Source organism: Vibrio sp. YT-19(2023) (genome assembly GCF_033337395.1).
Genome location: NZ_JAWOQN010000001.1, coordinates 1 through 115,343, shown reverse-complemented (window position 1 = coordinate 115,343; position 115,343 = coordinate 1). Strand labels below are relative to the sequence as shown.

Here is a 115,343-nt window from a genome sequence, read left to right as displayed (position 1 = left end):
CTGCATCGTGGGAAGTGATTGTTGAGGGCAAGTCTGTGTCAAAATCAATAGGGGCGTGTGTGCGGCTTTCTTGTTTTATGCCTTCAAGCACTTGGTTCCATAATGCTGAAGTGGATTTGCTAACCTCGGCTAAGAAAGACTCGTCTCCCTCATAGGGTGTATAGTTTTTTTGGATGAAGTCACGAGTGTTGACAGAGTTTTGCCATTCACCAGCAGTAAATCCAGCCCATGCATCTAGCATGTCAGTTGTCGGAATAGTCATAAGTAAATCCCTAAGTTATTGATAATTAGAATGGAGGCGACGAGTAGGACGGAACCATTCTTAACCCTTTTAATCGTATGGATTTATTTGGTATGAGTAAAATGAATGCTTTTCATTTTTTCAATGATTAAATTGCATTAATAATAGATTCAATTGGTTATGATTGTTTTTTGCTAGAAAAGAGACAGAATTAAATGTGTGGTACTGTGAGAACACTATCTATGACAATGTTATGAGTTCTGTAATTTGAACTTATTTCGGTGTGATTTTATGACGCCTAGATTGGCTTAGATTTCATGGCGATTAAGATACAAAAAAAGCCGTGTCTTGCGACACGGCTTTTCTATAATCTGGCTCCTCCTGCTGGGCTCGAACCAGCGACCTGCGGATTAACAGTCCGTCGCTCTACCAACTGAGCTAAGGAGGAATTGCTTTGCTTGAAAGCGGGACGAATCTTACCGAGCACTCAAACTACTGTCAACAGTAAAAAAATACATTTTTAGAAAAAAATATTGAGTTAAGGGCTTTACTTTTCTGTATGGCTTGCCAGTAAAGGCTCGAGGTTAGTTATCCACTAAATTTGTGGATAAGTATGTTGATGAGATCTGGGTAAAGAAAATTGATATGCAACTAAGTTTTTATTTAATGAATCTTTAGTCAGAGTTATGCGTAAAATAAGCAAATAAAACAGAGGTTTATCGATGTTAATCAAAAGGTATTCAAAGTGGATAAAAATCAATCTTTTGGGGATAAGAAAGTTTTAAGCTAATTTTTGGGGAAAAGTTGTGGAAACTATAATGTGAAGAATGTGTGTAGCTCTTCAACTAGGGCGAAGTACTATATCAGAGTCACTTTTGTATGGCTATAGCATTCTAGACAAACAAGAAAATTTATTAACAATGATGGTTAAATTCTCGATAGACGTAGATTTCATTAGCTAAGGTGTATATATATACAGCCAAAGCGCAGTAAAATTGAGGAAGGGTATGAGTAAAGTCTATGAATTGGTCTCCGATTATCAGCCGTCGGGCGATCAACCAGGAGCGATCAATCAGTTGCTTGAGGGGCTCGATGCTGGGCTAGCACATCAAACCTTGTTGGGGGTCACAGGCTCAGGTAAAACCTTCACACTAGCGAATGTGATTGCTCAAGCCCAACGACCTGCAATATTACTTGCGCCAAACAAAACGCTTGCTGCTCAGTTATATGGTGAGATGAAGTCATTCTTTCCTAATAATGCGGTTGAGTATTTTGTTTCTTACTACGATTACTACCAACCTGAAGCGTACGTTCCGACCACGGATACCTTTATAGAGAAAGACGCTTCAGTTAACGCGCATATAGAACAAATGCGTTTGTCTGCTACAAAAGCACTACTAGAACGTAAAGATGCCATTATTGTTGCATCGGTATCGGCTATCTATGGCTTGGGTGATCCTGAATCGTATCTACAAATGATGCTGCACCTACGTCGCGGTGATGTGATTGACCAGCGCGATATGCTACGCCGTCTTGCAGAGCTGCAATACTCACGCAATGACGTTGCATTTGAGCGTGGCCAATTCCGTGTTCGAGGTGAAGTGATTGACATCTTCCCAGCCGAATCAGACCAAGACGCTGTGCGCGTTGAGATGTTTGACGATGAGGTGGATTGCATCAGTGTGTTCGATCCATTGACAGGCGTGGTGAAACAACGAGACTTGCCGCGCTATACCATCTATCCCAAGACGCACTATGTCACGCCAAGAGATCGCATTCTTGAAGCGATTGAAAATATTAAAGTCGAACTAGAAGTGCGCAAAAAGCAGCTTCTAGATAACAACAAGCTACTGGAAGAGCAGCGAATTAGCCAGCGCACTCAATTCGATATCGAAATGATGAATGAGTTGGGCTTTTGCTCCGGTATCGAAAACTATTCTCGTTATCTCAGTGGACGCTCGGAAGGTGAGCCGCCACCAACCCTGTTTGACTACTTACCTCATGATGGCTTGTTGATCATCGATGAATCTCACGTGACAGTACCGCAGATAGGTGCCATGTATAAAGGCGACCGTTCGCGTAAAGAAACGCTGGTGGAGTTTGGTTTCCGGTTACCTTCAGCTTTGGATAATCGTCCACTGAAGTTTGAGGAGTTTGAAGCACTAGCGCCACAAACGATTTTCGTCTCTGCTACGCCCGGAAATTACGAACTAGAAAAATCGGCGGGTGATGTGGCGGATCAAGTCGTTCGTCCTACAGGCTTGCTTGACCCTGAGTTGGAAGTTCGCCCAGTAGCGACCCAAGTCGACGACCTATTGTCTGAGATCCGTATTCGCGCTGCTAAAGATGAACGAGTTCTGGTTACAACACTCACCAAACGAATGGCTGAAGATCTCACCGAATACCTTCACGAACATGATGTTAAGGTACGTTATTTACACTCAGACATTGATACTGTTGAGCGTGTGGAAATTATCCGTGACCTTCGTCTTGGGGAATTTGACGTGTTGGTGGGAATAAACTTATTGAGAGAGGGCCTGGATATGCCAGAGGTCTCGTTAGTTGCAATTTTGGATGCGGATAAAGAGGGCTTCTTGCGGTCTGAACGCTCACTCATTCAGACCATTGGTCGTGCTGCACGAAACATCGAAGGTAAGGCGATTTTATACGCTGACCGAATCACCAACTCAATGAAAAAGGCGATGGATGAAACTAACCGTCGTCGCGAGAAGCAGGAAGCGTACAACGAAGAAATGGGTATTTCGCCACAAGCGCTCAAACGAAATATCAAAGACATCATGGAACTTGGCGATATCACTAAGTCTAAACGCCAGCGTAACACTAAACAGGTACCATTATCGAAAGTGGCGGAGCCTTCGCAAACTTACGAGGCACTGTCCCCTCAGCAGCTAGAAAAAGAAATCAGTCGACTGGAGGCGGCGATGTATCAGCATGCGCAAGATTTAGAATTTGAGTTAGCGGCACAAAAGCGTGACGAGATTGAAAAACTACGAGCGCAGTTCATCGCAAATAGTTGAACAAACTTACCGATTTAGCTATCCAAGCATTTTAGGTCGCTTGTAAAAAAAAGAAGCCAATAGGCAGTCGGGTCTATTGGCTTGTTTTGTGAACATATCGTTCACTAACAACGTCAGTTGGCTAGGTGACCCGAGGGGTCACTATCGTTACAGCATGGTTTGTGCCACTTTTTAAATAATTGATATTATTTTTGAATTTTTTCCTTTGCCCATAATTTAGCTAATGTTATTTGCAAAATGCAAAGCGTAATGCGATTATTGTTTAAAACACAACAAAATAATAGCTAGGTTATGCAACAAAAACCCGAAGGCCCAAAGTCTCGTTACCTTTTAATGGTCGAGGACACCGCATCTGTTGCGGCTCTGTACCGCTCATACCTGACACCGCTTGGCATAGATATCAATATTGTCGGCACAGGTAGGGATGCCATTGAGAGCCTAAATCATCGAATTCCAGATCTTATTTTACTCGATCTCCGTCTGCCAGATATGACGGGGATGGACGTTTTACATGCCGTTAAAAAGAGTCATCCCGACGTACCTATAATTTTTATGACCGCTCACGGTTCTATCGATACCGCTGTCGAGGCCATGCGTCATGGCTCACAAGACTTTCTAATTAAACCGTGTGAAGCAGACCGTTTACGTGTCACGGTTAACAATGCCATTCGTAAAGCGACCAAGCTAAAAAATGAAGCCGATAATCCAGGCAATCAGAGCTATCAGGGGTTTATCGGCAGTAGCCAAACCATGCAGCAGGTTTACCGTACGATAGATTCAGCGGCGAGCAGTAAAGCGAGTATTTTTATCACAGGTGAAAGTGGTACTGGTAAAGAGGTATGTGCCGAGGCTATTCACGCAGCAAGTAAACGTGGTGACAAACCTTTTATTGCAATTAACTGTGCTGCAATTCCAAAAGATTTGATTGAGAGTGAACTGTTTGGTCACGTAAAAGGGGCCTTTACTGGCGCTGCGAATGATCGTCAAGGGGCAGCTGAGTTAGCGGATGGCGGCACACTTTTTCTAGATGAGCTTTGTGAGATGGACTTGGATTTACAAACCAAGTTGCTACGATTTATTCAAACGGGCACATTCCAAAAAGTGGGTTCCTCAAAAATGAAGAGCGTGGATGTGCGCTTTGTTTGTGCCACTAACCGTGATCCCTGGAAAGAGGTACAAGAAGGTCGATTCCGTGAAGATTTGTACTATCGTTTGTATGTCATTCCTTTGCATTTACCGCCTTTACGCGAACGAGGCGAAGATGTTATTGAAATTGCATACTCACTGCTAGGTTACATGTCACACGAAGAAGGAAAAAGCTTCATACGTTTTGCGCCTGATGTCATCGAGCGATTCAACAGCTATGAGTGGCCGGGTAACGTTCGTCAGTTACAAAACGTGCTACGCAATATCGTTGTTCTAAACAACGGTAAAGAGATTACGTTGGACATGTTACCGCCACCGTTGAATCAACCGCTTGACCGTCCGTCGTCTGTGGCTAAATTAATTGAGCCGAAAGCGATGACCGCATCTGAGATTATGCCATTATGGATGACGGAAAAAATGGCAATCGAGCAAGCGATTGAAGCATGTGATGGCAATATTCCTCGAGCGGCGGGATACCTTGATGTCAGTCCGTCGACGATTTACCGCAAGTTACAGGCATGGAACGGCAAGGAAGAGCGGCAAAAAGTATGAGTGTAAATGTATTAAATCAGCAAAAAATAGATGAACTGTCGATGGAAATTGGCAGTGACAACGTACCTGTACTGTTCGATATCTTCCTAGGAGAAATGGATACCTATATCGAGAACTTATCCCAACTACAGGGGGCAGAGCGATTAGCTTACTCAAAAGAAATCAGCCACGCGCTGAAAAGTAGTGCTGCGAGCTTTGGGGCAGATCGCCTTTGTGAACTGGCGATGTCCATAGACAAAAAAGCGAAAGCCGGTGAGTTGACTGCGGAGTCTGAGGAGTTAGAGGCTATGTTCGATCTTTTGCACGAAACTCGAGATGCTTATCGCTCTTGGCGACAGTAACTATTTATTCCTATTAACCATTTTTTCTTAGTAAACATCTGTTCTTACTGGATGCCTGAACTAAAACCCTTCGATTACAGAAGGGTTTTCATTATCAATAAACACCTTAAAAGAGGGCGCTAGCCAGGTAACGCGCTCTTAAATAGAAAGTTGTAGCTGACTTTCAATCGCTAGTTTGAGCTTGTTTCTATCGTGACGCCAGTCTCGGTTAGAGGAGGCGAGTGACTCCGTCACTACATTCCATTGACTTAAGACGTCTTGCTCGGTTTTCTCTGCTAGAACCACGTCTATTTTTCTTCCTTGACAGGCACGTTCACACCATTCTAATTTTTGATCCATCGTCATTCGTCCCGCTGGGCCGTATTCTGGACTCAGGTTAGCAACAAAAATGACTTTTGCTTTTGTGTTTGCTGCAATCGCTTTGCCGAGTTCAGGCAGCAATAAAGGAGGCATGATACTAGTTAAAAAACTGCCAGGGCCAAGAATAATCGCGTCCGCTTCCGCCAAAGCTGTGATGGCTTCTTTGGTAGCAGGCACTTCTGGTGAAAGATCCAAACGTCGCAAGTCTGCTTTCATTTCGTCGACATTTGTTTCTCCCGTAACCCACTTCCCATCTACGGATAACGCGGAAAGATCGGAAGGGTGTTCGGACATGGGAAGGATGTTAACGTCGACTTTTAACATATTGCGAATCAGATTAATGGCATCTAAAGGTCTGACCGATAAGTTATCGAGTGCAGTAAGCATCAAATTACCAAGATTATGACCATCAAGTTCGCCAGTGCCTTTGAAGCGATATTCAAACATCATCGAACTGATTGAAGGCTCTGTAATGAGCTGATTAATACAGTTACGTGTGTCTCCCCAAGCGATTCCTCCTTGGCAGTGACGAATTCTTCCTGTTGAACCACCATTGTCAGTCGTGGCAACAATCCCAGTTGCATTGCTGCCAAAATCTCGTAATGCGGCCAGCATTCGACCTAAGCCATGACCACCGCCAACAGCGACCACTTTTTTATCTGTGTAGATATTCATTATGTTCTTCTAATAATCTAATAAAAAACGGCTACAATTTATCTTAAGGAGTGTCTTAAAGGTACTCACTTAGCGGTAAATTGTGTCTCTAGAGAGTTTTTTATCACTCAAGTCTGGATTCCATTACAAATATTAAGTATTTTACACCGCAAAGCTATCAGAGATTTCATATCTCTGGTTGCCATAACTCCGAGCTCACTATTGCTAAGTCCTTGGATAAGCGTTTTGAGCCAGTGGCATACTGTCACAAGGGCATGATTGGAAATGGCCATGCCTCCCGTGTTTGGAAAGGTGTTCCGTGGCGCAACAATTCGAAGACAAATTTCATCGTAAGTTTTATTACTTGCGTCTGTCTGTGACCGACGTATGTAATTTCAAATGTACCTATTGCCTTCCTGATGGCTATAAGCCTTCGGGCAATAAAAACTCGTCTTTTTTATCTCTCCCTGAAATCAAACGGGTCGTAAAAGCATTCGCTGATTGTGGCACGTCAAAAGTGCGCATCACTGGTGGTGAGCCTAGCTTGCGCAAAGATTTCACTGACATCATTCATTCTGTCGCAACGACGCCAGGCATCAAAAAGGTGGCGACGACGACCAACGGCTACAGAATGGCGAAGCAAGTTGCAGACTGGCGTGAAGCCGGTTTAACAAACATCAACGTGAGTGTAGATAGCCTTGACCCGCGTATGTTTCATCAAATCACAGGTGAAAATAAGTTTACTGAAGTCATGAATGGTATCGAACGTGCGTTCGAGGTCGGTTATGAGCAAGTAAAAGTTAATGTGGTGTTGATGAAAGATCTGAACCATCACGAGCTGCCAGCGTTTCTTAACTGGATAAAAGATCGTCCAATCCAACTGCGTTTCATTGAGTTGATGCAAACGGGTGAGATGGATGAGCTATTTAATAAGCACCATGTATCCGGAGTGGCAATTCGTAACCAGCTAATTGCAAATGGTTGGTTGCTGAAAGTGCGCTCGCATAATGATGGTCCTGCGCAAGTATTTGTTCATCCTGATTACAAGGGTGAAATAGGTCTTATCATGCCTTATGAAAAAGACTTTTGTGAAAGCTGCAACCGACTGCGCGTTTCTGCGATGGGTAAGCTGCACCTATGTCTGTTTGGAGACCACGGTGTAGAATTGCGTGATCTTTTGGAACGTGATGAGCAAGAGAGTGAGCTTATTGAACGTATCCAGGCGCAGTTACAAACCAAGTCGGTAAGCCATTTCTTGCATGATGGCAATACTGGTATGACGCCACACCTCGCGTCTATCGGCGGCTAACTTCATTCAATTTTTAGAGCGAGTTCACTGATAAGCTGGCTCTAACTTTTTCCGAATCGATACCAAGCGTATCAAAGCTAATTAAGAGAATAGGTGAACAAATGGGTCACGCTGAAAGCAAATTCCAACCTGCAAATATTGCCGTTCTAACGGTATCTGACACTCGTACTGAAGAAAACGATACCTCTGGTCGTTACCTTGCTGAACATGCTCAAGAAGCGGGTCACAACGTAGTAGACAAGCAAATTGTTATTGATGATATGTACAAGATCCGCGCGATTGTTTCTCAATGGATTGCTGATGAAAGCGTACAAGCTATCATGATTACTGGCGGTACAGGTTTCACCTCACGTGATAGCACGCCAGAAGCACTTAAGCCTCTATTTGATAAAGAAGTTGAAGGTTTTGGTGAGTTGTTTCGTATGGTGTCGTACGAAGAGATCGGTACGTCTACGATTCAGTCTCGTGCGATTGCAGGTTTTGCTAACCACACCGTGATCTTCGCAATGCCAGGTTCAACTGGTGCGTGCCGCACAGGCTGGACAAAAATTATTAAACAGCAGTTGGATGCAAGTCATCGCCCTTGTAACTTCATGCCACACCTATCTGTATAACCTTTCCTAAAAGCGAAGGAAAAACAATGACCCAATTTACACATATCAATGCTTCTGGCGAAGCAAACATGGTTGACGTGTCAGCAAAAACGGAGACGGTTCGTGAAGCTCGTGCTGAAGCATTTGTTCACATGGCCCCAGAAACACTTCAACTGATTGTCTCTGGCCAGCACCATAAAGGTGATGTATTTGCGACGGCTCGTATTGCTGGTATTCAAGCTGCGAAGAAAACCTGGGATTTGATTCCACTTTGTCATCCGCTACTACTCTCTAAAGTTGAAGTTCAACTGGAAGCTATCGAAGCAGAAAACAAAGTTCGCATCGAATCAGTATGTAAACTTGCGGGTAAAACTGGCGTGGAAATGGAAGCGCTCACGGCAGCTTCCGTTGCTGCTCTAACGATTTACGATATGTGTAAAGCAGTACAAAAAGACATGGTTATTGGTCAAGTTCGTCTATTAGAGAAAACGGGTGGTAAATCTGGTCACTTTAAGGTGGAATCATGATTAAAGTACTTTTCTTTGCTCAAACTCGCGAGCTGATTGGCATCGACAGTGTCGAGTTAGACGGGCCGTTTGAAACGGTTGAATCAATTCGTGCACATCTAGTGGAAGAAGGCACTGAGAAAGATGGCAAGTGGGATTTAGCGCTCGAGCCAGGAAAGCTACTTGCTGCAGTGAACCAATCCATCGTCCCTCTGGGTACACAAGTAAAAGCAGGTGACGAAGTTGCGTTTTTCCCGCCGGTAACTGGGGGTTAAGATGGATTCTCGTGTTTCTGTACAAATTGAAGATTTTTCGGTCGAGCAAGAATATCAACGTCTATCTGAAGGGACGGCTGCCGGCGCTGTCGTTACATTCGTTGGTAAAGTTCGAGATATGAACCTTGGGGATAATGTGATTGGTTTACATCTAGAGCACTATCCGGGGATGACAGAGAAGAGCTTGAGCGACATTTGCGATCAAGCTGAGTCTCGCTGGCCACTATTAGGTGTACGCGTGATTCATCGTGTCGGAGACATGGATAGCGGTGATCAAATTGTATTTGTGGGCGTTTCCAGTGCGCACCGCGGCGCGGCATTTGATGCGTGCGAGTTCATCATGGATTATCTGAAAACCCAAGCACCATTTTGGAAAAAAGAGCGTACGACGAATGAAGATCGTTGGATTGAGTCGCGCGACACCGATCATCAAGCTGCACAGCGTTGGGAAAAATAGAACTAACCCGCATTCTAGTGAAAAAAGCTAAGTGCTAATGGCACTTAGCTTTTTTTGTATTTATCTTCATTGTATTGCTCACTTTGTTTCGATATTTCCTATCTTTTGTCTGGTGATATTCTTCACAATAAAAGTTTTTTGCCCAATATATAAACAATTATTTGTTAGACTTGATTTGTCATAAATGTTAAATGATGTGTAAATATCTAGCATAAGATGCTAGTAAATGGTTTAAACTCAGATTAATCGAAAGTTTCGCCTGTTAAATGTCGCTTCTGGTCTTTATTTGGCTGGTGAATGCTTTGGGGTTAGAGTTTACTGCTAGATATGTGTGGTTTAGTCAGCATTATTGGTTTTTTTGCTACATTTTTATGGCAAATTACTTCAATGATTGCTAATGTGTGCCGCAGTCTTTGTAAGGTTTTAGACTTTTGTGCTCAGAAAGTGCACTAAAAAAATCTAAAACTCTGACCGTTCCAGGCCCTTACAAAGAAGTCATGGATGCTAACGAAAAAATTTGGAGTTTTACGCATGTATAAGAATAAAATCACGCGCGCTTTATTTATTGGTGCTGGTCTTTCTCTCGCTCTAGCTGGTTGTGGTGAAAAGCCTGCGGAGAAACAAGCTGCTGAGCCTGCTCCGGCTCCAGCCCCTGAAGCTAAATCTGATTCTAAAGAGCCAAAACTTGCTGCTGTTCAAGAATTGGTGCGTGGTAACGGTACAGAAGTTGCGACAATAGACCCTCATAAATCTCAAGGTGTTCCAGAATCCCACGTGATTCGCGATCTTCTTGAAGGCCTTGTAAACCAAGATGCGGACGGTAACACTATCCCTGGTGTTGCAGAATCTTGGGAAACTGAAGACAACAAAACATACACTTTCCACTTACGTGAAGACGCAAAATGGTCAAACGGTGATCCTGTCACTGCAGGTGATTTCGTTTACAGCTTCCAACGTGCAGTCGATCCAGCAACCGCCTCTCCATATGCTTGGTACATGGAATACACCAAGATGAAGAACGCAAAAGACATTGTTGCGGGTAAAAAAGATAAGAGCGAGTTAGGTGTTAAAGCGGTTGACGACCACACGTTAGTGGTTGAGTTAGATACTGCAGTACCATATTTTGTAATGATGATGGGCCACACGACAGTGAAACCTGTTCATCAAGCAACTGTTGAAAAGTTCGGCGATCAATGGACGAAGCCAGAGAACTTTGTAGGTAACGGTGCTTATGTTGTTGACAACTGGGTTGTAAACGAGCGTTTGGTTCTAAAACGTAACGAACAGTACTGGGACAACGAAAACACGACGCTTGACCAAGTTACTTTCCTACCAATCGAGAACCAAGTAGCGGAAATGAACCGCTTCCTAGCGGGTGAAATCGACTTCACAAACGAGCTGCCTACAGAGCACTTCAAGCGTCTGAAGAAAGAGCACCCACAAGAAGTGTCTGTAACCGGTAACTTATGTACTTACTACTACATCTTCAATACGAAGAAAAAGCCGTTTGATGATGTTCGCGTGCGTAAAGCGATTTCTTATGCGATTGACCGTAACATTGTGACTGATGCGATTTTAGGTCAAGGTCAAAAGCCAGCTTACTTCCTAACACCTGAAATTACGGCAGGTTTCAACCCAGAAATCCCTGCATACGGCAAAATGACGCAAGAAGAGCGTAACGCAGAAGCTGCGCGTCTATTGGAAGAAGCGGGTTACGGCGCAGACAACCCTCTTGAATTTAACCTTCTATACAATACATCAGAGAACCACAAGAAACTTGCGGTTGCACTGGGTTCAATGTGGAAGAAGACACTTGGTCTTGACGTTACGCTAGAAAACCAAGAGTGGAAAACTTACCTATCTACCAAAGATTCTGGCAACTTTGAGGTTGCTCGTGCAGGTTGGTGTGGCGACTACAACGAAGCTTCATCTTTCCTAACGCTGATGATGAGTAATAACACTACTGGTGGTATTCACTACGACAGCAAAGAGTACGATGCGATCATGAACAAAGCATTTGCTTCAACTTCTGACGAAGAGCGCCAAGCACTTTACCTAGAAGCAGAGAAGTTGATGGCAAAAGATATGCCAATCGCACCTATCTACCAGTACGTGAAATCACGTCTACTATCACCGAAAGTTGGTGGCTTCCCAGTAAATAACGCGGAAGACAAGATTTACTCTAAAGATCTCTACATCACAGAGTAATTCGTAACTCGATAGAACTATAAAAATGAGGCCCTACATGTGAGAAATTGCATGTAGCGCCTATCTTTAGTCCAAAAGAATTGGACGACTTCTTTAATTTAACTGTCACAGACTGAAAGAGTGAGTTTATGCTTAAATTCATCGCAAAAAGGATATTTGAGGCGATCCCAACAATGTTGGTTTTGATCACCGTATCTTTCTTTCTTATGCGCTTTGCACCGGGAAACCCTTTCTCGACAGAGCGTCCATTGCCACCCGAAGTAATGGCAAATATCGAAGCTAAATATGGCTTGGATAAACCTGTATTTGAACAATACACCACGTATTTGACCAATGTTATCCAAGGTGATTTCGGACCGTCATTTAAATACCTTGATTACTCAGTAAACGAGCTGATCGCGGTTGCCTTACCTGTTTCGGCTAAAGTGGGCTTCATCGCCTTTATCTTTACTTTGATAATGGGGGTTACCGTCGGTACCATTGCTGCGCTCAAGCAAAATACTTGGATTGATTACACCATTATGTCGACTGCGATGCTTGGTGTGGTAATGCCATCCTTTGTATTAGCGCCTGCGCTTATTTACATATTCTCGCTTCACTGGAATATCTTCCCTGCGGGCGGTTGGCAAGATGGTAGCTGGCAGTATTTAGTGCTTCCTGTTATTGGTATGTCGCTACTGTATGTTGCTACCTTTGCTCGTATTACGCGTGGTTCGATGATCGAAACCCTAAACAGTAACTTTATTCGTACGGCACGTGCTAAAGGTTTAAGTTACCGTTATATCATTATCAAACACGCTCTTAAGCCGGCACTTCTCCCTGTTGTTTCTTACATGGGTCCAGCTTTCGTAGGTATCATCACCGGTTCCGTTGTTATCGAAACCATTTTTGGTCTGCCTGGTATTGGTAAACTATTCGTTAACGCTGCGTTTAACCGTGACTACTCGCTAGTAATGGGGGTAACCATTCTGATTGGTTTCCTATTCATTCTATTCAACGCGATTGTAGATATTTTACTTGCAATGATTGACCCGAAAATTCGCTACTAACAGGGACGTTTGGTTATGTTAACGAAAAAAGAAAACCTAGAAGCGATTGAGAAATTCTCCGAAAACTTGGAGATTGAAGGTCGCAGTCTTTGGCAAGATGCTCGTATCCGTTTCATGCGCAACAAAGCGGCGATGGTGAGCTTATTCCTTCTTGTTCTAATGACGTTGGCGGTTATTATCCTGCCAATGATCGCACCGTATACATTTGATGATACTGACTGGTACGCGATGCACGTTGCACCGAATGCTGACCATTGGTTTGGTACTGACAGCTTAGGCCGTGATTTATACGTGCGTACGCTAATTGGAGGTCGTATTTCGTTGATGGTAGGTGTTATGGGTGCATTTGTAGCGGTACTGATTGGTACGCTCTACGGCGCAGCATCTGGTTTCATCGGCGGTAAAGTTGACCGCGTAATGATGCGTATTCTAGAAATTTTATACGCGGTACCGTTTATGTTCCTGGTGATTGTACTGGTAACATTCTTCGGTCGTAACATCATGCTGATCTTCGTTGCGATTGGTGCTATCGCATGGCTAGATATGGCGCGTATCGTACGTGGTCAGACTCTTAGTCTACGTAGCAAGGAGTTTATCGAAGCGGCACATGTGTGTGGTGTAAGCAACTGGAAAATCATTACTCGTCATATCGTACCGAACGTACTGGGTATTGTAGCGGTATACTCTACGCTGCTTATCCCAAGTATGATTCTAACGGAATCATTCCTATCATTCCTTGGTCTTGGTGTTCAGGAACCAATGACAAGTTGGGGCGCTCTTCTACAAGAAGGTGCACAGACAATGGAAGTAGCAATCTGGCAGCTGGCATTCCCAGCAGTGTTCATGGTTGTGACGCTATTCTGCTTCAACTACGTTGGTGACGGCCTGCGCGATGCGCTGGATCCAAAAGACAGATAATTAAAAGATAAGATTAAGGAAGCAATGATGAGCTTATTAGATGTCAAAGATCTGCGCGTCGAATTCACCACGCAAGATGGTATCGTAACCGCAGTAAACGATTTGAACTTCTCTCTCAACCAAGGCGAAACCTTAGGTATCGTTGGAGAGTCGGGATCAGGTAAATCTCAAACCGTATTCGCAATCATGGGCCTTTTGGCTAAGAACGGTATTATTTCTGGTAGCGCAAAGTTTGAAGGCAAAGAAATCCTAAACTTACCAGAAAAAGAACTGAACAAAGTGCGTGCGGAACAGATCGCAATGATCTTCCAAGACCCAATGACATCACTGAACCCTTACATGAAAGTGAGTGATCAGTTGATGGAAGTGCTTATGCTGCACAAAGGCATGGGCAAAGCGGAAGCATTTGAAGAATCAGTACGCATGCTGGAAGCGGTAAAAATCCCTGAAGCGCGTAAGCGTATCACGATGTACCCGCATGAGTTTTCAGGCGGTATGCGTCAGCGTGTAATGATCGCGATGGCGTTGTTATGTCGTCCTAAACTGCTTATTGCCGATGAGCCAACAACAGCACTTGATGTGACGGTACAAGCACAGATCATGGACTTGTTGAATGAGCTGAAATCTGAGTTCAACACAGCGATCATCATGATCACGCACGACCTTGGTGTGGTTGCAGGTTCGTGTGACAAGGTGCTGGTGATGTATGCAGGCCGTACTATGGAGTACGGCAACGTAAACGAAATTTTCTACAATCCAAGCCATCCTTATGCGGAGGGGCTGCTGAAGGCGATTCCTCGCCTCGATACTGAGGGTGAAATTCTGCCGACCATTCCTGGTAATCCACCAAACTTGCTTCGTCTACCGCCGGGCTGCCCTTATCAAGAGCGCTGTCACCGTGTGATGGATCGTTGTAAGCGCGAGGCGCCAATTCTGACACCATTTGGTGATGGTCGTCAGCGTGCATGTTTTTCTGAATGGGAGGCTTGGAACAAATGAACGCAGTAGACAAAAAACTAATTCTGGACATTTCTGAGCTGAAAGTTCACTTCAGCATTGCCTCAAAGTCGGCATGGCCGTGGTCAAAGCCTTCGAGCCTGAAAGCGGTAGATGGCGTGAACGTTCGACTATACGAAGGGGAAACGCTTGGTGTAGTAGGTGAATCAGGTTGTGGTAAATCGACGTTTGCTCGTGCCATCATTGGTCTGGTTGAAGCTACTGACGGCCAAGTAGTTTGGTTGGGTCAAGACCTTACTAAAATGAAAAGCGTTCAGCGCCGTGAGACGCGTAAAGAAATTCAGATGATTTTCCAAGACCCATTGGCATCGCTGAATCCGCGTATGACTGTTGGTGATATCATTGCTGAACCTCTTGAGACATTCTATCCAGAACTGTCTAAGCAGGAAGTGAAAGATCGCGTTAAAGAGATGATGGCGAAAGTTGGCCTATTACCTAACGTGATTAACCGTTACCCACACGAGTTCTCGGGTGGTCAGTGTCAGCGTATCGGGATAGCGCGTGCGCTTATCCTTAAGCCTAAGATGATCATTTGTGATGAGCCAGTATCGGCGCTTGATGTATCTATTCAAGCTCAGGTTGTTAACCTGCTTAAAGAGATTCAAAAAGAGTTAGGGCTTTCTCTGGTATTCATTGCGCATGACTTGTCTGTCGTTAAACACATTTCAGATCGCGTTTTAGTTATGTATTTAGGTAATGCCGTGGAACTTGGCGAGGCCGAGGCTCTGTTTGCTGATCCTAAGCACCCATATACGCGTGCGCTGATGTCTGCGGTTCCGATCCCGGACCCGGATATTGAGCGCAATAAGAAAATCCAAATGCTAGAGGGTGATCTTCCTTCACCTATCAACCCACCGTCGGGTTGTGTATTCCGCACTCGTTGCCCACAAGCAACCGAAGAGTGTGCGAAGACAAAGCCAACCATTTTAGGTAATGACGTTCACGCGGTATCTTGTTTACACGTTAGTGTATAAATTCAGCCTGTGACGGGCTTAAGCGCGACACCTTCATCGGGTCGCGCTTTTTTTATGTGTCTGATTTATACATTCGAATTTCTTGAACATGATGTCCTAAGTTCGATGATTCTCTGTTTGATAGGAAACGCTAATATAGACACAAACAGAACGAGAGGAGAGCAATCATGGGTAAGTTGGTTGAAGGTGTTTGGCAAGATGTCTGGTATGACACAAAATCAAATGGTGGCAAATTTGTGCGCGAAGATGCCGGATTCCGTAACTGGGTTAAAAACGACCCTGATGCGGAGTTTACACCAGAGTCCGGTCGATACCATTTGTATGTCTCTCTTGCTTGTCCGTGGGCACATCGAACCCTCATTTTCCGCAAGCTGAAAGGTTTAGAACCACATATTGATGTCACGGTCGTTTGCCCTGATATGCTCAGCCAAGGTTGGCAAATGGGGCTTCCTGAGCCATTGTTTGGTCACACGCGCATGTATCAAATTTACACGCAGGCCAAACCCGATTACACGGGCCGCGTAACCGTGCCTGTACTTTGGGATAAAAAGACCAATACTATTGTGTCGAACGAGTCGTCAGAGATCATTCGTATGTTTAACTCGGAGTTCAATGCGTTAACAGGGAATCACGACGACTACTATCCAGAACATCTAAAACACGTTATTGATGAGTGGAACGATTTTGTTTATCCGAATGTCAACAACGGAGTGTATCGTTGTGGCTTCGCGACTACGCAAGAGGCGTATGAAGAAGCGTTTGATTCTTTGTTTAATGCGTTAGATAAAATCGATGCTCACCTAGCGACGCATCGTTACTTAGCAGGGAACACAATTACTGAGGCGGATTGGCGTTTGTTTACGACTCTTATTCGTTTTGATGCGGTGTATGTGGGGCATTTCAAGTGTAACAAGCAGCGCATCGCAGACTACGAAAATATACAAGGCTACTTAAAAGAGTTGTATCAAGTTGAAGGCGTCGAAGATACGACGGATTTCTATCACATTAAACGCCACTACTACTTCAGCCACACTGGGATTAATCCGACGCAAGTTGTACCAAAAGGGCCTGATTTAGACCTAAATACTCCTCATGGAAGAGAAAGGATTGGCTAGTTTGCTGCTTCCATCGCAAATGAAAAAGTACTTAACGGTTAGCAATGCCGTTAAGTACTTTTGTGTCATCTAAATACCGGGAGTAGGAAGTTTACTTTTTCATTCATCGCCACCTTACTTAGCGCGTACGATGTCCATCACTAGCTTTCCGTCCACTTTTACAGGACCGTCCTCTTTAGCGCCGAGCGTATACTCAAACACACCAGTCTTCATGCCACCTTTCTCTCCGTGGACCATTAACATCAGCATATCGCCTGATTCTACTGGTTCCATCAAAATTGCATTTACGTTTTCATTCTTTCCCATTTTTAACGGAGCGTAGCCGATAACAGGACCAGGCTTCATTGATTCGTCTGTTCGGTGGACAACCATCCACCCATTGTCATCAGCATGAGCCATTTCAGCGGTCACCGTTCCTCCGGACATATCTTGATCGACGCCTTTAATACTCGGGGCGGAAAAGCTGAATGAAGAAAAACTAATCAGAAACGCAGCTAAACCAAACTTTATCAGTGATGTATTGATGAAATCCTTCATATATATTCCTTAGCAGTCAATGAGTTTGTGCATTGCAGTAGCTTTTACGTATTTCCTAGCAAAAAAGTTTAGCTAAAACGTAAATAATGTCGATAAATTGAACAGGGACCGTGCTGCTTTGGAGCCAATGTATTTTGGGGAATGGGTCAATCGGTGTAAGAACAAGCGCGAGCATTGTCGATTAGGTGTGGTGGGGCGATAGGGAGAAAAGCTTTGCGCACCAGTAATTATAGGTTGTGCAGTGATTGGTATAAAAAACAAATAAGTGTTCTGGCCAGCAATAGAAAAAGCCCTCGACGAATCGAGGGCTTTGTATCTATATCTAACTAGATGTCAGAAGCGATTATTTAGCTTCTTGGTCTGCTTGGATAGCTGTTAGAGCGATGGTGTACACGATGTCGTCTACTAGCGCGCCACGAGACAAGTCGTTTACAGGCTTACGCATACCTTGCAGCATTGGACCGATAGATACTAGGTCAGCTGAACGTTGTACCGCTTTGTAAGTTGTGTTGCCCGTGTTTAGGTCTGGGAATACAAATACTGTCGCTTTACCTGCAACTGGAGAGTTTGGTGCTTTAGAAGCAGCAACGTTTTCCATAATAGCAGCGTCGTACTGTAGAGGACCGTCAATGATAAGATCAGGACGTTTCTCTTGAGCCAGTTTTGTTGCTTCACGTACTTTATCAACGTCTGCACCCTTACCAGATTCACCAGTAGAGTAAGAGATCATTGCAACGCGTGGTTCGATACCGAATGCTGCTGCAGAGTCAGCAGATTGGATAGCGATTTCAGCAAGCTGTTCAGCAGTTGGATCTGGGTTGATTGCACAGTCACCGTAAACCAGTACTTGATCAGGCAGAAGCATGAAGAATACTGAAGATACGATAGACGCATTTGGTGCCGTCTTGATGATTTGGAACGGAGGAACGATAGTGTTCGCCGTAGTGTGAACAGCACCAGAAACTAGGCCGTCAACTTCGTCGTTCTCAAGCATCATTGTGCCTAGGAATACTGAATCTTGTAGCTTCTCACGAGCCACAACTTCAGTCATGCCTTTCGCACCGCGCAACTCAACTAGGCGAGCAACGTAGTTTTCACGAACAGCATCTGCATCGATGATGGTTACACCAGTACCTAGCTCAACGCCTTGTTGAGCCGCTACGCGACGGATTTCATCTGGGTTACCTAGAAGTACACAGTCTGCAATGCCGCGTTCAGCACAGATTGCTGCTGCTTTAACAGTGCGTGGTTCGTCACCTTCTGGAAGAACGATACGCTTACCTGCTTTACGAGCAAGTTCAGTTAGCTGGTAACGGAACGCTGGTGGGCTTAGACGACGAGACTTCTGAGTGCCTTCAGTCATAGACTCGATCCAGTTACCGTCGATGTGGCCAGCAACGTGTTCGTTGATGAACTCGATACGCTCTTTATCGTCTGCAGGTACTTCGATGCTGAAGCTCTGTAGGTTTAGAGACGTTTGCCAAGTGTTACCTTGTGCTTTGAAGATAGGTAGACCAGTGTCGAATGCTGGTTTACATAGGCCTTCGATTTCGCTAGGGATATCGTAACCGCCAGTTAGCAGTACTGCACCAATATCCACACCGTTCATTGCAGCAAGAGAAGCAGCAACGATAACATCAGGACGGTCTGCAGAAGTAACAAGTAGAGAGCCCGGTTTGAAGTGCTCAATCATGTTTGGCAGAGAACGTGCACAGAAAGTGATGCTCTTGATGCGACGAGTGTTGATGTCACCTTCGTTGATGATATCTGCTTTCAGGTGTTTAGCCATGTCGATTGCACGAGTCGCAATCAGATCAATGCTCCATGGCACACAACCTAGTACACGAATTGGAGAAGTGTTGAAAATTTCCATCACTTTCAATTCGTTTTGTTTCGCGCTGTCTGCATCGTCAAAGATTTCAGATAGGTCAGGGCGAGTACGGCCAGCTTCGTCAACAGGAGCGTTTAGCTTGTTGATGATAACACCAGAGATGTTTTTGTTTTTAGTGCCGCCGAAGTTAGAACATGCTACTTCGATACGCTCTTTCAGTTGCGCAGGGTTATCAGTACCTGGAGTCGCAACTAGCACGATTTCTGCACCAAGTGTTGCCGCGATTTCCGCGTTTACTTGGTTTGCAAATGGGTGCTTACGAGTAGGTACAAGACCTTCGATTAGCGTAACGTCTGCGTCTTTGTTGATTTGGTTGTAACGTTCAACAACGGTTTCTAGCAGCTCGTCCATGTTGTCGTTACCGATTAGGCTTTCAGCAACAGACATCGCCATTGGTTCACCGATCTTCATATCGCTGTTACGACCAACGATAGTTGAAGTCAGATCTGGCTGATCACCACCTGAACGTGGCTGACAGATTGGCTTGTAGAAAGAAACTTTAACGCCTTTACGCTCCATAGCGCGAAGAACACCCATGCTAACGCTTGTTAGGCCAACGCCTGCGCTAGTAGGGATAAGCATAATAGTACGAGACATTCGTAGAGTACCTTTAGCTATTTGGGGGATAAAAGCTCAACTCTTATTCCATGAAGCTCGAAGAATAGGAGTTGAGCCCCTAAGAAATTCGTTTGAATGAAAATCTGGCTAGCCGAGTGGCTAGCCAGGAATTCAATTAAAGACCTGTCAGGCGAGCAGTGTCTTCAGCGATGACTAGCTCTTCGTTAGTAGAGATAACCATTGCAGGGATACGGCTGTTTTCAGTCGTGATAACGCCTTCGCCGCCGAAGCGAGCTTTAAGGTTAGCTTCGCTATCTACTTCGATACCGAAGATGCCAAGACGGTTTAGAACCATTTCACGGATAGGGCCAGAGTTCTCGCCGATACCGCCAGTGAAAGTGATTGCGTCTAGACGGCCTTCCATTGAAGCAGTGTAGCCAGCAACGTATTTAGCTAGACGGTGGCAGAACACGTCCATTGCGCGTGTTGCTTCTTCTTTTTGACCGTAGTTGTCTTCAACGAAACGACAGTCAGAAGTCACTTCAGTTAGACCTTGAAGACCAGACTCTTTAGTTAGCATTGTGTTGATTTGATCAACAGAGTAACCTAGAGCGTCGTGTAGGTGGAAGACGATAGCAGGGTCGATGTCGCCACAGCGAGTACCCATTACCAGACCTTCAAGTGGAGTAAGACCCATAGAAGTGTCTACAGATTGACCGTTCTTGATCGCACATACAGATGCGCCGTTACCTAGGTGACAGTTGATGATGTTTACTTCTTCAACTGGTTTGTTTAGTAGGCCTGCAACTTCACGAGTGATGAACAAGTGAGAAGTACCGTGCATGCCGTAACGACGGATACCGTGTTCTTTGTATAGGTTGTATGGAAGAGCGTATAGGTAAGACTCTTCAGGCATAGTTTGGTGGAACGCAGTGTCAAATACAGCAACGTTTTTCAGCTCTGGGAAGTTTTTCTTAGCCGCTTCGATACCGATGATGTGAGCAGGGTTATGAAGAGGTGCAAATGTTGCAGCGTCTTGAATACCTTTTAGAACTTCATCAGTAATTAGTGCAGATTGAGTGAACTGCTCGCCGCCGTGAACGATACGGTGACCGATTGCGCCTAGGTTAGCTTTAAGCTCTGGCTTAGAAGCAAGAATAGTTTCTACCATAAACGCTAGTGCTTCTTCGTGAGCTGCACCATTGCCTAGTTGAGCTTCGTGCTTGCCATCAAGTTTCCACTTGATGCGAGCTTCAGGAAGGTGAAGACACTCAGCAAGACCTGACAAGTGCTCGTCGCCGTTCTCGGCATCAACAACGGCAAATTTAAGAGAAGAACTACCGCAGTTTAAAACTAAAACTAGCTTAGACATGTATGACTACCTGTTATTCGTCTGATAAAAAATCAGTTAAAGAATGAAAAATTAATCACAAGAATAGCCGATACCCAGAAGGCTGCGTACTAATCCTGGTCAAAAATTGTTCTAATTCCATATAAAGAAATAGTGATGAACCCTTCCATCACTATGATGCGATCCGTGCAGATAGATATCTCGGAGTTGCTTAAATTGTAAATAACAGCAACAATGAGATTGAGGGTCTGCAAAGGATAGCGATAATAAGCAATGATAACAAAAAAAATTTGAAAGAATATTAACTTTCATCAATTTTTTGTACCTTCAGTTGAAATGTTCAACTATTTTTTAGTGAGAGAGCGGTATGAGTAATAAAGTCGGATTGATCCATAGCCTGAAAGATGGCCAGAATTACATGGAGATCTGGCCGGTTCGTAAAGAGCTAAGCGCCATATTTCCGGAACAGCGTATCATTAAGGCGACTCGCTTTGGCATTAAAGTCATGCCGGCCGTTGCTGCGATCAGCGTACTCACTCAAATGGCATTCAACAATTACCACGCGTTACCTCAATCCATTGTTGTCGCCTTGTTTGCGATTAGCTTGCCACTTCAAGGCATTTGGTGGCTTGGTGCTCGATCCAACACGAAATTGCCGCCTTCTTTGGCCTCTTGGTATCGGGAGTTGCATCAAAAAATTGTGGAAACAGGTTTTGCTTTAGAGCCTGTCAAAGCTCGCCCTCGTTACAAAGAGCTTGCGATAATACTGAACCGAGCGTTTCGCCAGCTCGATAAATCGTCATTAGAGCGTTGGTTCTAATTTAAATTGTTTGAAATGGAGTGTGCACTGGCTGCTCCATTTTTGATCCTGCCTCTATTACCTACTTTGACGGTCGTTGATGAAGCGAGCGAAGCTTTGTTTACCAAAGATTCTTTCCGGATGAAGAAGTCCCCCCGATCACAAATGTTGCTTTAGTGTTAAATCTTTCTTTTCTTTACTAAGACTTAGTAGTAATAATAAAAACAAGATGCGCAAGAAGTGCACAGTTATATGAACACAACAATACCGCCTTCAAACATTTGAATTCACGAGTCGATACACATATTGAAAGCTCGTGAAACAAGGACGAAGTCACATCAAGGAGTTATGATGAAAACGAAACGTTTATTAGCCACTGCCGTTCTATCAGCTACTGCTATTTTCTCTTCTACCAATGTACTGGCCGCCACTGCAACTGTCGCAGTTTCACAGATTGTCGAACACCCGGCGTTAGACGCGACGCGCCAAGGGTTACTTGATGGTTTGAAAGCGAAAGGCTACGAAGAAGGCAAAAATCTAGAATTTGATTATAAGACCGCACAGGGTAATCCAGCGATTGCGGTGCAAATTGCCCGTCAGTACGTCGGCGAAAATCCTGATGTGTTAGTTGGCATCGCGACACCTTCGGCACAAGCTTTGGTGTCGGCTACTCGCTCTATTCCTGTTGTCTTTACTGCGGTAACAGATCCGGTTGGTGCGAAATTGGTTAAGTCGATGGAACAACCAGGTAAAAACGTAACTGGCCTGTCTGATCTTTCACCCGTTGCTCAGCATGTCGATCTCATCCAAGAAATTCTTCCTCAGGTGAAAAGCATCGGGATTGTATTTAATCCCGGTGAAGCTAATGCCGTGACTTTAGTTGAATTACTAAAAGAAAGCGCAAAAGCAAAAGGCATACAAGTGGTTGAAGCGACCGCACTAAAAAGTGCTGATGTTCAGTCTGCGACTCAAGCGATTGCAGCGAAATCAGACATTCTTTACGCCCCAACAGACAATACAGTTGCAAGTGCGATTGAAGGGATGATTGTGGCAGCGAATCAAGCGAAGAAACCTGTATTTGGTGGCGCGACGTCGTATGTCGAAAAGGGTGCAATTGCAGGCTTAGGTTTTGACTACTACCAGGTTGGTGTACAAACCGCGGATTATGTGGCGGCGATTCTTGATGGTCAAGAACCAGGCAAGCTGGATGTAAAAGTCGCGACGGGTTCTGACCTTGTAATTAATGAAAGCGCAGCATCTAAGCTCGGTATCAAGCTGCCAAGTTCTGTGGTTGAACGTGCGACAAGCATGCAATAAGTAACGTTCTTTTGGGGTAAAGACCGTCACGCTGGTTGGTAGAGGCTTGCCCCAAAATTGATACTCGCCAGACTTCTCGTGTAGAGCATTCTGCTAGAGAAGAAGGGGAGTATACGTTAGAAGTCTTACGTTCAGGTTGGTATTAGCCAGCCTGAGCATGCAGAAAGGAGCAGTTATGTCTGCATTTGCTTTTTTTGGTGCACTCGAAATTGGCTTGATTTATGGCCTAGTCGCTCTGGGTGTGTATCTTACGTTCCGTGTTCTCGACTTCCCCGATTTGAGTGTGGATGGCAGCTTTCCAATGGGAGCTGCGGTGGCTGCAACGGCGATTGTCGCAGGTATTAATCCTTGGCTTGCGACAATAATGGCGATGATAGCTGGTAGTATGACGGGGTGGGTAACCGCTTTTCTGGCTGTTCGGTGTGGTATTTTACACCTGTTAGCTTCCATTCTTACCATGATCGCTGCATTTTCAATTAATATTCGTATTATGGGCAAACCTAATATGGCGTTGCTTGGAGAGGATACGATTCTCACTCCGTTTGAAGCATTGGGCGATGCGATGTTTATTCGCCCTCTGGTTGTTGGGGTCTTAGTTCTTCTTTCCGCTTTCTTTGTCATTCGCCTGCTGAACAGCGACTTTGGTCTTGGTTTACGAGCCACGGGTGTGAATGCGCGTATGGTTTCTGCGCAAGGGGCGAGCACTGGCTTTTATACCTACTTTGGCTTGGCTTTATCTAACGGTTTTGTCGGATTCGCAGGCGCGTTGTTTGCACAAACGAACAGCTTTGCAGATGTGACCTCTGGCGTGGGCACCATTGTGGTTGGTTTGGCTGCTGTGATTTTGGGCCAGACCCTCATTCCGGGGCGAAAAATTTGGGTTGCGGTATTTGCTGTCATCATCGGTTCGGTACTTTATCGCCTTGCAGTGGCTTTCGCTTTGAGCTCTGGCATGTTTGGTTTACAAGCTTCAGACCTCAACCTGGTTACCGCAGTATTGGTGGCTGTGGCGCTTATTGCTCCAAAGCTAAAACAGAGCATGAGAGCGAAACAACGCGTTACTGATGCTAAACAAGCGGCATCAAAAAATGGTTCTGGGGAGGCATTATGATCGAACTAAATAATATTCAGGTCACGTTCAACCCTGGGACGATTTTGGAAAATCGTGCATTGAAAGGCGTCTCTTTAGAGGTTCCAGAGCATCAATTTCTTACCGTGATTGGTTCTAATGGCGCAGGAAAATCGACGTTGCTTGGTGCGGTGACAGGTGAGACGCCGATGATAGGTGGTCAGGTGATCATTGATGGCAAAGACGTCACCAAGCAGACGGTTGCCCAACGTGCAACGCAATGCGCCCGAGTGTTTCAAGATCCATTGGCCGGGACTTGTGGTGAACTGACGATAGAAGAGAACATGGCTCTCGCGCACATGCGTGGTAAAAAACGCAGCTGGGGGCTGGCGCTCTCTACCAAACGTCGCAAGCTGTTCCAAGAGCGAATTAGCATCCTCGGTCTTGGTTTAGAAGACCGCTTGGGCGATAGCATTGGGTTACTGTCTGGTGGACAACGACAAGCCGTTAGCCTTGTGATGGCGACGTTATCGGAGAGTAAGTTGTTATTGCTTGATGAACACACGGCTGCGCTTGATCCTCGTATGGCGGCGTTTGTTATCGACTTAACTAAACGTATTGTCGATGAGTTCAATTTAACAGTGATGATGGTGACGCATTCGATGAAAGACGCATTAGCATGTGGCGATAGGACCGTAATGCTTCACCAAGGTGAAATTGTGCTTGATGTGGCTGGAGAGCAGCGCACTAACATGCAAGTACCAGACTTGTTGGATATGTTCTCCAAAGTGCGTGGTGAAGAGCTGGCAGATGACAGTCTCTTGTTGAACTAAGCGGTATCCGACAAGTCACTACGCCTACTAAGTGTGATCCTCCTTGAGAAAATTGGCTGATATGTCAACTCGCAAGGAGGATTTCTTGTCTCTAATTCTTCAATAACATAGTGGCATATCCGATGACGAGGAGTGCCCATAATGAACCTGCCATTTATTTTTCATAGTCAAACTATTGATGGTTTAGCTTTTAATGACGAGCAAATTACAGTCAGACTGAAAACCGAGACATTGGATTTTGATTCCGTCTATGTGCGTATTGAGCCGGACAATGAAGAATATCTGGTCGACATGGCTCAAGTAGGAACGGCTGGTGAATTATTACTATGGGAGGCATCGTTTCGACCAAATCAAGATCGAGATGTCACACATTATGTGTTTAAGCTCCTCAAAGACGGACAACAATACTGGCTCGATGCACGAGGCGTACAAAAGCGTATTCCACCCAAAGAGTTCCACTTTAAGTTGAATGTGGAGCATCAACCACCAAGCTGGGTCCAAGAGCAAGTTTTCTATCAAATCTTTCCTGACCGTTTTTCTGCTAGTAAAAGTGAGTCCGATATTCGCCACGCTTATGCTCAGTATGATTCTGCATCGATCGTCAAGGCGTGGGGAGACGCGGTAGGCTCTCACCAAAATACCGGGGCGCGTGAATTCTTTGGCGGCGACCTCAAAGGTGTGGAGCAAAAGTTGGACTATCTTGAACAGCTCGGCGTTACTGCGCTTTATTTTAATCCGATCTTTTCTTCACCAAGTAATCATAAATACGACACCACCGATTACTTCACTGTTGACCCTATGTTCGGCACCAATGATCAGTTTGCTGAACTGTGTGAGAAAATCCGCGGTAAGAATATGAAGATTGTCTTAGACGCGGTGTTTAACCACACATCAGTGCATCATCCTTGGTTTGATATAGAACAAAAAGGAGAAGGAGCGTATGGCAATCCGCAGTCAAAGTTCCGTGATTACTACTTTTTCGAAGGCGAAACCAATCACTACATTGGTTGGAAAGGCATTGGTAACTTACCGGTTCTGAACTTTGAAAATGAACAGGTGCGCGACTACATCTACCAAAGTGAAGATTCTGTCATCAAGTATTGGCTGAAGCCACCGTACTTGGTTGATGGCTGGCGGTTTGATGTAATCCATATGCTTGGCGAAGGAGACGGCGCGAAAAACAATGCTCATTATGTGGCAGCGTTTCGTAATGCGACTAAGTCAGTAAACCCGAATGCTTATGTGTTAGGTGAGCACTTTTTTGAAGCAACGCAGTGGTTGCAAGGTGATCAAGAGGATGGGGCGATGAACTACTACGGTTTTGCTCATCCAGTTCGAGCTTTTATCGCACGACAAGACATTATGTACGATCCAATCAACATTGATGGTTTGGAGTTTAAAGCATGGTTGGACGAAGCCAGAGCAAAAATCCCATTTTCTAATCAGCTATCGCAGCTAAATCAACTCGATAGTCACGATACTGCTCGGTTTATCACACTGGTTGATGGTGATAAGCGTAAAATGAACATCGCGCTAGCAATGCTTATGACTTACGTTGGCACGCCTTGTCTTTACTACGGGAGTGAAGTCGGTCTAGAAGGAGGTCTAGACCCGGATAATCGTCGCTGTTTTCCTTGGAATGAAATCGAAAGTTCACAATGGCTATCGCTTTACCAACAATGGATCAAGATACGTAAACAATGTAAGCCTTTACAGTCGGGCTGTATTCAATGGCTGCATTGCACTGACAACCAGTTGGCGTACGCACGTGTACTAGGTCGTGAAGCAGTCGTTGTTATGATTAATCTCAGTGGTAATGAATGTTCAATCGATTTACCTATGTGGCAACTGGGCTTGGAGGTTAGCCAAGTTATATCGTTGTTAGATGACACAGAACAGCTTGATTATAAAGGTCATATCTCTGTCAATATGTCGGCACAGAGCTGCAAATTATGGCGACTAAAGTGACACCACACTCTATATTGATTAAACTCCTTTAATATATAAACGGTCTCAAACAGCGCGCACACATTTGTTTGGTCTCTTGTTATCTGGTGCTGCATTGCATGCGTCACCAGATAACGAGTATCAATTTAATAGCAGTCATAAGAGACTATTGACCTTTCATATGCATGGTACTCAATGGTAAACCAAAGGCGATTTAGCCTCTCATTTGTCATCTTTTTTCCTCTGGCGTTATTTGTAGTGGTTTTACTCGTGACAACGAAAAATTACTATGATGCGGTTAACCGCTATATCGATTCTGAGTATTCGCGTATCGAGCGTGCAATGTCTCGCGGTATTAAAGTACTCACGGCTTTAGATTACAGCTTCACCAACTATACCAATTACGCTAACCCACTGTTTGAAGAACATAATTCTTTAGTCAAAGAAGGGCTTTGTTATCTTTGGCCTATAGATGTGTTATTACTCGAAAGTGTTTATAGTGAAGGGTTACCTGCGGTTGACCTTGATTATATGATCGTAGGGGACGAAAGCTTATGTCAGCAAGGTTCAACGATTAACCAGTTAGCTGAACAAAAGGCGGGTTTTGCGCCGTCATTGTCATTTCTGCACGATATTGAATCGCACATTGTTGGAATCCATTACATTGACAAGCGCGGTTACGTTATCTCCTCACCCGATACCTACGCAAAAAATTTCACAAGAGAGCTTTTGTCAACGCTAAAAGCCCGACCTTTTTGGCAAAAAACCGCGCAAGATAAAGTGAACATTACCTTGGCTGGACCAGGGCCTGTGTTGGACTCGATGGAAGGTCAAGTCATTAGTATGACGGTACCCGTCTATGAGAAAGGAGAACATCAAGGTGTTTTGTCTATTGATTTTGACATCAATACGCTCATGGCTTCGTCGCTAGGTCTTGTTGGTCAGTTTCATTTGGTTTCCAATTTACAATCCATTCCTTCAAACAGTACACGAATCAAACCAGTCGAATTAGAGCGATTGAGTGCGAATCACAGCATGTACTACGAGTACAACCTTTGGGATGAAGCTAAGAACCTAGCGGTTTTTGAAAAATACAGCCTTATTGTCGCACTATTTATTTACGTGCTGAGTACCGTCGTCTTGTTCTATGTGAATATGCATAGCGAGCGACGTTACTTTAAAGAACTGGCAGCAAGAGACCCAATGACCAGCTTATTGAATCGTCGAGGTATGCAAACCGTGTGGCGTAATAAGATGACAAAAAAACAGGTTGCTTTGGCAGTGTTCGATATTGATAACTTCAAGAAGATCAACGACACCTATGGTCATGATGTCGGTGATTCTGCAATTCAGCTTGTTGCAAAATGTATACGTGAAAATATTCGCCATACCGATGTTGCCTCAAGGTTTGGTGGCGAAGAGTTCGTTTTAGCTATTTATGACGAAGATTCAGAAGGCATTAAACTCATTTTAGACAGAGTAAAAAAAGCCATAGATGAGCGCTCGATACGCGTAACGAAAGAAGGCTTTACGATCTCTGGCGGTGTGGTGTTTAGTAAAGAGAGCCGAGTAGAAAACTTTGATGAGTTGTTTAAAGCGGCGGATGAAAAGTTATATCAAGCCAAAAGTACCGGAAAAAATAAGATTTGTTACTAGGATTTAGGTACTAAAAAGGACGAGATATTCGTCCTTTTTGTGTTCGGGAATTATGCAACCTGAGAGTTTAAGTCATCGCGGTAGCGTTGAATATGCTCAACAATTGGTGCGGCTTTGTTGAACGTTCTGATTTCTCTAAATAGGTCTTTTGCTTCAGGATAAGCCTGACGTAAGTAAGAGAACCATTGTTTTACGCGGTTTGGGTAATACAAGCCTTTATCGCCTTTCATCTCAAACTTGGAATAATAGATGAGCAACTCAACCACCTCGGGCCATGACATTGGCTGGTGGTTATGTTTTACCATATTGCCTAAGTTAGGGATATTGAAAGCGCCTCGGCACACCATCAAAGAGTTAACGCCAGTCGTTTCAATGCAACGTTGACCGTCTTCATAATTCCAAATTTCACCATTCGCTATCAGTGGGATATCGAAACGTTCGCGAATTTGGTTGATGTAATCCCATTTTATCTCAGAAGCTTTATAACCACCTTGTTTAGTACGTGCGTGTACGGTCAATTCATTTGCGCCAGCAGACTGAATGGCATCGACAATTTCAAAGCAATCTTCAGGGTTCTCCCAGCCAAGACGAATTTTTGCAGTTACGGGAATGGCTTCTGGAACGGCTTCTCGACAAGCTTTAACAACACGGTGAATGAGCTCTGGATGTTGGAGTAGCGCTGCTCCACCTTTACTTTTGTTGACCATTTTGGCTGGGCAACCAAAGTTTATATCAATACCTCTGGCGCCAAGGTTTGCCGCTTTAATTGCGTTCTCAGTCATCCAGTTCGGTTCTTGTCCCAACAATTGCACATGTACTGGCACACCAGATGCAGTCTGAGAACCTTGCAACAGCTCTGGGCATAAACGGTGAAACACATGATCGGGTAATAGCTGGTCGATTACGCGAACAAACTCCGTAACACACAGGTCATAGTCGTTTATCTCGGTCAGGATTTGGCGCATCAAATGATCTAAAACGCCTTCCATTGGGCCTAGTACAACTCGCATAGCTTGCCTAATACAGTTTGGTGGTAAAAAGGAGGGCGATTGTAGCGATGTAAGTTAAGTTTGTCATTAAAAGAGTCGAAGCGCCCAATGCAGTCAAACACACAACGTTAGGTTACGTGCTTTTGAGCTCTGAGGTATAATGCCGCCAAATTTATGGGAAACCAGATGTCATGCAATACACATTGATTGAAAAAGGTGAAGTTCACGTCGATGAATCTTGCCTATTTATCGAAGGCGCAGTGTTAGCTGCGAATCTGACGACAAAACCACTCGCTCCTGAAAAGTGGTTAGAGCCGCTATTAGGTGAGGGATTCAAAGCGATTCAACCAGCTGTGGAAGAGCAAATTCACAAGCAGCATAACCGAATTCAACGAAACGAATATTCCGTGCTAGAGCTAACAGGCAAAGAACCTGAACAACTTGCTGATTTTGCCGAAGGCTTTATGTCTGTTTGGCCAATGATTGAAGAACAGTGGCAAGACGTTGAGCTCAATGATGGATTACAGCGTATGCTGCAAGCATTACTGACCACTTTGATGCTGGCGATCGATGAGCCAGCAACGCAGCAACAGATGCGTGACGCAGGTATTGAAACGCCACCGGCCCTGACAGATTTAGTCGACCAGCTTGATTTAATGGTCGGTGAAGTCGCGCTGGGCGCGGATGAGTTGATGGTAGGCAATAAAGCTCAAAGCCTAAACCCATTCAAAGGTATCGGGCGCAATGATCCCTGTCCTTGTGAGAGCGGAAAAAAATTCAAGCAGTGCTGTGGTCAATCACGCGGCTAAGTCGAATCGCCGCGCTATCCACTTAACAAAAAGCCGACCAGATGGTCGGCTTTTTGTTAATTTTTACGCGTCAGTAGGATTAACGAATTGGATTAACGCGTTTTGCAGGGAAGAATTGTGCAATTACAATTAATGCCAAAGCGATTAAATTGCCTGCAAAAATTACGACTAACCATTGTGGCATTGATAAATCAAGGAACTGCCATACAACCTTAGAGCAATCACCATATGCTTCAAACATCCAAGGAACCCACTGATTGAGCTGAGCCCAGCTAGGGAATGTGACGAATAAATCGCAAGTCGCGAATGGTGATGGATTAAACTGGTAGTCAACGTGCTGCATCGCAAGTAACAAACCCTTGTAAGCACTTAATCCCCAGCCTATCAAACCTAGCCAGCGGAAAATTGGGTTCTTGGGTGCCAATATACCAACCATTGCAGCGACGCCCACTCCCATCATCGCGACTCTTTCATAAATACACATGACACATGGTGCAAGCATCATGACGTGCTGAAAATAGAGGGCACATGCTTCAAAGAAAACGACGAATAGCAGAAGCAGTAGCCACGATAAACGTCCCTTTGAAAACTGGTTAAGTGAATTTAAAATAGTCACGTTTTTGTTCCTGTCTGAAATAGAAAAAGCTCTGAATACTCAGAGCTTTTTATCGTGGATAAGTTTCCTAATCAACTCAAATTTTAGTGACCACCGGATACTACGGGAGTCAGATCACCACTATGAGGTAAAATCCAACCAGCTTCGTAGAAAGAAGCTGTTGCAGGCTCTAGGAAGAACATGATTCCCATCAGACCGACAATCGCAAGAACGACGGTGTAAGGCAGCGCCATGATAACCATTCGACCGTAAGACAGACGAATTAATGGAGCGAGAGCCGATGTGAGTAAGAATAGGAATGCCGCTTGACCGTTTGGCGTTGCAACAGAAGGCAGGTTAGTACCAGTATTGATTGCCACCGCCAGTAAGTCGAACTGATCACGAGTAATGAGGCCCTCAATGAGTGCAGTTTTTACTTCATTGATGTAAACCGTACCAACGAACACGTTATCCGACACCATAGATAATAAGCCATTCGCCACATAGAACAGAGCTAGCTGAGTACCTTTATCTTCAACGGCAAGCACCGCATCGATGACTGGTTTAAACAGCTCTTGATCAATGATTACAGCAACGATCGAGAAAAATACAGCAAGCAGTGCAGTGAAGGGCAGGGCCTCTTCAAACGCTTTCCCCATGGAGTGCTCTTCAATGACACCAGTAAATGCGGTCGCTAAAATGATCACAGAAAGGCCAATTAAGCCGACAGCCGCTAAGTGCAAAGCGAGTGCAACGATCAACCAAACCGCAATAAGACCTTGAACCCAGAGTTTTGCGACATCTTGATTTGTTCGCGTTTTACGCTCTTCACGGTCAAAATCGACGAGGATCTGACGAACGTTATTAGGAAGCTTCGCGCCGTAGCCAAACACTTTAAGCTTTTCAACTAAAGCACAAGTGATGAGACCACAGAAAAATACAGGTAGTGTCACTGGAGACATACGGATTAGGAATTCACCAAATAACCAACCCGCTTGGTCTGCAATAATTAAGTTTTGAGGTTCACCAACCATCGTGGTTACGCCACCTAAGGCAGTACCTACACCAGCATGCATCAACAAAGAGCGCAAAAAGGCACGATAGTTTTCTAAGTCATCACGCGTTAGTTCAGTGATCGTGTCATCTTGTGTATGGTCATGGTCACCGATAGGGTTACCAGACGCTACTTTGTGATAGATAGAGTAAAAGCCGATCGCCACGCTGATAACAACGGCGATAACCGTCAAGGCATCCAAAAATGCAGACAAAAATGCCGCAGCAAAGCAGAACGCGAGTGATAGTAGGGTTTTAGAGCGAATGCCAAGTAAAATTTTGGTAAAAATGAACAGCAATAGCTGCTTCATGAAGTAGATGCCCGCAACCATAAACACCAGAAGTAGCAGTACTTCGATATTTGCTACTAATTCGTGCTTAACTTGCGCAGGGCTAGTCATGCCGATAGCAATGGCTTCAATAGCAAGTAAACCGCCAGGTTGTAATGGGTAGCATTTTAATGCCATTGCTAGCGTGAAAATAAATTCAGCGACCAACAACCATCCAGCTACAAATGGGTTTATTAGGAAGAATACAATCGGGTTAATTATTAAGAAGGCTATAATGGCAACTTTGTACCAATCAGGCGCTTTACCAAGGAAGTTCTTGATAAAAGCGTTTCCGAGCGATATCGGCATGATAATTCTCTTTATAACAAAATTATGAATAGACACTACAATAGTGCTTAAGTATCTGTTTGTTAGACTTATTAACTAGTCTTTAAAAACAATAACTTAGTAAAACAACAATCCTTTGTTTATTGTAGTCTTGCCAAGTTACTTCCCCTGAACTCAAGCACCGCTCACTTTCGACCGCAAACTCTACACTCAGGCATTTATTAGTCAATAACAAAACGTGATGCTACCGACTAAAATGACTTTTTAAATGTAATAACGCGATCAAAACGGCGTTACTATACCATGAAAGTCTTAAAAAAATCCTCTTGGATTTTAAATGACGGTCAGTGACGAGAAAAGGCAAATTAAGAAAGAATATTAACTGTGATATACAAAGTAATTTTTCATATTTTGAATATAAAAATGTGACACGGTTGTCTTTGTTTCTCCGAGATTTGTGAGCTGTTTAATTAAATGAAAATTCATATTTTACTGCTTTCGCTCGCATGTTAGAGCCTCTTAAATTGACACAACATATAGAGTATTAACTCTATGTTATGGAGTCGTTTTCACTATTGATCGTAAATTTTCTCAAACCGCTAAGTAGTGGTATGATGAGTAGTATCGACCCTCAGAAATCAATATTGGATAAAAAGTAGAATGGTCATAAAGGCGAAAAGCCCTGCGGGATTCGCAGAAAAATATATTATCGAGAGCATTTGGAACGGCCGTTTTCCTCCAGGCTCAATTTTACCTGCTGAGCGCGAGCTGTCCGAACTGATTGGTGTTACTCGAACGACTTTAAGAGAGGTTCTTCAACGACTAGCCCGTGATGGATGGCTGACTATCCAGCACGGCAAACCTACGAAAGTTAACCAATTTATGGAGACCTCTGGTCTGCATATTTTGGATACTTTAATGACGCTAGACGTTGATAATGCGACAAACATTGTAGAAGATCTGCTTGCGGCACGTACTAACATCAGTCCTATCTTTATGCGCTATGCATTTAAAGCGAACAAAGAGAGCTCTGAGCGTACAATTAAGAACGTAATCGAATCTTGTGAAGCTTTAATGAATGCGGCTTCCTGGGACGAATTCATCGCTTCCTCGCCGTATGCCGAAAAAGTTCTGCAGAATGTGAAAGAAGATAACGAGAAAGATGAAGCGAAGCGTCAAGAAATCTTGATTGCTAAAACGTTCAACTTTTACGATTATATGCTTTTCCAGCGCCTAGCATTCCATTCAGGAAATCAAATTTACGGTTTGATCTTTAATGGTTTGAAGAAGCTCTACGATCGTGTCGGTAGCTACTACTTCTCAAATCCAGCTTCTCGTGAGCTAGCTCTGAAGTTTTACCATCAATTGCTCGAAACTTGTGAAAGTGGCCAGCGTGAGCAACTACCAGTAGTGATTCGTCATTATGGTATGGAAAGTGCGTTGATCTGGAACGAAATGAAAAAGCAATTACCAACGAACTTCACGGAAGACGACAGCTAAGCGCTGACAAGTTGAATAAACGAAAACCGCAGTGCCTTAGGCCTGCGGTTTTTTTGTTTTTATTTATAAGTCGGCGACGGACCTAGCACCAATAATAAGGCATGGAACGTTTATCCTGCTAGCGAGAGTCTGGGTAACGGTAGATATAATGACTCTACGACATCTAAAAGGACATGGTCGTAAGTATTGAAGATGGTCAATGACAAGTCCGATGTGACGCCATAAAGCTCTGCTTCTGTTAAGTCGACATGACTCCCTGTCACGTATTCATTTAGCGTCTGTATTGAGCGCGTGGAAGCAGGAGAGGTAATGCTAAGTGGAGCGATAACCGCTAGTTGGTTTAGCTTACGCATCATGACCGATGCATAGTTTTTGAAACGCTCATTTCCGCCTTGTTCTCCTAAATCTTGAATGCTGATTCGTAACTGAGTCAGGGTCTCCAAGCTATCCATAATGTTTTGCCAGTTCATGTGATACTCATTATGCAAGTCATCTCTTTGCTCAACCGCTAGCCATGCGATGGTTACTTCATCCATCAAAAACAAGCAATGACGAATTAACTTACCATGCTCCATCTGGTTTCTTGCAACACTATGGTCATTCCATTGTTCAAGTAGTTTCCCTACTTTAATCTGTAATACGCGATACATGGGTTTGTTTTCAAACCGTGATGTTTCGACTAAAAGATGCAGCTTGTTAGTCAGAGCATCATGAAGAGCGTCCAATTTTTGTTGATCGTTTTGTTGGAATTGAAGCGAGTAGTGAGTAGCAGCTCGGTGGTGTCTCAGAAGGTGAACAACATCTCGCAACAATGTTAACAGCTGATATTTGCGCGCATGTTGCTGCTCTCGTTTAGAAGATAAGTGATATATTCCAGCTAAAATAGCGATGGACAATAGTGTGGAAATCAAAACAAACATAACCAACTCCTTGTTAGTGTTTGGACCTAACAAGGAAGATTGCAGTTTTGATGCCACTAATTAAATTCTATTAAAACAGTAATTTAGGATTGTGATGGGAGAGGTGCTGTACAAGTTTGGTGCACAAATTCCCCAAAAGTGTGAATTCAGTCAAAAAAAGTCCCCGCTGAACTGGCGAGGACTTTTTAAATTTGATTGTAAAGCTACAACTTACATTACGCGCATACCAGGTTGAGCGCCTTCATGTGGCTCAAGGATCCACAGGTCACTACCACCAGGGCCTGCCGCTAGGATCATACCTTCAGACATACCAAACTTCATCTTACGAGGTTTTAGGTTTGCAACCATTACAGTTAGTTTGCCTTCTAGCTCTTCAGGTTTGTACGCTGACTTGATGCCAGAGAACACTTGACGAGTTTCACCACCGATGTCCAGTTGGAACTTAAGCAGTTTGTTTGCTTTTGGCACTTCTTCACAAGAGATGATACGAGCAATACGCATATCTACTGCTGCAAAAGCGTCGAACTCAATCTCTTCAGCGATTGGCTCTTTGTCTAGCTCAGTTTCGCTAGCCTTGTTCTTTTCCGCTTCTGCTTTCTCTTTCGCCGCCATTTCTGCCGCCGCATCTTCTTTAGATGCTTCGATCATTGCTTCAACATTCTTCGGATCGATACGGTTGAACAGTGCTTTGAACTTAGTGATCTCGTGGCCTGTTAGTGGAGCAGCGATGTTTTCCCAAGTTAGCTCTTGGTTTAGAAACGCTTCAGTACGCGCAGCTAGCGATGGCATTACTGGTTTCAGGTAAGTCATCAGTACGCGGAACAGGTTGATACCGACAGAACAGATGTCTTGTAGTTCCTGATCTTTGCCTTCTTCTTTTGCTACAACCCACGGTGCTTTTTCATCAACGTATTGGTTAGCTTTGTCTGCCAATGCCGTGATTTCACGGATTGCACGACCAAACTCACGCGTTTCGTAAAGCTCAGCGATACGGTCAGCAGCAGCAACAAATTCGTTGTAAAGTTCAGGCTCTGCAAAGTTGTCAGACAGTTTGCCTTCAAAACGTTTCGCGATGAAACCTGCGTTACGAGATGCCAGGTTAACGATCTTGTTAACAACGTCAGCGTTTACGCGCTGAGTGAAGTCTTCAAGGTTAAGATCTAGATCGTCGATACGGCTGTTTAGCTTCGCAGCGTAGTAGTAACGTAGACACTCAGGGTCTAGGTGCTCTAGGTAAGTGCTTGCTTTTACGAACGTACCTTTAGACTTCGACATTTTCGCGCCGTTTACGGTTACGTAACCGTGTACGAATACGTTGTTAGGCTTGCGGAAGCCAGAACCTTCTAGCATTGCTGGCCAAAATAGGCTGTGGAAGTAAACGATGTCTTTACCGATGAAGTGGTACAGCTCTGCTGAGCTGTCTTTTTTCCAATACTCGTCGAAATCTAGGTCGTCGCGCTTGTCACATAGATTTTTGAAAGAGCCCATGTAGCCGATAGGCGCGTCTAGCCATACGTAGAAGAATTTGTTCTTCTCACCAGGGATCTCGAAGCCAAAGTATGGTGCATCACGTGAGATATCCCATTGCTGCAAACCAGACTCGAACCATTCTTGCATTTTGTTCGCTGTTTCAGCTTGTAGCGAGCCAGAGCGAGTCCACTCTTTTAGCATGCTTTCAAACTGAGGCAGGTCGAAGAAGAAGTGCTCTGAATCTTTCATTACTGGCGTCGCACCAGAAACCGCAGATTTAGGATTGATCAGTTCTGTTGGGCTGTAAGTCTCACCACAGTTGTCACAGTTGTCACCGTACTGGTCTTCAGACTTACATTTTGGACAGGTACCTTTTACGAAACGGTCCGGTAAGAACATCTCTTTTTCTGGATCGAACAGCTGAGAGATAGTGCGGCTAGAGATAAAGCCATTTTTCTTCAACTCAAGATAAATGTGTGACGCTAGCTCACGGTTCTCATCTGAGTGTGTGCTGTGGTAGTTATCAAAGCTGATATCAAATCCAGCGAAGTCTTTTTGGTGCTCTTCGCTAACTGCGGCAATCATTTCTTCAGGAGTAATACCCATCTGTTGCGCTTTAAGCATGATTGGCGTGCCGTGAGCATCGTCAGCACAGATGAAGTTTACAGTGTTGCCGCGTAGGCGTTGGTAACGAACCCAAATGTCCGCTTGGATATGCTCAAGCATATGACCAAGGTGGATCGAACCGTTAGCGTACGGAAGGGCACAAGTTACCAGCATTTTCCTTGACGGAAAGTTTTTTGGATCGTTTGCCATACTTAATATTCGCTTTTCTTGATAGGTATAAATAAATTTTGATGGATAATACTACCCCATGAACTGACTAACTCCAAGGTGTCAAACTGCGGAATGCCTTAGTTTTTTTGGGGTTCTGGTTGAGCCTGGACGGTGGTAGCATGACATCTAAAAGGAGGGCTTATGCATCAGTTCACTTCAAAACAAGATTTTTGTCACTGGTTTAACCAATTCCAACATCCACAGTTGGTGGAAAACTGGGCAGATATTCATGGCGCAATTTCGATTACGACACAGGGTTCTATTGATATAACGTTGCCATTCGCAAGTAATGAGCTTCAAACCGTACTGCATGACTGGATCAAACAGCAGCAAGCCTCGGGTAAAGTGGCTGAATTCCCATTTAATATTCGCCTTGGAGTTAAAGCTTTAGAAACTCAAGTGGCTAACTCGGTTAAGGGTGTTAAGAACATCATTGCCGTCAGTTCTGCGAAAGGTGGCGTTGGTAAATCTACTACCGCAGTTAACTTAGCGTTGGCGATTGCTCAATCTGGGGCGAAAGTGGGATTGTTGGATGCAGATATCTATGGTCCGTCTGTACCTATGATGTTGGGGCAAGAAGATGCTAAACCAGAAGTTCGTGATGGCAAGTGGATGGAACCCATTTTTGCTCACGGCATCTATACTCATTCTATCGGTTATTTGGTGGATAAATCAGAAGCGGCGATATGGCGCGGTCCAATGGCTTCAAAAGCATTGTCGCAGTTATTAACTGAAACAGATTGGCCAGATTTGGATTATTTGGTGATTGATATGCCGCCAGGTACGGGGGATATTCAATTGACTCTGTCACAACAAATTCCGGTAACAGGTAGCGTGCTAGTCACAACGCCGCAAGATTTAGCCCTTGCCGATGCAAGGAAGGGAGCGGCAATGTTTAACAAAGTCCATGTCCCGGTTATTGGTGTTGTGGAAAACATGAGTTATCACATTTGTAGTCAATGTGGCGCGAAAGAGCATATTTTTGGTATGGGCGGAGCTGAAAAAATGTCGCAAGAATTTGGCTTAGCATTGTTAGGACAAATTCCGCTTCATATCTCTATGAGAGAAGATATTGACGCTGGCGTGCCAACGGTAGCAAGACGCCCAGAAAGTGAGCATGCAGGGTATTATAAGCAACTTGCCGATCGCGTATGTAGCACGATGTTTTGGCAAGGCAAAGCAAAACCAGATGCGATTAGCTTTACAATGGTGAACTAAGTTTACTATGCCTGTTGGTTGATAATTGCACATTTTAACGTTTGCTCGGAGGTTAATCCTCTGAGCAGGCAGAAACTTATGACTAAACCCTAATTCCAACTAGTAACTATGGGGTGAACTCCCTATAATCAGGCAGTTTATCTTTTTATGTGACTAGAAATCATCATCGGGTGCAAACTAATGTCTGATAATAATCAATGCGTCATCGTAGGTATTGCTGGCGCTTCTGCTTCTGGAAAAAGTCTGATCGCGAGCACTATTTATAATGAGCTTCGCGCGAAAGTAGGCGATCATCAAATCGGTGTCATCACGGAAGATTGCTACTACAACGACCAAAGCCACCTAAGCATGGAAGAGCGAGTAAAGACGAACTACGATCACCCGAGTGCGTTGGACCACGACCTACTGTGTGAGCACCTAGAAAAATTGGTACGTGGTGAAGCAGTAGAAGTGCCTGAGTACAGCTACACTGAGCACACAAGAACAATTAACACCACCACAATGACACCTAAAAAGGTGATCATTCTAGAAGGTATCCTTCTTCTTACAGACCCTCGTCTTCGTGATTTGATGCATGCGACAGTATTTATGGACACACCGTTAGATATTTGCTTGCTTCGCCGTGTTAAGCGTGATGTGGAAGAACGAGGCCGAACTATGGAGTCTGTTCTTAAGCAATACCAACAAACAGTACGTCCGATGTTCATGCAGTTTATCGAACCTTCTAAGCAATATGCGGACATTATTGTTCCTCGCGGTGGTAAAAACCGTATCGCAATTGATGTATTAAAAGCTCACATTGCAAGACTTTTGAAAGCTTAAGCCTATAGACGGCTATATCGCTTTATTTTTAGGAGAAGAAGTGGCACCTTAAGTGCCACTTCTTTTTTTTGTTTTTAAATTAGTCAGTTGCAGGTTAAAACCAGACACTTTTCACGCTTTTGTGGAACTGTCAGCGGCAAATGGAGTCTGCGCTTATAATTGTAAAAACACTCGAGCAAGGAAAAACAAATGAAGAAACTGCTCTTAATTCTAGCAATACCGATTGTGGTCATTTTGGTCGCAATTTTAGCGTTAACCATCTTCGTCAATCCGAATCAGTTTAAACCCCTTATTGTTGAGCAAGCGCAAAAGCAAACGGGATTAGAGTTGGTGATTGAAGGGGATATCAGTTGGCAATTTTTCCCATCAATTGGCTTTGAGTTGGGACATACAGAATTGCGAAACCCACAAGGCTTTAGTAAACCCAATTTATTCAAAGTTGATACCGTTGGTGTAGACATCTCTGTTATGCCACTTTTTAGTCAACAGCTTGAAATTGGAAACGTCACGCTTGATGGTGCTGAGTTCTACATTGAAACCAAGAAAGATGGCAGCAAGAATATTGATGCATTGACGAAAGCCCAAACACAACAAGCAGAACAAGAGAGCAATGCTGCGCCTACGCAAAATGGTGAAACGCAAACTTCTGGTTCTGATTGGAGTATTAATCTTGCTGGCGTTACGGTTTCTAACGGTTCATTAGAAATGCAGGATAAGCAAGCCGGTAGTTACACCAAACTTTATGATATTTCATTAAACCTTTCCGAATTCGCTTTTGACAACTGGACAACGGCTGATTTTGGCGTGAAGGGCGAAATGAACGACCAAAAGTTCACCGCGAAAGGTCAGGCAGACTTTAAGCTAGAAAAAGGTTTGGCAAACTACGCGCTAAAGAACATCAACTTTGATGCGACATACTCTGACCCTGCCAATAAAATTGAATCGGCAACGATCGGTTTAGACACGTTTGAATTCGATAAAGTAAATAACCTGACTTATGCCATTAAGGGTGTCGCTGGTGGTATGAAGTTAGATATGCAGGGTGCTGGTCAACTTAGCGTGGACAAGGCTATCAGCAAAGTACAGTTGGATAAGTTAACTCTTAAATCGACTTTTGAGGGTGATGCTTTACCTCAGTCCCCGATGAAAGTCGACATGGTGTCTGATCTGTCTTTCGACCTAACGAAAAACCATCTGAGTTTTGTTCTAGAGAAGTTAACAGCGAATGCTATCGCCCTAGATGGTAAGGCAGATGTGACACTCGGTGATATTCCTAAAGTACGCTTTGCTCTCCATAGCCCCAATATCGATCTTGATGAGTTTTTAGGGTTAGATAAGCAAGCTGCCGAAGGTAATAAGCCTGCTTCTGGTGGCGAGAGTGCTCCTGCCGGACCTGAGGTTGAGCCTGATTTGTCTGCGTTGAAAACGTTAGATGTAAAGGGTGACATTACCATCGACAAATTCAAAGCGGCAAATGCGAAGATGGAAGCGGTAAAAACGAGCTTCACTGTAAATCGTGGCGTGTTTGAGCTTACATCTTTTAGTTCGAAGTTGTACCAAGGCTCAATCTCAGCGACAGCGAAGTTAGATGCACGCCAATCACCAGCGACTTACAGTGTTAAAAAGTCAATCAAAGGCGTGAAAGTTCAACCGCTACTTATAGACGTTGCTGAAAACGACAAACTTGAAGGGACAGGTAACATTGATGTGAATGTTACAGGTAAGAGTCTCACGCCTACCGGTATCAAGAAGAATCTATCTGGTACGGTTGTTATCAATTTTGCTGACGGTGCGGTGAATGGCATCAACGTTGCTCAGTTGATTCGTGAAAACTATGCGAAATTTAAAGGGCAAAAAGTTGAAGGCACCAATGAAGCTAAGAAAACAGACTTCAGTGCGATGACGGCGACATTGAAACTCAACAAAGGTGTTGTATCAACGGATAATATGCAAGCTCAGTCTCCATTGTTACGTGTTCGTGGTAAAGGTACCGCAAACTACATCAATGAAACAGTCGACTTTACTATCAGCACGTCAGTTGTAGGTAGCCTAGAAGGCCAGGGCGGTAAAGATATAGATGAGCTGAAAGACATCACGATTCCAATCAATGTGTCTGGTAAGTGGGCAGAACCTAAATTCAAGCTCGTATTCGATGATGTTCTGAAGCAGAAAGCTCAGAAAGAAATCGATCGTGGCGTAGAGAAGCTAACGGACAAAATCAAAGACGAGAAAACCAAAGATGCGGTCGATGGTTTATTGAAGAATCTTTTCAACTAACCGTGCGTGAAAATCAAAAGGGTTGGCATTTTGCCAACCCTTTTTAAATTACTCTGCGAGTGTTACCAATCGACGCCTTTGAGGGCTTTTACGCCAGATTCAAATGCGTGCTTTACATTTTTCACTTCAGAAACGGTATCGGCCATTTCAATCAGGGTTCGATGTGCGCCACGCCCAGTAATAATAACCGACTGCATTTTAGGTCTGTTGCTCAGTGCTTCGACCACTTCGTCTAAGTCGATGTAGCCGTAGCTCACCATATAAGTTAGCTCGTCAAACAAGATGACATCGATAGAGTCGTCTTGCAGCATGCGCTTACATTCTTGCCATACGCCTTGCGCAGCTTCGGTATCAGCGGCTTTGTTTTGAGTTTCCCACGTAAAGCCGGTTGCCATTACTTGGAATTCAACGCCGAGTTTCTCAAGTAGGTTGCGCTCACCGTTGTCCCAAGTACCTTTAATAAACTGCGCGACAGCACAATTCAAACCATGACCCACTGCGCGTGCGATCGTACCGAATCCTGATGTCGATTTACCTTTACCATTTCCGGTAATGATCAGTAGCAGACCTTTTTCCTCTTGAGCAGCAGCGATTTTTGCGTCTACCTGTTCTTTGACTTTTTGTTGGCGAGCTTTATGGCGTGCTTCTTTATTTTCTTCGATAGACATAATACTTCCTCAATTCCTTTTCGTGCTGTGTCCAAGCTAATTTGGGTTCATTGATTTATCTCGCTATGATAGACCAACATATCGTGAAGAAAAACCACCGATAATTCAGGGAATAAAATGAAGAAAATACTTGTTGTTTGTATGGGAAACATTTGTCGGTCACCAACTGGAGAGGCAGTGTTAAGAGCGAAAGCTCAAAAGCTAGGCGTTGAAGTAGAGGTTGATTCGGCAGGTACAATTGGCTACCACGCAGGAAACCGACCGGATTCAAGAGCGATGGCAGCAGGAAAGCAGCGAGGTTATTCTTTTAAAGGAATGCAAGCGCGCCAAGTCACCATTGATGACTTTGAAAAGTTTGACCTTATATTAGCCGCAGATAAAGCAAATTTGGCCGATTTATTGGATATCTGTCCGTTGAAGTATCGACACAAAGTATCGTTATTTTTAAGTCATTCTGGGTCAGGTTACGACGAAGTCCCTGACCCATATTATGGTGGGGAAGATGGCTTTGAACTGGTGCTTGATTTAATCGAAGAGGCATCAGACGCAATTTTGAAGAAGCTATAATCGCCGTGCTTGAAGACAATAGAAAAAGGGATGAGCTCAGCTCATCCCTTTTTATTCGTGTTAACCCGCTAGTATGTCGGTTGCTACTTTGTAGCTTGGGTCTTCCTTCACGTTAATTTCAACCAAGCTGCCAGCTTTGTCCAAAAGTTTACGACAATCTGGGCTTAGGTGACGAAGGTGTAGCGTTTTACCTTGAGCATTGTAACGCTCAGCCAGTGTTTCAATGGCTTCAATTGCAGAGTGATCAGTCACGCGAGAGTCTGCAAAATCGACAATCACATCTTTTGGATCTTCAGGCGCGTTAAACAACTCCAGGAAGTTAGCCGCAGAGCCAAAGAAAATAGGGCCGTGAATCTTGTACTCTTTTGAACCTTCCTCGTTTAAGCACGTGTCGGCATAGATGTGCTTAGCGTGTTGCCATGCAAACATTAATGCAGAAACGATAACACCAACCGCTACGGCAACAGCAAGGTCAGTAAGAACAGTAACAACGGTCACAAGAACAATAACGAAGAAGTCTTGCTTCGGTACGCGGCGTGCTAGCTTAAATGTTGCCCATTCGAATGTACCAATGACAACCATGAACATCACACCAACCAGAGCAGCGAGTGGGATCATTTCAATTAGCGAAGAAGCGAATAAGATAAACATCAATAGAGCGATAGCCGCAACGATACCAGATAGACGACCACGACCACCTGAGTTTACGTTGATCATCGACTGACCAATCATCGCACAACCACCCATCGCGCCAAACACAGAACACGTCATGTTTGCCATACCTTGACCGATACATTCGCGGTTAGATTGACCACGAGTATTCGTCATCTCATCTAAAACTGTCAGTGTTAGTAGAGATTCAATTAGACCAATGGCCGCGAGAATGATCGCGTATGGAAGAATGATTTGTAGTGTCTCTAGTGTAAATGGTACCGCAGGAATAGAGAAGGTTGGTAGTGAACCTGCGAGTGTTGCAGCTTCATCACCAGACATTGTACGCAGGAAGTCAACAACAGTGCGAGTTTCCAGATCCAAGCCAACCACTAAAGCCGTCACCGTTACGATCGCAACAAGTGAAGAGGGTACAGCTGTTGTGATTTTTGGTAGAAAGTGAATGATTGCCATAGTCAGCGCAACCAAACCAAGCATTAGCAGCATCTGGTCTTGTGGTAGCCAAGTAAGCATGCCGTTGATATCTGGCGCTTTAAACTGACCCAACTGAGCTAGGAAGATAACAATAGCCAGACCGTTCACAAAACCGATCATCACAGGGTGAGGTACGATACGGATGAACTTACCCAATTTAAACATACCAGCGGCAATTTGAAGAATACCAGCGAGCATGATGGCTGCGAATAGGTACTGGACACCGTGAGTCGCGACAAGCGAAACCATTACGACTGCCATGGCACCTGTTGCACCAGAAATCATGCCAGGACGACCACCGAAAATGGAAGTAATAAGACCAACGATGAATGCAGCGTAAAGACCGACCATCGGATCTACGCCTGCGACGAACGCAAATGCGACAGCTTCAGGAACCAATGCTAGCGCAACGGTTAAGCCTGATAGCACATCATTTTTTACGGAGTGCTTAGAAAATTGGGGAAATTCGAACATGTTTGTTTTTAAGTTCTCTTTGCAATGAGTTAAACCCGACACATATTCGTATTTGCACAAGCCACTGAGTGGTTGATTTCTAATCAAACATTGCAGTGTAAACCGTAGTATTAAAAGAGCAGCATCAGAATGGTGTCGAAAACTTGAGTCGGCGCATGCTACCGAAAAGTGTGATTAAGTTCAAGAATGATACGAATAATGGCGTACAAATGTGATCACGAATTGGTATTTATATGAACAATTTATTGGGCAAATATGAAGATAAAAAAGGCTACCAGATGGTAGCCTTTAATTTATTTATGCCGTTAAGCCGTTGAACGTAATGATTTAGCCTAGTTAAAGTTAGGCTTTGTCATCTCTGCTGATGCGCGGTTTTTAGCCACTTGGCTACCCGCACCTTTAGCTTGGTAACGTTCGGTTTTGAACGGTGCTGCTGCAACCGTGATTTCGCGTAGCTCTTGAGGGCCAGGTGCTTTCGTCATCGGTGCGCTAGCGTTTAGCTTAGCCGCAACTTTAATGGCTTCGACTTTAGGCTCTGATTTAGCTACTGGCGCTTCGGCTGCAATCTCTTTTGCTGCTTCAACCACAGGCTCTTCAGCAGGTGCCGTTTCTACAATGGCATCAACCGGTTCAGTCGCAGGAGTTTCAACGATAGGCTCTACCGAAGCTGTTTCTACTACTGCCGATTCAGTTTTTTCTGCGATTACTGCTTCCACAACAGGTGCTTCTACTACTGGAGCTTCCACTTTCGCTTCAACTGTTTCTTGAATCTTTGATTCAACAACAGGCGCTTCCGTTACAACAGGTTGCTCGCGGCGAATAATCACTTTACCCATAGCCATCTCTGGACAAGCAAAACCACCTTGCATTGTAGGTACTGCTGCTACTGTTTCTTCCTTAACTTGCTCTTCTTTCTTAGGTGCTGGTTTCGGAATGTAGCGTGGCATTACTTTACCCATAGCCATCTCAGGAGAAGCTACACCACCTTTACGCAGGCGGAACGGGTTAGGACGGCGATCGCGGCCACGGCGACGGCGTTGGCCGCTTGCACGCAGGTGACGTGGCGAACGACGGTTACGACGTTGCTTAGACTCTGCTTGCTTGTTGTCTTGTTGTGCTTCTACCGCTGCTTCTGTTGGCTTCTCAACTTTGGTTTCAACCGTTTCTTGAGTCTTAACCGCCGTTTCTTCTGCTTTCTTCTCAACCGCTTCTTGGTCTTTAACGCGTACAGACTTGTTCAGTTTGCGACGTTGGCGACGCTCCTTCACTTTTTCTGCTTTCGCGTTTTGTTGCTTTGGTTTGCTCTCTTCTGGTTTTGTTTCAGTACGAGCTTCCGCTGCTAGCTGCAGACCTTTTTCCGCTACTTTTGCGTTTGCTTTTTGCTCTTGGGCTTTATCTGCCTGTTGAGCTTTAGGTTTACGCTTTTGGTTACGGTTTTGCGGTTTATTTGTTTGTTGTTGAGCTTCGTTTTGCTCATTAGCCTGTTCATCACGAGGCTTACGACGACGTCGGTTATCGCGATTGTCGCGGTTATCACGATTATCGCGCTGGTTGTTATTGCGACGACGATCGTTGCGATCACGCTTGTTACGTCGATTATCGCGATTTGGTTTTTTCTCTTCCTGAGGTTTCTGTTCTTCTTTTGTTTCTTCAGAACCACCTAATAGGAAGCTACCAAGAGCTTTAAACAGACGGCTGAACAATCCAGGTTTCTCTTCTTGTTCAACTTTTTGTTCTTTCTTCTTCGCCTCAGGAGCTGGTTTAGCTGCTGGTGCAGGTGCGGTTTGAGACGGAGCAGCAAAGCCTTTAAGAACTGGCTCTTCAATTCGTTTTGGTTTTACGTCAACTTCCGCTGGCTCTTTACCTTCTGCTTCTTTCATCGCTTCCAGTTTCTTAGGAAGTAAGTAAGAAATCAGATCGAACTCTTCGCCTTCACGAACACGGATAACTTCAAAGTGCGGTGTTTCCATATCAGAGTTTGGAACTACCGTAATTTTCACTTCTTGAATGCGTTCGATATGGTTTACTGAACGACGTTTTTCGTTCAATAAGTAAGAGGCGATTGGCACAGGTACGACTGCAAGTACTTGTGCTGTGTTGTCTTTTAGCGCTTCCTCTTCAATTAAACGAAGTACAGAAAGTGCTAGAGATTCGTTGTCGCGAACGACACCAGTTCCGCTACAGCGAGGACAGATGTGGTGGCTTGCTTCTGCTAGAGAAGGGCTCAAGCGCTGGCGTGACATCTCCAACAAACCAAAGCGAGAAATACGACCGATTTGTACACGAGCGCGGTCAAGGCGAACGGCTTCACGTAGACGGTTTTCTACTTCTCGCTGGTGACGAACCGGGGTCATATCGATAAAGTCGATAACCACTAAGCCACCCAAGTCACGTAGACGTAATTGGCGAGCAATTTCGTCGGCTGCTTCTAGGTTCGTGTTTAGAGCTGTTTCTTCAATATCGCCGCCCTTGGTTGCACGAGCAGAGTTGATATCGATAGAGGTTAGTGCTTCAGTTGGGTCAATAACAATAGAACCACCAGATGGCAGACGCACTTCACGTTGGAAAGCCGATTCAATTTGGCTTTCGATTTGGTAGTGGCTGAATAGTGGAACTTCGCCTTCATATTTCTTAACGCGGTTAAGGAAATCAGGGCGGACCAATTGAATGTGCTCTTTTGCACGTTCGTAGATGGTGTTGCTATCAATTAAAATTTCGCCAATATCACGACGCAAATAGTCACGGATTGCACGAACGATAACGTTACTTTCTTGGTGGATTAAGAATGGAGCAGGGTTAGAGTCCGCTGCACCTTTGATTGCACCCCAGTGGTTAAGTAGTACATTCAAATCCCACTCAAGCTCTTCAGCACTCTTGCCAACGCCAGCAGTACGTACGATTAGGCCCATGCCCTGAGGCAGTTCCAAAGTACTTAATGCGGCTTTTAGTTGAGTTCGCTCGTCACCTTCGATTCGACGAGAAATACCGCCAGCACGAGGGTTGTTAGGCATCAGAACAAGGTAACTACCAGCAAGAGAAATGAAAGTAGTAAGAGCAGCGCCCTTGCTTCCACGTTCTTCTTTTTCCACTTGAACAATTACTTCTTGGCCTTCCGTTAGCACTTCTTTGATGCTTGGACGACCTTGGTAGGTGTAACCTTCAGGGAAATATTCGCGGGCAATTTCTTTGAGAGGGAGGAAACCGTGACGCTCGGCGCCGTAATCAACAAATGCGGCTTCTAAGCTTGGTTCGATACGTGTGATACGTCCTTTGTAGATATTCGCTTTTTTAGATTCATGCCCTGGACTCTCGATATCAAGATCGAAAAGTCGCTGGCCATCAACCAGAGCGACACGCAACTCTTCTTTTTGAGTTGCGTTAATTAACATTCTTTTCATTGAAAATTCTCGTTGTCTTTTCTTTTATATCTTTCTTGTCGACTTGCCACTGTTTTTTCGCTCTTTCACGGTGCCTGATCCCATGGCTTGTATTTTGCAGCCTCCCGGCTGGAAGGGGATGCTCTCGGGCACTTCAGTCATCACAAGCCTCTTGTGGTTTCTGTTGGAAACGTAGACTTGTGACCCGCTATTTGGGCGGTAGGTACTCAACGTGAATATGCGAGGAGTAGGGTGGCAAGAGTGTTGAATTCGATGTGTCTCACGCCAATGCTGCACTCGACCTTCAACGATCTACTCACATTGCTTGAGGATAAATGATTGGTAATGAATAAAATGTAACCAAACCTTCCTTAGCAGCTGTGAACTATAGCAGTGCGCGTGGCTATCAGCAATCTGCTTTCACGCAAACGATAGAAAATTTGCCGCCAAACTCAAAATTTCTATTTTATAACTGGCTGTTTCATAAGCAATTGAGATGTGCAAACTGTTCAAGACAGAAAACAAATTGAGAACTTGATTGAGAGTTTTAATAATTTAAACAAAAGCTTGGCGAAATTTAGACCAGTATGTGCCACCGAGTGTTTCTTTTACGACAAGAATAATGTGAAGTCGCACGAAATTGAGTTTACAATACGGCTCATGAACGAAATAAGAACAAAAGTCCAGTTCGTCGACATTGACGAAGATATGGCGGGTCAGCGCATTGATAATTTTTTGCGCAACCAATTAAAAGACATTCCTAAAAGCATGATTTACAGAATTGTGCGTAAGGGCGAAGTGCGCGTAAATAAAAAGCGTATAAAAGCAGAGTACAAGTTAAAAGCAGGCGATCTCGTTCGTATTCCACCGGTTACCGTCGAGAAAAAAGATGACGATGTCGCACCAAGTACGAAACTTAACAAAGTCGCTGAGTTGGAAAATATGATTATCTTCGAAGATGATCATATGTTGATTCTAAACAAACCATCTGGCACCGCAGTGCATGGTGGCAGTGGTTTAAAGTTTGGTGCGATTGAAGCGCTTAGGGCTCTGCGACCTCAAGCTCGCTTTCTTGAACTTGTGCATCGTATTGACCGTGATACTTCAGGGATTTTGCTGGTTGCGAAGAAGCGTTCTGCACTTCGTCACTTGCAAGCCCAGTTTCGTGAAAAGACAGTAAAGAAGTTTTACTTAGCTCTTGTCATGGGGCAATGGAAAAGCAGTTGTAAGGTTGTGAACGCGCCACTGCTCAAAAACGAAGTGAACAGTATTGTTCGTGTTAACCCTAATGGTAAGCCGTCAGAAACGCGTTTTAAGATTTTGGAAAAGTTCGAACAAGCTACATTGATTCAGGCGAGTCCGATTACTGGTCGAACTCACCAAATCCGAGTTCATACGCAATACACTGGTCACCCAATCGCTTGGGATGATCGCTACGGTGATCGTCGCTTTGATGCTTATACAGGTCAAGTTGGTTTAGATCGTTTGTTCCTACACGCGGCAAACATCAAGTTCCAACACCCATCAAATGATGAGTGGATGGAAATCAACGCACCGATGGAACCGAAACTAGAAAAAGTGTTGGCGGGTTTAAGAAACGCGTAACCATGTTTTCCTCGCGGATGCAAAAGGGAGCCACAGGCTCCCTTTTATCGTATTTGGGTTAAAGGACATCGAGTCCTTGAGCATGCAACATATCAATCAAATCAATCAATGGTAGTCCGACAAGTGTGTTCGGGTCTTTACCAACTAATTTCGTAAACAAACAAATTCCCATGCCTTCGCTTTTAAAGCTGCCTGCGCAGTAAAAAGGTTCTTCCCTGTCGACGTAGCGTTCGATTTGTTCAAGCGTTAAATCTCTAAAGTGCACCTCGAAAGAATCAAAGCCGACTTCTGTATGGCTTGTGAAGGTGTTATGTACCGCAAGACCAGTATAGAAAGTGATGACTTTTCCACTTTGAGCCAAAAGTTGATTTATCGCGTTATCTCTATTTAAAGGCTTGCCAACGATTTCACCATTAATGACACAAACTTGGTCACTGCCGATAACTAAACTTGCTTTATCCGTCTGGCAAGATATTGCTTTCTCTTGGGCCAGTCTCTGCACAAGTTCAGTTGGCGTTTCCTGGTCAAAAGGTGTTTCATCGCAATCAGGTGATAAACAAACGAATGGTAGTGAGAGCTTTTCAAGCAGTTGTTTACGAAAAGGGGAGGTTGAGGCTAAAACCAGTTGGTAATTTTTCATTTTGAATTACAATTCGTGGGAGCATTTCCAATAGGATAATCGATCAAAAATGATTCTGGCTAATGCTCTGTATGTTAAGCGTAAAAAAGTACAACTTTTTTGCCTTTTTCTTTGACTAATTTTGATTTGGAAGATAATATTCGCGCCCTATGCAAAAGGTAAAAATACCGCGAACGGTTGACCCAGCTAAAGCTGCACAGAAACGATTGGATTACGATGGCATCATCCAAGCTAGTCTTTTCAAGCGCTTAGTGGAAACAACTGAAGGCGTAAAACGCGACGCAGAAGTCTCATTGTCATTTGGGATGGATGAACAGCGACTCGTTGTTATCTCTGGTAAAGCTAACATCGAAGTCGATTTAGAGTGTCAGCGTTGTAATGAGGTATTCGCACATGAGTGCGAAGTTGAATTCCTTTCTACTCCTTACTACGGTGAGAAAACAGAACAGGAAGCACCAGAAATTTATGATTTGGTAGATCTAAATGAATATGGTGAATTAGACCTCATACAACTTGTTGAAGACGAGTTCATCTTAGCATTACCTCAAATTGCGATGCACGATGAAGCGGATTGTAGCGTTGATTCAAATAACATGGTTTTTGGTGAGATTCCTGAAGAAATTGAGGAAGAAAAGCCGAATCCATTCGACGTTTTGAAAAGTCTGAAAAAGTAATAGGTGTGGTAGCCGATTCTTCTTCAGGTTTTTAACCCAATAGTATAGGAGTAGGGTCAATGGCCGTACAGAAAAACCGTAAAACTCGTTCTAAGCGCGGTATGCGTCGTTCACACGATGCGCTAACTACAGCTGCTCTATCTGTAGACGCGACTTCTGGTGAAACTCACCTACGCCACAACGTAACTGCTGAAGGTTACTACCGTGGTCAAAAGGTTATCAACAAGTAAGGTTGAACCTTTGCAAAGTATTACCGTTGCACTTGATGCAATGGGCGGGGATTTCGGTCCACGCGTAACAGTGCCTGCCGCCGTGCAGGCACTGTCTCATTTCCCAGAGCTAAAAGTGATTCTTATTGGTGATCAATCTCTGATCACGTCTCAATTATCTCAACTCGGTACCTCGACCAGTTCCCGCTTGACTATTCTTCACAGCGAGAAAGTTATCTCGAACTCAGAAAAACCTTCATTGGCGTTGCGTAATAGCCAAAATAGTTCTATGCGTATGGCTATCGATTTGGTTTCTGAGCAGAAAGCGGATGCTTGTGTTAGTGGTGGCAACACCGGTGCATTAATGGCACTATCGCGTTTCATTCTTAAGTTACTTCCTGGCATTGAACGTCCTGCTTTAGTTTCCGCTTTACCGACGATTACCGGAAAGCGCACTTGGATGCTAGATCTGGGGGCGAATGTATCGTGCGATGCTGATAGCTTGTTCCAATTTGCTGTAATGGGCAGTGCATTAGCTGAAGAACACTTGGGTCGTCCTCCTCGCGTTGCTGTACTCAATATTGGCGCAGAAGAGATTAAAGGTAACGATTTAGTCAAACGTTGCGCAGAAATGCTTTCTCAGACCGATGCGATTAACTTTGTCGGTTATATTGAAGGTAATCAAATTTTGCATGATGTTGCGGACGTCATTGTTTGTGATGGATTTGTCGGCAACGTATGCTTAAAAGCCAGTGAGGGAACAGCTCAACTTTTTATCGAAAAAATTAAAACCAGCATAATGGCATCAACGATAAGGGGTTGGATAGCTAGAAAGTTGTTTTCTAGGCTGTTTAATGAACTAAAAACACTGAACCCCGACCAGTATAACGGCGCAAGTTTGCTAGGATTGCGCGGCATTGTCATAAAAAGCCATGGAAGTGCGGATGTATCTGCGATTGTCAATGCACTTGGCGAGGCAGTACACGAGGTCAAACGACAAGTACCAAGCCGTATTAGCGATCGTTTGGAAGCGGTTTTACTCGAGAGGCATTATTAGTCTTCATGTATAGCAAAATTTTAGGTACTGGCAGCTACCTGCCATCTCAGGTGCGTACAAACGCAGATCTAGAGAAAATGGTAGATACAAGTGATGAGTGGATCGTTGCTCGCACGGGTATTAAAGAGCGTCGAATTGCTGCAGAAAACGAAACTGTAGCAGACATGGCATTCTACGCAGCTGAAAACGCTATCGATATGGCGGGTATTGATAAAAACGATATCGACCTGATTATCGTAGCCACAACGAGCAGTAGCCATACTTTCCCTTCATCTGCGTGTCAGGTGCAGGCAAAGCTTGGCATTAAAGGTTGTCCAGCTTTTGACTTAGCCGCTGCTTGTTCTGGTTTTGTGTACGCATTATCTGTTGCAGACCAACATATCAAATCTGGTATGTGCAAAAACGTACTTGTGATTGGTTCAGATGCTTTGTCTAAAACGTGTGATCCGACAGACCGTTCAACCATTATCCTATTTGGTGATGGTGCCGGAGCCGTTGTCGTAGGCGCTAGCCAAGAGCCTGGCATTATCTCTACCCACATATACTCGGATGGTCAATTCGGAGAGCTTCTAAGCCTACCAGTACCTGTGCGGGGGCAAGATGCGGATAAATGGCTTCATATGGCTGGGAACGAAGTATTCAAAGTCGCTGTCACTCAGCTATCGAAACTAGTAAAAGATACGCTTGAAGCCAACAACATGCATAAGTCTGAACTAGACTGGCTAGTGCCGCACCAAGCGAACTATCGCATTATTTCAGCGACAGCGAAGAAACTTTCGATGTCACTAGACCAAGTCGTGATTACACTTGATAAACACGGCAACACATCAGCTGCGACGGTGCCAACAGCACTAGATGAAGCGGTACGTGATGGTCGTATTAAACGCGGTCAAACTCTGCTTCTTGAAGCGTTTGGCGGCGGATTCACTTGGGGCTCGGCCCTTGTGAAGTTCTAAGTTTCACAAGAATTCAAAATTTAAGGTGCACTTGGTGCATCTTATTTCTTTTTACTTTGCTTAAAGGAAAACAACATGAGCAAGTTTGCTATCGTATTTCCAGGTCAAGGTTCTCAAGCTGTAGGTATGCTTGCAGAACTAGGCGAACAATATGACGTAGTAAAACAAACATTTGCAGAAGCATCTGACGCACTAGGTTACGATCTATGGGCGCTTGTTCAAAATGGACCTGCAGAAGATTTAAACGAGACTTTCCGTACTCAACCAGCTTTGCTAGCTTCATCTGTTGCAATCTGGCGTGTATGGCAGGAACTTGGCTTAGAGCAACCAGCAAACCTAGCCGGTCACAGCCTAGGTGAGTACTCAGCACTTGTATGCGCGGGTGTTATTGACTTTAAAGAAGCCATCAAGCTGGTTGAATTACGTGGTCAACTTATGCAAGAAGCAGTACCAGCTGGTACTGGCGCAATGTACGCGATTATCGGTTTGGCTGATGATGCGATTGCAAAAGCGTGTGAAGACGCAGCGCAAGGCGAAGTGGTCTCTCCAGTAAACTTTAACTCGCCTGGTCAAGTCGTTATCGCTGGTAGCAAAGACGCAGTAGAGCGAGCTGGTGCGCTATGTAAAGAAGCTGGTGCGAAGCGTGCGCTTCCTCTTCCTGTTTCAGTACCTTCACACTGTGCACTTATGAAGCCAGCAGCGGAAAAACTTGCTGTAGCTCTTGAGTCTATCGAATTTAACTCACCACAGCTGCCAGTTATCAACAACGTTGATGTGGTTGCTGAGACAGATCCTGCAAAAATCAAAGATGCGCTTGTTCGTCAGCTACATAGCCCAGTTCGTTGGACTGAAACAGTTGAACTGATGCACGAACAAGGCGTAGAAAATCTTCTTGAGCTTGGTCCTGGTAAAGTTTTAACAGGTCTAACAAAACGTATCGTGAAAACGCTAACTGCAGCAGCAGTGAATGATATCGCATCGCTAGACGCTGCGAAGTAATCCATCAAGCGATAAATTTGCGATAAGAAAAGGAAACACAACATGATGAATCTAGAAGGTAAGATCGCGCTAGTTACCGGCGCAAGCCGTGGTATTGGCCGCGCGATCGCGGAACTTCTTGTCGAGCGAGGTGCTACGGTTATCGGTACTGCTACTTCTGAAAGTGGTGCGGCTGCTATCAGCGAGTATCTTGGTGATAACGGTAAAGGCTTAGCGCTTAACGTGACTGATGTCGAGTCTATCGAAGCGACATTAAAAACGATCAACGAAGAATTTGGTGTGATCGATATTCTGGTGAATAACGCTGGTATTACTCGTGACAACCTATTGATGCGCATGAAAGATGATGAGTGGAACGACATCATCGATACCAACCTAACGCCTATCTACCGCATGTCTAAAGCGGTTTTACGCGGTATGATGAAAAAACGTGCGGGTCGTATCATCAACGTAGGCTCTGTTGTTGGTACCATGGGTAATGCTGGTCAAACTAACTACGCAGCAGCGAAAGCGGGCGTGATTGGTTTTACTAAATCAATGGCTCGTGAAGTTGCGTCTCGTGGTGTAACAGTGAACACTGTTGCTCCTGGTTTCATCGAAACTGACATGACTAAGGCGCTAAGTGATGACCAACGTGCGGCAACTTTGTCGAACGTGCCAGCAGGTCGTTTAGGTGACCCACGTGAAATTGCATCAGCAGTAGTTTTCCTTGCTTCTCCTGAAGCAGCGTACATTACTGGTGAAACTTTGCATGTAAATGGTGGCATGTACATGGTTTAATGCGACAGTTTATGCAAAATAAGCTATTTTACATTGTGAAAAATAGCCTATAGTTGCAGTTAACTGTCATGAACTTGTCATGCTTATGCGCAAGATTTGTGCATGATTTAAGTCAAAAATGTATTGAAATTCGGTTAAATTCGCTAATTTTGTGGTTTGACCAGCAAGGACCCCCTTGCAACTTTCAATAGTTCGAATAAACTACGGAATCATCGCATTAGGCGAAATCTGTAAAGGAAAAGAAAAATGAGCAACATCGAAGAACGCGTAAAGAAAATCATTGTTGAACAGCTAGGTGTAGACGAAGCAGAAGTTAAAAACGAAGCTTCTTTCGTTGATGATCTAGGTGCTGATTCTCTAGACACTGTAGAACTAGTTATGGCTCTAGAAGAGGAATTCGACACTGAGATTCCTGACGAAGAAGCTGAGAAGATCACTACTGTTCAAGCTGCAATCGACTACGTAAACAGCGCTCAGTAATTAGCTCTCCCAGGCGGTCTCCTAGACCGCCTGTGTTCTTTCTAACTTCTTCTATCCTCTCATAGAAATATTCAATTCCCGGAGAATTATATCGTGTCCAAGCGTCGTGTAGTTGTCACTGGCATGGGTATGTTGTCACCGGTAGGCAACACAGTAGAATCATCTTGGAAAGCCCTGCTAGAAGGTCAAAGTGGTATCGTAAATATCGAGCACTTTGATACTACGAACTTCTCAACTCGTTTTGCAGGTCTTGTTAAAGATTTCGATTGCACAGAGTACATGTCTAAAAAAGATGCTCGTAAGATGGACCTTTTCATCCAGTACGGCATTGCAGCGGGTATTCAAGCTCTTGATAACTCTGGCTTACAAATTACCGAAGAAAATGCGGCTCGAGTTGGTGTTGCTATCGGCTCAGGCATTGGCGGTCTTGACCTTATCGAAACTGGCCATACTGCATTAGTAGACAAAGGCCCTCGCAAAGTTAGCCCATTTTTTGTTCCTTCGACCATTGTAAACATGGTTGCAGGTAACCTATCTATCATGCGTGGTCTCCGTGGTCCAAATATCGCGATTTCTACCGCATGTACTACTGGCCTGCATAATATCGGCCATGCAGCACGTATGATTGCCTACGGCGATGCAGATGCGATGGTTGCTGGTGGTGCAGAAAAAGCTTCTACGCCTCTTGGCATGGCTGGCTTCGGTGCAGCTAAAGCACTATCTACTCGTAATGAAGAGCCTCAAAAAGCGTCTCGCCCATGGGATAAAGGCCGTGATGGTTTTGTTCTAGGTGATGGTGCTGGCATGATGGTGCTTGAAGAGTACGAACACGCAAAAGCACGTGGCGCGAAGATTTACGCAGAACTGGTTGGTTTTGGTATGTCTGGTGATGCTTACCACATGACTTCTCCAAGCGAAGATGGCTCTGGTGGTGCACTTGCGATGGAAGCGGCAATGCGTGACGCGAACATCACAGGTACCCAAGTAGGTTATGTGAATGCTCACGGTACATCTACTCCAGCTGGTGATGTTGCAGAAATCAAAGGCGTGAAACGTGCTCTTGGTGAAGAAGGTGCGAAGCAAGTTCTTGTATCTTCAACTAAGTCGATGACGGGTCACCTATTAGGTGCAGCAGGCTCTGTTGAAGCAATTATCACGGTTATGTCTTTGGTTGACCAAATCGTTCCACCAACGATTAACCTTGATGATCCAGAAGAAGGTCTAGACATCGACCTTGTGCCGCACACTGCGCGCAAAGTTGAAGGTATGGAATACGCTATCTGTAACTCGTTTGGCTTTGGTGGTACAAACGGTTCTTTGATCTTCAAAAAGTTCGCTGAGTAACACTATCTAACCTTATTTAGATAAGCGAAACTTGTATTCTAACGGCTCGATGCTTAGCATTGAGCCGTTTTGTTTTATTTGTTGTCTGCTAATTTGAAGGTACGTGAATGTTTTGGGTAAATGGAGTTCCGCAAACGCATGTAGAGCTAGGTGATCGCTCATTCCAATACGGTGATGGAGGCTTTACCACCATCCTGACCCAAAATGGAGAGTTGGTTTACTGGCAGGAGCATACTGAGCGCATGAGTGCTTGCCTTGACGCTTTGAAGATCTCTTCACCTGACTGGAAAGTTGTGCATGGTTGGGCAAGCAAAGCGGTTTTATCTGACGCACGAGCGGGGGTGAAGATTCACGTTAGCCGCGGTATTGGCGGGCGAGGGTATAGCCCTAATGGGATTAAAGGCCCTATCGTGACGATTTCCAATTTTGCATTTCCTTCTCATTATTCATCTTGGCAAGAACAAGGTGTGGACTTGGGCGTTTGTAATACTCGTCTAGGGATTCAACCTTTACTTGCGGGACATAAGCACAACAACCGTTTAGAGCAGATTCTCGCCAAGGCTGAAATCGACAATACAGAGTTTGCAGATGCAATAACGTTAAATGTGCAAAACCATGTCATTGAAACTACAATGGCCAACCTTTTTTGGGTTAAAGGTAATAAAGTATTTACGCCGGAGCTGACCTTATCAGGCGTTACGGGCGTAATGCGTCGTAAGGTGCTTGAGTTACTTAAAGTAAGTCATATTGAAGTCATCGAGGGGCGTTTTATACTTCCAGATTTGCTGAGTGCTGACGAGGCTTTCATGTGTAACTCAATATTAGGTGTCGCACCTATTCGCAGCATAGTGACATCGAACTCTAAGACTATATTTCCGATAGGAAAATTGACTCAACGACTGCAAGGGAATTTAACTACGTGATTAAAAAACTGTTGGCTTTTGTTGTGCTGATCGCAGTGATAGGCGCAGCAGCTGTTTTTTATATAATTTCACAGGCTAAACAATACGTTGAAAAGCCTATTCTATTGGAACAACCTCAGCTGTTTACTGTAGAAAGTGGTACAAGCTTTCATCATGTCATGCGCGCCTTAGTTGAAGATGAGGTGATTGAAACATCGGAGTACATCCGTTTAATTCCTCACTTATATCCAGAATTGTTGCAAGTGCGAGCGGGTACTTACCAACTTGAGCCTGGTATGTCACTTTCGCAAACATTGGAGCATCTGAATACTGGAAAAGAATACCAGTTTGCGATCACTTTTGTTGAAGGCAGCCGCTTTTCTGAATGGGTAGATCAACTAAAAAGTGCTCCTTATTTAAAGCATGATTTAACCGATCTTTCAGAAAAAGAAATGGCTGCGAAGCTCGGAATTGAGAGAGAAAAGCTAGAAGGGTTGTTTTTAGCAGAAACCTACCATTACACAGCGGGTGCGAGTGAAAGCCAGTTATTAAAACGAGCGCATCGAAAACTCAATAAAATACTGGATGCTAACTGGGAAGCGCGTCAAGAAAAGCTGCCATTACAGGACAAATATGAAGCCTTGATTCTCGCGTCTATCATCGAGAAAGAGACGGCTATTGATTCTGAGCGTGAGCGCGTCGCTTCTGTGTTTATCAACCGATTGAACAAACGCATGCGGTTACAAACTGATCCGACAGTTATTTATGGTATGGGTGACGCCTACGATGGCAACATTCGTAAGAAAGATTTGCGTACGCCGACACCATATAACACCTATACCATCAATGGTTTGCCACCAACACCGATTGCGATGGCTGGTGAAGCTTCCATTGAAGCGGCTTTGAATCCAGAAAGCAGCAACTATTTATATTTTGTAGCAAGTGGAAAGGGCGGACATGTATTTTCGAAATCCCTTGCTGAGCACAACCGTGCTGTTCGTGCCTATTTAAGAGAACTAAGAAAGAACAAATGATGAAAGCAAACTTTATTGTCGTTGAAGGCCTAGAAGGCGCGGGTAAAAGCACTGCGATTAAAACCGTTTTAGATACGCTAAAAGCGGCCGGTATTGAGGATATCGTAAATACCCGTGAGCCAGGAGGCACACCGCTAGCAGAAAAAATGCGCGCTCTGGTGAAAGAAGAGCACGAAGGCGAAGAACTTAAGGACATGACGGAGTTGCTTCTTCTGTACGCTGCACGTGTTCAGTTGGTTGAGAACGTGATCAAACCAGCTTTGGAAAACGGTCAGTGGGTGGTTGGTGACCGACACGATATGTCGTCGCAAGCTTATCAAGGTGGTGGCCGTCAGATTGACGCATCGTTAATGAAAAATCTCCGGGATACAACGCTTGGTGATTTTAAACCTGCTCTCACTCTCTATATGGATATTGACCCTCGTGTTGGGCTTGAGCGTGCACGTGGGCGTGGTGAGTTAGATCGTATAGAGAAGATGGATATTAGTTTCTTCGAGCGTACACGTGAGCGTTATTTGGAGATTGCTCATGCCGATCCTTCCATCGTTATCATTAACGCAGAACAGACGATTGAAGGCGTGTCGCGTGATATTCGGGACGCTCTAAACGAGTGGCTAGCTCGTCAATAAGTGAAACGTAAATTTAGGTGACTCATGTTAAATGATTATCCATGGCTACAGCCAATATGGGATAACCTCAAAGTAGGGTTAGAGTCGGACAGAATACCAGGTGCGCTTTTATTACAAAGCGAGCAGGGCTTGGGCATCGAAAAACTTATCGAGTTTTTTAGCCAAGCACTTCTTTGCCAAAATTACGCGAGTGAAGCATGCGGTTTTTGTCATAGCTGCCAGCTAAATCAATCTCAAAACCACCCTGATTTACACTGGATCAAGCCAGAGAAAGAAGGAAAGGCGATAACGGTGGACCAAATTCGCGCTTGTAACCGTCTTGCTCAGGAATCATCTCAGCTTAATGGTTACCGCCTATTTGTAATAGAACCGGCGGACTCTATGAACGAGTCGGCATCGAATGCGCTGTTAAAGACGCTAGAAGAGCCTGGGGCAAAGTGCTTGTTTTTGCTCGTTACCCACAATCAGGAGCGTCTGCTCCCAACGATTCGTAGCCGTTGCCAACACTGGGTTGTTGCGCCTCCGTCAGCGGAACAAGCGATGAAATGGATGCACGAACAAGGGGCGAAGCAAGTTCCTGCTTATGCCTTAAAACTGAATATGGGCTCTCCAATAAAAACATTGGATGCGTTAAATAATGGTGAGCTCGAAGCTTACTTGGCTTTTGAACGCAGTTTTATTAAGGCAATGTCTTCGCCTGTTTCAGACGTTTCTGAGTGTGCTTCTTTAATCGCTAAACACTCAGAGCAATCACTAGACTGGGCATGGTATTTACTGACAGATGCTCAGAAAGCGCAGTTTGGTGTATCAGAAGCTCAAATGCTTCCGGGCGCGACAAAGTTTCAACCGGACAACTATAACGGTTTGTACTCATCAGCGAAGGCGCTGATGAACCTAAAAGCTCAGGTGCAAGCCTTTCCTGGCCTGAACCTTGAGCTACTATCAATGAATTGGTTAATTGAATCACGAGAGGCATTATGTTCGTAGATTCTCATTGTCATTTAGACAAATTGAATTACGACGATCTCCACATCAATGTGGAAGACGTTATTAACAAAGCTAAACAAGCAAACGTAACTGAACTACTTTCTGTTGGAGTAACGCTGGATTCTTTCCCGAAAATGATGGAAATGATCGAGCCTTATGACAATGTTTATGCTTCGTGCGGTGTGCACCCACTTGATGTTGAAAGCGACTTTTCGATGGACGTATTGCGCCACCATGCGTCGAATGCAAAAGTCGTCGCTATTGGCGAAACGGGTTTAGATTATCATTACAAGCCCGAAACGGCCGCGTTACAGAAAGAGCGCTTTGAGCAACACGTTGATCTTGCAGTGGAGCTCAACAAACCTTTAATTATCCATACCAGAAACGCACGTGCGGATACTCTAGATATTTTGCGTAAGGGTGGGGCAGAGAAATGTGGTGGTGTTATCCACTGTTTTACAGAAGATCTTCCATTTGCTGAAGCTGCACTGGAGCTGGGGTTTTATATTTCTATCTCGGGGATTGTTACTTTCCGTCAAGCTACAGAGTTAAAAGAAGTGGTGAAGACTCTACCTTTAGAGAAGCTTCTTATTGAGACAGATTCTCCTTACTTGGCTCCTGTCCCTCATCGTGGCAAAGAGAATCAACCCGCTTACGTTGTCGAAGTCGCTTCTTATATTGCGCAACTCAAATCGTGCTCTCTTTCTGAAGTGGCACAAAAAACCACCGAAAACTTCCGAAATCTTTTTTTGCGATGAAAAAATAATAAGAGCATAAAAAAGGAGCTTAGGCTCCTTTTTTGTTGATAAAAACAACAGATACGCTCACGAGTTTAATGTTTACTAAAAATGTTGATTTAATAACATTCAAAAATCACAAATGTAATTTTGTTACTAAAAATAACATTGAGGCGTATTTTATTTACGCCTTAAAATTAATTATATAAATAATTAATTTCTTATAAAACAGTAACATAAATGCAATGCAAACCTTTTCATCGGCTGTTTTTGGGTGTGATCCAAGACTTGTTTTGAAACTAAATTTCGTAACTGTGTGGAAAGTTTGAGGGTCATCAATATATATTTAGAGCCGGAAAATATAATGCAGTTGTGGTTACATTTTCATTGGGTGCTAACCTTTAGGCTACGGGGGTGTGCCGTTAGTGCCCAAATAATACTTATAAATTTATCAGGAGCATAAACATGTTTAAGAACCTTTTTGCTAACCTGCAAAAAGTTGGTAAGGCTCTGATGCTTCCAGTATCAGTTTTACCAGTTGCAGGTATTTTATTAGGTGTGGGTGCTGCCCATCTAAGCTTTATTCCAGAAATCGTTTCTAATCTTATGGAACAAGCTGGTGGTTCAGTATTCGGCCAAATGGCACTTCTATTTGCAGTAGGTGTAGCTCTAGGCTTCACTAACAACGACGGTGTTGCAGGTCTTGCAGCTATCGTTGGTTACGGCATCATGACGGCAACGCTAGGTGTAATGGCGGGCGTTATGGGTGTTGAGAAAATCGATACAGGTGTACTAGGTGGTATCCTTGTCGGTGGTGTGGCTGCTTGGGCATTCAACCGTTTCTTCAAAATCCAACTTCCAGAGTACCTTGGCTTCTTCGCTGGTAAGCGCGCAGTGCCAATCATCACTGGTTTTGCTGCGATCATCCTAGGTGTTATCCTTTCTGTTATCTGGCCACCAATTGGCGGTGCAATTTCTGCATTCTCTGATTGGGCTGCACACCAAAACCCACAGCTAGCATTCGGTATCTACGGTGTTGTTGAGCGTTCTCTAATCCCATTCGGTCTACACCACGTATGGAACGTACCGTTCTTCTTCGAAGCAGGTTCTTGTGTTAACGCTGCCGGTGAAGCTCAAAATGGTGTACTAACTTGTTACCTAGTTGCTGATGAAGCATCTCGTGCTGCTGGTAATGGCTTCGGTCAGCTAGCGGGTGGTTACATGTTCAAGATGTTCGGTCTACCAGCTGCAGCAATCGCAATTGCTCATTGTGCTAAACCAGAAAACCGTGCAAAAGTAATGGGTATCATGGCGTCAGCTGCACTGACTTCATTCCTAACTGGTATTACTGAGCCAATCGAATTCTCATTCCTATTCGTTGCTCCACTACTATACGGTATCCACGCTCTACTAGCTGGTTCTGCATACATCGTTTCGAACACTCTAGGCTTTGTACACGGTACTTCTTTCTCTCACGGTCTGATCGACTTCCTAGTTCTATCTGGTAACGCTCAGAAGATGGTGCTAATGATTGCCGTTGGTCTAGTTTACGCAGTAATTTACTACGTAGTGTTCCGTGGTGTAATCACAGCGCTTGACCTAAAAACACCTGGCCGTGAAGATGAAACGGAAAGTGCAGCTGTAACTTCTGGCTCTGATATGGGCGGTGAACTGGTTGCAGCGTTTGGCGGTAAAGCTAACATTACTGGTCTAGATGCATGTATCACACGTCTACGTGTAGCAGTTGCAGATACAGCAGCTGTTGACCAAGACAAGCTAAAACAACTAGGCGCTGCTGGTGTTGTAGTTGTAGCTGGTGGTGTACAGGCTATCTTCGGTACTAAGTCTGATAACCTAAAAACTGAAATGGATGAGTGGATTCGTAACCACGGTTAATCGCAGTCATTCATAGTAATGCATAAAAGGAGGCTTCGGCCTCCTTTTTTAGTTCCTATTTTATTAACTGACAGTTCCTTTTTAGTGTGATCCTAAACTCATCTTTACTTTTGTCAGCTTTTTCATACATCGAGCTTACCCATCGTTGACATATTGATATGCCATTATGTTTGAATAGCGAATAATGTTTTTTTGAATAATTGATAACGTGTATGAAGAACAAATTCATTTTAGTTTTGGGACTAGTTTCTAGTACGGCAATGGCGGCAAGCGAACCAACGGATCTATCAGTTGGTATGGCTGTCGATCAACAATTAAGTGTTGTTGTAGAGTTAGATAACAAATATCGTGGCATTATCGGAAACGATGGTATGGCGTTTGATTACATCGCTAAGCGTGGAACATTCGATCAAAACATGCCTGTGACTTGGTATGTCGGCGTTGGTGGCTGGTATGAATGGGATGACGAGTTTGGTGTGAGAGTACCACTTGGTGTGAACTGGGATTTATCACGCGGCTGGGACCTTTATGGTCAAATACACCCAGAGCTAGATCTTTACAAAGGTGCTGACTTGCAACTTGGCGGCGCCGTTGGCATCAAGTACAGTTTCTAGAATAAAAGAAACATAAAAAAACGCCGGTAAATACCGGCGTTTTTTGTTTGGAATGCAATACTGTTATTGTTTATCCATGGCTCGATTGATGCAAACGGCAGCGCCGCCCCAAGTGATACCTAAACCAATAACCATCATAATAATTGCGCTGATTGTCATTTTGCTGTCTCCTTGCGGTTCACTGCGTTGATCACTAGACCAAAGATAAAGAGTGCGGCGATAAGTGCCCAGCCTAAAGTTAGATCATAGCCACCGTAGCCTTCAGTAATTAGGGCGTATAGCTTGGTCGCTAAGATAATGGCGAGCATGATTGGTGTAACGAAGCGTAAGCAGATCTCGAACCATTGACCAACAGAGAAATCAGAGCGCTCGTTAACGTAATTACGTACTTCTGGCACGCGCTTCAATAGCCACGCCATCAAGACAATCTCAACCAGACCACCAACCATGATGCCAACGTTGTTTGCAAAGTGGTCTACTAGATCGAGTAGCAGCAGACCGCCATTGGTAGCAAACGCCATAGAGACAACGAAGCCAATACCAATCACAACATTTGCAGCTTTTTTACGGCTCCACTTCAGCTTGTCGATAATGGCTGAAGTTACGGCTTCCATAATTGAAATATGCGAACTTAGACCAGCAACCACCAGTGCAAAGAAGAACAGTGGACCAAGAATATATGGGGCAGGTAGTAGGTTAATTGCCGCAGGTAAAGTAACAAAAGCCAAGCCAACGCCTGCAGATACCACCTCTGTTAACGGCTTACCTTGCTCTTGAGCCATGTAACCCAATACTGAGAAGATCATGATGCCGGCTAGGATCGAGAAGCCACAGTTGATCAACACGGTCATAAACGCGTTATTCGTTATGTCCGACTTTTCTGGTAGGTAGCTAGAGTAAGCTAGCATGATGGCGAAGCCGATACTTAACGTAAAGAAGATCTGACCATATGCCGCTGCCCATACTTTCACATCCCAAATTTTGCTGAAATCGGGTTCGAACATGTAGTTCACGCCATCTAGAGCTCCTGGCAAGAAAATCATACGTCCGATTAAGAAAATCACCATCAAGAATAGGATTGGCATCATAATTTTAGATGCTCGTTCAATTCCTGATTTCACGCCTTTGGCAATAGCGGTGTAAGTAATTGCCCAAGCAATTACCATGGATAAAGCAATCTTCCATTGAATACTGCCTAAGTCTGTTGGTGAGTTGTCACCTAGCTTTAGGTATTCACTAAAGAAAAATGCGTTGGTATCGGTTCCCCAACCTTGAGTGAACGACAACCCAAAGTAAGAAATCGACCAACCGATAACAGCCACATAGTAAACGGCAATAACTGCAGCCACACCAACTTGGAACCAGCCAAGCCATTCAAATTTAGAATGAATTTTCGCTAGTGTTTTTGGTGCCGAGCCTCGGTATTTTTGTCCCATACTGAACTCAAGGATCATAAATGGAATACCGGCAGTGATCATGGCAAAAATGTAAGGAATAAAAAATGCGCCGCCACCGTTTTCATAGGCCATGTATGGGAAACGCCAAATGTTTCCCAAACCGATAGCAGACCCAACTGCTGCTAAGATGAATCCCGCCCGGGATCCCCATTGTTCTCGCTTCATATTTGACTCCTATAAGACTCCCTGAGGAATGAAGCTCTCTACGTAACACAGTAATAATTGCGCAAACAGTTGGAAGAAAGGACCGCTGTTATCCATCAGCTTTTCTATCCTTAATTCTAACTTTTTATAATTTTATAGAGCTATATTCTGGCTACTGTAAGAGAAAGTAGATTATTAATCTTAAAATTTTGATGTGTGTTTGATAAAACTGAAATATTTATCTGTTTTCACTGATCAGACTAACTTCTAATAATACTTAGCGCAATAGAATCTAAATGTTAATTCAGATGCGTTGTCTGGTTTTAATCTTGTTAAATTTGAGTTTGATTGTGGTTTTGTGTGGGTGGTTGGTTGTTTGTCTGGAATAAATAACTGGGATCTAATAATTGCTTTGGTGTTTAAGACTATTTTGATGAATTAGGGCGTACGGCTATCTTTTGTGCACCTATCTAGATGATGCTTCGTTACTTTGCCAAACAATGGTGTTTAGACGATATCCTTTATCGGCTCTGTGCAGGACTCGTTCAGCGTTCTTTGTGACGAGTCCTACAAAGGAACATGCATAAAAATTAGAAGCGGAAACTAAAACCGACATTTGATTGGAATTGGTTCATCCAATCAGTATCGAACTTAATGATACAGTTTGAGCCGTCATTAGGTAGAGTACAGGCGCCAGATGTATCGTTATCAACGACCGTTCCTAACCATCTCAGTTGGGCCGTTAATGCAAAGTTCTTTGAAAATTCATATTCCAGCCCTGCAAAAGCGCTAGCCGAAAATCCGTATTTTTTGTCTACCCAATCCACATCGGCATAAGAAGCGCCCAAACCTACACCGATATAGGTTTGCCAATTTTCTGCGACAGGATAGTACATGCTGCTTTGGAAGTGCAGATAATGTATATCTGCCGAGTTGGACAGCTTTTCAAGTTCCGTCGATTGATTGGAGTAAAACAATCCGATCCTTCCTTTTTCTAAGGGAGTCTCGACTGAAAGAGCGTAATTCACTGCGGGGTCGAGAGCGTATGTATTACCACTTTCATCCTCTACTTGGCCGCCTCCTGTATAGCCTATGTATGGCGTAACGATGATATTCGCTTGTGCATTGATAGCAGTACTCATCATCATGATTCCTACTAGCCAGCTGAGTTTTTGGTTCATGCCCTATCTCCTTATTATGACTAAGCTAATTGTGATGGGTTAGTCAAAATTGCGCGACTAAATTAAGCAAATCTTGAACATATTTCACACCGGTGTTATTAATTTGTTACATATTAAGGAGGTGTTTATGGAACACGATCTAAAATCCGCATTAATCATTGTGGTGACTGTTTTTGCAGTGCTTTTGTCATTTGGCATCATTGCTATTACAACAGCTTAAGATAACCACTTTTACCAAACGTTTTAACAAAATGGCGTGAGCCTATGATACGTAACAGCGGTATAATCACAGAAAGCCATGCAGAGCTTGATGTAAAAGTTTATGAGCACTTTAGGCATGGTAAAACTGCTTTAGTCACGCAAGGTGGAGGGCAGAGAGGGATTTTTACCGCTGGCGTTTTAGACGCCTTTTTACTTTCCAACTTCGATCCTTTCGATGAATTCTATGGCACCTCTGCCGGAGCACTCAACTTATGTTCTTACTTGTGTCGTCAACATGGCATGGGCAAAGCTTTTATTACCGAGCTGACAACGTCTCCTGAATTTTTTAATCTGTTTCGCTATATCCGAAAGCAGCAGTACTTAGGTTTAGAGTGGGCATTAGAACGGATTCAAGATTTCCCATACAAGCTTGACCTTGATTTAGGTCGCAGTGCATTGGGAAAACGAGGAGCGTTTGCTGCGGTAACGAATATAGAGACGCTATCAGATCAATATCTACCAATCTTGGATGACTCGTGGTTTAACACTATGCTAGCGACATGTGCGATTCCCAAGTTGTACCACGGACCTGTCGACGTAAATGGCAATAAGTTTGTGGATGGCGGCGTGTCTGCCTCTATCCCTGTACAAGAAGCGTGGCGTCAGAATGCTCGCAACATTATTGTCATTCGCACAGAGCCGTTTTCAGAGATTGAAGCGAGAGCCCAAAGTGAAGTGGGGGATGTGCCTGTCGAATGGTATCGGGAGTATATCAACTCAGTACAGCAATCATGGCAGCAAAAAGTGAATCAGTGGAAGCTGGATTGGGCGTCGTTCTTCCAACAAAAAATTAATGCAGCACATCAATCGAAGCTTGCAGGGAAAATGCTGTTAAATGGAGGTCGTTGGTTGTTCGGTGCCGATAACTTGTATCGTTTAAGTCATCTGATTGGTGAGAATTTTGATTCAGGTTTAGCCGACATGCTGATGATTCATTATCAAACATTTGAGCTCACTCAGGCCTTTATATCTGCTCCACCTGACGACACTTTTATTTTACAAGTTGCGCCTAAAGAGGGACTTCGTTCTTCTTCTTTGTTAAGTGACCAAGAGTCACTAGAGCATGACTATCAACTTGGGCTTCAAGCTGGGTTTAACCTAGTTCAACTCTATGACCAGCTGGATGTTGAAATTGATGGTAGAGAGAGTGCATAAACCTTCTTACGTTCACGATGTGCGCAATATACAAAGCATATAAATAAGGCTCCATTTTCGGAGCCTTATTTGCGGGTTCTTGTGGTTAACTCCGGTTAGGTATAACGACTACGCTTGTAGAATGCGCATGCAGTTGGTTGAGCCCACAACATCCATTACATCGCCTTGAGTAATAATGACTAAATCACCTTTGTGCAAGAACCCTTGCTCTTTAAGGCTAGTAATCGCTGCTTGAGCCGTTGGTAAACCCGCATCACTTTTTGACTCGAAATATACAGGTGTCACGCCTCGGTATAATGCTGCTCGATTTAGTGTCGATTCATTCCGTGATAAGGCAAATATTGGCAAGCCAGAGCTTAAGCGAGACATCATCAACGCAGTCCTGCCGGACTCAGTTAACGAGATCATCGCTTTAATTCCTTCCATGTGATTCGCAGAGTACATGGTTGCCATTGCGATGGTTTCTTCAGCGGTTTCGAAGGTTCTATCTAAGCGATAGGTTGATAGACTTGCCTCCGACATTTTTTCTGCCCCCACACATACTTCGGCCATGGATTTGACCGTTTCTACAGGATATTTACCTGCAGCGGTCTCTCCAGAAAGCATCACCGCGTCAGTGCCGTCTAGAACCGCATTGGCCACATCCATCACTTCAGCACGCGTTGGCATTGGGCTAGTAATCATGGACTCCATCATTTGTGTCGCAGTAATCACGATACGGTTTAAACTGCGTGCGCGGCGAATCAGTTTTTTCTGGACACCTATGAGCTCAGGGTCACCGATTTCTACACCAAGGTCACCACGTGCAACCATCACCACATCGGATGCGAGAATAATGTCGTCAATAGACTCATTGGTCGCGACGGTTTCTGCTCGTTCGACTTTAGCCACTAACATGGCTTCAAGGCCTGCATCTCTGGCTAAGCGTCGAGCGTAATGCATGTCTTCGCCGTTACGCGGGAATGAAATAGCAAGGTAGTCTACTTGAATTGCTGCGGCGGTAAGAATGTCGGCTTTATCTTTCTCTGTGAGCGCATCGGCTGACAATCCGCCGCCTTTTTTGTTGATCCCTTTATTGTTGGACAGTGGACCACCGACAATCACACGGGTATGAACTTTATTACCCTCTACTTTGGTAACTTGCAGCTGAACGCGTCCATCATCGAGTAATAAAATGTCATTTGGTGAAACATCTTGCGGTAGTTCTTTATAATCTAACCCTACAGATTCTTGATTGCCTTCACCTTTTGGTAAATCACTATCTAATGTGAATTTATCGCCCACATTCAAAATGACTTGGCCGTCTTTAAACGTTGATACACGGATTTTAGGGCCTTGTAAGTCACCAAGAATTGCAACCTGACGCCCAAGTCTTGCTGCAATGGTACGGACTTTGTTCGCACGTTGAATGTGGTCTTCACTGGTTCCATGTGAAAAATTCATACGGACAACGTTTGCACCGGCTTTGATGATCTCCTCAAGTATATTGTCCTTATCCGTTGAAGGACCCAGCGTAGTGACAATTTTTGTTCGTCTTAATTTGGAAGTCATAGATTCTCCGATGAATGTGTGTGTAAAGGTAACTTGAACTCTATCCTTACTTTACGCAATCGCTCTCAAGGTTAGCCTCGTTGCTGAGCCCACACCTTAAAGCTATTTGAATATAAGTATATGCACAGAATGTTTACATTAAGAGTAACCCCGGTAAAACAGACAGATATTCGACAGGCAATGGCCTTATTGATAAAAATGCGCTGCTTTAAAGGCACTACTTCATAATTTAGTGAATAAAAATAAGTTATTTTTCAAACAATTTAACAGGAGTAGATTCTTCGTTATTTGATTGAATACACAAACAAACAGGTTTATACGTGATGCTTGTCACGGGGATTTATTAATTCACTTCACAATTAGTTCGCAAAGTAAAAAAATTGTCCCGTTATAGAATTTCGGAGTGCAAGATGTACATGGCTCAACCGGGCCATATTGATCATATCAAACAGGTCAATGCTGGTCGTGTATATAAACTAATTGACCTAAAAGGTCCTATTTCTCGAATTGATTTGTCCAAGCAGAGTGAGCTTGCTCCTGCTAGTATCACCAAAATCACTCGAGAATTAATTGAAGCGCACTTGATTCATGAAACGACAGTACAAGAAGCGACGAGTCGTGGTCGACCTGCTGTCGGTTTGCAGGTCAATAATGAAGGCTGGCAATTTTTGTCAATGCGTTTGGGGCGGGGTTATTTAACCATTGCTTTGCATGAGTTAGGCGGTGATGTACTGATCGATACTAAAATCGAGATACACGAGCTTGACCAAGACGATGTCCTTGAGCGCCTGCTTTACGAAATTGATGAATTTTTTCAGACTTACGCGGATCAACTGGATCGGGTTACCAGTATTGCCCTTACACTGCCTGGTCTCGTGAACTCAGAGCAAGGTGTCGTTTTGCAGATGCCTCATTACAATGTCGAAAATCTTGCTCTTGGACCAGAGATATACAAAGCAACAGGCTTGCCAGTTTTCATTGCCAATGACACGCGAGCTTGGGCTTTAGCAGAAAAGCTTTTTGGTCATTCTCAAGATAATGACAACTCCGTTCTTATCTCTATCCACCACGGTTTAGGTGCGGGCATCATTCTGGATGGGCGCGTTTTGCAAGGCCGTCACGGTAACATTGGTGAACTCGGGCATATTCAAATTGACCCAAATGGAAAACGTTGTCATTGCGGCAATATTGGTTGTTTGGAAACCGTTGCCAGTTCTCAAGCAATTCGTGAAGAAGTCGTAAGACGAATCGCTGATGGCGAAGACTCTATTCTTGCTAAACAAGAAGAAATGAGTATTGAGAGCATTTGTGAAGCCGCTGCAAACGGTGATCCTTTGGCCGTCGATGTGATTGAAAAACTTGGACGCTACTTAGGCTCTGCAATTGCTATTGTGATCAACTTATTTAACCCTGAGAAAATCTTGATCGGTGGTGTGATTAACCAAGCAAAAGATGTGCTTTATCCTGCGGTTCGTCGCTGTATCGAAGAGCAGAGTTTACCTGTTTATCACCAAGATCTTGAGCTGGTGGAGTCTCGTTTCTATAAGCAAGCCACAATGCCTGGTGCCGCGTTGATTAAGCAAGCGTTGTACGATGGTCAACTATTGATGAAGGTTGTGGAAGGTTAAGTACTTTTTAACATGATGATGTGCCTGGCTGTTGAGACTGCATTTGTAGGTGATTTAGGGTGAGACTTAACGGCTCACCCTTTTTGATCGCCTATTACTAGAAAGGGAATTTGAGTTATGTTGCATTGCTATATCTGCGCCATTCATGTAATTTCCTAAAAAGCTCAAGTAAATAAACAAAATGGCTTTCAATGTGCTGCGTGACTTTGCGTCTGATGCAAAGAGAAGTAATACGCTAAAACTGTTGTACTTTAAAGCTGTGCTCGAAAAGCCAAATATTTTAAGGTTATTTGGTTATATAACCTTGCTGTGTCTGTACTGATTTCGAGTAAAATAAGAATTATCCATAATTTAGGTAGTAGTATGTCCGGAGTGTTAAATACGGTTGACCAGCGTACAAACTTGGTTGGTGAAAATCGACTAGAGCTTCTGCTGTTCACTTTAAATAGTCGCCAATTATTTGCGATTAATGTGTTCAAAGTGAAAGAGGTCATCAAGCTTCCACCGTTAACCAAGCTCCCTGGCTCGCACTACAATATTCGTGGGGTTGCTTCTCTACGAGGTGAAGCGGTACCAGTGATTGATTTACGAGGCGCAATTGGTTTTCCTGCTTTGCGTGGCGAAGCGGAAGAAGAAAATTTGATCGTGACAGAGTACAACCGCACGGTGCAGGGCTTCTTAGTCGGTCCGGTTAAAAACATTATTAATACGGCATGGACTGAAATTCAGCCGCCTCCTTCCACGTCTGGTCGCTCGAATTACCTCACGGCTATCACGCAAATCAAAGAGGGGGATGCCTCTCAAATTGTCGAAATTATTGACGTTGAAAAAGTTTTAGCAGAGATTGTACATTACGACGTGACTATCTCGGAGGACATTCTCGATCAAGAATTGGCCCAAGCAATGGTCGGGCGTAATGTTCTGATTGTAGATGATTCCTCTACAGCTCGTAATCAAGTTCGCGATACGCTTTCTCAATTGGGTATGAATATCATCGAGTGTCGTGACGGGCTAGAAGCGTTAACGGTTTTAAAACGTTGGTGTGATGAAGGTAAAGATGTAGAAAAAGAGCTGTTGATGATGATTACGGATGCTGAAATGCCTGAAATGGACGGTTATAAACTGACCCATGAAGTGCGCCAAGATCCACGTATGTCTAAGTTGTTTATCACATTGAACACTTCTCTGAGCGGTAGTTTTAATGAAGCCATGGTACAAAAAGTAGGCTGTGATCGCTTTATATCTAAATTCCAACCGGATCTGCTGGTTGAAGTTGCTCAAGACCGATTACGCCAGATGCTTTCTAAAAGTGCATGATTAGATCTAGTGAAATCAGAGGGAGCGCACCTCTCTCTGATTTTTAACATCTCTCTCCTTAATTCCTCTGTACTAATGGAAATCCCGAGATTTACTTTGTAGATTGTTCAAGTAGTGCGTGCAATCAATCAACTTGCCAGCAATAACGTGCGTGACTTCTCCCTCTCTTTCAAGAATGCCTTTCACCATTAATACTTTAGCGCCTAAATACGCTTGCTTTTGGGCTCGTGCTGTCGCTTGCCAAACGACCACATTAATGTTGCCCGTGTCATCTTCTAGCGTAAAAAATGTCACGCCAGCGGCGGTGCCTGGAGATTGTCTTCCTGTTACCACGCCTACCACTGTGACCAGTGACTTATGCGGCTTCTCTGCCAGTTGCATCATGCGAGTAAAGTGAGGGAGTTTGCCCGTTTCTTCTAATAATTTAATTGGATGGCGGCTAAGAGATAGTCCCGTGCTTGCGTAATCCTCAATTAAATTTTCATATTCAGAGGGTTGAGTCTGGTAGCTAACATTGGGTTCTTCGACCTTGTGAAACAATGGTAGGTCAGATAAGGAATCCATTGCTGCCCAGCGAGCGTTATAACGATTCCCCGATAAGGCCTGAAATGCATTGGCTGAAGCCAATAATTCAATGTCACTTCGGCTTCTTAATATCTGCTTTACTTCTTGAATCGTTCGGTAACCATTAAGTGGTTTGCGCTCAATAAGCCTTTGTGCGCTTTCTGCGTTAAAGCCTTTCACCAAGCGAAAACCAAGTTGCACGCCGAGCCTGCCATTCGGACGTGAGACGAGATGATGCTGATATTTTGAATGATTGACGCACACCGGCAATACTTCGATGCCATGTCGGCGAGCATCTTGTACTAATTGCGATGGGCTATAAAATCCCATTGGTTGGCTGTTCAACAATGCAGTGTAAAATTCGGCTGGGTAATAATATTTTAACCATGCAGAACAATATGCCAGCACTGCGAAAGACGCTGAATGACTTTCAGGGAAGCCGTACTCACCAAAGCCGCAAATCTGATCGAAAATGCGCTCAGCAAACGCTAAGTCATAGCCTCTCTCTTGCATACCATTGATCAGTTTTGGTCTGAATTTAGCGAGATCGCCATTCTTTTTCCATGATGCCATCGCTCGACGGAGTTGATCGGCCTCGCCGCCGCTAAACCCTGCGGCTACCATGGCTAGCTTGATGACTTGCTCTTGGAAAATAGGGACGCCCATAGTCCGCTCAAGAACGCTTTTTACTTCTTCCGATGGATAACTGACAGGCTCTTTGTGATCTCGTCGTTTTAAAAAAGGATGCACCATATCACCCTGAATAGGGCCTGGACGAACAATTGCAATTTGAATCACTAAGTCGTAATAACAAGCAGGCTTTAGGCGAGGAAGCATGCTCATTTGTGCACGAGATTCAATTTGGAATACGCCTATCGTGTCAGCTTTTTGGATCATGCGGTACACGTGTGGATCATCTTGTCGGCGAGTGATCTCGGAAATCGAGAGGGATCGCTGGTGATGTTTCTCGACCAGTTGAAAGCACTTTTTGATGGCGTTTAACATGCCGAGTGCGAGTACATCGACTTTTAGTAGCTTCAAGCTTTCTAAATCGTCTTTATCCCATTGAATGATAGTGCGATCTTCCATCGAGGCATTTTCAACAGGTACCAACTCATATAAAGGGCCAGATGAAATTACAAAGCCACCTACGTGCTGAGATAAATGGCGTGGGAAGCCAATGATCTCGTTGACCAATTGGATAAACTGCTGCCCTTTGAGAGATTCTGGTTGTAAGCCAAGTTCAATAATTTGAGCTTGCCAGCCTTGGCTGCGATCTCGGCGATTAACGTTCTTAATGAAAAAATCTAATTGGGTCTCTTCAATCCCTAGTGCTTTACCGACTTCACGCACGGCACTTTTAAAGCGATAGCTGATCACTGTTGCAGCAAGTGCTGCACGCTCACGACCATATTTTTTGTAAATATACTGGATAACTTCTTCACGGCGCTCGTGTTCAAAGTCCACATCAATATCCGGCGGTTCCTTACGTTCTTTACTGATAAATCGTTCGAATAAGACAGCGATTTGTCGAGGATCGACGGCGGTAATTTCCAGGCAATAACACACTACAGAGTTTGCAGCGGAACCTCGCCCTTGGTAAAGAATACCTTGCTGTTTCGCAAACATTACGATGTCGTGAATAGTAAGGAAGTAGTAGTGGTACTTAAGCTCTTGAATAAGCGCCAGTTCATTCTCGATGGTTTGATTGACTTCTGCGGGCACGCCTTCAGGAAAACGCAGCTTTTTACCACGTTCGACCAACATACGTAAGTAAGAGTCGGGTGTATAACCATCTGGGATCAGCTCGGTAGGATATTCGTATTTTAAATCTGAGAGCTTAAACTCGCATAAATCGGCGATGTAAGTGCTTTCTTCCAGCCATTCTGGTTTGTAAATCCGAATCAACTTTTTAAAAGGACGAAGCGCTCGCTCTGTATTCGAAATACGATCAAAACCGAGTTTATCGACGCTACACCCATGCTTTATAGCAGTAAGTACATGCTGTAATGGCAAGCGTTCAACATCATGCATGAGAACGCCTCCGCAGGCAGTTATAGGTAATTGAAATTCATGTGCTAACTGCTCGCAGTGCGCAATGTACTCAGTATCGTTGTTACTCAAATGGCGCTGAATCGCTACCCACAAACGATTAGCGTGGTGTTGATTGAGCCAGCGCCCCCAATAGTGATCACTCTCTTGATGTGTGGGCAGCCACAATACCAAACAATGTCGAACCGACATCAAATCCCATTCGAACAGTTGATAGTTGCCTTTTTCACTGCGTCTCCTTGCGTTTGTGATGATACGACACAACTCGGCATAAGCCTTGCGACAAGGGCAAAGCAGTACGATTTGGCATTCATCATTTAACCAAAACATACTTCCAACGATTTGTTTGATATCGAGTTTATGTTGTTCGATGGTCGCATGGGCTTTGACAACGCCCGCGACTGAACATTCATCCGTTATAGCTAGAGCTTGATAGCGATAGAAAGCAGCTTGGAGTACCAGCTCTTCTGCATGAGAAGCCCCAGTCAAAAAAGAGAAGTTAGACTGACAAAATAGTTCCGCGTAACTCATAATGACCCAACAAAAATAACTGTCGATTTAACAAAAATAGCCATGAAGAAACCAGTGCTTGTGCTGATCGCGAAATATCCATAACCAGCGGCCTTGCTTGGTGTGTGCAATGTAGTAATCACGCATGATCTCATCACCATCCCACCACCCAGAAACTATTCGCTCAGGTCCGTGGACCAAAGAAACTTGCTCTTGCAATACAATGGGAGTCGGTAATTGCATTGCGGGGCGTAGTATGGATGGTATGGCGTGCCCCTTTTCATCCGGAGCATCAGCAGGGCGATACTGACTGGCCTTTTCTGGTCTAGGATCGCAAGCAATATTGGGTTTTAAAACGGCACTTTTTCCCAATTTAGCTTGCAGTAAAGAAAGCAACTCTAAAGCATTCATGTTTCCTTTCTGCCCAGCAAAGAGATCGCGTGATGCACTAAGAGGCTCACCTTGACGGATGACTTTTAACGTTAGCCCTGTGACTGGGCCATTAAGCGAGAGTGACTCTAAGCTCAAACTCGCTAACTGTTGCCAACGCTGACATAGGTAATCACCTTGCGCAGAAGTGAGTTGAAGGTGTTGCTCTTGTTTCTCACGCTGGTGGAGTGTTAAACACAGTTCAAAAGCGACCTTATCTCTTAATTTAAGAAAGATTTCGAGTTGACGAAGTAATTTGGCCAACGGCTTTTCAATCCACTGAACGTTTTCGATCTCAAACAACAGCTCTAAATAAACTTGGAAGGATTCGGTAGGGTGATAAAAGTCGACAGGGTGTTTAAACTGCCCAGTCAGTCGACCAACGTAGTTCACCAAATCGATATCAAAGCGTCGTGCGATGTCTTGCAATGGCAGTTCAAGCAGGTTTTGCAATGTGGTGACACCTACACGTTGTAACTTCTCTACGGTAGCGTTTGATAAATCTGTCAGTGTTAACGGTATTGGTGATAAGGCTTTTTGTATGGCAGATTTGTCTTCGCTGATGACGTTCGCTCCTGATAATGCCATCAATTTGGCAGCAAAAGGCGAAAAACCACATCCGAATTGAAAACTCAGTTTCAGCTCCGATAAGTGAGCTCTGACTTTGTTCCAATAGTTTTCAAACCCTTCATACAGAGCGAGCATTGGAGTAGCACGCAGCAAAATACCTTGGTTTGGCATCAACACAACGTCAGATGTGATCAAATACAGCCATTGAGCAATTTCTTGTAACTTGCTCAATTCGGTGTGCGGATGATAAGGATGCACTTGTAAATCTCGACACAAGGACGCAGCACTGCCTAGGCCCATACCAGGCTTAATGCCTTGTTGTTCGGCAATCTCGTTGTATTGAAGAATCTGGCAACGTTGGCTTTCGACAATCACCACGGGTTGTTCTTGGTTATCACCAAAGAGTGCGTCTAGCTGCAGGCGAGGGAAGTGCAAGTAAATCCACAGAGCCATATCACTAACCTTGGTTCGCCAGTGGGAAATTGACCACAGTCGAGTGCACAGTTTCAGATGATGGTTTCACCAGTTGCGGGTAATGGTGTTGGAAGCCGATACTAACGCTACCTCTATTCCAGCCTCCTTTCCTTTTCAGCACTTCAACATTAATCCCTTGCTCGTCGCCTTTCAGTTTTAAACTGAGTGACACAGGCAAAGACAAGCGGTTGATAGTATCTGTTTTAAGCATAAAGAGAGGGCAACTCCCTTGTTCACTTGCTACCTGTAAGCGTTTCACTTGATGTATTTCAAGCTCTTCTTGCCATAACAAAACATTACTGCATACCCCACTTTTCAGACATTGCTCTGCAGCCCAAAGAGCATCTTTGGGGTGAGTTGGAGTAACGACCCACACTTGGTTTATATCCAACCCGATGTAGTGTAAAAACAGAGAATTCACTAGCGCAGGTGGTTGAATAAATGCGGTCATACCATTGGTCTGAGTGGCTTTTAAATAGGGAGCGAGCAAACGCAATTCACCAATACTACCAATAGATTCCATCTCCACTACGCCATGAGGTGGAAAGCCTCCGCCGAGCAAATCATCTAATTCAGAAAAACCGGAACTAGTCTGCAACTGCTGAGGATCTGCTTTCGTTAAATTTGTTTGCCAAACAAGGTGTTGGCTTTTTAAGTTCTGAATAATATCTTGCATAATAAATACCTGTATATATGTACAGTATATTTCTGTGGGAGAAAGTCGCAAGATTTTTATGAAGAGAGAAATGAAAAAAGGCAGCGTTTGCTGCCTTTTCAATCGATTATGTGAGGTAACCTGAATGAGTTATTTACGCTTCGGTTGAGCGTCGATGCACTGACCGTTCACATCGGTAACCGCAGGATCCATTAAGTGCAAATATAGCGGCATGATATCCAGTGGCGTTTTGAGAGTATTCGCATCTTCACCCGGATATGCTTTTTCACGCATGCGAGTACGAGTGGCACCAGGGTTAATTGCGTTAACGCGAATCGGTGTATCACTCAGCTCGTCAGCTAAAACTTGCATCATGCCTTCTACGGCAAATTTAGAGATAGCGTATGGCCCCCAGAATGCGCGGCCAGAGTGGCCGACGGTTGAAGAGGTAAAGATAATACGCCCAGCTTCTGATTTACGCATCACAGGCAGTAGTGCTTGAGTCATTAGCACTTCGGCTTTCACGTTGATCTGCATGATATCGTCGAAGTCTTCCTCTTTGATTTGATCAAATGGACACAGCGAACTCAAGACACCTGCGTTGTGTAATAGACCATCCAAGCGACCAAACTGTCCTTCGATTGTCTCTGCCATATCAATGTAATTCTGCTGAGTTGCTCCCTTGAGATCCAATGGAATGATAGCTGCTTGTGGATAGCCAGAAGCTTCAATCTCATCATAGATAGATTCAAGGTTTTGCACATTTCTACCCAAGAGAATAACAGTTGCACCGTGCTCGGCATAAGAAAGCGCGGCTTGACGGCCGATGCCATTACCAGCGCCAGTAACAAGAATGACTTTACCTTTTAGAGCATCAGCTGAAACGGAGTAGTTCACGGCGATAAATCCTTATTATTGTAAGAGGGTCCATGATAGTTAATTGACGCTAAAAAACGCCTGTTTCTCAATGGAAAATCTTGGTAATCGTGACAAGATGGTTACAATACACCAATTCATGTGTTATACCAATTCCAGAACTTTCGTTAGGTATGCTATCAATCAGAACAAGTGGTTACAAACCGCGCTGCCTTCTCGCTGATGTTTCTGCGTAACATACTAACGTCATCTGAAATGAGATAAAGGAGCTCTCGTTGGAATTTTTATTAGATTATGGTCTGTTTCTGGCCAAAATTATCACGGTGGTTGCTGCGATAATTGTTCTGCTCATTATTGCAAAATCGGCTGGTGGCAAATCGGGTGCGGCGAAAGGGGAGTTAGAGATTACCAACCTTTCAGAGCAACACAAACAATCTGTTGAGCAGTTAGATCATCATTTGCATGACGATGCTTTCATCAAGGCTCGAGATAAAGCCGTCAAGAAAGAAGAAAAAGAGAAGAGCAAATCTCGCGAGAAAGAAATCAAACAAGCGAGCAAAGACGGTTCATTAGATAGCAAGCGTGAACCACACCTATTTGTTCTTGATTTCAACGGTAGCATAGACGCAAAAGAAGTCGCGTCTCTACGTGAAGAAATCACCGCTATTTTGGCTGTCGCACGTGAAGGTGATGAAGTGTTACTTCGCTTAGAGTCTGGCGGTGGTATGGTTCATGGTTACGGCCTTGCCTCTTCTCAACTGGACCGAATCAAAGCTGCGGGTCTTCCTCTGACCATCTCTGTTGACAAAGTTGCGGCAAGTGGCGGTTACATGATGGCATGTGTAGCAGATAAAATTGTTTCTGCACCATTTGCAATTGTGGGTTCTATTGGCGTTATCGCACAGATTCCTAACTTCAACAAACTGTTGAAGAAACATGACATTGAGTACGAACAACTAACAGCGGGTGAATATAAACGCACGCTAACGATGTTCGGTGAGAATACCGATAAAGCGCGCGATAAGTTTAAGCAAGAACTTGAAGAAACACATGTCTTGTTTAAAGACTTCATCCGTGAGCGTCGTCCTAGTTTGGACCTAGACAAAGTAGCCACTGGTGAGCACTGGTTCGGCACACAAGCGAAAGAGCTTGGTTTGGTGGATGACATTAGTACATCTGATGATATCGTTGTTGCGGCATGCAAAGATAAAACTGTACTTTCTGTGCATTATGTACAAAAGAAAAAACTGGCCGACAAGCTAGCAGGTGTGGCGGGTAAAGTCGCTGATAGTGTGATTTTAAAGTTAGCTGAGCGTGGTCAAAAGCCGATTGTTTAATCGAGCTTAAGTTCATGACATTTAAAACGGCGAGGGCGGAAGCTCTCGCCGTTTTTGTTGAACTTTATGTTTATTGATGAATCCAATTACGCATTAGGTGTAATGCTTTACACGACATTTTTCCTCGCTCCAAAGACTGATTACCCGTATAATGTGCGCCTCGAAAACCGAGCAAATTGCTGAAAAGAAACTATTGGTGGAGAAAAACATGTCCTCTCAAACTCCGGTTGTTACCGTAGATGGACCTAGTGGTGCAGGTAAAGGCACTTTATGTATGTTGCTAGCGAAGAAGTTAGGCTTTCAACTTCTTGATTCTGGCGCTATTTACCGTGTTCTTGCACTCGCAGCGATTCACCACGGCGTAGACACTGAGTCAGAAGATGCGCTTGTTCCACTGGCTACTCACCTAGACGTTCAGTTTGTTGCTGAAGGTGACCTAGTAAAAGTGATTCTAGAAGGCGAAGATGTCTCTGGTGAACTTCGTAAAGAAGAAACGGGGATGGCAGCATCTAAAGTGGCTGCACTGCCACGCGTTCGTGAAGCATTATTGCGTCGTCAGCGCGCATTTGAGACCGCTCCGGGTCTGGTTGCTGATGGTCGTGACATGGGTACGGTTGTATTCCAAAATGCACAAGCGAAAATTTTCCTTGATGCGAGCGCAGAAGAGCGTGCAAATCGACGCCTTAAACAGTTGCAAGATAAAGGGTTAGATGTTAGATTTGCTGACCTTTTGAGCGAGATCCAAGAGCGTGACGATCGAGATCGTAACCGCCCAGTGGCGCCACTACGCCCTGCAGAGGATGCGCTTGTGCTAGATTCTACGTCGATGACTATCGACGAAGTAGTAGAAAAGGCACTACAATATATCGAATCGAAGCTAGCTGAGTAATTACGCTCGGCTAGGCTAAGAGCGTTGGTCGCAAGGATGATGACTGGCGAATTTAATAACCCCATGCGGTAGGATACCCGTGGACGTTTAATTTATTGAAGATTAAATAAATGACTGAATCTTTTGCTCAACTCTTTGAAGAGTTTCTAAACGAAACAGAATTCCAACAAGGCAGCATCGTTAAAGGTACTGTAGTAGCTATCGAGAACGGTTTCGTTCTTGTTGACGCTGGTCTTAAGTCTGAATCTGCTATCCCTGCTGAACAGTTCAAGAACGCTGCTGGCGAACTTGAAGTTGAAGTTGGCGCTGAAGTAGACGTAGCTCTAGACGCTGTTGAAGATGGTTTCGGTGAAACTCAACTTTCTCGTGAGAAAGCTAAGCGTCACGAAGCTTGGATCGTACTTGAGAAAGCTTACGAAGAAGCTGAAACTGTTGTTGGTATCATCAACGGTAAAGTTAAAGGCGGTTTCACTGTTGAACTAAACGGTATCCGTGCTTTCCTTCCTGGCTCTCTAGTAGACGTACGTCCAATCCGCGACACTGCTCACCTAGAAAACAAAGAGCTAGAGTTCAAAGTTATCAAACTTGACCAAAAACGTAACAACGTAGTTGTTTCACGTCGTGCAGTTATCGAATCAGAGAACAGCGTTGAGCGTGACGAGCTTCTAGAAACTCTACAAGAAGGTTCTGAAGTTAAAGGTATCGTTAAGAACCTTACTGACTACGGTGCGTTCGTTGACCTAGGTGGCGTTGACGGTCTTCTACATATCACTGATATGGCTTGGAAGCGCGTTAAGCACCCATCTGAAATCGTTAACGTTGGTGACGAGATCCAAGTTAAAGTTCTTAAGTTCGACCGTGAGCGTACTCGCGTATCACTAGGTCTTAAGCAACTAGGCGAAGATCCATGGGTAGCAATCGCTAAGCGTTACCCAGAAGGTCACAAACTAACTGGTCGCGTAACTAACCTAACTGACTACGGCTGCTTCGTTGAAATCGAAGAAGGCGTTGAAGGTCTAGTTCACGTTTCAGAAATGGATTGGACTAACAAGAACATCCACCCTTCTAAAGTTGTTAATGTTGGCGACGAAGTTGAGGTTATGGTTCTTGAAATCGACGAAGAACGTCGTCGTATCTCTCTAGGTCTGAAACAGTGTAAAGCTAACCCATGGCAGTCATTCGCTGAAGCACAAGCTAAAGGCGACAAAGTTACTGGTAAGATCAAGTCTATCACTGACTTCGGTATCTTCATCGGTCTAGAAGGCGGCATCGATGGTCTAGTTCACCTATCTGACATTTCTTGGAATGTTGCTGGCGAAGAAGCTGTACGTGAGTACAAGAAAGGCGACGAGATCTCTGCAGTTGTTCTAGCAGTAGACGCTGAGCGTGAGCGCATCTCTCTAGGCATCAAGCAAATGGAAAATGACCCATTCAATGCTTACGTTGCTGACAACAAGAAAGGTGTTCTAGTTAACGCTACTGTAACTGCTGTTGACGCTAAAGGCGCTACTGTTGAAATCGCAGAAGGCGTTGAAGGTTACATCCGTGCTTCTGAAGTATCACGCGATCGCGTAGAAGATGCTTCTCTAATCCTAAGCGCTGGTGATGTTGTTGAAGCGAAGTTCACAGGTGTAGACCGTAAGAACCGCGTAATCAACCTATCTATCAAAGCTAAAGACGAAGCTGACGAGCAAGAAGCAATGGCATCTATCAACAAGCAAGATGACAATGCATTCGGTAACGCAATGGCTGACGCTTTCAAAGCTGCTAAAGGCGAATAATATACTCGCTTAAGCAAAAAAGGAGCCGCAAGGCTCCTTTTTTATATTTGGTCATATTTAAGTAGTAATACTAATGACAGTAAACTATCTTAATAAAAGGCATTTCTTCATTGCGCATTTTGCATAAAATTTGTCTAGAATTGTCAGCAAGTGTTTGTTGGAATTAGTATTACTTACTATAATAAGTGATAAAGATACTCAAAGAGGGCAACTATGACTAAGTCTGAACTGATTGAAAGACTCTGCGCTGAGCAAACACACTTATCAGCGAAAGAGGTAGAGGATGCTGTAAAAGATATTTTAGAGCACATGGCCTCTACACTAGAGAGCGGTGACCGTATCGAGATCCGTGGCTTTGGTAGTTTTTCTCTTCATTACCGCGAGCCTCGCGTAGGTCGTAACCCTAAAACGGGCGATAAAGTGGAATTGGAAGGTAAATACGTTCCACATTTCAAACCTGGTAAAGAACTTCGTGAGCGTGTAAATATTGGTTAATGCACTCTTATTAGTTTGAAAAAAGCGGCATACGTTTGTGTATGCCGCTTTTTTGTAATGTATCCAAGTTAGTCATACATCCAAGATCGTTTACTAATCTAATTGTGGATTCAGCTGTTTTCTTTGCTGCTTTCTATACCCAAATAACTTTAACTTCTAAGCATGTCTACAAACTAAGCATCTTGAGGTTACTTGGGTATAGATTATTGCTAATATACGTAGTCTGAAGAAGCATTTTCCTGCATAATCTTACCGACTTACTCCTAGAAGGGTGATGTAACATGAAAATTATAAAAATCGTTGCTGTTTTAGCTCTCTTTTTAATTGCATTGGCGTTAGGTTCCCAAAACCAAGAGCTCGTGACTTTTAACTATCTTCTAGCAAAAGGAGAGTTCCACTTATCTACGCTATTAGGTGTAGTATTTGTGGTTGGCTTTGCTTTAGCGTGGGTTATCTTTGGTAGCATCCAACTGAAAACTCAGCTACAGGTCCGTCGTTTAAAGAAAAAACTGAAAAAGTACGAACCAACTGAATCAAACAACGCTGCTGATAAGCCAGCCATTGAAAAACAGGCATAAGGATAAGGCTTAACTTTAATGCTTGAACTACTCTTCTTGTTGTTGCCTATAGCTGCTGCGTATGGCTGGTATATGGGGCATCGCAGCGCTCAGCAAGACAAGCAGAAGCAATCTCATCAAATCTCTCGTCAGTATATGACGGGTCTTAATCTGCTGCTCTCTGACCAATCAGATAAGGCTGTCGATCACTTTATTGAATTGCTCCAAGTTGATAACGAGACCATCGATACTCACCTTGCGTTGGGTAACCTGTTCCGGTCTCGTGGTGAAGTCGACCGCGCAATCAGAATTCACCAAAATCTTATTTCTCGTTCAGGCTTAACACTGGACCAAAAGAACCTCGCCCTTCAACAGTTAGCGAAAGACTACATGGTCTCAGGTTTTCTTGATCGTGCAGAGAAAATCTTCGAACAGTTAGTCGAAGAGCCAGATTACAAAGAGGCGGCTCTTCAACAATTAGTGACCATTTATCAGCAAACACGAGAATGGGAAAAGGCGATTTATTACGCGAACCAATTGGCTAAGTTAGGTAATAAACGCTCAAGGATGCGTGCAAATATTGCCCATTTTTGGTGTGAAATAGCCATGCTCGACCAAGCTGATGGGAATACTAATAAGGCAATACAGCATTTTAAAAAAGCGTTAGCGGAAGACCCGAAGTGTGTTCGAGCAAGTATTGCTTTGGGACGAATTTATCTAGAGTCTGAAGACTATAAGCACACCATCAAATATCTGACAGGGGTACTTGAGCAAGATAAAGACTTTATCAGTGATGTCTTGCCAACTATTGCAGAATGCTATCATCATCTGGGTCAGGAAGATGAACTTGTCGAGTTTCTGCGAGCTTGTATTGATAAGAAAGCAGGCGTATCAGCCGAGTTGATGTTGGCTCAATTAGTTGCTCATCACGAGAACGTTGGGGCTGCTCAAGAGTTACTGACGAAACAATTGCTGAAAAACCCAACCATGAAGGGCTTCTACCGTTTAATTGACTACCACATTGCAGAAGCAGAAGATGGTCGAGCGAAAGACAGCCTATCAACACTACAAGCGATGGTGGGTGAACAGTTAAAAGTGAAACCACATTACCGATGCCGGAAGTGTGGATTTTCTACCCATTCCCTTTATTGGCATTGTCCGTCCTGTAAAGGATGGGGGACGATCAAGCCAATCCGCGGATTGGATGGTGAATAATTCTTAATGCAGCTGGCAGAGTTTCTGTCCGCTGCATTTTTTTAACTTTTTATTTAATAAGAACCAAAACAGTTAGGAGATGAAATGATCGACCAAAAAGTTATTGTCGCACTGGATTATGATAACCAAGCAGATGCACTTGCGTTTGTAGATAGAATTGATCCTGCGTCATGCCGACTAAAAGTTGGCAAGGAGATGTTTACGCTATTTGGTCCTGATTTTGTACGTGAACTCCATAAACGTGGTTTCTCGGTATTCCTAGATTTAAAATTTCACGATATTCCAAACACCTGTTCGAAAGCAGTTCGCGCTGCGGCTGAAATGGGTGTATGGATGGTGAACGTACACGCGAGCGGTGGTGAGCGTATGATGACGGCATCACGTGAAATTCTTGAGCCATATGGTAAAGATCGTCCACTTCTTATCGGTGTAACGGTACTAACCAGTATGGAACAAAGTGATTTAGCTGGTATTGGTTTGAATGTTGCGCCTCAGGAGCAAGTGATTCGTCTAGCAACCTTGACCAAAAACGCGGGCTTAGATGGTGTCGTATGTTCAGCGCAAGAGTCCTCACTACTGAAGAGCGAACTAGGCCAAGAATTTAAATTAGTGACCCCTGGTATTCGACCTGCTGGCTCAGAACAAGGTGACCAACGCCGTATCATGACGCCAGTAGACGCTATCCAATCAGGTTCAGATTATCTTGTGATTGGTCGCCCTATCACTCAAGCGTCAAATCCTGCAGAAGTGCTGAAGTCGGTCAATGAGAGCTTATCTAACATGTAAGCACTGTCTCGATTGTATGGAGAAAAGTGAGGCTAAGATGCCTCACTTTTTACATCGAATGAAAATACTAATCGCGGTAAACAACCATTCCTTTTAACCAGCTATGTCTGATCATTTACTCGCTTTAACTGGTATATCGGGGCCAATTGAGATAAAGGTTCTGCGGTTTATTCTGAGTAAAGTAGGGCTTGGTACTATGCCGATCACACTTTTGTAACATAACTCATTGTGATGCCTCGAAAATGCAACCATGTGTTATTGATGGCTTGCGTTACAAATGTCTAAAGAATACTATGGCGAAGATGCATTCACTGCGTTGTAAGGTCTAGGATGACCTAGTGAAACTCTTTGAAATTAATATAGAAGCTGGCAGGACGTCACTTCATATTACGTTCCTATTATTTCCTATCTGCGTATTTTAAATCGCAGCTTTCTGTGAGCTTTCACACGCTGTCTTCCTTGTTACGACCTTAGTGCGCAAACACAACAAGGAAGAAACATGACTAAAAAACTGCCATTTTCAGTACTAGCAACACTGACCGCTGCCAGTTTTCAACTGAGTGCGGCAGAATTGCCAGCTGATATCGAATGGATTTCAAACAACAACGAACCTCTATTTGCCTCTGAAGAGGCGGTACGAGGGGGCACCTATCGCACTTACATTCAGAGCTTTCCGCAAACATTACGAAGTGTTGGTCCAGATGCGAACTCAGGTTTGCGCCAATACTTAATGGATGGTTCACCAAAACTGGCTCAGCGTCATCCAAATACTGGCAAATGGATCCCTCAACTTGCTAAGTCATGGGCATTTGGAGAAGACAACAAAACCGTATTCTTTAAACTCGACGAAACGGCCGAGTGGTCAGATGGTGAAAAAATTACAGCAGATGATTACGTCTTTATGATGAAGTACTACACGTCAAAAGACATTATCGACCCGTGGTACAACGACTTCTTCACAAACAGTATTGTGAGTGTTGAAAAAATTGATGACTACACGATCAAAGTCAATCTTGCTGTAGCTCAAAGTCATGACTCACTTATGGTTATGATTAACATGCCAAGTAATGGTTTTCAGCCTCGTCCTGAACACTTCTTTGAAGGAGAAAAGGACGCAAATAACGATGGCATGCCTGATAACTTCGTCAGAAAGTTTAACTTTAAATCTGAGCCAACCGCAGCGCCTTACTACATTGATCAAGTGAAGAAAGGTAAGAGCGTAACATTCAAACATGTCGGTGAAGATTGGTGGGGATACAACAACCGCTACTATAAAAACCGTTATAACGTTGAAAAGGTTCGCATTAAGGTGATTCGCGATCCTGATATTGCCATGAAGCACTTTGAGAAAGGCAACTTAGACTACTTTGAGATGGTGCTACCAAGCTTTTGGCATGACAAGACCAATAGTGATGTGTACAAAAAAGGCTATATCCAAAAGTACTGGGGCTTTAACGAAGCACCGCAAGGAGCTGGTGGTCTTTGGATGAACACAGCGATGCCGATGTTGGATAACCTAGAAGTGCGTAAAGGTGTTATGGCAGCCACTGACTATGACGGCATGATTGAAAACATCATGCGTGGAGATTATTCACGTAAACCGCATGGACTCGGCTTTGGTCATGGCGAATACGATGATCCTAACAATACACCGCCAAAGTTTGATGCTGATGCGGCGGTTAAACACTTCGAAAAAGCGGGCTTTGACAAAGTGGGCGCAGATGGTATTCGTGTTAACGACAAGGGCCAACGCTTGAGCTTTGCTATCACCTACGGATACAACTCTTGGACACCGCGTATTGCATACCTGAAAGAGCAAGCGAAACTTGCTGGTCTTGAGTTCACGTTAAACTTGGTGGATGGCTCATCTGCGTTTAAATACATTCTTGAGAAAAAGCATCAGCTAGCGTTTTTGAATATGGGCTCTGGTGAGATCCCTGCGTATTGGGAATACCTACACTCGGATAATGCAAATCGACCACAAACGAATGCTCACACCAACTACAGCAGCCCTGAGCTAGACAAGTTAATTGAAGCGTATGATTCTGAGTTTGATCAGGAGAAGCGTTACGACTTGTCGCATCAAATCCAAAACTATGTCAGCAAAGCGAATATCATCGTTCCTGGCTACATGGTGCCTTATTCTCGAGTTGCTCATTGGCGCTGGGTTAAAATTCCTAAAAACGGCATGACAAAAGCGACAGAATGGGTGCTTCATCCAATGGATATCGGTAATTTCTGGATTGATAACCAAGTAAAAGAAGAGACAGAAGAAGCGATGGACGAGGGTAAAACCTTCCCAGAATTAACGGTAATTGATGATCGTTACAAATTGTAAATCAGTAGTTTAGATAGAAAATGATAGCCCCGGTAATGAATTTTATCGGGGCTTTCTTTTTTACTTAACAAGGTAAGACACTTCTAAAAGGTAGGTTTTTGCATCACCAAGCAAAGAGAACGCTTTATCGATGGTTTTAAATCGATCATCAAGCGAGTCGCTGGATATCAGCTGGCTGAATGTTTGCAACGAGAAAGCTTCGTTTGCTTTGAAGAACTGATGTACGTTTTCAAGCTGCACTTTATGAATATGCTCCACCTTATTTAGGGCGGTGGTTAAATCGGAAATGTTAATCGACATTGCTACTCGGGAACCTTATCAACAAGACCTATATGAGGTCATAGAGTGGGGTTTTACATTTTGCGACAGAGAGTAGCACCGAAGAGCAATTTATAGTCTGATGAAGATCAATTTGCCTGATTTAAGCATCTGTAACGCGGCACTAGACGTGTACCTAGAGCTAGTACACGTTACAACGCTTGAATATAGGCTAGGGTTTCACCTGATCAAAAGTAAAAGCCAAGTCCGACTAAAAGCCCTTGAGAAGCCGTATCATATTCAAATACTCCCTCATTTTTGTAATCAACCCAGGTCGACTTGTAAGCTAAGTTGAGATCAGACCATTCGTTAAAGCGATAACGAACACCAGTTTGAATGGCATAAGTGAAGTGAGTATCGTTGCCAAGTCCGGCGTCGATACTGGCATGAAATCGCCAGTTTTCGCTCAATTCATCAATGAGTCGCAAGCCAACTAAAAAATCGACCCAATCTTCTTGTAATGACAGTCTATCTTCTAGTACCCGGTTATCATTGCGATACAGTTTGCCGGTGATGCCATTGTCCCACCAACGTAATCCAAACATATAATCCAGTTTACCAAATGAATATTGTTCGCGTTGGAATGCCTTTGCTTCTAGAACACCTTGCCGTATTTCGATGTCCGCACGATAACGAGCGTTAGGCAGAGCGCCCTTGATATTATTAACATCACCACTTAAGTTCATGAAACTATAATCTATGTAGTAGCCCCACTTACTTTGGTAAATACTCTCGAATCGCAACATCGCCCCAATATCGAGGTGGTCTACGATGAACTTAGGATCGACATCCACCTCTGATGAAAAGCGACCAATACTGGTATCCCCGTGGATATTCAGTCCTAGCATGTACACTTCTATGCTATTTCGCCAACGAGATTCTTGTGTCTCGGCTGAGAGCGCTACTGATGTAGGTAATACAAGAATGAGTGAGGAGAGTGATAGCAGGTTACATGGTTTCATCCAATTTCCTTTTCGGCTTTTCGGCTTTTCGGCTTTTCGTCAGCTTTCAGCTTAGTAGAAGTCGCTACACTCTGCATAAAAAAGGGAAGCAACTTGCTTCCCTGTAATTAACATTGACTTAGAGTTGTTTGGCAATGTCTGAGGTTAGGCTTTCTAAGCCTATGGATAAAGCGTTGACGAGCGCTTCATAGCCTTCATCTTGAAGCGGCTTTGAGATTTGTATTGGCGCACTGTTTTCGACCTTACCTTCGGCATTAATGAGTAACCATTCTCCCTCAATTTCGATATTACCTTTGTAGCTGCCATTAAATTTATTTAACGTAAGCTGTAGTTTGGCTTCACCGCTTTGATCCAACAGATTATTCATTTCAGTCGGCCAGTAATGACTTTGCTTTTGACGTAGTTCCGCGACAACTCTCTGAGTGATTTGCTCAGAAATACTGTGCGCCCATTGATTGTGTTTTGCCTGAATAACTTGGGTCTCAGAGGTTCGATAAACAATGCCATTATCATTCAAATAACTCGCCAATGTCACTGGACGAACAACTAAAGTTGGGCGCTGAGCGATATCAGAAGAGCTCAGCGTCACTGGTTCCGCCTTAGGTAGAAGGTACATAGCTCCTTTAGTTTGCGGAGCGCTACTGCAACCCGTTAGACCGACAAATAGCGCGATAGACAGAAAGAATACTCGTTTCATTAGTTTTGGCCTTTAACTGGTATTGGGTCACTGATTTCATCTTCTCCAAACACGAGAGAGTTTGGCTTTTCGTTTAGCTGTTTAAGTACGGGTTTAAACTCTGTCATCACGCTTTCTAATTCTTTTAGCGTGGCTTCCATTTCGCTGTACATGGTTGAGTTGGGCCCATAACCATCGAGTGTTTTTTGTAATTGCTGTAAGCTTTGGCGAATATCTGTTGGGATCTCTTGCGTTTCTTTTTGATTCAAAAGTTTATCAATACTGTCCGCCACGCGTTCTGCTGAAGCTAACGTTTTTTCGGACGTTTTTAACGTTGAATTGAGAGAATCTAGCGTTTCTTCCATCGGTAAGTTATTAATCTTATTTAGGAAGTCGTTCACTTGGCGCTGAACCTGCGCAAAACCACCACGCATGGTTGGGAAAACATCTAAATCAGCAAACTTACTCGGTACGTAAGGCTCGTCGTTTGGATAGAAGTCGGCGTCAACATACAGTGCGCCTGTTAATAAGTTACCTGTTTTTAAAGTACCACGTAGTCCTTTAGCAAACTCACTCTTCAATTTATCTTTTAACATTGGTAAAGATTGGGATTGGAAATCGCCATAAACACGGCCGAGCTCGATACGTACCAATACAGGGATTTTTTTCGCAGAAAAGTTCTCTTCTGGGGTTGGAAGTCGCATTGGTACACGCATCACAGTACCAATTCTCAAGCCTCGATATTCGACAGGTGCCTTACGTTTAAGTCCTCGTACCGATTCATCAAAAAGCATAACGAATTCAATATAATCATCGTACATGCCTTCTCGAAGTTGTTTAATATCATCGTACAAGCGGAAGTTGACCATATTTTCAGTGAGCTGTTCACCGGATTCAAGACCTGGAACGGTATCGAAGGTAACACCACCCGTTAGCATGCTCTCTAATGAGCCAAACTTGACTTCGAACCCTTCAGCATTGAGCTGTAAATCTACGCCAGAATTCAGCCAGAACTTGGTACGAGTGCGCACTAAACTGTCATAAGGCTTGAAAATAAAGAGTTGGTATAACGCTTTGCGAGTGTCAACATCAAAGCTGGTTTTCTCTACGCGACCAACCGTAAAGCCTTTATAAATGACGGGGTCACCAACGCCTAGCTTACCAGCCTCGCGGTGTGTTAACACAAGGCGTAACCCCTCTGCATCAGGAGAGGCCACTGGGGGAACATCTAAGACCGTAAAGCGCTCTTTCTCTATCTTAGATTTACCCGGCTGAAGTTGGATATAAGCGCCAGAGAGCAAGGTCTCTAAACCTGAAACGCCATCACGGCCAATACGAGGCTTCACCACCCAAAACATGGTGTCATCTCGCAGCATGCGTTCTGCATCCTTGTTCATTTGTGCCTTAGCGATGATGTGATCGTAATTTTCACTGAGAGTGACTTCAGTAATCAGTCCGACTTTTACATTCAATGCTCGGATTTCGGTTTTGCCAACCTCAATCCCATCTGCGGTTGGCAGTTGGAGAGTAATTTGTGGGCCTGTACTGTTGATATATTGGAACAGCATCCACGCTCCCATGGCTAGCGCAAGGATCGGGACAATCCATATCGCAGAAATCTGCTTTTGCGGTTTTATTTGAGCGGTTACGTTGTTCTCATCACTCATATTTGGCTTTCTCGTTTAAGTTGTCAGAAATCGGCTCCTGCACTTCGTTTTGTGGCAATTGCCACAACAAACGTGAGTCAAATATCATTGCAGAAAGCATAGTAAAAATGACCACTGCCGCGAAAGAGAGCGCAGCAGGACCTGGATAAATCGCCATTAAGTTTTGCAGCTGAACCAGTGCAACTAAGATCGCGACGACGAAGATATCGATCATGGACCAACGGCCAATAAACTCAGTTATGCGGTAGATCTTTAAGCGTGAAATACTCTCTTCGTGCGGAAGATATCGCGCTTTTTGCGCATTGTAATACAGCCACGCGAGTGCCAGCATTTTCGCCATTGGAATAAATACGCTAGCAAAGAAAATTACCATCGCAATAGGGTAAGAACCTAAATGCCAAAGCAATATTACCCCCTCCATGATAGTCGAACCTTCTGCATGTCCAAGGCTTACGGTGTACATCATAGGGTAGAGGTTCGCAGGGATATAGAAAATGATTGAAGCAAACAAAAGCGCCCAAGCTTTTTGTAAATTGTCTGCGGGGTTGTATTTGTGAATAGGGCTTTTACAACGAATGCAGTGTTGGTGTTTTTTAGCTTCAATAGGGTTGAGCTGGTGGCACGTATGACAACCAATATGGTTGTGGTTATGGTGCGTATCACCCTCTTTTACATCAGGTAGCTCGATAGCTGGAATAAAGTGCCCCCAGAGCCAGCTTTTGTCGACCATTGATATGCATTTGACTACCAGAACGGTATATACACAAAACGCCCAGAATGAAGTGCCCATTCCTATGTCTGCGAGGGAAGCGATTTTAATTAAGCTGACCAACACGCCAATCAAAAATACATCCACCATTAACCAAGGTTCGACTCGAAACAGAAGACGGCATAAAACTTTTGCCATTCGTTGCTGCTTTTTAGAGGGGGTATGTTTACGTGCTTTTAATGCTTCAAGATGAAGAAAGAGAATGAGACCAACATAGATTGCAGGCAAAACGATAACTGTTGCGAGTAGTAGCACACCCAAAAGCACATTTTGAAACTCAGCCAGCATTTTGGCAGCGTGCAACAAGGTGATTTCTTGCGACAACCCTTGCACGCTGAACGACATAAAAGGGAAAGAAATGCTTAGCACTAACATGATCAAACATGCCGATGATATGGCGATCACGCTTTGGTAAGGCTTGGCATTCACTTTAGTCAGCGAATGCGAACATCGAGGACATTGTGCTTTTTGCCCCTGTTCGATATCGGGAATGCGAACAACAAGGCCGCACTCTTCGCATGAAATTAACTGACGGGAATTAGGTTGAATACTCATCGGGTAGGTTTTAGATTCATTTGCTTTAAGAATACTCTTTTTTCACTAGGCACGCTTGTTTTGATTCAGGAGTTTACGAGTTTCTTACTTTTGGCATTAGAGGATATGGGAGATCTAAGACATAAACGAAGTCGCGTTTGGTACAAGATTTTACGGCGAAGATGAGTATGTTGGAAGTCGAAAATAATGTGATATTGCTTGTCTGTGGAGGGGGGTAATTACTTGTTTTTAAGGGTAAGTAACCCTGCCCAGATAATCAGAGCAGGGAAAAAGAGCATTTTATTTAAGGTACTTAGTTGTACTTTACTTGACCGTTCCGCTCTTAAAGGCATTGGAGCCGACTTGCGTACCGTTGAGCGTTTTGCCGTAATAGCCTTGGTGCTGGTGATATTTCTCCGCGTTTGCGGTGACATTGCCTTTGAATCGAGGATCTTGTGGACGCTCATGGCTGTTGACGTATGCTGCGACATCCCAAGCTTCTTGCTCTGTCAGCTGCACACTTTTCCCAAGCGGCATGTTTTCGTAAATAAAATAGGCCGCTGTGTTAATCCGGTGCATACCTGCGCCCCAGTTATACGCATATTCGCCCCAAAGTGGTGGAATGTATGAATGGTCGTTGGTGTCTTTGATGCCTGAACCGTCGGCGCGATGGCAAGTTTCACAGTTCTTTTCGTAGACCAATGCGCCTCGCTCTATTGATGGTTCTTGCTCAGGGGCGGCGATTTTTGGGTAGCCACGCCCAGAGAGATTACCCCGCTTTTCAATTGGTAATGCTTGTGCGATGGCTTCGGGCAACGGGAAGTCTTTTGCTTTTCCACCAATTTGCAACGTTTTTGCGTCTAGTTCTGGAATGGGTTCATCCGCCATACCATGTTTGTCAAGCAAGCCGCCCATCGCTAACCAGTAGGCGTAAGCACTAAGGGCAACAATTTCTGTCGAATCGTAAGCGGGCGCTTTACCGTTCATGGAATACTCGAAACAACCTTGGATACGGTCAGCATAGCTGTTTACGCGATCGTTTTTCTTACGATATGCCGGGTATGCCATGTAAGCTGCCCACAGTGGCGCAGCGTTTGCTTTTCGTCCTGCCTCCATATGGCAGTTCACACAGTTTTGTTCGTTGCCAACGTATTTTCCGCGCATTTGTTGTGAGTTAACAAAGAGCGAGTAACCGCGTTTTACTTGCTCACCAAATGCGGTGTTTGGGATTGTGCTGAGATCACGCGGTTTTAAGTATTCACCGTGCTTTTCTTTTTCTATCGCAGGTAGCTCTTTCTGGCGGTCCGGTAATGGAGCGTTAGCTAGTACGAGCGTAGAAATGAAAGGCAGTGCGAACAAAGAATAGAAACGTTTCATGACTGCTCCTAGTAACGTAATGAGGCAAAGTAGTAAGCAAGATTTTCGATCTCTTTGTCAGTGAGATTTTTTGCGATGGTCCCCATCATATTGAGCGGGTCGCCACTGCGAGTGCCGTTTTTCCATTCCATCAATTGCGTTTTTAAGTAATCAGCATGTTGGCTTGCGAGGCGAGGGAACTTGTCGACGCCCATACCGCTGGCTCCATGACAAGTTGCGCAAGCTGGAATATTTCTATCCCAATCGCCTTGGAAAATTAACTTACGATACGGGTTACGAATATCAGCTTGGTCGCCGCGTTGTTCTGGATTCGTGAACTCATAGCTCGGGAGGTTAGCAAAGTACTCCATAACTTCCTTACGGCCTGCGGGATCGCTGAGTTCCTTCGCCATGCCTTGCATGACCACATTTTGGCGTTCGCCACTAAGGAATAGTTCGATTTGAGTGTTGAGATAATTCGCGTTTAAACCAGCGATCATCGGCGCGATATTTGGCTGTCCCATGCCATCTTGGCCGTGACAACCGCTACATACGCTGGCTTTTTCCGGAATAGACGAGGCGCTTGCGCCCATAGTGGTTGCTAACAAACAGGCCACCACCACTGGAAGAATTTTTGACATGCTGACTCACTTTAATTTTTATTAATATGTCTAAGTGCTACTTGGTAGTCACTCGGACGATATTGTCGGCCTTGTCAATAATGAAAGGTATTGTGGATTTCCACATATTTAATAAGTGTAAATGGCCGTATTTGTTTTTATTGGTTGTTCTATAAGCTATAAAAACAAAGTGGTGAAGAGCTGCACAAATCGGCAGCTCTAAGTGGTAGAGACGTCTTAACGTGCGGCGTTACGCTTTGCGGATTTTGGCCGGCAAGGACTGACGTGCCGCGGCGCCCACTACCCAATCCAACAATACACCTTTACCTTCTCGGGTAGGATCAATTAAGCCAATGTCGTTAATGTTGACGCCATCTTGGCTGCGCGTTTTTACGGGTTGTTGTTTATCGCCGATCCAGTGCGAGCGTTGTCCTAGCTCGGTATGACCAAACCCATGTTCAAATCCGAGTGTGCTAGGGCGAATCCCGCTGACTATCATCGCAAGTGCTTTGGTGCTTGCAGATGGTGTCTCGATAACAAACTCATCACCCGTTTTAATACCCGCACGCTCGGCATCGATTGGATGGATGTACACTGGGTTTACGCCTTTAATCGAGTTCAACCTTGGCGATAGGTTGGATACCGCACTGTGAATGTTGGATTTAAAGTTCGTCAGGCTGAAAGGCCATTCTGAGCTTGGGAACTGGTCTTCCATTGATGTGCCATCGGCCAGTTTTTGTGGATGCCATGTTGGGCAACCCGTGTAGAAATCACCGGTCATGGTGTTTCTTGCGCTGCCGACACGTTCATTCCATATCGCGACAGGTCGTGTCCATTTGTGCTTCATTTGCTCACCTTGATACGCTTCGGTTGCATTTTCAAAACGTCCACCGCGAGCAAAAATAAACGCCACACGTTTCATCTCATCCGCTGTCAGCGTCTTCTGCATGGCTGGCATTAAACGCTCTAGGCCGGACCACGCAATGTCTTCTGCCGAAACTTCAGGCACCCCGCCTTTCACATAAGCCAAGTTTGCCGCGGAACGTAAGTAGAAATCTTCAGCGCTGTGGAGAGCGTGCCAATTCCCTTGCGCATCTTGAATCGCGTTGTCACCAAAGCCGCCTAGTTGCATTTTCTTGGCGACATCAATCAAAAAGTTTTCTAAGCAAATCGAACGACCATCGGCGGTTTTCTCTGTTCGCGCTTCCACAATCGGCCAACGAGCGGTGACGGCTTTCACCGGAACGTCGTGCCAAGGCGTTGCCATACCCCAGCTTTCGTAGGTGACCGTGTCAGGTACAATATAATCCGACAACGCGGTGGTTTCGTTAATGAACGCATCAACAGACACAATCAAACCGAGTTGTTTTGGATCTTTAAGCTTGTCTTCCAACAGCGTTTTCAAACCGGGTACACCATACATTGGGTTCGCCATGTGGTTGATCCACGCTTTTACGCGGTATGGATACCCATCAATAGCCGCAGATAGGTGCTCTGTCAGCAGTGGCGCGGCAAACGGATACCAAGGTGCGCGAGTTGGGTAAGGGGATTTTCCTGCCTCAACGCGACGCTTGTATTCGCTGGTTTTGTGGTAGGGGAATTTACTGCGCGATAGAAAGACGCCTTTCGGGCCGACCTTACCCGCAAATTTGGTGAAGTCGTAACGAGGACCCGCAGCGGAAGTTGGGTAGCCACCCGCTTTGGCCATCGCGCCGCCTTTCATGTTGATATTACCAATCAATGCATTGAGCATCATGATGGTAAACGAGTTATAGAACCCATTGGTGTGCATGTTGCCACCGTGGGTATCGACCACCGCTTTTGTGCCGTAGCTGGTGAAGCGTTTCGCTAGTTCTGCGATTTGCTCAACAGGGATCTCACATTGTTTGCTGTAGAACGCAAGGCTGTATTTGAACGCCTCTTCTTTGAGCCTTTGTAGAGACGATTTTACTCGTACTTCGCCTGATGCAAGCGAAACCGTTTTATCGACAAACAGTGCCGCTTCTTCTGTCTGGGTATGCACACCAAATTCGCCGCTTTGATCATCCACGATGACGTACGGGTCGGAGTCAGACAACGCTTCGCCCTCGAATGGCAGATTCAAGTCCGACGCGCGTAAAAACGTGCCGTTTCTCGGGTGCTGATTATCGCTTATCACAAGATGCGTAGCATTACACCAGTGCGCGGTGCCGGCTCGTTTCATCGCGTTTGCCCCCGGCTGCGCCAAGAAGGTTTTGTTGTAGCGTTGGTTTTCGATGATCCACTGGATCATGCCAAGCACGAGGGCAGAGTCGGTGCCCGGTTTGATTGGTATCCAGCGGTTGTTGTCACCGGCGGCCAAGCTCGATGAACCCGCCGGCAAACTTGGCGTGATGATGGTGTATTCCAAGCTGCCTTCTGTTCGCGCATTGGCGAGTTGGCGCGCCTGACGCTTAAAAGGGTTACCCGCTTGAGCTGGCGACATACCGATGAAGATGATGTATTCCGCATTATCAAAATCTGGCTTTAAGTGTGCGTTCTTATCTAAGTCGTTCATAAATGCGCCGCTGCCAGCACGAAATGCATAGCCGCAGTAAGAGCCATGATGCCCAAAGTTACGTGTACCATAGCTGTTGAACGCGAAGCGTTTGAATATGTCGTCTCGGCCTTCGTTACCGGCGTTGGTCATTAACAATTGGTTGGCTTTCGGTCCATATTCTGGGTTTTCAGGATCTACGGGCGTTGTTAAATCGCGGATGTCGCGTAAGCCATCAATATGGCCTTCACCAAATAAATCACCACCCTCTACGACTTCTTCTATCAATTGCTCGTAGCTGATCGGAATCCATTTTCCTTCGCCGCGTTTTCCAACTCGTTTCAGTGGCTGAGTAATGCGGTACGGGCTGTTGCGAATTTCTAGCATCCCATTGCCACGTGCGCATGCTGTTGAACGACCGTCAAGGCCCGCTTCTCCTGCCAAACTTAAATAAGCATCTTTGACTGGCGTTTCGAACGGAATGTGTTGCTGATGAGAGAGTGGGTGATATGGGTTGCCAGTAATACGCAAAATATCGTCGCTGCGGTTATCAATGCGTACACGCAATCCGCACAGTGACCAACAACCAAAGCACATCGATGGCGCAACGCGCTGATTTGGATTAGGGATTAGGTTGCCTTTGCTGTTGACCGTGTACTCTGGTTCAAGCGAGTTACCGTGGTGAATATCACGCGTTTTTTCTCCCGCAGTGCCTTCGAGCGCACCCTCGACTATGTGTTTGGTGGTGGTAGCGTAACCCGCAGCGAATGCGCCAAGCCCACCCACTGCAATGCCTGATTTCAAAAACTGACGGCGTTTGTTATCCATGATGAAATCCTCTTTGATTAGCGTTCAGTTAAGGTGAGTGATGAGGCTTTTACTTCGATCTTTTGTTTTGACTGAACCAGCTCCGAACCGAGCAGTGCCAGTGCAAGCCATAATCCGAGCATGCCGATAATGCCTATCCAGCCATTTCCATCCATAGTGAGTTGGTATGGATACAGCCCTGCATCGAACTTGGCGATGGTTTGCACTTCCATGATGGTAAACCAGCGAATCAGCCATGCACTTGCCAGTGCGGCAGCAGACACGAAACTGAGCCCTATGACGTGACGAAATCTGGCTGATGCGGACTTTTTGGTATCGCGCAAGAAGATGAAAGCGAGCAAAACACAACCTAAAACGACAAAAGTGAGCAGGGCAATGTTGTGCATCCATTGTTCGCTAGAATAGAGCGAAAATGCGGAATTGTTGGATGCCCAAATCGGTAGCAGTATCAGCGTTAATACACCGCTGGTAACCACTGATTTTTTAAGTAAATTAGTATCGCCAGATGTCAGCGTCTTTGACTGACTAGGCAGCAAGAGCCAAATCAACAGAGAAAATCCGACCGCGCTCATAAATGCAGTGACAAACCAAAGAACCGGCGACGCGGGTTGGTGCCATAAAGAGCGCGATTTAACGACTGCAATTTCAGCGCCTGTGTAGACTGCAATGGTGATGCCTGATAGCACCGTGATAACAGATACCATAAGCATGACTCTACGAGAGAGCGCCCAGTCACCCAGTGACAGCTTTGAAATTAGAGGCAGTACTTTCCCTGGCTGATTACGTAAGTTGATCAGATCCTCGCGGAGATACAGCCATGCAGTCACTACCGCTAAACCTGAGAAAACAGGCAAGAAAAGCGACCCTAAAGACATCCATGACCACGGAGTGATGTGTGCGTAAAAATGCCATGCGCGTCCCGGTTGGTGAAGGTCGCCAGTTAACGCTAATGGCCCCACGATGGCGCCGATGGCCAGCGTCAGAACAAGCGCAGCGCGCAGTCTGTGACTGGTGTGTTTTTCAAATAATAGGGCGATTAGGAATAAAACAGCAGCCGCATAAGCCGAACCGATGTAGAAGAAATATTGCACCGCCCACGGGAGCCAAGCCATCGCTTGAGGTTGGACTAACACTTCGGTGATGTTCATGCGCGCTCTCCCTGTGGGTCGTAAATAGCAGGTTGTCCGTCGATGTGGCTGGTGAAGCGTTCATCCATGCCGATGTAAAACACGTGAGGCTTGGTGCCTTCATTGGGTTTTAGCACTTTGATATCGTCTTGGTGCTTCGCAATTAAGCGGCGGACTTCGCTTGATGGATCATTCAAATCACCAATTACACGTGCACCGCCAACACAGGTTTCCACGCAGGCAGGCAATAGACCTTGTTCTAGACGGTGAGCACAGAAGGTACATTTATCTGCGGTGAGGGTGTCTTCATTGATAAAGCGAGCATCGTAAGGGCAAGCTTGTACGCAGTACGCGCAGGCGACGCAGCGGCTGTTATCCACCATGACAATGCCATCTTTGCGCTGAAAGGTTGCTTGAACCGGACACACTGCCACGCAAGGTGGGTTGTCGCAGTGGTTACACAGGCGCGGTAGCATAAAGGCTTTTGCTTCTCGCGTGGCTGTAGAGCCATCATCTAACGTAACTTCGTATTGCTTTACGGTGGTTCGGAACTGACCGATTGGCGCTTGGTTCTCGATGCTGCAACCCACAGTGCAAGCCTGGCATCCGACACATTTACGCAAATCTATCACCATGGCATAACGCTTCCCGACTTGTCCTTTTCGGTCAGCGGACTGGTTATTTCGAATAATGTTTCCCGCAGTTGCCGTGCCAATGCCAGCGACTGGAATTAACGCGGCTCCGGCTGTGACCGCGCTGAGAAAGCGACGTTTGGTGGAATCCATAACTCACCTGCTTTTTTTGTTGTATTTGAATTGACTGATTCCATTGTGAGAAATGCACTGCGAGGCTTATATTGTGGATTTCCACATACCCAGATCAAACTTGATCTAAAACAAATGTGGTTTACCAAGGGTAGCTGTTATTCTTGCTCCATTACTTTCGAAGGAACGATTCTACTCATCATGAACAAAACGCCACGGTTGCTTCAGTTTTGGGTTCTTTGCTTAGTTGCCTTTGCATCTTTGGCTCAGGGCGCAGTTTCTGAACAAGCAGATCTGCAAGGAATGCAAGAGCAAAAAGCAGAGCAGCCACAGGTCAAGAAAAAAGTCGAAGTGGGCGTGTTAGCGATACGTGGTCATCTTTATGCCGAGCAGAGATGGCAACCGACCATTGATTGGCTCAATCAGCAAATTTCCGATGTGCATTTTGTCCTTCATCCCCTTAACTTGGATGAAATGGGCGAAGCGGTGAAGTTTCAGACCATGGATTTCATCTTAACCAACCCAGGTCAGGCAGTGCGGTTGGGCAGGCAATACGCGCTGTCGTGGATGGCAACGCTAACCAGCAGAGCACCACAAAACTCGAATTACGGCATTGGTTCGGCGCTTGTGGTTCGAGCCAATTCAAGTTATCAAACGGTGCAAGATGTCTCAGGACGTCCTGTTGCGGCGGTATCAGAAAAAGCGTTTGGTGGTTATCTAACGATGCGCTATCAAATAGTCAAAATGGGGCTTAATCCAAACGATTTCTTTTCTGATGTCCGCTATCTTGGTTTTCCTATTGATGCCAACCTGTATCAATTACGTGATGGCAATGTGGAAGCGGCCGTTGTCCCTGCTTGTTTATTGGAACAGATGCTAAGTGAAGGGCTTTTACAACCGAGTAATTATCGAGTTTTAAATCAACAGCCGAACGAGCGCTCGTTATGCGCTGTTTCCACACCGCTTTATCCTAACTGGTCATTTGCCAAAACAGAGCGCGGCTCAGCTCAGATCGCCAAACAGATTGCGCAAGTATTGTTAGCGATGCCACCTGAACACCCTGCGGTTATTGCGGCAGGCGCGTCAGGTTGGACGTCCCCCGTCAGCTTGCTGAGCATCGACAAACTTTATCAGGCGTTGGATCTCCATCCGTTGCAACAACCTTGGTGGAGTGAGGCTCTACGCTGGCTGCGTAGTCATCAAGAATGGGCATGGGCGCTGTTCATGTTTGTGATTGTGTTGAACGCGTACCACTTTTGGCTTGAGTATCGATTTAGCAAGAGTAAGCAAGCTTTGGAGCAGACATCGTTGCGATTAAAAGAGAAAAGTGAACAGTTAGAACATTCACAAAGGGTCGCGATTGTCGGAGAAATCGGCACTAGTCTTGCCCATGAACTCAATCAGCCACTGGCAGCCATTCGCAACTATAGTGAAGGCGGTTTACTTCGCTTGGCCAAAAAGCGCCCTCATGAAGATATTGTCCCTGTGCTTGAGAAAATACAGGGCCAAGTTGAAAGAGCCGATGCAATTATTCAGCGATTAAGAACGTTGATTCGCAAGCGCAGTGTCGACAAAACGTCGTGCGATCTTCAAGTACTCATTGATGACACGATTGAGTTACTCCATTTTCGGATGCAGAAGCAAAACATTTCTATTGTGGCCAGTACAGAAGGGAACATTCGTCCGTTACTTGTCGATGCAGTTGGCGTACAACAGGTTTTAGTTAATGTGATCAGCAACGCGATTGATGCGTGTACTTTGTTCCAAGAGAAATATCACTCATCAGGTTATCAAGGTAAAATTGCCCTGCATTGCGATTACCAAATCAGTCAACTCTCTATTCGAGTGTTAGACAATGGTACAGGGTTGCAGCAAGAGAATCCGACTCAAGCGTTTGTGAGTAGCAAAGAAGAAGGGCTTGGGCTGGGGTTGGCCATTTGTCGCGATGTGATGGAAATGCATGGTGGCGAGTTTGTCATCAGCTCGATAGCACCACATGGTTGTTTGGTTGAGCTTGTGTTTCCATATCAAAACTAATCTGAACTAGACATAGGAGCATTCAATGAGCAGCGGTGAAAAGCAGCTACCTGTTTTTGTAGTCGATGATGATGAATCGGTGCGTGACTCGCTCGCTTTTATGCTGGAAGAGCATGAGTTCAAGGTGACGACTTTTGCTGATGGGCAATCTTTTCTCGATAAAGTGAACATTCATCAGGCCGGATGCGTGATCCTTGATAGCCGAATGCCCAACCTTCGTGGTCAGCAAGTGCACCAAGTTTTAAATAAAGCCAACAGCCCGTTAGCCGTTATTTATCTGACAGGGCATGGTGATGTCCCGATGGCGGTCGATGCATTGCAAGCTGGGGCGGTCAATTTCTTCCAAAAGCCAGTCAAAGGCGATGAACTGGCACGAGCCATTTTACAGGGACAGGCGCAGTCTGCCACAAACCTCGATATGGCAGCAGCTAAATCGGCTTATGAATCGCTCACACCTAGAGAAAAAGACATTTTACGTTTGATCATTGAAGGAAAGCGCAACATTCGTATTGCTGACGAACTTTGCATAGCAATGCGAACGGTTGAAGTACACCGAGCTAATCTATTGAAGAAGTTCTCGGCAAAAACCGTCGCAGAGTTGGCATATATTTATGGCAAGCTAGATTAAAGCTTACCGAGTGAAGCCTCTTAAGGCTATTTAGAGGATACAACTTGAGCTTTATGACGACTCGCGTATTATCTTCTTCGTTCTTACTTTATCTGAATTCTTATGAGTTTGTTGACTAAACGACATCACACGCCACATAAGCGGGCAAAATGGCTACTGGCGATTATTGGCTGGGTGGTCGTTGTGTGTCTGATGCAAAATTCAGGTTTTGCCTCGTCATGCTCTATGAAATATGAGACGGAATCGCCCGCGGTTTCACTTACTGATGAGCGTTCGAGCGTCAAGTCGATTGATACTAAAGAAACCAGCAAGTGCGAATTGTCTGAAAAGTTAATTCAGTTTTCTCAACATCAACTCGATGTATTTATTGTTGTTCTGTTTGTGGGTCTTTTTGCTTCGGCAATTTGGTTGTGCAGTGCCTATATTGGTGCGCAACATTGGACGGAACCGATAGGCCGTAAGTATCGAGTCCATCTGACTTTCTGTGTGTTCCGAGAATAAAAGCGTGCTTTCTGACCACTAGCGTCAGTTATTTAGCACCTTTGTCTTTTAACTAGGAATCACTATGAATCAAATTACTAAACTGACTCAGTTTGCGTCCATGTTTTTTATGACGCTTGCTTTGAGTTTGCTCTCTCTGAGTATTTCAGCTCAAACTACTGATACAGGTTGGCTAACCAACCCACAACATCCTCCAGTGCAAACGCGCTTTGTGCTCACTGGTCAACAAGATCCGCAAGCCAAAACAATTACTGGTTATCTGGACGTCAAGTTGGCTGGGGACTGGAAAACTTACTGGCGTTCACCTGGTGAGGGCGGCGTAGCACCATCTATTGATTGGCAAAATTCACAAAATTTATCCAAAGTGGATTGGCAATGGCCGCACCCACAAAAATTCGAACTATTAGGTATCGAGACTCTTGGGTATAAAGGCGACACTTTGTTCCCCATGACGCTGCACGTCGAAGACATGTCCAAACCTGTCACGATTGATGCGGTACTGACACTTTCTTCTTGTACGACGATTTGTGTGCTGACCGACTATCAAATTCAATTGACGTTCTTGCCTTCTGATCTAAAAGTCGATGAAGACGTGATGTTCAGTTACGCTCAAGCAGTGAGTAACGTGCCGCAGCCATCGCCGTTTATTGATGTTACTCAGGCGAGTTGGGATGCGAACCAATCGAAACTACAAATCAAGCTACAGAACAGTCAGGGTTGGCAACAACCACAAGTGCTGGTGGATGGTGTCGATGAAGCAACGCGAGACTATAGCTTCAAGCTTGAAGGAATGCATCCAGAAGGAAACATCGTCACCGCGAGCTATATCGTTGATACTTGGCTGGGCGATGTGGAGTTAGATGGTCAGTCGCTGTTTGTGACCATCAAAGACACCAATTTACTAGCAGAAGAAACCACTCAAGCAACTGCTGAGGCAATAGTTGAACCGCTGCCGAGCACGTCTCTAACGAGTGTTTTTCTATTCGCGTTGCTCGGCGGTTTAATTCTTAACATTATGCCTTGCGTTCTTCCGGTTTTGGGGATGAAGCTAAGTAGTATTGTTGCCGCTCAAGGTATCGAGCGTCGTCAAATTCGCGCTCAGTTTGTTGCCTCGTCACTTGGTATATTAACGTCGTTCTGGATTCTCGCTGGTTTTATTTTGGTGCTCAAGCTAACAGGTAATGCCATTGGTTGGGGCGTGCAATTTCAAAGCCCCTGGTTCTTAGGTTTGATGGTGTTGGTCACCACTTTGTTTGGGGCCAATATGCTGGGGCTGTTTGAAGTCCGTCTATCATCGGGTACCAATACATGGCTGGCCTCGAAAGGTGACAACTCGTTAGCTGGACACTATGTGCAAGGGATGTTTGCAACCTTGCTTGCTACGCCGTGTTCTGCGCCTTTCCTAGGAACGGCCGTGGCGTTTGCTTTGGGTGCCGATGTGGTTACGCTGTTTGCTATTTTCACCGCCTTAGCGTTGGGGATGGCGTTGCCTTGGATTATGGTGGCAATTTTCCCAAGTATTGCGCTTAAATTGCCGAAGCCGGGTCAGTGGATGAACGTGGTCAAAAACGTATTTGGTGTGATGATGTTGGCCACCAGCGTTTGGCTACTGTCTTTGATGGCCAATCACCTCCCAGTGTTTTGGGTCATTTTCGCCGGTTTAGTCGCGTTTATTGTTCTGATGATTCGCGTTAAACGCGTTCATGGCGATAAAGCACTCGTGCTATCCGGCTCTGCATCGCTTATCTTAATTGCTGGCGGGCTGCTACTTGGTAGTATCACTGCCGACCAATGGGCGACACCGCTTCCTGAGGACTTAGCGTGGCAGAAGCTTTCTAACTCGGCGATAGAACAGCACGTCAATAATGGGCGAGTGGTGTTTGTGGATGTCACTGCGGATTGGTGTGTCACGTGTAAAGCGAACAAGATCGGCGTGATCTGGCAAGATCCTGTCTACTCATTGCTGCAAAGCCCTAATGTGGCGACGTTAAAAGGGGATTGGACACATCCGGACGGCTCGGTAACGGACTTTTTACGAGCTCATGGGCGTTACGGTGTGCCGTTTAACATCGTCTATGGCCCGGCGGCGCCACAAGGTATCCCGTTACCTGTTATTCTGACTGATGATGTTGTTTTAAGCGCGGTGAAACAAGCGAGTGGGGGAACCATTCAATGAGTTCGACAAAGCAGCGTAGAACATTCCGATATTGGCTCGTTCAAATCGTACAGATGGTGCTCATTGTCACCGCGATTTCTATCGCGATGGATTGGTATCGCACCAAAGATATTCCTAAACAGGAGGCTCCACCATTGAGCTCCGTATTGAGCGATGGTGAATACTTCGATGCAATCGCGCAAAGTTATGAACAACCTGTCGTTGTTTATTTTTGGGCTACTTGGTGTCCCGCTTGTAAATTTGTAAGCCCAAGCGTGAGTTGGCTGAGTGATGACTACACCGTAGTTGGCGTTTCTGGATCGTCGGGACCGAATGAGCGTGTGGCGCAGTTTATGAGGGCAAAAGAATATCGTTTCGAAAACATAAACGATCCTTCAAGCGATATTATGCGTGAATGGAAAATTAGCGTGACCCCAACCATTTATGTTTTAAGAAATGGTGAAATTTCCTCCGTCACAACTGGCGTTACTACTCCGATAGGAATATTAGCGAGAATTTGGTTAGCTCGATAACGTAATAAAAATCCGATATTCAAAATATTGAGTATCGGATTTTTTCTTTTTATTTTCTTGCTCTAACGGGAATAATAATGTGTGCGTATGGCATACCATTCCACATCACGTATGGGCCATCATAACTTGAACCGATGGGTAGATAGTCGAGCAACACTTGGTCTAGGGTAATAATCATCATGTGTGGTCCTTCCACAATCCATTGGTTATCGTCCGTTATTCCTTCTGAAAATGGGTCGGTGTTATTGGCGCCGCCATCACCCGCTAACATGCCAAAAAGTACAATTAACTGAAATGAAATTAGTTAAATAGTCAGATTAATAAATTAAAGCTCAATTTAATAAAAATTAAAGTTTGATAAATTTAATTATAGAGTGCCTTTAAAAAGGAAGTGTTATTTAAATTTAAAATAGTAATTGATAGTTTTACTATGTTAATTTAAGTGTTCATTTATAAACATTTTTTCGTCTATTAATACGCATGGTTTAAAACATCTTGGCTGTCCTGCTTTGAAGTGTGACCAAAAGGTGATAAATAGGTGTTTTTAGTGATATGAGCTGAGTTTATTTGTAATCTATATTTTCAACACCTAATTCCCCTCGTATGGCTAATCGTATAAAACAACATTTTATCTTTATTGTTGTCACGCTAAAGCGTACTTTCTTAATTATATGATTAGTTATAAAGGTAACGAGAATGGGATTAAAAATCCGTGGCTCTGTTGGTATAAATGGCACTAATTCGAAAAATGATGTTAAAGCAGTTCAACAATTTTTAAATGATAACCAAAAGAGAATAGGTTTTACCCGACTGTTGGTTGTTGATGGCTCGTTAGGGCGGAGTCCTCATTTGTCGAAAACAGTAGAGGCAATAAAAGTGTGTCAGCGTAAGCTACTTTATATGGTAAAGCCAGATGGTCGGATCGATGTAAATGGTAGAACTCATCGTAAGCTCAATGGATTACCATCCTATAGTTCAGTGAAAAATGATCCTCATGATGCTCAAAAACTAGTAACCAAAGTGCCTTGGATGAAAACAGCGTTGGGAGAAATTGGACAAAAAGAAGTTTCAGGCACTAAGGCCAATCCAAGGATTTTAGAGTATTTTACAGCATCTAAGTTCTGGGGCACTGATGACTCTGGAGGTCAAAATGCTTGGTGTGGTTCGTTTGCCGCTTGGGTTTTTAAACAACACGGAATCACTCCAGTAAAAGAAGCTTATCGAGCAAAGGAGTGGAAGGGTTTTGGTAAAAACATCTCAGAACCTATACATGGAGCTCTAGGGATTAAATCGAGAAAAGGTGGTGGGCATGTTGCTTTTGTCGTGGGAAAGAGCCCTGATGGTAGGCATTTGTACATGTTAGGAGGAAACCAAAGCAACCAAGTCAATATAGCAAAGTACTCTATTGATGTCTGGGACAAGTTCGTAGTACCGAGTAACTACGATGAAACAAAAGGTACTTTACCTGTATATACAAAAGGCTCTGCCTTAGCAGGAACGGAAAGTTAAACATGAAGAAATTTATAAGTTTGCTAGGCTGTGTGAGCTTATCAGCTTGTGCTTCACAGGGAGTGTACTCTCAGAATGAGGTACTCAAAGATGCGATATTTCAAACGCCCTATTCTGCAGTGGTGAAAATTACAGGTTTTGAAAAGTTTGCTGAACACGAGGAAGATGTTCTCTTTAAAGTTCAAGCAGAAGTGATTCAGAAACTTCGTGGAGACGTTGGGTCTGAGATTACTTTCAGTATGTATGGCGAGCTAGGAGATGAGCCCAATATACACAATGATCCTGTCATTCTCACACTATGTCGTGATAAAGATACATATTATTGGCCTGGAACGGGGGCTGAGTTTGGGGCTAATCAAGAGAACATATTAAACGCTCAAGAAACAGCTGCTCACTTGGATACAGAACAGCGCCATTTTGCACATTGTTCAGAATGAAAAGGGTGGCGGTTGAAACGAGCGGTTACAGAGCATGTTAGTCGCCATCGTAGACAGCGTCTTTGCTGAATGATTCGTCGAGATTTTTTAGTCTTTGATTGTCAGAGGCGACTGACAAAACCATACCAACTGTGACAACCATACCGCTATTAAAGCAGGATATTATTCCTTCAACTTTGTGTTTTAGGAGTAGTCATTAGACTACCCAATAATTGTTGGAATAAATAATGACGAAACGTTGGCTTGTCTCCGCTGTGAGCATTGCGCTGCTCGGCGGTGGTACGTATTTCTATCTCCAATCTGCCGCTCAACCAGAATTGCTGCCTACATTGATTGTGGAAAAAGGCACGATTGAAAAACAAGCGGTGGCTGTTGGTAAAATTGTCCCTGCACACTCCGTGTCTATCAAGTCACAAATCGACGGTATCGTCGGTGAAATTTACGCGAAAGTTGGTGAAAAGGTGAAGCAAGGCCAGCCGCTGATCAAAGTGCGTCCAAACCCAACCCCCCAAGCATTAACGGATGCATCGGCAGAACTCATGCGTAGTGAAGCCGATCTGGAATCCGCCAAACAAAAACTGTCCAACTTAGAAAGCTTGGTCAAGCAGGACATTATTCCAAGTAACTACGACGAATACGTAAGTGCGTGCTCGGCAGTCAAATCTGCGCAAGCGGACGTATTGCAAAAGCGCCAGAATCTCGAACTCATCCGCAGTGGTGAGGCGTCTATCGGTGATGCGCGTTTAACGTCGACGATCTACGCGCCAATTGATGGCACGGTACTCAACCAGAAAGTTGAGGTCGGAGAGCCGATCATCTCGACTCAATCAAGCCAAGCCGCGACTGAAATGATGTCATTGGCCGACATGAACAGTCTGATTTTTAAAGGTAGCGTCAGTGAGCATGATGCTGCGCAGTTGTCTCCGGGAATGCCCGTTATGTTGACGGTTGCGCCTTATCCTGATGTGGCGATTTCTGGTGTGCTAACCAAAGTAGCGATTCAATCTGAGAACCTTAACTCACCAGAAGGCAACGCTTCGGCTAAAAGTTTTGATAACGGTTTTGAGGTTGAAGTGGGAGAACTCAAGATCCCACAAGATGTGTTGCTTCGTTCTGGTTTTTCATCGACGGCTCAAATCATTCTGAAGACTTCTGAAAACGTGCTCACGCTACCGGAGCGCGCTCTGCAATTTGATGGTGACGCACCGAATGTTCTGATCCCCGATAGCTCAGAACAAGGGTTTCATAAACAACCTGTGAAACTCGGTCTGTCAGATGGCATCAATGTCGAAGTGCTTGACGGCGTGGAGCTTGATGAAGAGGTTATCGACAACAGTATGATGGGAGCGGCGCATGGTTAAGCTGCAACGATCAACAATCGCCTTTGCATTGTTGGCTGCCACGCTCAGTTTGCCGACCTACGCAATTTCTATTGAACAAGCTTGGCAACAAGCAAAGCAGAACGATCCAAATTACGAAAAAGCGAAAATCGGCGTCCAGCTTGGCGAGGTTGGCGTACAGAGTAGCCGCAGTGCGTTATTGCCGGGTTTAAGTGCCAGTGCGTCAGCGGATTGGAATGAGTCCTCAAGCCATTCCAACAGTTACGGCGCTACCTTATCTCAAACTATTTGGGATAGCAGTTTGTGGTCGGAACTGGATCAAGCGAATGCCAATTATCTCAAAGCACAGTTAGAGCTATCTCAATCACATAACGAGCTTGCGCAGAAGTTGCTCACCGCTTACCTAGATGTGGCAAGCGCAAAGGGCGACCTCAAATTGGCGCAGTCCAAGCTGGAGGAGGGGAAGGAACTTCTCAACATCATCGAGAAACGCTATCGAGCAGGCAAAGTGAAGTCGGTTGATGTTGAAGAGATGCGAGCGAATCAAGTTTCTGAGCAAGCAAGTATCCTCAATGCAAAAGCCGATCTCGAAGTGAAAAAAGCAGAGCTTGCGGCGTTAATCAATCAAATGCCGGAGAGTGTCGACCAAATTCGAACGGATTCTTTGATTCAGCCGCCGATGCTGGTGGACTCTCAGGAGCAATGGCTAAAGCTGGCTAAAGACAGCAGTCCAGAGCTGTTGGTGGCGGCGCAGATGGTGAAAGCGAGCGAGTTCGCGAAAGATTCAGCTAAAGGTGGATACTACCCAACCGTCAAAGGCAGTGTGGGCTACAGCGATGGTGACAATCGTTCAAACGGCGAGTTTAACGCTGGGATTAGTTTGAGTTTGCCGATTGACCTCAATGGTGCAGTGCGAGCGAAAGTGGACGAAGCATCGTTGAACATTTTAAGCGCCAAGCAAGATATGCGTAGAGTGGAAATTGATATTCAGAAACGAGTTATTCAGCAGTTTACTCAGGTCGATATCAACTGGAATCAAGTTTTGATAGCGAACGAGCTGGTTGAGTCGCGCGCCAGAGTGTTGCAAAGCAAAGAGAAACTTTACGACGCTGGTCTGCTTGAAGTGTCGGAAGTTATCAGCGCACACAACAGCTTGTTTGAGGCGAAAAACAGTCTGCAAACCAACTTGTACAGCTACTGGCGTAAGAGAATCGGCTTACTGCAAACCGCAGGGAAACTCGATGACGATACCATGGCGTTGATCTCTCGGGCTTTTCATTCATGAGCAGCCTATTGCAACAAACTTGGCAAACGTTGATGGCGCACCGCATGAAGAGCGTTCTAGCCATTATCGCGATTGCTTGGGGCGTGATCTCTGTGGTGGTGTTAATCGCACTTGGCGAAGGCTTTTATCGCCATCAGACTCAGTCGTTTTCATTTATGATCAACAATGTGCAAGTGGTGTTTCCGTCGAGTACCAGTAAACCGTGGCAAGGGTTACCTTCAAGGCGACAAATTGATATTCCACAAGAAAAAGTCGACATGATCAAACAGTCAGGCTTTGTGCAACAGGCGTCGAGCGTTTACGCCAAATGGGATGCGAATATCACCAATCTCAAAGGACAGAATTTATCGAGAACGGTCAGCGGTATTGATACGTCTTACTTTCCTTTAATGCAACGCAAGCTGCAATCCGGTTCGAGAAACCTGTCACCAAGTGATATGGACAACCACACTCGCGTGGCAGTGTTAAGCGATCAAATTGCGCAAATGGGCGGAATCCAAATCGGGGATAGGCTCAAAGTCAACGGCATTCCGTTTTTGGTGATTGGGATAACCGTTGGTGAGGACACTGGCATTTCATTCGGCGATAGCCGCACGGTTTTCATTCCTCAAACAACGTACCGCGATTTGTGGGATGCGAAACCTTGGATGGTATTGATGAAGCCGAGAGAAGGGATGGATGCATCGTCATTTCGACAAAATATCGTGAACTTTTTCGCCAAGCAGCTTCATTTTGACCCAAGTGATAAAGATGCGGTCGAATTACCCGATTTTAGTGAAGGTGCGGCGGTCATCAGTGGAATTTTGCGTGGCATTCAGATTTTTCTCGGAGCGAGCGGTGCGATGACCATGGCGGTCGGTGCGCTTGGTGTTGCCAACATCATGTTTTTATCCGTCACTGAGCGCACGCGTGAAATCGGTGTGCGTTTGGCGATCGGGGCGACTCAAAAATCCATACTCAGTCAGTTTATTCTTGAGGGGCTTATTTTGGTAGCTGTGGGCACGGCATTAGGTCTGATGTTTTCGTATGCCGTGGTATCTGTCCTAAGCAGCATGGGATTACCGGAATGGATTGGTTTGCCTGTGATCACGCCAGATTCCATTGCTTGGTCTTTACTTGTGACGCTTATCTTGGCATTGATGGCATCGTATTTCCCAGCAAGGCGAGCATCACGTCTCACGCCAGTCATTGCTTTGAGTGCGAGGGCTTAGCCATGTTGTTACCGATGAGACAAATTTTCCAAGAAATGGCCGCAGAAAAGCTGAGACTGGGTTTGACCATTCTAGCAGTAGCGTGGGCGACCCTTTGTATCGCTGCTATGTTGGCGGTAGGTGAGGGTATTCGTCAGGGCGTATTGAAAACCGCACAAAATGGTAACGGCAACTTGATTTATTTGACCGGAGGGATGGCCACCGTCGACCACGGTGCTTTTCACCAAGGTAAGTTTCTGACACTAAAAATGGACGATTCAGAGGTTGTTCGAGCGTTACCCGATGTAAAAAGCGTTGCGCCAACGGCGAAGTGGAAAGAGCGCATCACCGTTGGTGACAGAAGCTCGTGGCAAGAGCCGTTAGCGGTCACGAGCGAGTTTCAATCCATGACCAATTTGGTGCCGATGGCGGGGGGACGATGGTTAAACCCACTCGATCAAAAAGAGACGCGCAAAGTCGTTGTACTGGGTTATGAACTGGCAGCCGACTTATTCAACCCTAATGAGGACTTTAGTTGGTTTGCGACAGTCACATTGCAAGTCAACCCTGTGGGGAAAAAGGTAAAAATCGGCAATGAGGAGTTCATTGTTGTGGGCGTATTGGAGAAAAACAGCGCCCAAATAGAACTGGGGGATCTTATCAACTATTCCAGCTTTGTGCCGTTAGCGACGTGGAAGCGATTTCATGTCAACGGTGAAATTGGTGGCATCAATGTGCAGCCACAAGCGGATGTAGACCGAGAAGCCTTAGCAAAGACGATCAGGCAAGTGATTGCCCGTAAACACGGGGCAAGTGTCAGTGATGAACAGGTCGTCCAAGTCGATGATATGTTCCTTAAGCAAAAGAGTATGCAGCAGTTTCTGATAGGTTTGCAGAGTTTCCTTGGCATTATCGGCTTCGTGACGTTAGCTGTTGCTGGTGTTGGCATCGCCAATGTGATGTATGCCACCGTAAAGCGATCTACGCGTGATATCGGTGTGCGCATGGCAGTCGGTGCAACACCAACGGCTATTCGCATGCACTATTTAGTACAGTCTTTATTGACAATGATGATGGGGGGGGCGTTTGGGTTAGCCGTTACGTACGCGCTGGTGTCTGCCATCAGTTCCATTCCTTTAGAGGGCAATGCTTTTTATGAACAACTGGGTAAACCTGTCCCTGAGTTGTCGTGGGTCGTTGTCGCGATTGTCATCCTCACCTTAGTGATCATTGGTGTGGCATCTGCATGGTTACCTGCAAACCGAGCCGCAAAAGTCAGCCCGTTGGAGGCGCTACAAAGTGAATAACAACAATAACTCTGGAAAGAACATGTCGAACAAGCCGCTTGTTGAGCTGACCAACATCTGTAAATACTACTCAAGCGGGGAGGCGGAAGTTCGCGCGCTAGACGGCGTTGACTTAACCATTAATCAAGGCGAGTTTCTTTCGATTCTTGGCCCGTCCGGTTCAGGCAAATCAACGTTGATGAACATGCTCGGCTGTTTAGACAAGCCCACCGATGGCAAGTACCAACTTGGCGGCCAAAACGTCGCAAGTTTAAGTGCGAATGAGCTGGCTGGCATTCGTAACCAAAAGATCGGATTTGTCTTCCAAAGCTTTAACTTATTGGAATACGCGACGGCGCTTGATAACGTGGCACTGCCGTTGGTTTACTCTGGTATCAAAGCCAAAGAACGTCGCCAGCGCGCAGCTAAATTGCTAGAGCAAGTCGGGCTAGGGGATCGTTTAGACCATAAACCAAACCAGCTTTCTGGTGGTCAAAAACAGAGGGTCGCGATTGCAAGAGCCTTGGTCAACGATCCGCAAATCATCTTAGCAGATGAACCAACGGGTGCATTGGATTCAAAATCCGGCGCAGAGATTGAAGCCTTGTTCAACCAACTCCACGCCGAAGGTAGAACGCTGATCATCGTGACGCACGATAACGCTCTGGCAGAGCGCACTAAACGCATCATCACCATCAAAGACGGCAAGGTGATTTCGGATAGGGTGCCGGTAAGTAGGGAGAAATGAGCTTTTCTTAATTGAGAACTGAGTTTTAAGGGAAATAGCGATACAGAGGCTATCTCCCTTTACTTTTATTCGCGATGTTCGTTTTGTCTCTCTTTTATCAAGTCATGCTTTTGTTCTTTAAGTAGAGTGATTGCGAGCTTAGTGTCCTCAATCAATTTACTGTTATCGTTGAGATCTTTGCTCTTCAAAGGCAAAACTAGATAATGAATGCTGCCATCTGCATTCTGTACTCCGGTAGCGATGATGACATCACCTTCAGACGCCGTACCAAAATACTCTGATACGACTTTGGTTTCGCTGACACCGTAGCTATCCAAATAGGATGACTCCGTATTGTCAAACAAGATAGGAACCCCTTGCTTAGCTAATGTTCGCAATTGTTTTTGCTTTTTCTCGTCGAATGGATAGTCGGTCGTACTGATGTAACTTACCTGTTCAGCTTCAATAAAATCGTACAGTTCATTGCTCAGTTCACTTAATGGGGCAGATATCCAAGGTGTAGCTGGAATGACGTCGGAAGTATCATCATTGCGACTTAGTGGTGTTGGAGCGGTAACAACCTCTTGAGCAGCATTGCTCTCAGGAGGCGTTACACTTATTGTCGCAGCGTCTTCTGTCTTGATTTGCTCGTCAAGGCTTGCAACAGGTTCGGTCTGGGCATTCTTGTTATTTGAATTAATCAGAAATATGGCGAGTACTGCACCAAGTGCTAGCGCCGATCCAGTCAAGAGTTTTTTGTTACTTGTCATGTGTCATGTCTTACCGTTTATTTCATTAGTAAATGCGGCGGCCACTTATTTATTCCGTGGCCGCAGGCTAATAAGTTAGTGGTAGAGATCGTCATTCCAAGAGATAGTTACGGCTCGGCTAGTCTCTGTCCATTGACTGCTATCACGATTTTTCTTCCAGGTATTTTCTGGTGTGGTATACCAGCTACACCAGTCGCGACCAAAGTAGTAATTGGTTTTTCGCCAACCAGCAACCAGCTTGACCTCTGATGTATCTAGGCCATCTTGAATGTCATTTTTTCTATATACGACGCCGACTTGTGGTTTAAAATCTGAACGCATAACGACAGGTAACTCATTGTAATCTATCAAATTACCCATGTCACAACTGGTCCAACGATATAATAACCAGTCTTTAGCTGGCGTATTATGGCGGATAGTCTTGTTTTCAATTAACCAATTAATGCTTTCGTTAGCTTGGTTAAAATCGGCGACCGTTTGAAACTCGGGCTGGTCGTACGTTACACGGTTGCTCCAGGAGATTCCCCCACTAATATTTGGAGAAGTAGAAGCACTGAATCCAAGGTTAAAATCTAGAGACTCACTGACAGATGCCGTTGCAATGGTGTTTTCTGGAGCATGGCTCATGTGGCGTAAAGGGGCGCCATTTAAATAGCTCAGTGCCAGCTTAAAAGCCGTTGGAACGGTGTAACGGTAATCTCCCCCAGTAGCAAAACCATAGATTTGTTCTTTGTTTGGAACATTAGTCATGTCGAAGCCAGAACCGCCATTTAGGATCAACTTGGCTTCTTTAGCGCCATTTGGTAGCAAAGATTGGTTCCAGACATTTTCTAAAGAATAAATTAAGCGGATTTTTTTCGAGCGTGCATGGCTTTGTTGCGTAATTCAGACGAGAAACCAAACCTCCTAAAGTTGAGCGACTTTTATACAATATACTGAGTTTCAGGCATACCAAGCCCTGTAAGTTTGTTCAGTGCTTTGATCATGGCGTAAG

The 115,343-nt window shown here is 44.6% G+C and carries 101 protein-coding genes, 1 tRNA gene and 1 riboswitch (1 of these 103 running past the window's edge); of the genes, 66 read left to right on the top strand and 36 right to left on the bottom strand.

What is annotated here, in order from left to right; all coding sequences use genetic code 11:
• Window positions 1-262, bottom strand: partial view of a formate C-acetyltransferase gene (pflB, locus tag R7E78_RS00510; protein WP_065274718.1) — the 5' end (the start) only. The gene continues 2,036 nt to the left of window position 1, outside the view; the window shows 262 of its 2,298 coding nt (coding positions 1-262); the start codon lies at window positions 260-262; the stop codon falls past the left edge of the window.
• A gap of 351 nt (window positions 263-613) precedes the next feature.
• Window positions 614-689: transfer RNA gene (locus tag R7E78_RS00505), tRNA-Asn, on the bottom strand.
• Window positions 690-1,248: 559 nt separating this feature from the next.
• Here R7E78_RS00505 and uvrB point away from each other — a divergent pair.
• The 3 genes from uvrB to luxU all read left to right on the top strand — a co-directional run bounded on the left by uvrB (window position 1,249) and on the right by luxU (window position 5,318).
• A complete protein-coding gene (gene uvrB / locus R7E78_RS00500; RefSeq protein ID WP_017636056.1) occupies window positions 1,249-3,279 on the top strand; it encodes an excinuclease ABC subunit UvrB in 2,031 nt (676 codons plus the stop codon).
• A gap of 291 nt (window positions 3,280-3,570) precedes the next feature.
• Window positions 3,571-4,977, top strand: a complete 1,407-nt coding sequence (gene luxO / locus R7E78_RS00495) for a quorum-sensing sigma-54 dependent transcriptional regulator LuxO (protein ID WP_005380768.1) — start codon at window positions 3,571-3,573, stop codon at window positions 4,975-4,977.
• Entirely contained in the window at window positions 4,974-5,318 is a 345-nt protein-coding gene (gene luxU / locus R7E78_RS00490; RefSeq protein ID WP_017636054.1) for a quorum-sensing phosphorelay protein LuxU, read from the top strand. The genes luxO and luxU overlap by 4 nt, the downstream gene beginning before the upstream one ends.
• 138 nt (window positions 5,319-5,456) lie before the next feature.
• Here the strand turns inward: luxU and R7E78_RS00485 are convergent, their stop codons facing one another.
• Window positions 5,457-6,353 (bottom strand): YvcK family protein, encoded by an 897-nt coding sequence (locus R7E78_RS00485; RefSeq protein WP_065274717.1) that lies wholly within the window; start codon window positions 6,351-6,353, stop codon window positions 5,457-5,459.
• Window positions 6,354-6,528: 175 nt separating this feature from the next.
• Window positions 6,529-6,663, top strand: a riboswitch (molybdenum cofactor riboswitch).
• Here R7E78_RS00485 and moaA point away from each other — a divergent pair.
• The 11 genes from moaA (at window position 6,652) to R7E78_RS00430 (ending at window position 16,753) form a co-directional block, all read left to right on the top strand.
• The gene (moaA, locus tag R7E78_RS00480; protein ID WP_065274716.1) at window positions 6,652-7,641 is read left to right on the top strand and encodes a GTP 3',8-cyclase MoaA; all 990 of its coding nucleotides are present in this window, start codon (window positions 6,652-6,654) and stop codon (window positions 7,639-7,641) included. (Overlaps the previous riboswitch by 12 nt.)
• 101 nt (window positions 7,642-7,742) lie before the next feature.
• Window positions 7,743-8,255: a molybdenum cofactor biosynthesis protein B gene (moaB, locus tag R7E78_RS00475; RefSeq protein ID WP_005388935.1), complete on the top strand. Its 513-nt coding sequence runs from the start codon at window positions 7,743-7,745 to the stop codon at window positions 8,253-8,255.
• Window positions 8,256-8,281: 26 nt separating this feature from the next.
• Entirely contained in the window at window positions 8,282-8,761 is a 480-nt protein-coding gene (moaC, locus tag R7E78_RS00470; protein WP_005380779.1) for a cyclic pyranopterin monophosphate synthase MoaC, read from the top strand.
• A complete protein-coding gene (gene moaD / locus R7E78_RS00465) occupies window positions 8,758-9,015 on the top strand; it encodes a molybdopterin synthase sulfur carrier subunit (RefSeq protein ID WP_318057577.1) in 258 nt (85 codons plus the stop codon). Before moaC ends, moaD begins: the two co-directional genes overlap by 4 nt.
• 1 nt (window position 9,016) lies before the next feature.
• Complete coding sequence (gene moaE / locus R7E78_RS00460; protein ID WP_005380781.1) at window positions 9,017-9,472, top strand: molybdopterin synthase catalytic subunit MoaE; 456 nt, start codon at window positions 9,017-9,019, stop codon at window positions 9,470-9,472.
• A 531-nt stretch (window positions 9,473-10,003) separates the two neighbouring features.
• Window positions 10,004-11,680, top strand: coding sequence for an ABC transporter substrate-binding protein (locus R7E78_RS00455; protein ID WP_017633862.1), 1,677 nt, complete (start codon window positions 10,004-10,006; stop codon window positions 11,678-11,680).
• 128 nt (window positions 11,681-11,808) lie between these two features.
• Window positions 11,809-12,729, top strand: coding sequence for an oligopeptide ABC transporter permease OppB (gene oppB / locus R7E78_RS00450; protein ID WP_005380786.1), 921 nt, complete (start codon window positions 11,809-11,811; stop codon window positions 12,727-12,729).
• A gap of 15 nt (window positions 12,730-12,744) precedes the next feature.
• The gene (oppC, locus tag R7E78_RS00445) at window positions 12,745-13,647 is read left to right on the top strand and encodes an oligopeptide ABC transporter permease OppC (RefSeq protein ID WP_017633861.1); all 903 of its coding nucleotides are present in this window, start codon (window positions 12,745-12,747) and stop codon (window positions 13,645-13,647) included.
• Window positions 13,648-13,674: 27 nt separating this feature from the next.
• The gene (locus tag R7E78_RS00440) at window positions 13,675-14,646 is read left to right on the top strand and encodes an ABC transporter ATP-binding protein (RefSeq protein WP_005380792.1); all 972 of its coding nucleotides are present in this window, start codon (window positions 13,675-13,677) and stop codon (window positions 14,644-14,646) included.
• Window positions 14,625-15,638, top strand: coding sequence for a murein tripeptide/oligopeptide ABC transporter ATP binding protein OppF (oppF, locus tag R7E78_RS00435; protein ID WP_005387265.1), 1,014 nt, complete (start codon window positions 14,625-14,627; stop codon window positions 15,636-15,638). The genes R7E78_RS00440 and oppF overlap by 22 nt, the downstream gene beginning before the upstream one ends.
• 167 nt (window positions 15,639-15,805) lie before the next feature.
• Window positions 15,806-16,753: a glutathione S-transferase family protein gene (locus tag R7E78_RS00430; RefSeq protein WP_042523110.1), complete on the top strand. Its 948-nt coding sequence runs from the start codon at window positions 15,806-15,808 to the stop codon at window positions 16,751-16,753.
• A gap of 114 nt (window positions 16,754-16,867) precedes the next feature.
• Here R7E78_RS00430 and R7E78_RS00425 read toward each other — a convergent pair whose 3' ends face one another.
• From R7E78_RS00425 to R7E78_RS00415, 3 genes are all read right to left on the bottom strand, one after another.
• A complete protein-coding gene (locus tag R7E78_RS00425; protein ID WP_005380804.1) occupies window positions 16,868-17,290 on the bottom strand; it encodes a hypothetical protein in 423 nt (140 codons plus the stop codon).
• Between the two features lie 343 nt (window positions 17,291-17,633).
• The gene (gene pta / locus R7E78_RS00420) at window positions 17,634-19,778 is read right to left on the bottom strand and encodes a phosphate acetyltransferase (protein WP_005380805.1); all 2,145 of its coding nucleotides are present in this window, start codon (window positions 19,776-19,778) and stop codon (window positions 17,634-17,636) included.
• A 136-nt stretch (window positions 19,779-19,914) separates the two neighbouring features.
• Window positions 19,915-21,111, bottom strand: a complete 1,197-nt coding sequence (locus tag R7E78_RS00415) for an acetate kinase (RefSeq protein ID WP_005380807.1) — start codon at window positions 21,109-21,111, stop codon at window positions 19,915-19,917.
• A 346-nt stretch (window positions 21,112-21,457) separates the two neighbouring features.
• Here R7E78_RS00415 and yfbV point away from each other — a divergent pair, with 346 nt between their 5' ends.
• The 6 genes from yfbV (at window position 21,458) to R7E78_RS00385 (ending at window position 28,711) form a co-directional block, all read left to right on the top strand.
• Entirely contained in the window at window positions 21,458-21,910 is a 453-nt protein-coding gene (yfbV, locus tag R7E78_RS00410) for a terminus macrodomain insulation protein YfbV (protein ID WP_005380809.1), read from the top strand.
• A gap of 330 nt (window positions 21,911-22,240) precedes the next feature.
• Entirely contained in the window at window positions 22,241-23,206 is a 966-nt protein-coding gene (locus R7E78_RS00405; RefSeq protein WP_262640492.1) for an ABC transporter substrate-binding protein, read from the top strand.
• 175 nt (window positions 23,207-23,381) lie between these two features.
• A complete protein-coding gene (locus R7E78_RS00400) occupies window positions 23,382-24,317 on the top strand; it encodes an ABC transporter permease (protein ID WP_012841584.1) in 936 nt (311 codons plus the stop codon).
• Complete coding sequence (locus R7E78_RS00395; RefSeq protein ID WP_065274713.1) at window positions 24,314-25,108, top strand: ABC transporter ATP-binding protein; 795 nt, start codon at window positions 24,314-24,316, stop codon at window positions 25,106-25,108. Before R7E78_RS00400 ends, R7E78_RS00395 begins: the two co-directional genes overlap by 4 nt.
• Window positions 25,109-25,249: 141 nt before the next feature.
• Window positions 25,250-27,076, top strand: a complete 1,827-nt coding sequence (gene malZ / locus R7E78_RS00390; RefSeq protein ID WP_262640483.1) for a maltodextrin glucosidase — start codon at window positions 25,250-25,252, stop codon at window positions 27,074-27,076.
• 174 nt (window positions 27,077-27,250) lie between these two features.
• The gene (locus R7E78_RS00385; protein WP_005387278.1) at window positions 27,251-28,711 is read left to right on the top strand and encodes a sensor domain-containing diguanylate cyclase; all 1,461 of its coding nucleotides are present in this window, start codon (window positions 27,251-27,253) and stop codon (window positions 28,709-28,711) included.
• A gap of 50 nt (window positions 28,712-28,761) precedes the next feature.
• Here R7E78_RS00385 and dusC read toward each other — a convergent pair whose 3' ends face one another.
• Window positions 28,762-29,721 carry a tRNA dihydrouridine(16) synthase DusC gene (dusC, locus tag R7E78_RS00380; protein ID WP_262640482.1) on the bottom strand — a complete coding sequence of 320 codons (960 nt, stop codon included), beginning with the start codon at window positions 29,719-29,721 and terminating at the stop codon, window positions 28,762-28,764.
• A 170-nt stretch (window positions 29,722-29,891) separates the two neighbouring features.
• Between dusC and R7E78_RS00375 the strand changes: the two genes are divergently transcribed.
• Window positions 29,892-30,509 carry a YecA family protein gene (locus R7E78_RS00375; RefSeq protein ID WP_005380818.1) on the top strand — a complete coding sequence of 206 codons (618 nt, stop codon included), beginning with the start codon at window positions 29,892-29,894 and terminating at the stop codon, window positions 30,507-30,509.
• Between the two features lie 79 nt (window positions 30,510-30,588).
• Here R7E78_RS00375 and dsbB read toward each other — a convergent pair whose 3' ends face one another.
• Window positions 30,589-31,125, bottom strand: a complete 537-nt coding sequence (gene dsbB / locus R7E78_RS00370) for a disulfide bond formation protein DsbB (protein WP_047103441.1) — start codon at window positions 31,123-31,125, stop codon at window positions 30,589-30,591.
• A gap of 83 nt (window positions 31,126-31,208) precedes the next feature.
• Window positions 31,209-32,795 carry a Na(+)/H(+) antiporter NhaB gene (gene nhaB / locus R7E78_RS00365; RefSeq protein ID WP_005380822.1) on the bottom strand — a complete coding sequence of 529 codons (1,587 nt, stop codon included), beginning with the start codon at window positions 32,793-32,795 and terminating at the stop codon, window positions 31,209-31,211.
• A gap of 639 nt (window positions 32,796-33,434) precedes the next feature.
• On the opposite strand from nhaB, the gene fadR reads away from it, so the two are divergent.
• Entirely contained in the window at window positions 33,435-34,274 is an 840-nt protein-coding gene (fadR, locus tag R7E78_RS00360; RefSeq protein ID WP_005380824.1) for a fatty acid metabolism transcriptional regulator FadR, read from the top strand.
• A gap of 110 nt (window positions 34,275-34,384) precedes the next feature.
• On the opposite strand, the gene R7E78_RS00355 is transcribed toward fadR, so the two are convergent.
• Window positions 34,385-35,194: a hypothetical protein gene (locus tag R7E78_RS00355; RefSeq protein ID WP_318057576.1), complete on the bottom strand. Its 810-nt coding sequence runs from the start codon at window positions 35,192-35,194 to the stop codon at window positions 34,385-34,387.
• 210 nt (window positions 35,195-35,404) lie between these two features.
• Window positions 35,405-37,480, bottom strand: coding sequence for a methionine--tRNA ligase (gene metG / locus R7E78_RS00350; protein WP_033905755.1), 2,076 nt, complete (start codon window positions 37,478-37,480; stop codon window positions 35,405-35,407).
• Between the two features lie 162 nt (window positions 37,481-37,642).
• Between metG and apbC the strand changes: the two genes are divergently transcribed.
• The 3 genes from apbC to R7E78_RS00335 all read left to right on the top strand — a co-directional run bounded on the left by apbC (window position 37,643) and on the right by R7E78_RS00335 (window position 41,818).
• The gene (apbC, locus tag R7E78_RS00345; RefSeq protein WP_005380830.1) at window positions 37,643-38,719 is read left to right on the top strand and encodes an iron-sulfur cluster carrier protein ApbC; all 1,077 of its coding nucleotides are present in this window, start codon (window positions 37,643-37,645) and stop codon (window positions 38,717-38,719) included.
• Between the two features lie 180 nt (window positions 38,720-38,899).
• Window positions 38,900-39,541, top strand: coding sequence for a uridine kinase (udk, locus tag R7E78_RS00340; RefSeq protein WP_005380833.1), 642 nt, complete (start codon window positions 38,900-38,902; stop codon window positions 39,539-39,541).
• Between the two features lie 189 nt (window positions 39,542-39,730).
• Window positions 39,731-41,818: an AsmA family protein gene (locus R7E78_RS00335; protein WP_025767218.1), complete on the top strand. Its 2,088-nt coding sequence runs from the start codon at window positions 39,731-39,733 to the stop codon at window positions 41,816-41,818.
• Between the two features lie 62 nt (window positions 41,819-41,880).
• On the opposite strand, the gene cobO is transcribed toward R7E78_RS00335, so the two are convergent.
• The gene (gene cobO / locus R7E78_RS00330) at window positions 41,881-42,486 is read right to left on the bottom strand and encodes a cob(I)yrinic acid a,c-diamide adenosyltransferase (protein WP_005380837.1); all 606 of its coding nucleotides are present in this window, start codon (window positions 42,484-42,486) and stop codon (window positions 41,881-41,883) included.
• A 117-nt stretch (window positions 42,487-42,603) separates the two neighbouring features.
• Between cobO and R7E78_RS00325 the strand changes: the two genes are divergently transcribed.
• A complete protein-coding gene (locus R7E78_RS00325; protein ID WP_064368645.1) occupies window positions 42,604-43,053 on the top strand; it encodes a low molecular weight protein-tyrosine-phosphatase in 450 nt (149 codons plus the stop codon).
• Between the two features lie 60 nt (window positions 43,054-43,113).
• Here the strand turns inward: R7E78_RS00325 and R7E78_RS00320 are convergent, their stop codons facing one another.
• Both R7E78_RS00320 and rne read right to left on the bottom strand, forming a co-directional pair.
• A complete protein-coding gene (locus R7E78_RS00320) occupies window positions 43,114-44,673 on the bottom strand; it encodes a SulP family inorganic anion transporter (RefSeq protein WP_005380840.1) in 1,560 nt (519 codons plus the stop codon).
• Between the two features lie 332 nt (window positions 44,674-45,005).
• Window positions 45,006-48,071 (bottom strand): ribonuclease E, encoded by a 3,066-nt coding sequence (gene rne, locus R7E78_RS00315; RefSeq protein ID WP_262628791.1) that lies wholly within the window; start codon window positions 48,069-48,071, stop codon window positions 45,006-45,008.
• Between the two features lie 639 nt (window positions 48,072-48,710).
• Here rne and rluC point away from each other — a divergent pair.
• On the top strand, window positions 48,711-49,655 hold the full coding sequence (gene rluC / locus R7E78_RS00310; protein ID WP_021033985.1) for a 23S rRNA pseudouridine(955/2504/2580) synthase RluC: 945 nt from the start codon (window positions 48,711-48,713) through the stop codon (window positions 49,653-49,655).
• A gap of 58 nt (window positions 49,656-49,713) precedes the next feature.
• Here rluC and R7E78_RS00305 read toward each other — a convergent pair whose 3' ends face one another.
• Window positions 49,714-50,295: a Maf family protein gene (locus R7E78_RS00305; RefSeq protein ID WP_025767221.1), complete on the bottom strand. Its 582-nt coding sequence runs from the start codon at window positions 50,293-50,295 to the stop codon at window positions 49,714-49,716.
• Between the two features lie 149 nt (window positions 50,296-50,444).
• Between R7E78_RS00305 and yceD the strand changes: the two genes are divergently transcribed.
• From yceD to R7E78_RS00230, 15 genes are all read left to right on the top strand, one after another.
• Window positions 50,445-50,969 carry a 23S rRNA accumulation protein YceD gene (gene yceD / locus R7E78_RS00300; RefSeq protein WP_005387307.1) on the top strand — a complete coding sequence of 175 codons (525 nt, stop codon included), beginning with the start codon at window positions 50,445-50,447 and terminating at the stop codon, window positions 50,967-50,969.
• Between the two features lie 59 nt (window positions 50,970-51,028).
• The gene (gene rpmF / locus R7E78_RS00295) at window positions 51,029-51,199 is read left to right on the top strand and encodes a 50S ribosomal protein L32 (protein ID WP_005396978.1); all 171 of its coding nucleotides are present in this window, start codon (window positions 51,029-51,031) and stop codon (window positions 51,197-51,199) included.
• A gap of 10 nt (window positions 51,200-51,209) precedes the next feature.
• A complete protein-coding gene (gene plsX, locus R7E78_RS00290; protein WP_047103428.1) occupies window positions 51,210-52,235 on the top strand; it encodes a phosphate acyltransferase PlsX in 1,026 nt (341 codons plus the stop codon).
• A gap of 5 nt (window positions 52,236-52,240) precedes the next feature.
• A complete protein-coding gene (locus R7E78_RS00285) occupies window positions 52,241-53,191 on the top strand; it encodes a beta-ketoacyl-ACP synthase III (RefSeq protein WP_017821385.1) in 951 nt (316 codons plus the stop codon).
• A 75-nt stretch (window positions 53,192-53,266) separates the two neighbouring features.
• Window positions 53,267-54,190: an ACP S-malonyltransferase gene (gene fabD, locus R7E78_RS00280; protein WP_005387313.1), complete on the top strand. Its 924-nt coding sequence runs from the start codon at window positions 53,267-53,269 to the stop codon at window positions 54,188-54,190.
• 45 nt (window positions 54,191-54,235) lie between these two features.
• Window positions 54,236-54,970, top strand: coding sequence for a 3-oxoacyl-ACP reductase FabG (fabG, locus tag R7E78_RS00275; protein WP_025767222.1), 735 nt, complete (start codon window positions 54,236-54,238; stop codon window positions 54,968-54,970).
• Window positions 54,971-55,216: 246 nt separating this feature from the next.
• Window positions 55,217-55,450 (top strand): acyl carrier protein, encoded by a 234-nt coding sequence (gene acpP, locus R7E78_RS00270; protein ID WP_004406112.1) that lies wholly within the window; start codon window positions 55,217-55,219, stop codon window positions 55,448-55,450.
• A gap of 93 nt (window positions 55,451-55,543) precedes the next feature.
• On the top strand, window positions 55,544-56,794 hold the full coding sequence (gene fabF, locus R7E78_RS00265; RefSeq protein ID WP_005372948.1) for a beta-ketoacyl-ACP synthase II: 1,251 nt from the start codon (window positions 55,544-55,546) through the stop codon (window positions 56,792-56,794).
• Window positions 56,795-56,901: 107 nt separating this feature from the next.
• On the top strand, window positions 56,902-57,717 hold the full coding sequence (gene pabC, locus R7E78_RS00260) for an aminodeoxychorismate lyase (protein ID WP_042523095.1): 816 nt from the start codon (window positions 56,902-56,904) through the stop codon (window positions 57,715-57,717).
• Window positions 57,714-58,730 (top strand): endolytic transglycosylase MltG, encoded by a 1,017-nt coding sequence (gene mltG, locus R7E78_RS00255; RefSeq protein WP_025767224.1) that lies wholly within the window; start codon window positions 57,714-57,716, stop codon window positions 58,728-58,730. The genes pabC and mltG overlap by 4 nt, the downstream gene beginning before the upstream one ends.
• The gene (gene tmk, locus R7E78_RS00250) at window positions 58,727-59,359 is read left to right on the top strand and encodes a dTMP kinase (RefSeq protein ID WP_005387350.1); all 633 of its coding nucleotides are present in this window, start codon (window positions 58,727-58,729) and stop codon (window positions 59,357-59,359) included. The genes mltG and tmk overlap by 4 nt, the downstream gene beginning before the upstream one ends.
• 24 nt (window positions 59,360-59,383) lie before the next feature.
• Complete coding sequence (locus tag R7E78_RS00245; protein WP_047103417.1) at window positions 59,384-60,346, top strand: DNA polymerase III subunit delta'; 963 nt, start codon at window positions 59,384-59,386, stop codon at window positions 60,344-60,346.
• Window positions 60,337-61,104, top strand: coding sequence for a TatD family hydrolase (locus R7E78_RS00240; RefSeq protein WP_005372957.1), 768 nt, complete (start codon window positions 60,337-60,339; stop codon window positions 61,102-61,104). Before R7E78_RS00245 ends, R7E78_RS00240 begins: the two co-directional genes overlap by 10 nt.
• Before the next feature lie 444 nt (window positions 61,105-61,548).
• A complete protein-coding gene (gene ptsG, locus R7E78_RS00235) occupies window positions 61,549-62,979 on the top strand; it encodes a PTS glucose transporter subunit IIBC (protein ID WP_005372959.1) in 1,431 nt (476 codons plus the stop codon).
• 212 nt (window positions 62,980-63,191) lie between these two features.
• Entirely contained in the window at window positions 63,192-63,593 is a 402-nt protein-coding gene (locus R7E78_RS00230) for a hypothetical protein (protein ID WP_005372960.1), read from the top strand.
• A 63-nt stretch (window positions 63,594-63,656) separates the two neighbouring features.
• On the opposite strand, the gene R7E78_RS00225 is transcribed toward R7E78_RS00230, so the two are convergent.
• The 3 genes from R7E78_RS00225 to R7E78_RS00215 all read right to left on the bottom strand — a co-directional run bounded on the left by R7E78_RS00225 (window position 63,657) and on the right by R7E78_RS00215 (window position 66,375).
• Window positions 63,657-63,752, bottom strand: a complete 96-nt coding sequence (locus R7E78_RS00225) for a MetS family NSS transporter small subunit (protein WP_262640480.1) — start codon at window positions 63,750-63,752, stop codon at window positions 63,657-63,659.
• Window positions 63,749-65,215 carry a sodium-dependent transporter gene (locus R7E78_RS00220; protein ID WP_005372966.1) on the bottom strand — a complete coding sequence of 489 codons (1,467 nt, stop codon included), beginning with the start codon at window positions 65,213-65,215 and terminating at the stop codon, window positions 63,749-63,751. Before R7E78_RS00220 ends, R7E78_RS00225 begins: the two co-directional genes overlap by 4 nt.
• 569 nt (window positions 65,216-65,784) lie before the next feature.
• On the bottom strand, window positions 65,785-66,375 hold the full coding sequence (locus tag R7E78_RS00215; RefSeq protein WP_053349626.1) for an outer membrane protein: 591 nt from the start codon (window positions 66,373-66,375) through the stop codon (window positions 65,785-65,787).
• Window positions 66,376-66,502: 127 nt separating this feature from the next.
• Here R7E78_RS00215 and R7E78_RS00210 point away from each other — a divergent pair, with 127 nt between their 5' ends.
• Window positions 66,503-66,595, top strand: coding sequence for a YnhF family membrane protein (locus R7E78_RS00210; protein WP_005372970.1), 93 nt, complete (start codon window positions 66,503-66,505; stop codon window positions 66,593-66,595).
• Between the two features lie 44 nt (window positions 66,596-66,639).
• Window positions 66,640-67,791, top strand: a complete 1,152-nt coding sequence (locus R7E78_RS00205) for a patatin family protein (protein WP_262640478.1) — start codon at window positions 66,640-66,642, stop codon at window positions 67,789-67,791.
• 108 nt (window positions 67,792-67,899) lie between these two features.
• On the opposite strand, the gene pyk is transcribed toward R7E78_RS00205, so the two are convergent.
• The gene (gene pyk, locus R7E78_RS00200) at window positions 67,900-69,342 is read right to left on the bottom strand and encodes a pyruvate kinase (protein WP_005372972.1); all 1,443 of its coding nucleotides are present in this window, start codon (window positions 69,340-69,342) and stop codon (window positions 67,900-67,902) included.
• Between the two features lie 410 nt (window positions 69,343-69,752).
• Between pyk and R7E78_RS00195 the strand changes: the two genes are divergently transcribed.
• Together R7E78_RS00195 and R7E78_RS00190 are read left to right on the top strand one after the other, a co-directional pair.
• Window positions 69,753-70,970, top strand: coding sequence for an ROK family protein (locus tag R7E78_RS00195; protein ID WP_005385828.1), 1,218 nt, complete (start codon window positions 69,753-69,755; stop codon window positions 70,968-70,970).
• 363 nt (window positions 70,971-71,333) lie between these two features.
• Window positions 71,334-72,287: a chemotaxis protein CheV gene (locus R7E78_RS00190; RefSeq protein ID WP_005372976.1), complete on the top strand. Its 954-nt coding sequence runs from the start codon at window positions 71,334-71,336 to the stop codon at window positions 72,285-72,287.
• 72 nt (window positions 72,288-72,359) lie between these two features.
• On the opposite strand, the gene R7E78_RS00185 is transcribed toward R7E78_RS00190, so the two are convergent.
• The 4 genes from R7E78_RS00185 to R7E78_RS00170 form a co-directional block, all read right to left on the bottom strand.
• Window positions 72,360-75,434: an error-prone DNA polymerase gene (locus tag R7E78_RS00185; protein WP_064354175.1), complete on the bottom strand. Its 3,075-nt coding sequence runs from the start codon at window positions 75,432-75,434 to the stop codon at window positions 72,360-72,362.
• A 27-nt stretch (window positions 75,435-75,461) separates the two neighbouring features.
• Complete coding sequence (locus R7E78_RS00180; protein WP_262640477.1) at window positions 75,462-76,865, bottom strand: Y-family DNA polymerase; 1,404 nt, start codon at window positions 76,863-76,865, stop codon at window positions 75,462-75,464.
• A gap of 4 nt (window positions 76,866-76,869) precedes the next feature.
• Window positions 76,870-77,562: a translesion DNA synthesis-associated protein ImuA gene (gene imuA / locus R7E78_RS00175; RefSeq protein ID WP_262640476.1), complete on the bottom strand. Its 693-nt coding sequence runs from the start codon at window positions 77,560-77,562 to the stop codon at window positions 76,870-76,872.
• Between the two features lie 129 nt (window positions 77,563-77,691).
• A complete protein-coding gene (locus tag R7E78_RS00170; RefSeq protein ID WP_213905694.1) occupies window positions 77,692-78,438 on the bottom strand; it encodes a YciK family oxidoreductase in 747 nt (248 codons plus the stop codon).
• A gap of 254 nt (window positions 78,439-78,692) precedes the next feature.
• On the opposite strand from R7E78_RS00170, the gene sohB reads away from it, so the two are divergent.
• The 8 genes from sohB (at window position 78,693) to R7E78_RS00130 (ending at window position 87,815) form a co-directional block, all read left to right on the top strand.
• The gene (gene sohB / locus R7E78_RS00165; protein WP_262640475.1) at window positions 78,693-79,754 is read left to right on the top strand and encodes a protease SohB; all 1,062 of its coding nucleotides are present in this window, start codon (window positions 78,693-78,695) and stop codon (window positions 79,752-79,754) included.
• Between the two features lie 208 nt (window positions 79,755-79,962).
• Window positions 79,963-80,643: a (d)CMP kinase gene (gene cmk / locus R7E78_RS00160; protein ID WP_005438973.1), complete on the top strand. Its 681-nt coding sequence runs from the start codon at window positions 79,963-79,965 to the stop codon at window positions 80,641-80,643.
• A 110-nt stretch (window positions 80,644-80,753) separates the two neighbouring features.
• Complete coding sequence (gene rpsA / locus R7E78_RS00155; protein ID WP_005385817.1) at window positions 80,754-82,424, top strand: 30S ribosomal protein S1; 1,671 nt, start codon at window positions 80,754-80,756, stop codon at window positions 82,422-82,424.
• A 213-nt stretch (window positions 82,425-82,637) separates the two neighbouring features.
• Window positions 82,638-82,919: an integration host factor subunit beta gene (gene ihfB / locus R7E78_RS00150; protein ID WP_005385816.1), complete on the top strand. Its 282-nt coding sequence runs from the start codon at window positions 82,638-82,640 to the stop codon at window positions 82,917-82,919.
• A gap of 281 nt (window positions 82,920-83,200) precedes the next feature.
• Window positions 83,201-83,497, top strand: a complete 297-nt coding sequence (locus tag R7E78_RS00145) for a LapA family protein (protein ID WP_005376663.1) — start codon at window positions 83,201-83,203, stop codon at window positions 83,495-83,497.
• A gap of 18 nt (window positions 83,498-83,515) precedes the next feature.
• Window positions 83,516-84,691 carry a lipopolysaccharide assembly protein LapB gene (gene lapB, locus R7E78_RS00140; protein ID WP_005376665.1) on the top strand — a complete coding sequence of 392 codons (1,176 nt, stop codon included), beginning with the start codon at window positions 83,516-83,518 and terminating at the stop codon, window positions 84,689-84,691.
• Window positions 84,692-84,775: 84 nt separating this feature from the next.
• Window positions 84,776-85,477 carry an orotidine-5'-phosphate decarboxylase gene (gene pyrF, locus R7E78_RS00135; RefSeq protein ID WP_151515003.1) on the top strand — a complete coding sequence of 234 codons (702 nt, stop codon included), beginning with the start codon at window positions 84,776-84,778 and terminating at the stop codon, window positions 85,475-85,477.
• Between the two features lie 499 nt (window positions 85,478-85,976).
• Window positions 85,977-87,815 (top strand): extracellular solute-binding protein, encoded by a 1,839-nt coding sequence (locus R7E78_RS00130; RefSeq protein WP_017633867.1) that lies wholly within the window; start codon window positions 85,977-85,979, stop codon window positions 87,813-87,815.
• A gap of 60 nt (window positions 87,816-87,875) precedes the next feature.
• On the opposite strand, the gene R7E78_RS00125 is transcribed toward R7E78_RS00130, so the two are convergent.
• The 10 genes from R7E78_RS00125 to dsrO all read right to left on the bottom strand — a co-directional run bounded on the left by R7E78_RS00125 (window position 87,876) and on the right by dsrO (window position 99,972).
• Entirely contained in the window at window positions 87,876-88,115 is a 240-nt protein-coding gene (locus R7E78_RS00125) for a hypothetical protein (RefSeq protein ID WP_017821658.1), read from the bottom strand.
• 206 nt (window positions 88,116-88,321) lie between these two features.
• A complete protein-coding gene (locus R7E78_RS00120) occupies window positions 88,322-89,095 on the bottom strand; it encodes a hypothetical protein (protein WP_262640474.1) in 774 nt (257 codons plus the stop codon).
• 118 nt (window positions 89,096-89,213) lie between these two features.
• A complete protein-coding gene (locus R7E78_RS00115) occupies window positions 89,214-89,792 on the bottom strand; it encodes a membrane integrity-associated transporter subunit PqiC (protein WP_005376681.1) in 579 nt (192 codons plus the stop codon).
• Entirely contained in the window at window positions 89,792-91,438 is a 1,647-nt protein-coding gene (pqiB, locus tag R7E78_RS00110) for an intermembrane transport protein PqiB (protein WP_005376682.1), read from the bottom strand. The genes R7E78_RS00115 and pqiB overlap by 1 nt, the downstream gene beginning before the upstream one ends.
• Window positions 91,431-92,762 (bottom strand): paraquat-inducible protein A, encoded by a 1,332-nt coding sequence (locus R7E78_RS00105; RefSeq protein ID WP_005376683.1) that lies wholly within the window; start codon window positions 92,760-92,762, stop codon window positions 91,431-91,433. The genes pqiB and R7E78_RS00105 overlap by 8 nt, the downstream gene beginning before the upstream one ends.
• Window positions 92,763-93,065: 303 nt before the next feature.
• Entirely contained in the window at window positions 93,066-94,118 is a 1,053-nt protein-coding gene (locus R7E78_RS00100) for a c-type cytochrome (protein WP_005376684.1), read from the bottom strand.
• A gap of 8 nt (window positions 94,119-94,126) precedes the next feature.
• Complete coding sequence (locus R7E78_RS00095; protein WP_411913748.1) at window positions 94,127-94,690, bottom strand: c-type cytochrome; 564 nt, start codon at window positions 94,688-94,690, stop codon at window positions 94,127-94,129.
• Window positions 94,691-94,967: 277 nt separating this feature from the next.
• Entirely contained in the window at window positions 94,968-98,060 is a 3,093-nt protein-coding gene (locus tag R7E78_RS00090) for a tetrathionate reductase subunit A (protein ID WP_262640472.1), read from the bottom strand.
• A 17-nt stretch (window positions 98,061-98,077) separates the two neighbouring features.
• Window positions 98,078-99,208, bottom strand: a complete 1,131-nt coding sequence (gene nrfD / locus R7E78_RS00085; protein WP_206959668.1) for an NrfD/PsrC family molybdoenzyme membrane anchor subunit — start codon at window positions 99,206-99,208, stop codon at window positions 98,078-98,080.
• Window positions 99,205-99,972, bottom strand: coding sequence for a sulfate reduction electron transfer complex DsrMKJOP subunit DsrO (gene dsrO / locus R7E78_RS00080; protein ID WP_017821650.1), 768 nt, complete (start codon window positions 99,970-99,972; stop codon window positions 99,205-99,207). The genes nrfD and dsrO overlap by 4 nt, the downstream gene beginning before the upstream one ends.
• Before the next feature lie 180 nt (window positions 99,973-100,152).
• Here dsrO and R7E78_RS00075 point away from each other — a divergent pair, with 180 nt between their 5' ends.
• The 5 genes from R7E78_RS00075 (at window position 100,153) to R7E78_RS00055 (ending at window position 105,805) form a co-directional block, all read left to right on the top strand.
• The gene (locus R7E78_RS00075) at window positions 100,153-101,988 is read left to right on the top strand and encodes a sensor histidine kinase (RefSeq protein WP_170897268.1); all 1,836 of its coding nucleotides are present in this window, start codon (window positions 100,153-100,155) and stop codon (window positions 101,986-101,988) included.
• 25 nt (window positions 101,989-102,013) lie between these two features.
• Window positions 102,014-102,616, top strand: coding sequence for a response regulator transcription factor (locus tag R7E78_RS00070; protein ID WP_033905719.1), 603 nt, complete (start codon window positions 102,014-102,016; stop codon window positions 102,614-102,616).
• 102 nt (window positions 102,617-102,718) lie between these two features.
• Window positions 102,719-103,117 (top strand): hypothetical protein, encoded by a 399-nt coding sequence (locus R7E78_RS00065; protein WP_033905718.1) that lies wholly within the window; start codon window positions 102,719-102,721, stop codon window positions 103,115-103,117.
• A 64-nt stretch (window positions 103,118-103,181) separates the two neighbouring features.
• Complete coding sequence (locus tag R7E78_RS00060) at window positions 103,182-105,293, top strand: protein-disulfide reductase DsbD family protein (protein WP_042523066.1); 2,112 nt, start codon at window positions 103,182-103,184, stop codon at window positions 105,291-105,293.
• Entirely contained in the window at window positions 105,290-105,805 is a 516-nt protein-coding gene (locus R7E78_RS00055; protein WP_033905715.1) for a protein disulfide oxidoreductase, read from the top strand. The genes R7E78_RS00060 and R7E78_RS00055 overlap by 4 nt, the downstream gene beginning before the upstream one ends.
• A gap of 49 nt (window positions 105,806-105,854) precedes the next feature.
• Here the strand turns inward: R7E78_RS00055 and R7E78_RS00050 are convergent, their stop codons facing one another.
• Entirely contained in the window at window positions 105,855-106,076 is a 222-nt protein-coding gene (locus R7E78_RS00050) for a hypothetical protein (protein WP_033905714.1), read from the bottom strand.
• Window positions 106,077-106,501: 425 nt separating this feature from the next.
• On the opposite strand from R7E78_RS00050, the gene R7E78_RS00045 reads away from it, so the two are divergent.
• The 7 genes from R7E78_RS00045 to R7E78_RS00015 all read left to right on the top strand — a co-directional run bounded on the left by R7E78_RS00045 (window position 106,502) and on the right by R7E78_RS00015 (window position 113,600).
• Complete coding sequence (locus tag R7E78_RS00045) at window positions 106,502-107,314, top strand: TIGR02594 family protein (RefSeq protein ID WP_017821644.1); 813 nt, start codon at window positions 106,502-106,504, stop codon at window positions 107,312-107,314.
• Window positions 107,315-107,316: 2 nt separating this feature from the next.
• The gene (locus R7E78_RS00040; protein ID WP_017633884.1) at window positions 107,317-107,751 is read left to right on the top strand and encodes a hypothetical protein; all 435 of its coding nucleotides are present in this window, start codon (window positions 107,317-107,319) and stop codon (window positions 107,749-107,751) included.
• Window positions 107,752-107,978: 227 nt separating this feature from the next.
• Window positions 107,979-109,112 carry an efflux RND transporter periplasmic adaptor subunit gene (locus R7E78_RS00035; protein ID WP_054574779.1) on the top strand — a complete coding sequence of 378 codons (1,134 nt, stop codon included), beginning with the start codon at window positions 107,979-107,981 and terminating at the stop codon, window positions 109,110-109,112.
• The gene (locus R7E78_RS00030; protein ID WP_042523056.1) at window positions 109,105-110,376 is read left to right on the top strand and encodes a TolC family protein; all 1,272 of its coding nucleotides are present in this window, start codon (window positions 109,105-109,107) and stop codon (window positions 110,374-110,376) included. Before R7E78_RS00035 ends, R7E78_RS00030 begins: the two co-directional genes overlap by 8 nt.
• Window positions 110,373-111,587 (top strand): ABC transporter permease, encoded by a 1,215-nt coding sequence (locus R7E78_RS00025; RefSeq protein WP_262640470.1) that lies wholly within the window; start codon window positions 110,373-110,375, stop codon window positions 111,585-111,587. Before R7E78_RS00030 ends, R7E78_RS00025 begins: the two co-directional genes overlap by 4 nt.
• 2 nt (window positions 111,588-111,589) lie before the next feature.
• Window positions 111,590-112,873, top strand: coding sequence for an ABC transporter permease (locus tag R7E78_RS00020; protein WP_054574777.1), 1,284 nt, complete (start codon window positions 111,590-111,592; stop codon window positions 112,871-112,873).
• Window positions 112,874-112,895: 22 nt separating this feature from the next.
• Window positions 112,896-113,600 carry an ABC transporter ATP-binding protein gene (locus tag R7E78_RS00015; RefSeq protein ID WP_025767247.1) on the top strand — a complete coding sequence of 235 codons (705 nt, stop codon included), beginning with the start codon at window positions 112,896-112,898 and terminating at the stop codon, window positions 113,598-113,600.
• A gap of 65 nt (window positions 113,601-113,665) precedes the next feature.
• Here the strand turns inward: R7E78_RS00015 and R7E78_RS00010 are convergent, their stop codons facing one another.
• Together R7E78_RS00010 and R7E78_RS00005 are read right to left on the bottom strand one after the other, a co-directional pair.
• The gene (locus tag R7E78_RS00010; RefSeq protein ID WP_053349643.1) at window positions 113,666-114,349 is read right to left on the bottom strand and encodes a hypothetical protein; all 684 of its coding nucleotides are present in this window, start codon (window positions 114,347-114,349) and stop codon (window positions 113,666-113,668) included.
• 75 nt (window positions 114,350-114,424) lie between these two features.
• Entirely contained in the window at window positions 114,425-115,159 is a 735-nt protein-coding gene (locus R7E78_RS00005; protein WP_318057575.1) for a leukocidin family pore-forming toxin, read from the bottom strand.
• Window positions 115,160-115,343 lie beyond the last annotated feature (184 nt).

What these genes read in the sequence shown, in the direction of transcription:
- moaC (WP_005380779.1), top strand. Translation starts at nt 8,282, where the DNA reads ATGACCCAATTTACACATATCAATGCTTCTGGCGAAGCAAACATGGTT.
- metG (WP_033905755.1), bottom strand. Translation starts at nt 37,480, where the DNA reads ATGGCAAACGATCCAAAAAACTTTCCGTCAAGGAAAATGCTGGTAACT.
- oppF (WP_005387265.1), top strand. Translation starts at nt 14,625, where the DNA reads ATGGGAGGCTTGGAACAAATGAACGCAGTAGACAAAAAACTAATTCTG.
- rpsA (WP_005385817.1), top strand. Translation starts at nt 80,754, where the DNA reads ATGACTGAATCTTTTGCTCAACTCTTTGAAGAGTTTCTAAACGAAACA.
- R7E78_RS00050 (WP_033905714.1), bottom strand. Translation starts at nt 106,076, where the DNA reads ATGTTAGCGGGTGATGGCGGCGCCAATAACACCGACCCATTTTCAGAA.
- moaD (WP_318057577.1), top strand. Translation starts at nt 8,758, where the DNA reads ATGATTAAAGTACTTTTCTTTGCTCAAACTCGCGAGCTGATTGGCATC.
- fabG (WP_025767222.1), top strand. Translation starts at nt 54,236, where the DNA reads ATGAATCTAGAAGGTAAGATCGCGCTAGTTACCGGCGCAAGCCGTGGT.
- uvrB (WP_017636056.1), top strand. Translation starts at nt 1,249, where the DNA reads ATGAGTAAAGTCTATGAATTGGTCTCCGATTATCAGCCGTCGGGCGAT.
- moaB (WP_005388935.1), top strand. Translation starts at nt 7,743, where the DNA reads ATGGGTCACGCTGAAAGCAAATTCCAACCTGCAAATATTGCCGTTCTA.
- pyrF (WP_151515003.1), top strand. Translation starts at nt 84,776, where the DNA reads ATGATCGACCAAAAAGTTATTGTCGCACTGGATTATGATAACCAAGCA.
- R7E78_RS00090 (WP_262640472.1), bottom strand. Translation starts at nt 98,060, where the DNA reads ATGGATAACAAACGCCGTCAGTTTTTGAAATCAGGCATTGCAGTGGGT.
- oppC (WP_017633861.1), top strand. Translation starts at nt 12,745, where the DNA reads ATGTTAACGAAAAAAGAAAACCTAGAAGCGATTGAGAAATTCTCCGAA.
- R7E78_RS00400 (WP_012841584.1), top strand. Translation starts at nt 23,382, where the DNA reads ATGTCTGCATTTGCTTTTTTTGGTGCACTCGAAATTGGCTTGATTTAT.
- nrfD (WP_206959668.1), bottom strand. Translation starts at nt 99,208, where the DNA reads ATGAACATCACCGAAGTGTTAGTCCAACCTCAAGCGATGGCTTGGCTC.
- R7E78_RS00190 (WP_005372976.1), top strand. Translation starts at nt 71,334, where the DNA reads ATGTCCGGAGTGTTAAATACGGTTGACCAGCGTACAAACTTGGTTGGT.
- R7E78_RS00125 (WP_017821658.1), bottom strand. Translation starts at nt 88,115, where the DNA reads ATGTCGATTAACATTTCCGATTTAACCACCGCCCTAAATAAGGTGGAG.
- apbC (WP_005380830.1), top strand. Translation starts at nt 37,643, where the DNA reads ATGCATCAGTTCACTTCAAAACAAGATTTTTGTCACTGGTTTAACCAA.
- R7E78_RS00215 (WP_053349626.1), bottom strand. Translation starts at nt 66,375, where the DNA reads ATGAACCAAAAACTCAGCTGGCTAGTAGGAATCATGATGATGAGTACT.
- dsrO (WP_017821650.1), bottom strand. Translation starts at nt 99,972, where the DNA reads ATGGATTCCACCAAACGTCGCTTTCTCAGCGCGGTCACAGCCGGAGCC.
- pabC (WP_042523095.1), top strand. Translation starts at nt 56,902, where the DNA reads ATGTTTTGGGTAAATGGAGTTCCGCAAACGCATGTAGAGCTAGGTGAT.
- malZ (WP_262640483.1), top strand. Translation starts at nt 25,250, where the DNA reads ATGAACCTGCCATTTATTTTTCATAGTCAAACTATTGATGGTTTAGCT.
- acpP (WP_004406112.1), top strand. Translation starts at nt 55,217, where the DNA reads ATGAGCAACATCGAAGAACGCGTAAAGAAAATCATTGTTGAACAGCTA.
- R7E78_RS00320 (WP_005380840.1), bottom strand. Translation starts at nt 44,673, where the DNA reads ATGTTCGAATTTCCCCAATTTTCTAAGCACTCCGTAAAAAATGATGTG.
- R7E78_RS00230 (WP_005372960.1), top strand. Translation starts at nt 63,192, where the DNA reads ATGAAGAACAAATTCATTTTAGTTTTGGGACTAGTTTCTAGTACGGCA.
- ihfB (WP_005385816.1), top strand. Translation starts at nt 82,638, where the DNA reads ATGACTAAGTCTGAACTGATTGAAAGACTCTGCGCTGAGCAAACACAC.
- tmk (WP_005387350.1), top strand. Translation starts at nt 58,727, where the DNA reads ATGATGAAAGCAAACTTTATTGTCGTTGAAGGCCTAGAAGGCGCGGGT.
- R7E78_RS00145 (WP_005376663.1), top strand. Translation starts at nt 83,201, where the DNA reads ATGAAAATTATAAAAATCGTTGCTGTTTTAGCTCTCTTTTTAATTGCA.
- lapB (WP_005376665.1), top strand. Translation starts at nt 83,516, where the DNA reads ATGCTTGAACTACTCTTCTTGTTGTTGCCTATAGCTGCTGCGTATGGC.
- R7E78_RS00240 (WP_005372957.1), top strand. Translation starts at nt 60,337, where the DNA reads ATGTTCGTAGATTCTCATTGTCATTTAGACAAATTGAATTACGACGAT.
- nhaB (WP_005380822.1), bottom strand. Translation starts at nt 32,795, where the DNA reads ATGCCGATATCGCTCGGAAACGCTTTTATCAAGAACTTCCTTGGTAAA.
- yfbV (WP_005380809.1), top strand. Translation starts at nt 21,458, where the DNA reads ATGAGTAATAAAGTCGGATTGATCCATAGCCTGAAAGATGGCCAGAAT.
- R7E78_RS00225 (WP_262640480.1), bottom strand. Translation starts at nt 63,752, where the DNA reads ATGACAATCAGCGCAATTATTATGATGGTTATTGGTTTAGGTATCACT.
- R7E78_RS00245 (WP_047103417.1), top strand. Translation starts at nt 59,384, where the DNA reads ATGTTAAATGATTATCCATGGCTACAGCCAATATGGGATAACCTCAAA.
- udk (WP_005380833.1), top strand. Translation starts at nt 38,900, where the DNA reads ATGTCTGATAATAATCAATGCGTCATCGTAGGTATTGCTGGCGCTTCT.
- R7E78_RS00220 (WP_005372966.1), bottom strand. Translation starts at nt 65,215, where the DNA reads ATGAAGCGAGAACAATGGGGATCCCGGGCGGGATTCATCTTAGCAGCA.
- rpmF (WP_005396978.1), top strand. Translation starts at nt 51,029, where the DNA reads ATGGCCGTACAGAAAAACCGTAAAACTCGTTCTAAGCGCGGTATGCGT.
- imuA (WP_262640476.1), bottom strand. Translation starts at nt 77,562, where the DNA reads ATGCAAGATATTATTCAGAACTTAAAAAGCCAACACCTTGTTTGGCAA.
- R7E78_RS00105 (WP_005376683.1), bottom strand. Translation starts at nt 92,762, where the DNA reads ATGAGTATTCAACCTAATTCCCGTCAGTTAATTTCATGCGAAGAGTGC.
- R7E78_RS00285 (WP_017821385.1), top strand. Translation starts at nt 52,241, where the DNA reads ATGTATAGCAAAATTTTAGGTACTGGCAGCTACCTGCCATCTCAGGTG.
- R7E78_RS00185 (WP_064354175.1), bottom strand. Translation starts at nt 75,434, where the DNA reads ATGAGTTACGCGGAACTATTTTGTCAGTCTAACTTCTCTTTTTTGACT.
- R7E78_RS00010 (WP_053349643.1), bottom strand. Translation starts at nt 114,349, where the DNA reads ATGACAAGTAACAAAAAACTCTTGACTGGATCGGCGCTAGCACTTGGT.
- R7E78_RS00120 (WP_262640474.1), bottom strand. Translation starts at nt 89,095, where the DNA reads ATGAAACCATGTAACCTGCTATCACTCTCCTCACTCATTCTTGTATTA.
- R7E78_RS00020 (WP_054574777.1), top strand. Translation starts at nt 111,590, where the DNA reads ATGTTGTTACCGATGAGACAAATTTTCCAAGAAATGGCCGCAGAAAAG.
- R7E78_RS00375 (WP_005380818.1), top strand. Translation starts at nt 29,892, where the DNA reads ATGCAATACACATTGATTGAAAAAGGTGAAGTTCACGTCGATGAATCT.
- dusC (WP_262640482.1), bottom strand. Translation starts at nt 29,721, where the DNA reads ATGCGAGTTGTACTAGGCCCAATGGAAGGCGTTTTAGATCATTTGATG.
- R7E78_RS00335 (WP_025767218.1), top strand. Translation starts at nt 39,731, where the DNA reads ATGAAGAAACTGCTCTTAATTCTAGCAATACCGATTGTGGTCATTTTG.
- pqiB (WP_005376682.1), bottom strand. Translation starts at nt 91,438, where the DNA reads ATGAGTGATGAGAACAACGTAACCGCTCAAATAAAACCGCAAAAGCAG.
- fadR (WP_005380824.1), top strand. Translation starts at nt 33,435, where the DNA reads ATGGTCATAAAGGCGAAAAGCCCTGCGGGATTCGCAGAAAAATATATT.
- luxU (WP_017636054.1), top strand. Translation starts at nt 4,974, where the DNA reads ATGAGTGTAAATGTATTAAATCAGCAAAAAATAGATGAACTGTCGATG.
- R7E78_RS00425 (WP_005380804.1), bottom strand. Translation starts at nt 17,290, where the DNA reads ATGAAGGATTTCATCAATACATCACTGATAAAGTTTGGTTTAGCTGCG.
- pyk (WP_005372972.1), bottom strand. Translation starts at nt 69,342, where the DNA reads ATGACTTCCAAATTAAGACGAACAAAAATTGTCACTACGCTGGGTCCT.
- R7E78_RS00385 (WP_005387278.1), top strand. Translation starts at nt 27,251, where the DNA reads ATGGTAAACCAAAGGCGATTTAGCCTCTCATTTGTCATCTTTTTTCCT.
- cobO (WP_005380837.1), bottom strand. Translation starts at nt 42,486, where the DNA reads ATGTCTATCGAAGAAAATAAAGAAGCACGCCATAAAGCTCGCCAACAA.
- oppB (WP_005380786.1), top strand. Translation starts at nt 11,809, where the DNA reads ATGCTTAAATTCATCGCAAAAAGGATATTTGAGGCGATCCCAACAATG.
- R7E78_RS00070 (WP_033905719.1), top strand. Translation starts at nt 102,014, where the DNA reads ATGAGCAGCGGTGAAAAGCAGCTACCTGTTTTTGTAGTCGATGATGAT.
- rne (WP_262628791.1), bottom strand. Translation starts at nt 48,071, where the DNA reads ATGAAAAGAATGTTAATTAACGCAACTCAAAAAGAAGAGTTGCGTGTC.
- R7E78_RS00485 (WP_065274717.1), bottom strand. Translation starts at nt 6,353, where the DNA reads ATGAATATCTACACAGATAAAAAAGTGGTCGCTGTTGGCGGTGGTCAT.
- R7E78_RS00205 (WP_262640478.1), top strand. Translation starts at nt 66,640, where the DNA reads ATGATACGTAACAGCGGTATAATCACAGAAAGCCATGCAGAGCTTGAT.
- R7E78_RS00095 (WP_411913748.1), bottom strand. Translation starts at nt 94,690, where the DNA reads ATGGGCGCAAGCGCCTCGTCTATTCCGGAAAAAGCCAGCGTATGTAGC.
- R7E78_RS00305 (WP_025767221.1), bottom strand. Translation starts at nt 50,295, where the DNA reads ATGAAAAATTACCAACTGGTTTTAGCCTCAACCTCCCCTTTTCGTAAA.
- R7E78_RS00325 (WP_064368645.1), top strand. Translation starts at nt 42,604, where the DNA reads ATGAAGAAAATACTTGTTGTTTGTATGGGAAACATTTGTCGGTCACCA.
- yceD (WP_005387307.1), top strand. Translation starts at nt 50,445, where the DNA reads ATGCAAAAGGTAAAAATACCGCGAACGGTTGACCCAGCTAAAGCTGCA.
- R7E78_RS00065 (WP_033905718.1), top strand. Translation starts at nt 102,719, where the DNA reads ATGAGTTTGTTGACTAAACGACATCACACGCCACATAAGCGGGCAAAA.
- pta (WP_005380805.1), bottom strand. Translation starts at nt 19,778, where the DNA reads ATGTCTCGTACTATTATGCTTATCCCTACTAGCGCAGGCGTTGGCCTA.
- ptsG (WP_005372959.1), top strand. Translation starts at nt 61,549, where the DNA reads ATGTTTAAGAACCTTTTTGCTAACCTGCAAAAAGTTGGTAAGGCTCTG.
- R7E78_RS00210 (WP_005372970.1), top strand. Translation starts at nt 66,503, where the DNA reads ATGGAACACGATCTAAAATCCGCATTAATCATTGTGGTGACTGTTTTT.
- R7E78_RS00015 (WP_025767247.1), top strand. Translation starts at nt 112,896, where the DNA reads ATGTCGAACAAGCCGCTTGTTGAGCTGACCAACATCTGTAAATACTAC.
- R7E78_RS00130 (WP_017633867.1), top strand. Translation starts at nt 85,977, where the DNA reads ATGACTAAAAAACTGCCATTTTCAGTACTAGCAACACTGACCGCTGCC.
- R7E78_RS00115 (WP_005376681.1), bottom strand. Translation starts at nt 89,792, where the DNA reads ATGAAACGAGTATTCTTTCTGTCTATCGCGCTATTTGTCGGTCTAACG.
- luxO (WP_005380768.1), top strand. Translation starts at nt 3,571, where the DNA reads ATGCAACAAAAACCCGAAGGCCCAAAGTCTCGTTACCTTTTAATGGTC.
- R7E78_RS00440 (WP_005380792.1), top strand. Translation starts at nt 13,675, where the DNA reads ATGAGCTTATTAGATGTCAAAGATCTGCGCGTCGAATTCACCACGCAA.
- R7E78_RS00075 (WP_170897268.1), top strand. Translation starts at nt 100,153, where the DNA reads ATGAACAAAACGCCACGGTTGCTTCAGTTTTGGGTTCTTTGCTTAGTT.
- R7E78_RS00030 (WP_042523056.1), top strand. Translation starts at nt 109,105, where the DNA reads ATGGTTAAGCTGCAACGATCAACAATCGCCTTTGCATTGTTGGCTGCC.
- R7E78_RS00035 (WP_054574779.1), top strand. Translation starts at nt 107,979, where the DNA reads ATGACGAAACGTTGGCTTGTCTCCGCTGTGAGCATTGCGCTGCTCGGC.
- moaE (WP_005380781.1), top strand. Translation starts at nt 9,017, where the DNA reads ATGGATTCTCGTGTTTCTGTACAAATTGAAGATTTTTCGGTCGAGCAA.
- R7E78_RS00430 (WP_042523110.1), top strand. Translation starts at nt 15,806, where the DNA reads ATGGGTAAGTTGGTTGAAGGTGTTTGGCAAGATGTCTGGTATGACACA.
- R7E78_RS00405 (WP_262640492.1), top strand. Translation starts at nt 22,241, where the DNA reads ATGAAAACGAAACGTTTATTAGCCACTGCCGTTCTATCAGCTACTGCT.
- R7E78_RS00025 (WP_262640470.1), top strand. Translation starts at nt 110,373, where the DNA reads ATGAGCAGCCTATTGCAACAAACTTGGCAAACGTTGATGGCGCACCGC.
- R7E78_RS00195 (WP_005385828.1), top strand. Translation starts at nt 69,753, where the DNA reads ATGTACATGGCTCAACCGGGCCATATTGATCATATCAAACAGGTCAAT.
- R7E78_RS00395 (WP_065274713.1), top strand. Translation starts at nt 24,314, where the DNA reads ATGATCGAACTAAATAATATTCAGGTCACGTTCAACCCTGGGACGATT.
- R7E78_RS00180 (WP_262640477.1), bottom strand. Translation starts at nt 76,865, where the DNA reads ATGGCTCTGTGGATTTACTTGCACTTCCCTCGCCTGCAGCTAGACGCA.
- R7E78_RS00455 (WP_017633862.1), top strand. Translation starts at nt 10,004, where the DNA reads ATGTATAAGAATAAAATCACGCGCGCTTTATTTATTGGTGCTGGTCTT.
- R7E78_RS00055 (WP_033905715.1), top strand. Translation starts at nt 105,290, where the DNA reads ATGAGTTCGACAAAGCAGCGTAGAACATTCCGATATTGGCTCGTTCAA.
- R7E78_RS00060 (WP_042523066.1), top strand. Translation starts at nt 103,182, where the DNA reads ATGAATCAAATTACTAAACTGACTCAGTTTGCGTCCATGTTTTTTATG.
- R7E78_RS00040 (WP_017633884.1), top strand. Translation starts at nt 107,317, where the DNA reads ATGAAGAAATTTATAAGTTTGCTAGGCTGTGTGAGCTTATCAGCTTGT.
- rluC (WP_021033985.1), top strand. Translation starts at nt 48,711, where the DNA reads ATGAACGAAATAAGAACAAAAGTCCAGTTCGTCGACATTGACGAAGAT.
- R7E78_RS00415 (WP_005380807.1), bottom strand. Translation starts at nt 21,111, where the DNA reads ATGTCTAAGCTAGTTTTAGTTTTAAACTGCGGTAGTTCTTCTCTTAAA.
- R7E78_RS00045 (WP_017821644.1), top strand. Translation starts at nt 106,502, where the DNA reads ATGGGATTAAAAATCCGTGGCTCTGTTGGTATAAATGGCACTAATTCG.
- R7E78_RS00100 (WP_005376684.1), bottom strand. Translation starts at nt 94,118, where the DNA reads ATGAAACGTTTCTATTCTTTGTTCGCACTGCCTTTCATTTCTACGCTC.
- fabD (WP_005387313.1), top strand. Translation starts at nt 53,267, where the DNA reads ATGAGCAAGTTTGCTATCGTATTTCCAGGTCAAGGTTCTCAAGCTGTA.
- R7E78_RS00355 (WP_318057576.1), bottom strand. Translation starts at nt 35,194, where the DNA reads ATGTTTGTTTTGATTTCCACACTATTGTCCATCGCTATTTTAGCTGGA.
- cmk (WP_005438973.1), top strand. Translation starts at nt 79,963, where the DNA reads ATGTCCTCTCAAACTCCGGTTGTTACCGTAGATGGACCTAGTGGTGCA.